This is a genomic window from Mycobacterium sp. SMC-13 (assembly GCF_045311035.1).
Classification (GTDB): Bacteria; Actinomycetota; Actinomycetes; order Mycobacteriales; family Mycobacteriaceae; genus Mycobacterium.
Genome location: NZ_JBJIAI010000019.1, coordinates 1 through 111,303 on the forward strand (window position 1 = coordinate 1; position 111,303 = coordinate 111,303).

Consider the following 111,303-nt stretch of genomic DNA (forward strand, 5'->3'; position numbering starts at 1 on the left):
TCCTCGTCGTACTTCTTCGGCATGATGCGAACAACCTTCCCTCGAAAGAAGGTGTGCATCAAACTCGGGGCGGTTCACGTACCGCTACTAACAGACCGCCGAACCTGAGCTTGTGTGCGAAGAATCGCCGATTCGTGGCACACAAGCTCATGTTCGTCGACGCGAATGTTGGCCGTAGCCAACACTTTTTGCGATTAGGCGCCGTCCGCCGTAGTACATCGCCAGATAGCCGACGGGGAAGACGCCGACCGTCAGGATTGATATCAGAGCGAACTGGATGTACTGACCGGCCGTAATCGGGTTTCCGAGGAGTCGGTCGAGGTAGCCGAACCGCATGCCGACGAGGACCGTGCCTGCGACATAGGCGACCAATTTCCAATCGCGCACACCGTCGTCGATGAGGGCGAGCACCGGGTATATGAAAACCATCGCCACGACCACGAGCAGCCACCACGTCTTCGGCGTGCTGAGGTTCATGCCGTAGGGCTCGGGCTCGGCGCTGAATAGGGTTCGGGTCTTCCCTCCGACCTTGAGATACGGCGTCCGGACGTACGTGCACAACAGGATCAAGCACACGGAGAGGAGAAGCCCCTCGAGCGCTCCTGACCAGCCGCGCGGGATGCCGATGAGGGTTGCCGCCGCCGTGGTGATCGCCGCACCGGTCCAATAAATGCGGGCGGCCGTGGCTGGATCGTCACGGAACGCGGCGACGGCCATGGCGACAAGCCCGAGCAAGGCGATCCCGAAACCTGTTTCCCCCACGCCGACAGACTATGGCCGCGCCGACGGGCCGAAGTGGATTGCCGGCGACGCGGTACCGATAGCTTGATACTCGTGGTCGGTAAGGACGAAGCGGCGTTCAGCGGAGAAGGTTGGCGCGAGCTTGTGGGCCGCGTCCACGCCGAGCTCGACGAACTGGTGGCCGCCCGGGACCGCATGGAGCAACTGGTGCGGCTCATCGTGGACGTGGGCTCCGACCTGGATCTGGATGTGACACTGCGGCGGATCGTCAGTGCCGCCTTGGAACTCACCGAAGCGAAGTACGGGGCACTCGGGACCCGTGCCGCCGACGGAACCCTGGGCGTTTTCGTCGGCGCGGGCATCGACGCTGACACGGCGCGCGAGCTGGCCGATCTCCCTGTCGGTGAAGGTCTGCGTATCGACGATCTGCAAGCCCATCCGCTGGCTGCCCGGCTGCCGGCGCACGACCCGCCGATGCACGCACTGTTGGGACTGCCGATCCGCGTTCGGGACAGCGATTTCGGCAGCCTGTACCTGATCGACGACCGGCCTGACCGGGTGTTCGCGCCGTCCCAGGAGGCGGCCGTCCGCGCGCTGGCGATGGCCGCGGCAGCCGCTATCGACAACGCCAGGCTTTTCGAGCGGGAACGTGAATCCGCCAAATGGATGAAAGCCAGTCGCGAGATCACCGCCGCGCTGCTGTCCGGTAATCCGCAGACGAGGCCGCTGCAGCTCATCGTGAACCGCGCACTCGAGCTGGCCGACGCCGAGCAGGCGATCCTGCTGGTGCCGAACGAATCCGATCTCCCCACCAGCGGCGCCGACACCTTGGTCGTCGCCGCTACGGCGGGGCGGTACTCGTCGGAGGTGATCGGCCGGCAGGTCCCGATGGACGGCTCTACGACAGGAAGTGTTGCGCGTCGGGGGCTGCCGCTGATCACTGACTCATTCCAGTATCCGATCGAGGGGTTCACCGATGTCGGTGAACGGTCGGCGATCGTCATGCCGCTGATCGCCGACGATGCGGTGCTCGGAGTGATCGCGGTGGCACGCCGACCGCATCAGCCGGCATTCGACGAGGTTTACCTGGATCTGGTCAACGACTTTGCCCGCCACGCGGCCATCGCCCTCGCGCTGGCCGCCGGTCGCGAGCACGCGCTCAACCGAGAACTGGCGCAAGCGGACACCGTCGACGGAGCGCTGCTTGCCGCGGCGGAGGAACTGCGCCGGCTGTGGCGGGCACGTCGGGTGCTGACGGTGACCTTCCCGACTTACAGTTCGTCGGCGGGGACCGCCTACGGTGAGCCGCACATCTTGGCGGCCGGTGACTCCACCCGGTGGTCAGACCTGCCAACTGAAACCCGTCAGATTCTCGTGTCACTGCGCGACGGGGATTTCTTGACGCCGAACGCTGCGCTGCCGGGTTCGGCAGGTATCGCGTTGCAGCACCCCGACGGGGTGCTTGTCGTCTGGATCGAGCTCAGTGAAGAGCGACCGTTCACGCTCGAGGACCAGACCCTGTTGACGGTGCGTGCGGGGCGCCTGGGCCAAGGTTTGCAGCGCGTGCATCGAGTCGATCAACAACGCGAAACGGCGTTGGCGCTGCAGCATGCCATTCTCGGACCCGCTGATCTGCCAAAGGGTTTCGCGGTCCGCTATCAGGCGGCGAGCCGGCCGCTGCAAGTGGGCGGTGATTGGTACGACGTCTTCAGGCTCGATGACGGACGCATTGCGATGGTGGTGGGTGACTGTGTCGGTCATGGTTTGGCCGCCGCCACGGTGATGGGACAGATTCGCAGTGCCTGCCGCGCACTGCTGTTCGAGAATCCCAGCCCCGCTGTCGCGTTGGCGGGCCTGGACCGCTTCGCGGCTCGACTGCCCGGTGCCCAGTGCACGACAGCGGTGTGCGCGGTGCTCAACCCGGATACCGGGGAGTTGGTCTATTCCAGTGCCGGGCATCCGCCGCCCGTGTTGATCGAGCCCGATGGTGCGCAGCGAACACTCGATGGCGGCCACACCATCGCGCTCGGGCTCCGGCACAACTGGCAGCGTCCCGAAGCGACGATCACTGTGCCGGCGAGGGCCACCCTGGCGTTCTACACCGATGGGCTGGTCGAACGTCGCAATCATCCTTTGGAGCACGGGATTTGCACTGTTGGTGGCCTCATTCGCGACGCCCAAGGGTCCACGCTGGACGATTTGGCAGACCACGTGATGGCCAACCTCGCGCCGCCCGACGGTTATCAGGATGACGTCGTTCTCCTGCTCTACCGCCAGCCGGCCGCCCTGGAACTGGAGTTCCCGGCCGATGCTGCCCATCTGGCCGAAGCTCGTACCACCTTGCGCGACTGGCTCTCTCGAGCCGGGATAGACGCCCAGCAGGCCATGAACGTGCTCGTCGCTGCCGGGGAAGCCATCACCAACGGCATCGAGCACGGGTATTGCCGCGGTTCCGACGGCACGATTCGACTGTCCGCAACGGCGTCGGCCGATCAGGTTCAGGTCGCCGTCGCCGACAGCGGACGGTGGAAGTCCGCGCCGGCTGCGGTAGGTACCAATCGCGGTCGGGGCATCGCACTCATGCGCGAGCTCATGGACGACCTTGTCATCACCCGCAACACTGCCGGAACGACAGTGCACCTGACCATGAGGATCACTTGATGTCCACGGCGCTCACGCTGACCAGCACACGCAGCAATGACGGGACATCCGTTCTGGCTGTGGCCGGAGAAATCGACATGAGCAATGTCGGGGCGTTCGACGACGGTCTCACGGCCGCCATCGCGGACTGCGACGGCGGCCGGCGGTTGACCGTCGACCTCAGCGCCGTGCAGTACCTGGACAGCACGGCCATATCCGCGTTGTTCAGCCGCGCCGACCGCATCGAGATCATCGCCCACCCCCATCTGATGGGCGTGTTCCGGGTCAGTGGCCTCACCGAACTGGTTTCGGTCGAGCCCGCGTCGTCGGCGACGGAGTCCGCACGGGACTAACCCGGTGCCTCGAGGTGCCAAAGCAGGAGCACCCGGGTTCCGGTCGGGGTGGCCGTGATCTCGGCGCGGTCGGTGAGCGCATGAATCAGGGGAATGCCGCGCCCGTGGGCCGCGCCGCGCAGTTGTGGATCGGGAGCTCGCCAGGCGCCGTCGTCGCTCACCTCGACGGTCAGCGTCGCCAGGGCGGGGTCGTAGCCGGCGTGAACGTGCATGGCCCCGGGCGCGGGAGCGCCGCTGTACGCGGACTCGGCCGCGTTGGCCATCGCCTCGTAGACGGCCAGGAGGATGTCGTTCCTCTTGGTCGGGTCCAGGTCGAAGGTACGGGCCAGCCAGGCTGCGAATTCGTCGCGGAGCAGCGCGGCGTTGGCGGGGTCCGCGCCGATACCGGTCTTGGCGAAGCTGGTCGCCGGCTGCTGTGCATCGATCATGTCGGACTGGTCAGTACCCACTGGCGCAAGGCTTTATGTCGCTACAGCCGCGAGAGCTTCGTCGCGGGTGGCGAAAAGCTCGACGATCTCGGCAATTCCGACGAGCTCGAGGGGGCGGCGGGTGGCGGGGCCGTCCGCAACCAGCACGAACCGGATACCGGGCGCCAGTTCTTCGTTGGCGGCCGCCAGCGCTCCCATGCCGGCGGAGGCCAGGAAACCCACCTCGGTCAAGTCGACAAGGAGGGCGGCGGGGCTGTCGTCCTGGGCTGCAGATCGGATCGCTGCGGCAAGCTGCGGTGCGGTGAGCATGTCGACGGTTCCCGTCACCGCCACCACGGCGACCTGCCCGCTGCGATGGTGCTCGATGGTGCATGCCGGCGGCGCCAGGTCGCCCGGGTTGTCGCCCGCTGGACTCGATTGACCGGTCATTTCTCCTCCCGAGGGGTCAACGCCTTCAGTGGCAGCGGACAAGATGATATCGACCGCGGGCGGGGTCGCGTATAGACCGTGTTCGCCGTCTACGCTCCCACGAGGGGCGGGCGAGCCCGCGAATCGAGCCGCCAGCAGGGCGGATATCGACCTAACAAGCGCTTGGTTGCTATGCTGTCCCGATGGTGTCTGAATTGCCCAGCCCACAGGCCAGCAGGCGCGACGAGCTTCTCGAGCTCGCCGCGGCGATGTTCGCCGAGCGCGGGCTCAAGGCCACCACGGTGCGCGACATCGCGGACTCCGCGGGCATCTTGTCCGGCAGTCTCTATCACCACTTCAAATCCAAGGAACAGATGGTCGAGGAGATCCTCCGCGACTTCCTCGACTGGCTGTTCGAGAAGTACCAGCAGATCATCACGACCGAGTCTGATCCCATGGAGCGGCTCAAGGGACTGTTCATGGCGTCCTTCGACGCCATCGAGCACCGGCACGCGCAGGTTGTGATCTACCAGGACGAGGCCAAGCGGCTCGGCTCGCTGCCGCAGTTCGGCTTCGTCGACGAACGCAACCGCGAGCAGCGCAAGATGTGGATCGAGATCCTCAACGAGGGTGTGCAGCAAGGGGTTTTTCGCTCCGATCTCGATGTGGACCTGGTCTACCGGTTCATCCGTGACACCACCTGGGTGTCGGTGCGCTGGTATCAGACCGGCGGTCCGCTGACCGCGCAGCAGGTTGGCGCGCAGTACCTCGCGATCGTCCTCGGGGGAATCACCACACCTGCCAAAAGCATTGCAAGCACATAAGTTTCAGTAACAACAAGGGAGATGAGAAATGGCCGCATCTGAGGCGTACGTCATCGACGCTGTGCGCACCGCCGTCGGCAAGAAGGGTGGTGGCCTCTCCGGTTACCACCCGATCGATCTCGGCGTGGAGGTGTACCGCGGGATCTTCGCGCGCAACGACGTCGACCCCGCCGCGTTCGACGACGTCATCGTGGGCTGCGTCGACGCCATCGGTGGGCAGGCCGGCAACATCGGCCGCCTGACCTGGCTCGCCGCCGGCTACGACGAGGGCGTGCCCGGCACCACCGTCGACCGGCAGTGTGGTTCCTCGCAGCAGGCCATTTCCTTTGGCGCGCAGGCCATCATGTCCGGCACCGCCGACCTGATCCTGGCCGCCGGCATCCAGAACATGAGCCAGATTCCGATCAGCTCGGCGATGATCGTCGGTGAGCAGTTCGGCTTCACCTCGCCGACCAACGAGTCGAAGCGCTGGGTGGAACGCTATGGCGACCAGGAGATTTCGCAGTTCCGTGGCGCCGAGATGATCGCCGAGCAGGGGGACATCTCCCGCGAAGACATGGAAGAGTTCGCATTCAACAGCCACCAGCGGGCGTTCACCGCGATCCGTGAGGGCCGCTTCGACAACGAGATCATCCCGGTCGACGGCTTCAAGGTCGACGAGGGCCCGCGCGAGAGCACCCGCGAGAAGCTGGCCTCGCTGAAGGTCCTGGTCGAGGGCGGCCGGCTGACCGCCGCGCTGGCCAGCCAGATTTCGGATGGCGCGTCGGCAACGCTGCTGGCCTCCGAGGCGGCGGTCAAGGCACACGGCCTCAAGCCGCGGGCCCGCATCCACCACATCAGCTGCCGCGGCGACGACCCGGTGAAGATGCTGACCGGCCCGATCCCCGCGACCAAGTACGCGCTGGAGAAGACCGGCCTGACCATGGACGACATCGACGTCGTCGAGATCAACGAGGCGTTCGCATCCGTCGTACTGGCGTGGGCCAAGGAGCTCGACGTCGACCTGGCGAAGGTGAACCCCAACGGCGGCGGCATCGCGCTGGGCCACCCGCTCGGCGCCACCGGCGCCAAGCTGTTCGCCACCATGCTCAACGAACTGGAGCGCACGGGCGGCCGCTACGGCCTGCAGACGATGTGCGAGGGCGGCGGCACCGCAAACGTCACCATCATCGAGCGCCTCTGATATCACGCACGACGAAACTGCCCCTTTCCTCCGGGAGAGGGGCAGTTTTGTGTCTGTCCGGGTTTACCGGTTCGAATGAACGGGCATTCGGCAATCATGTTGAGGTCCATCGTCGTCGTGTCCGTGGCAGCAGCTGCTCTCGGTGCAAGCGCCTGTTCGGACGAGTCGCCACCGCCGTCGCAGCCCACCTCCAGCACGAGCACGACGGTGACTTCGACGGAGATCATCCCGGGAGTTCCGGTCGGTCCGTCGACGCCGCCGACGACCCCGTCGACGCGGGCCAGCACCAGCACCGTCACCGTCACGGTGCCGCCGCCCAGCGTGACGATCCCGAATCCACCGCCGGTGCCGGCTGTGCCCGGACCCATGGGCCCCGGGCGGTAGGGAACTACGTGGGTCGGTGACCCAGTAGCGCGCCGATGGCCTGCTCGGCCTTGCCGACCTCCAGCGGTTCGCCGGTGATGATGTCGGCGTAGAGGAACGACTCCACGATGCGGACGATGAGGAACGCGAGGTCGCGCGGGGGCAGCGGCGGGTCCAGATGACCCGTCGCGATCTCGTCGTTGAGTAGCTCTTCGATCGCGGCGACGAGGCGGCCCTGCAACGTCCCGGCGCGGGTGGCCAGAATCCGCAGGGCGCGTTCGGGTTCGCGCCGCAGGAACGCCTGGAAGAAGCCGGCTTCATCGATCACGGTGGCGAAGTGGCCGACGGCCCGCGCGATGTGCGCGGCGCCGTGCCCGGGTGCCGCGTCGATAGACGCCTGGAGTGTGGGCTCGGCCAGCGACCACAGGATTTCCGCGATCAGTTCGTCGCGCCCGCCGACCCAGCGGAACAGTGTGGCCCGGTTGATGCCGAGTTCGGTTGCCAGTTCCTGCATTTCGATGCGGCGACCCTCGATGAACCAGCGGCGCGCGATGCGGAACGCCTCGAGTGGGTCGGGGCGCCGGTCTGTCGACGCGAGCATGCGACCCAACGGTGTCTCGCTGATGGCACACCTCCTGTTCATCTCGCCGTCTCCGCATCATGGTAGCGGCTGATGTCTGAGTGATATATATCTCGATCAGTCTCGTCTGTGCAACGTATCTGGATATGATGCACGCGTGACCCAGAGCGACGCAGCTTCGATCCTTGATCTCTTCCGTCTCGATGGCCGCGTCGCGGTCGTCACCGGCGCCTCGAGCGGCCTCGGCGTCGGATTCGCGCAGGCATTGGCGCAGGCCGGCGCCGACGTCGTGCTCGGTGCGCGCCGCGAAGACCGGCTGGCGGAGACCAAGGCGCTGGTGGAAGCCGCTGGTCGCCGGGCCGTCGCCGTGCGCACCGACGTCACCAATCCGGACGACTGCAAGGCCCTCGTACAAGCCGCGGTCGATTCCTTCGGACGGGTCGACGTTCTGGTGAACAATGCGGGAGTGGGCACGGCCGTCCCGGCGACGCGCGAAACGCCCGAGCAGTTCCGGTCCGTCATCGACCTGAACCTGAACGGGTGTTACTGGATGGCGCAAGCGTGTGCCGCCCACATGCAGCCCGGCAGCTCGATCATCAACGTCAGCAGCATTCTCGGCCTGACCACCGCGGGCCTCCCGCAGGCGGCCTACGCGTCATCGAAGGCGGGCCTGATCGGCCTGACGCGCGACCTCGCCCAGCAGTGGACGGGCCGCAAGGGTATCCGCGTCAACGCCCTGGCGCCGGGATTCTTCGCCTCCGAGATGACCGATCAGTATGCGGACGGCTACTTCGAAACCACCGTCCTGCCCCGGACCCTGGCCGGAAGGCTCGGGCGCACAGAGGAACTCAGCGCCGCACTGATCTTCCTGGCCAGCGACGCCAGCAGCTACGTCACCGGTATCACCCTGCCCGTCGAGGGTGGCTTGCTCACCAGCTGAGCTGGAAACCCAACAAGGAGAAGAACACTCGTGAAGCAGCTCAGCGGCATGGACGCCACCTTCCTCTACCTGGAGACGCCGACGACGTTCGGTCACGTCACCGGGCTGATGATCTTCGAGCGGCCCAGCGAGGAGTTCGACCCCTACGCGGCCGTGCACGCCAAGTACGCGTCGCTCATCGGTGAGCTCGAACCACTGCGGCGGCGACTGGTCGAGGTGCCGCTGGGTCTCGACCATCCCTACTGGGTGGACGACCCGAACTTCGATCTGGACTTCCACATCCGCGAAATCCATTTGGCCCGACCGGGAATGGTCGATCAGCTGGCCGACCAGGTGTCGCGCATCGTCGGCCGCCCGATGGACCGGAGCCGGCCGCTGTGGGAGGTCTACGTCATCGATGGCCTGGACGACGGGAACTGGGCGATGCTGACGAAGTATCACCACGCCACCATCGACGGCGCCGCCGGGCAGTTGATGCTCAACATCCTGACCGACACCGATCCGAACGCCACGCCGCCCGCTCCCGGCCGGGCGTGGGAAGCCGAGCCGCTACCCAGCGATATCGATCTGCTCCGCCGCGCCGTCATCAACCTGGCGGGCCATCCGGTCAAGGCATTGCGGTTCCAGACCCGGCTGGTCGGCCAGCTCGCCGACGCGGCCGGCATCGACAGCATCGGCAGCGCCGCCAGCAAGGCCGGTTCGGCCATCAAAGCCATTGCGCGCCTTGGCAAAGAAGACGGCCCGAAGATTCCGCTACCCACCTCGGCGGCGCCGCCGACGCCGTGGAACAAGCCCATCACCGGTCACCGCCGCTTCGCCATGCGCACCGCATCGCTGGAGAACGTCAAACAACTCAAGACCGCGACCGGCGGCACGGTCAATGACATCGTGATGGCGATCTGCGCCGGCGGCCTGCGCAGCTACCTGCAGGCCCACGACGCGCTGCCCGACGGCCCGCTGCGCGCCATGGTGCCGGTGTCGATCCGTACCGGCGACGAGGAGGACCCGTGGACCAACCGGGTGTCCGCGATCTTCCCCGAACTGCCGACCGACTGCGCGGACCCGCTCGAGCGCGTGGCCCGCTGCCGCGAGGCCATGCTCGACGCCAAGCGTCTGCTGGACCTGGTGCCCGCCAGCCAACTCGGCGACATGGCGCAGGTGTCGGCTCCGGTGCTGTCGACGTCCGCCATGCGGCTGGCGTCCCGCTTCGGGCTGGCGCACCGGATCGCGGCCACGCCCTTCAACCTGGTGATCTCGAACGTGCCCGGTCCGCGCAAGCCGCTGTACTTCGCAGGCGCGCAGTTGGTCCATCAGTTCCCGGTGTCGATCGTCACCGAAGGACAGGGACTGAACATCACCGTGGTGAGCTATCTGGACCGGCTGGACTTCGGCTTCATCGTCGACCGCGAGCTGGTGCCCGACGTGTGGGACCTGGCCGACATGCACATCGATGAGATCGGCCGGCTGATGGCGGCCAGTGGCGCCGAATGGGTGCAGGAGCCGCAACCCCCGGCGCCGCGGCGTGGACCGGTCCGCATCGTGCAACCCGGTGACGCCTACTGACGGGCTCTAGTGTTCAGGGCATGAGTGGATCGGACGACCACAGCTTCCTCACGGTGGTCGTCGCACTCGGTGCCAACGCCCTGATCGCGGTGGCCAAGACCGTCGCCGCCGTCGTCACGGGCAGCGCGTCGATGCTCGCCGAGTCCGCGCATTCCTGGGCGGACACCGGTAACGAGGTGTTTCTGCTCATCGGCACCCGCCAGTCGGACAAGCCGGCCGATGCCCAACATCGGCTGGGTTACGGCCGCGCGGGCTACATCTGGTCGATGTTCGCGGCCTTCGGCCTGTTCACCGTCGGCGCCGTGGTGTCGATCTGGCACGGCATCCAGTCCCTCAAAGGCGAAGCCGAGGCGACGTCCTACGGCTGGGCCTATGCGGTGCTCGCGGTTTCGTTCGTGTTGGAGGGATCGTCTTTCCTGCAGGCGTTTTCGCAGACGAAGTCCGGAGCTCTCGAACGGCGGATCCATCCGCTGCGCTATATCCGCGTCACGTCGAACCCCATGCTGCGGGCGGTCTTCGCCGAGGACCTCTCGGCCCTCATCGGCATCGTGATCGCGACGTGCGGCATCCTGGCGCACCAACTCACCGGCAACGCGGTCTGGGACGCCATCGGCTCGATCCTGGTCGGTCTGCTGCTCGGGGGCGTGGCGCTGTTCCTCATCGAGCGCAACATGGATTTCCTGACGGGGGAGACGGTCACGCCGCTTGCGCGCAACAACGCGCTGCTGGCCCTGCTGGACCATCACGACATCGAGCGGGTCAGCTATCTGCACATGGAATGGGTTGGGGCGAACCGGATCTACCTCGTCGCCGCCGTCGACCTCGTCGGTGACGCGGCCGAATCGAACGTCGCCGCACGGCTCAACGCCATCGCCGACGCGTTGGCCGCGCGCCCCGAGATCGTGCGGGCCGTGCTGACGCTGACCCGGCCGGGGGACACCACCGATCTGCGGCCCAGCGAGCTTCCCGGGTGGTATCGCTAGTCGGGCTTCATCGGCGCGCGGTGCGCCGTCGCGACCAATGCTCGCGCCAGCACCGAACCGGGTTCGGCAGCGCTGGTGACCAGCGCGACCGTCGCCGTCACCTGAGGTTCCTCCAGCGGCACCACTCGCACGCCGTCCGGCGGGCGCAACGTGTGCAGCCAGGTCTGGGGGACGATGCTCGCCCAGCGGCCACCGCTGACCTGCGCCAGCAGGGACACCACCGAGTCGGCTTCGAGCCGCGGTGTGGCCGTCAGGCTGTGCGCCGCCAGGACATCGTCGAGCAGCTGCCGGCCCCGCATCCCCGTGTTCAGCAGGCACAGCGGGAGTTCCAGGGCGTCGGACCAGGTCAGCGGATTCGGCTGGCTGGCAAGCAGTTCGGCGCCCGCGATCAGCACCTGCCGTTCTTCGTAGAGCGGTGTGACGGTCAGGCCTGTGGTGTCGACGCCGTCGGGGTAGATGATGCCCGCGTCGAGTTCGAAGCGGCGGATGCGCTCGACGATGCCCGCCGAGCGCAGGCTGCTCTCCAATTGCACTCGTACCAAGGGGTGTTCGAGGCAGAACGGATCGGTCAGCAGGGCCACCGTGCCCGACGCGGCCGGGATGACGCCGAGCCGCAGCTCGCCCGTCAGACCCGTCTGCAACGCGGTGACCTCGTGGATGAGGGCATCGTGATCGGCCAGGATCCGGCGCGCCCACAACACCAGCCGTTCACCTTCGGGCGTGAGGCCCTCGAAGCTCTGCCCGCGCCGCACCAGTGGGACCTTGAGTTCGTTCTCGAGCTTGCGGATGGCCTCGGACAATGCCGGCTGCGAGACGTAGCAGGCGGCAGCGGCGCGCGCGAAGTGCTTCTCGCGGGCGAGCGCCACGAAGTATTCGAGCTGGCGAAACAGCATGGACTATTCGACCACGGTCGATAGGCGATGCCTATCAGGCTCACGGAAATTGCCCTTGGACTCAGGCGTCGGTTTCCGAGCAGACTTATCGCATGACCGACCGGAGCATTGAGCAGCGAGTCGATACCGAGGGACACGGCGAGCCCGAGTTCCATCCCTACCACCATCCCGCGGCCGGCTGGGGCGCGGCGATCAGCGTCACGAAGTTCCTGGCCCGCGAGCGCGAACCCATCAGCGGACCGCACGCGATCATGAAGATGAACCACGAGGACGGTGGCTTCGACTGCCCGGGCTGCGCCTGGCCCGACGACATGAAGGGCCTCAAGCTCGACATCTGCGAGAACGGCATCAAGCACGTCACGTGGGAGATGACGCACAAGCGCTGCGGGCCGGAGTTCTTTGCCCAGCACACGGTTTCGGAACTGGCGGGGTGGAGTGACTTCGCGCTCGAAGACACCGGCCGACTCACCGAACCGATGGTGTACGACGCCGAGACCGACCGCTACAAGCCCATCAGCTGGCGCGACGCCTTCGACCTCGTCGGCCGGGCGCTGGCGGAACTCGACGACCCGAACCAGGCGTCGTACTACACGTCGGGCCGGCTCGGTAACGAGGCGACGTTCCTCTATCAACTGATGGCCCGCGAGCTGGGCACCAACAATCTGCCCGACTGCTCCAACATGTGCCACGAGGCCAGTGGCCGCGCCATGCAGGCGGCCCTCGGCACCGGCAAGGGCACCGTCGACCTCGAGGACTGGGAGACCGCCGACGCGCTGTTCGTCATCGGCGTCAACGCCGCCTCCAATGCGCCCCGCATGCTCACCGCGCTGTCGGAGGCCTATCGCCGCGGCGCGCAGATCGTGCACATCAACCCGCTGGTCGAGGCCGGCGCCACCAAGACCATCATCCCGCATGACTTCCTGCGGATGGCGACCTTCAAGTCCACCAAGACGAGCACGCTGAACCTGCAGCCCCGGATCGGCGGCGACATGGCCCTCATCCGTGGCATCGCCAAAGCTGTTCTGGAACAAGCAGAAACGGATCCGAAGGCGCTCGACATCGAGTTCATCGAGCGGTACACCACCGGGTTCGAGGCCTATCGGGCCGCGGTCGAGGCGACGTCGTGGGACGAGATCGTCTACAAGTCCGGGGTGTCGCAGCGCGATATCCGCAGGGCCGCCAAGATTTACCGCGACGCGGACCGCAGCATCATCAGCTGGTGCCTCGGCGTCACCCAGCACGAACACGGCGTCGACAGCGTCCGGGAAATCGTGAATCTGCTTCTGCTGCGAGGCAATCTGGGCCGTGAGGGCGCCGGACCGTCGCCGGTGCGCGGGCACAGCAACGTGCAGGGCAACCGCACGTGCGGTATCGACCACCGGCCGACCGAGGAGTTCCTGGACCGGCTGGCCGAGGTCTGCGGCATCGACCCGCCCCGTGCGCACGGGCTCGACACCGTCCACACCATCGAGGGCATGCACAGCGGTGACGTCAAGGTGTTCATCGGTATGGGCGGCAATTTCGCCAGTGCCGCACCGGATACCGCGTACACCTTCGAGGGCCTGCAGAAGTGCGACCTCACCGTCCAGGTCAGCACCAAACTCAACCGCAGCCACGTGATTCACGGCCGTCAGGCCCTGATCCTGCCGTGCCTCGGCCGCACCGAGAAGGACCAGCAGAAGGAGGGCATCCAGTCCACGTCGGTCGAGGACTCGATGAGCATGGTGCACCTGTCGGTCGGCATGAAGAAGCCGGCGTCACCGCACCTGCTGTCCGAGCCGGCGATCATCGCCGGTATCGCCGCGGCCGCGCTGCCGAACAGCCAGACGCCGTGGCACTGGTACGTCGAGGACTACGACCGCATCCGCGACACGATGGCCAAGGTGCTCAACGGTTTCGAGGACTTCAACCGCCGGGTCCGGTTGCCGCTCGGCTTCCGGATCAAGCAGCCCGCACGGGAACTGATCTTCCTGACGCCGTCGGGCCGCGCGGAGTTCTCGGCCGTCGAGCTGCCCGACGACACTGTCAGCGAAGGCACGCTCATCCTGGCGACGCTGCGCTCGCACGACCAGTGGAACACCACCGTGTACTCCGACAACGACCGGTACCGCGGCATCAAGAACCTGCGCACGCTCATCTTCATGAACGAGCGCGACATGGCCGACCGCGGCATCAAGGAGTTCGACGACGTCGACATCGTCGCCACCGCGCGCGACGGCAGCGTCCGCTCACTGCGCCGCTACAAGGCCGTGCCCTACGGCATCCCGCGCGGCAACGCGGCCGGCTACATGCCGGAGATGAATGTGCTCTGTGCCATCGGCGATTTCAGCTCGCAGAGCGACCAGCCCATCATGAAGAACGTCAAGGTGACGGTGACGAAGTCTGCCTAGTCGAACCTGAGCTTGTGTGCCAGATTCCCCGCGGGACTGGCACACAAGCTCAGGTTCGCGCTACTCGCGGGCACCCGGCAACAGCATCGCCACCGCGATCGCGGCGGTGACGCCGATGATCGTGTCGATGCCACGAGCGGTCAGCAACACCAGCGGTTCGGTGGGCGCGGCAAGGTCGGTCATCAGCATGATCAGCGGCGTGAAGAAGCCCAGCGCGACCGCGTGGTGGTGCGCCATGAACAGTTCGGTTGGGAACAACAGGACCATGACGCAGATCGCCAGCACATACTCGCTGGGCCCCGGCACGAGCAGTGCGGCCGCCACGGCCAGGCCGATGAAAGTGCCACCCAGGCGGTGGATTCCGCGCCTGATGCGACCACTGGCGTCGGCGGCCGCCAACGGTCCGGCCGCGGCCGCGATGGCCCAGTTGGCGTGGTCGACGCCCAGCGCCAGGCCGGCGGTACCGGCGGCGGTGATGGCGAGCGCGTAGCGGCCGGAGTGGATCAGCACATCGCGCCGGTTCGGCAGGGAAAGCCGGGCGGGTGGCGTCACGGCTCGCGGCGCGTCGAGTACACCCAGCAGGACGCACAACAAAGCCGTTGCGGCACAGAGCAATATCGCCGACGAAGGCGCGACGCGGCCCGCGGGCACCGTGGCAATGGCACCCAGCGCGAAGACACCGTAGAACGGCCCCTCTGGCTTGAGCGCGAGGTAGTCGGTCACCACCGAGCCGATGGATGCGAATGCCACGGCGGCGATGACCAGGACCGCCGGTGGCACATGGGAATTGGCGAGTGCCACGCCGATGGCCACGCCGAGGACCAGGATCACGCCACCCTGGGTCTGATGCGCGAACCGCCGGCCGCGACTTTCCGTGCGGCCGTACATGCCGGTGATCGCACCGAACACCGCGTAGATGATCAGGTCGGGGCGTCCCGCGGCCAGCAGCGCGACACCCGGGATGGCCAACCCGAGCGCGACCCGTAACGCGGGCCGGTGGTCTTCCGTCGGTGGGGTCATGGCCCGGCGCACGCGCAGGTAGACGGTGCGCATGGGCCCACTCCGATCGATGACGATGTCAGCCCCAATAAGGTTTCCGCAGCGGGGAACGGCCGTCAAAGTGGAAGTTCCGAGCACGTGATCGGCGGCGCCTATCGAGGACGCCGCCGCACTGCGTCAGCCCAGCACAGGGAAGCTGCGGCGCTTGGCCAGCCGGTCCATGCCGGACTGGATGGCGAACTGCACCTCGTCGTACACCTTGTCGACGTAGGCGGCATCGTTCGCGCGCTCCGGGTCGGTGTCGACGTAGATGGGGTCGAGCAGCTCGGTGCGGATTTTCGCGGGCAGCGGCAGGTGCATCGGCAGCACCTCGACGGCCAGCGGGAACGGGAAGCCGGCGATGATCGGCATGTTGGCGCCGCGCAACCGCTTTCCGAGGCCGCTCCACTTGGCCAGGAACTTGCCTTCGTTCAGCACGAAGACGGTGTCGTGCCCACCGATGGTGGCCACGGGGACGATCGGCACACCGGACCGGATCGCCTGCTTCACAAAGCCTTTGCGGCCGGCAAGGATCGCCTTGTCGCGGTCGCGCCAGGCGCGCATCGCGTCGAGCTCACCGCCCGGCCACACCACGACGTCGCGGCCCGCAGCCAGCGCGTTGGTCACCCCGTCGCGCGACGCGGGTATGACGCCGACGGCACGGAAGTAGTCACCGAGGCCGGGGGCACCCATCAGCACGTCGTGCGCGGTGCCGTGCAGGATGCGCTGCCCGTCGAAATGCCGGTACCAGGAGTGCACCAGGGTCCAGGCGTCCATGGTCAGGGAGCCGCCGGAGTGGATGCCGATCAGCAGCGACGGCTCGTAGGGCACCTTGTGCCAGCCGTCGATCTCGAGCCGGAAGTAGTGGTCGCACAGGAAGTTCCAGATCGGGTTCTGGACGTACCGCATGAACGTCGGGTTGGGGACGGCGGGCGGGGCGGCGGTCAGCGTGGTCATGAGTCCTCGTTTGCGGGGTCTGGCCGTCCGCGGCGCCTACCGATCGCGCGGACTATGGCGTTGATCGCGGCAAGGGTCAGAACGGGGAGCAAGGTGACGACGATGTAGGCCACACCACCGATGGCAGTCATTCGACCGGTTACCTCTCTGGTGCGGTTTGTCGAGCCTGTTATAGCAGGTAGGAACCTTGCCGCTGGGGTCGATGGCTACGCTACGGAGCTCGGGGAGGGGTTTCGACATCCCCGGCAGCCGAAGATTCGGCACGGATCCGGCGATATGTTGTCGCGAGAAGCCAACGTCCACGGCCCGGGTTGACAGGCCGGGCGAATGTTGCTGCTCGCGTTGATCGTGCGCCCAGGATCCTCGCTACTCGAACTTTGTCTGCGTGAGCGCACGCTCGACGCCACTAGGCATTTGCTTGTCGAGTGCCGAGCAGGCAGAGGCTCGCGACTGTGCCGCCAGCGCGTCTCAAGAGTGGACCTGACGATCTGTACGCACCCTCGACGCGAACCTCGCTGCCGCGCACAGGCGTAAGCCCCCAAATCCACAAAGATCTGGGGGCTTACGACTGGTCGTGCAGTAGTTAGACGATGTAGCTCGTCGCAGCCTGCAGGTGGGCGATGGCCTCGTCGGCGATCCGCGGCACCAGCTCGGCGCACGACGGCAGACTGTCGATGATGCCGGCCACCTGGCCCGAGGCCAGCACGCCCGCCTCGGTGTTGCCTTCCACCAGACCGGCTTTCAGCAGCATCGGGGTGTTGGCGGCCATGACGACCTGTGACCAGGTCAGGTCCTTGCCGTGGCGCATGGCCAGGCCGTCCTTGATCATCGACCGCCAGGTCATGCCCGACATCTTCTTGAACTTCTGCGCGTTGCCGACTGCGGCGACGAAACCGCGCACCGGAGAACCACTTTCGAGCTTCTCGACCAGACCCGTGCGCAGCACCCGGTGCGGCATGCCGTCGACGCGGGTCGACACCACGGTGCCGTCCAGTGCGGCTTCCAGGTAGCGCTGCTTGACGGCGTCCGGCACGGTCGAGTCCGAGGTCAGCAGGAACCGCGTGCCCATCGCGACGCCGGCGGCGCCGTAGGACAGCGCGGCCGCCAGGCCACGACCGTCGAAGAAACCGCCCGCGGCGATCACCGGCATACCGGTGTCCTTGACGGCGTCGAGCACCGACGGCAGCAGCAGCGTGGTGGCGATCGGGCCGGTGTGGCCACCGCCTTCGCCGCCCTGCACGATCACCGCGTCGGCACCCCAGCTCGCCACCTTCTTGGCGTGCTTGGCCAGGCCGACCGACGGGATCACCACGACGCCCGCATCTTTCAGCTTGGCGATCAGCTCGGGCTTGGGGGCCAGGGCGAAGGAGGCGACTTTGACTCCTTCGCGGATCAGGAGGTCGCAGCGGGCATCCGCATCGCCGGCGTCGGCACGCATGTTGATGCCGAAGGGCTTGTCGGTGGCCGCCCTGACCTTGGTGACGGCGGTCTGCAGCTCTTCCAGCGTCATCGTCGCCGACGCCAGAATGCCGAGCCCGCCGGCGTTGGAGGTGGCCGCGACCAGTCGCGCGCCGGCCACCCAGCCCATGCCGGTCTGCACGACCGGGTACTCGATGCCGACCAGTTCGGTCAGCGGTGTCCTGAGCTTGCCCATGACTTAGGCCTTGACCTCTTTGTCCCGCAACGACTTCGGGTCGATGACCTCACGCAGCAGCTGCAGTTCCTCGGCGGTCGGCAGGCGGGTCTCGCCGGCGGCGTCGAGGCCGTGCACCTCGAACGAGGTGTTGTCGGCGACCTCGTCGGCCGTCACACCCGGGTGCAGCGACACGGCGCGCATCTGGTGCTCGGGTCCGTTGAAGTCGAACACACCCAGGTTGGAGACCACCTGGTATACGTTCAGGAAGCGGTATGCCGGGTTGGCCGGATCGACCTTGTCCCAGCCGATTCCGGAGACGATGTCGACGGACTCGGCGAACACGCGCTTGGTGTGGTTACCCACGAAGTAGCTCGTGGCGTGGTTGATGCTGTTGCCGGGCGCGCCGCGGACACCGAACATCTGGCGCGTCGGCTGCTGGATCGGGCCGAAGGCCGACAGGTTCTGGTTGCCGTAGCGGTCGATCTGGTTGGCGCCCATGACCACATGGCGACGGCCCCAGGCCAGCGTCTCGAAGACGCGGTTGAACGGCATCCAGCCCTCGACGGCGAACGGGGCGCCGATCGCCGGGGTGTCGGCCAGCATGCGGGCCTCACCGTCGGTGATCACGATGTCGGGGGAGAAGGTCAGCCGGGCCAGGCGGGCGCCGATCTGCACGACGGTCGTCATGGGACTGGCCATGATTTCCCCTGCGTCACGGAACAATTCGGCACAGGCGACGGCACAGACCTCGGCGCGGGTTGCGTCACTCACTTGGCGGCCTCCTTCTGGGCTGCTTGGGCCTCGGCGAACTTACGGACCGCGGCCTGGTAGTCGGCCTCGGTTCCGGACAGGTAGGTCTTCACGAACTCGGCCCACGTCTCGTCCGAGCCGGCGGCCTCGGCGTAGTGGCGCTGGAACTTCTCGTCGCGCCGGTAGTCGGGCTCGTTGGTGGTGAAGTGGGCGCCATTGGGGGCCTCGACCACGGTGTCGACCATCATGCGGTTGATGATCTGCTGCTGCGGCACAACCGATTTCACCAGTTCTTCGGTGGAGACGATCTTCTCGACCGACAGGTGGCGGCGCTTGGCCGACATCAGGAACAGGTCGTCGAAGTAGGGATCGATGCCGGTGTAGGCGGCATTGCCCTTCACGTCACCGAGGTTCATGTGCACGAAGGCGGCGTCGAGGTTCAGCGCCGGCATGGCGATGAGTTCCTCGTGGGCACCGTCGGTCTCGTACGGCGAGGTGACGGTCTTGAGTTCGTCACCCCAGAAGGCGCGGACGTCGCTGCCCAGGCCGGCACGGATCGGCAGGAACGGAAGACGTTGTGCGGCAGCCTGCAGGCCACAGCGCAGCATGCCCTCGTCCATCTCGCGGGCCTCGATGGCGCCTTCGGTGCGGCGGCGCGCGAACCACGGGTCATAGAACGGCGGCGAGTCCAGCGACACGAAGCCGTAGTAGACGCGCTTGACCTTGCCTGCGGCACAGAGCAATCCGAGATCCGGGCCGCCGTAGGTGACGACGGTCAGGTCGGTCACGTCGGTGCGCAGCAGCGCCCGCACGAACGCCATCGGCTTGCGGCGCGAACCCCAGCCACCGATGCCGATGGTCATGCCGCTTTCGATCTCGGCTACGGCCGCATCGAGAGTTGTTGTCTTGTCTGCCATATTATTTCGACCCCTTGTTGGTCCCCGCGAACTCGTCGCGGTGCTCGTCGGACACGCCGGACAGATTCAGTTCGAAGGTGAAGCCCTGCTCCATGCGGTAGCGCGCGTTGACGGGCTGCACGTCGATGAAGTTCAGTGCCTCCTTGGCGGCGCGGATGACGCGGGTGTCCTTGCTCGCGATGTCGCGGGCGACGCGCAGCGCGGCCTCGTCGAGTTCTTCGCGCGGGACGACCTCGTGCACCGAACCGAAGTGCTGCAGCGTCGAGGCGGGCACGGTCGCGGCGGTGAAGAACAGCCGGCGCATCATGTGCTGGGGGACCAGGCGCGACAGGTGGGTCGCCGCGCCCAGGGCGCCGCGCTCGACCTCGGGGAGACCGAACTTCGCATCGTCGGACGCGACGATGACGTCGGCGTTGCCGACCAGGCCGATGCCGCCACCGACGCAGAAGCCGTTGACGGCCGCGACGACCGGGACCTGGCATTCGTACACCGCGCGGAACGCCTCGTAGCAGCCGCGGTTGGCGTCGATCAGCGCGCCGAAGCCCTCGGTGTTCTGCATTTCCTTGATGTCGACGCCGGCGTTGAAGCCGCGCCCCTCGGCCCGCAGGATCACCACGTGGGTGCTCTTGTCGCGCCCGGCGGCGGTGATCTGGTCGGCCAGCTCGAACCAACCGGCCGACGGGATGGCGTTGACCGGGGGGTAGTTCACGGTGACCGAGACGATGCCCGGTTCGACTGTCTTGGTGGTGATGGTCATCAGTCACTTCCTGGGGGACGGGTACCTAAGCAAGCACTTGCTTGGTACGCTAGCACAGTGACTGCTGGAATCAATCTGCAATTGGCCGGTCGCGTGGTGCTGGTCACCGGCGGTGTGCGCGGCGTCGGCGCCGGCATCAGCGCGGTGTTCGCCGAGCAGGGCGCCACCGTGATCACCTGCGCGCGGCGCGAGGTCGAGGGCTTGCCCTACGAGTTCCACGCCTGCGACGTTCGTGACGACGCGGCGGTCAAGGCCATGATCGACGCCATCGTCGCCAAGCACGGCCGGCTGGACGTCGTCGTCAACAACGCCGGTGGCTCGCCGTTCGCGCTGGCCGCCGACGCGTCGGCCAAGTTCAGCACCAAGATCATCGAGCTCAACCTGATTGCGCCGCTGCTGGTTTCGACGCACGCCAACGCGGTGATGCAGCAGCAGGACGCCGGCGGCGTGATCGTCAACATCTCCAGCGTCAGCGCCCACCGACCAACTCCGGGCACCGGTGCGTACGGTGCCGCCAAGGCCGGCATCGACAGCCTGACCACGACGCTCGCCGTCGAATGGTCGCCCAAGGTCCGGGTGAATTCCGTCATCGTCGGCATGGTCGAGACCGAGCAGTCCGAGCTGTTCTACGGCGACGCCGAGTCGGTCGCCGCCGTGGCCGCGACGGTGCCGCTGAAGCGGCTGGCCAAGCCCACCGACATCGGCTGGGCCGCAGCATTTTTGGCCTCCGAGGCCGCGTCGTACGTCAGCGGCGCGTCCCTGCAGGTCCACGGCGGCGGCGAGCCGCCGCACTACCTCGAAGCGTCAAGCGCCAACAAGTAAAGGGAGAGATCAAATGGGATTGCTCGACGGCCGCGTGGTCATCGTGACGGGTGCCGGTGGCGGAATCGGGCGTGAGCACGCGCTCGCGTTCGCCGCGGAAGGTGCCCGCGTCGTGGTCAACGACATCGGTGTCGGCCTGGATGGTTCGCCCGCCGGTGGCGGCAGCGCCGCACAGAACGTGGTCGACGAGATCGTCGCCGCCGGCGGCGAGGCCGTCGCCAACGGCTCGAACGTCGCGAACTGGGCGGAGGCCGAGGCCCTGATCCAGCAGGCCGTCGACACGTACGGCACGCTCGATGTGCTGGTGAACAACGCCGGCATCGTCCGCGACCGCATGCTCGCCAACGCCACCGAAGACGAATTCGACGCCGTCACCGCGGTGCACCTCAAGGGGCATTTCGCCACCATGAAGCACGCCGCCGCGTACTGGCGGGCCAAGTCCAAGGCCGGCGAGACCGTCGATGCCCGCATCATCAACACCAGCTCGGGCGCCGGCCTGCAGGGCAGCGTCGGCCAGGCCACCTACAGCGCCTCCAAGGCCGGCATCGCGGCACTCACGCTGGTCGCCGCGACCGAGATGGGTCGCTACGGCGTCACCGCCAACGCCATCGCGCCGTCGGCCCGGACCCGCATGACCGAGACGGTCTTCGCCGACATGATGGCCACTCAGGACCAGGCCTTCGATGCCATGGCGCCCGAAAACATCTCGCCCTTGGTGGTGTGGCTGGGCAGTGTCGAGTCGCGTGACGTCACGGGCAAGGTGTTCGAGCTCGAAGGCGGCAAGATTCGCATCGCCGAGGGCTGGGCGCACGGCCCTGAGATCGACAAGGGTGCCAAGTGGGACCCGGCCGAGCTGGGCCCCGTCGTCGCGGATCTGCTGGCCAAGGCACGTCCCGCGGTGCCGGTCTACGGCTCGTAACCGCCACGATTGCTGAAGCGTCCCCGCAACCAATCATGTTGCGGGGACGCTTTTTTGGTCTGCTTCACAGCGCGGCGGCGACATCCCAGATCGGTTCGAGCGCTGCGATGCCCGTGCGGACGAGGGGACTGAGCACGACATCGGTCGCCCCTGCCGCGAAGTAGCGGCGGAGTTGAGTCGACACCTGCGCGGCAGTACCGACGGCCGCGAGATCGATGACCGAGTCGACGCCTTCGCGTTCGATCACCTTCGCGTACGACGGGATGGTCGCGTAGAACTCGAGGGCCTCCGCGGCGGTGGTCCGGCCTTCGTCGACGTCGTCGGTCACCAGGACGGGTACCGCGGCAATCACTTTGGGCGCGGGCCTTCCGGCTGCGCTGGCCGCTTCGGAGATGGTCGGCACGATGAATTCCTCGATGGTGCGCGGCCCGGCCAGATAGGGCAGCGTGCCGTCCGCCAATTCTCCTGTCACACGTAATGCCTTGGGTCCCATGGCCGCGACGTAGACCGGCAGGGGCGTGCCGCCGGCGACCGTCACCGGAAACTCTGGGGCGGCGGTGAATTCGTCGCCGTGGAAGTCGACGGTGCCGGTGTCGATGATCGACCGGAGCACCTGCAGGTGTTCGCGCAGCCGGCCGATGGTGTTGGGCCATGCGGTGCCGAAAGCCACCTGTTCGGGGCCGTGCGCTCCCAAACCCAGGCCGAGGCTGAAGTTCCCGCCGGTGGCCGCTTGGGCGGTCAGGGCCTGCGAGGCGAGCGTCAGCGGGTGGCGCGGATTGATCGGTACGACGAAGGTGCCGACGGCAAGGCCGGGTACCGCGGCGCCGACGTATCCGGCGAGCGAGATGGCGTCGTGGTCGAACTGCTGGGCGATCCACACCTGGCCCACGCCGGCGTTGTAGGCGCGGCGGGCCTGATCGATCGCGGCAGCGACATGATTGGGGGAACTACGGTCGGGGTCCAGCACAACTCCGGTTGGCATATCAACGACAACGACCGCGGCCGAGCCACTCATTCCGTCTCGGAAAGAAAAACTCCCCCAGAACGAAACTCGTTCTGGGGGAGCCTCTTTGCTGTTGCTACTTGGCGGCCTCGGCCTTGGTGGCCTTGTCCTTCTTCTGCTTCTTCGGCTTTTCAGCCTTCGGCTTGTCGGCCTTGTCGGACTTGTCCTTCTTCGACTTGTCCTTCTTGACCTTGGTGCCCTGACCTTCGGTGCCCTTGTCGTCGGCTTTGGTGCCGCCCGCGGTCGCGTCGTCGGCCTTGGTGTCGCCGGCCTTGACGTCGTCAGCCTTGGTGGTGTCGGCCGGGGTGTCGTCGACCTTGGTGGTCTTGACGGTCTTGTCCTTGGCGCCAGTGGTGGCCGGCTTCAGGGCGGAGACCTGCTTGGCGAGCGTCGGCGTCACCGCAGGCTTGTCGGTGCTGTCGGATTCCTTGGCCGCGGCCGCATTCGGGGTGACGGCCTGCACCGACGAAGGCGGCGGTGCCGCCTTGAAGACGGTGCCGGTCTGGACGGACTTCACGACGCTCTTGACCATGTTGACGGGGAGGTTCACGACGGCCTTGGCGGTATCGAACACGCCGTCGCGAATGGCGTTGGCGATGTTGGAGATGTTGCCGGTCCGCAGCGCCTTCGCCACGTTGTAGAGCGCCATCTGCGGCACCTTGACGGCGTCGCGGACGTTGACGAACAGCTTGGTGGGCAGCGCCGGGTTCTGCGTGACGGCGATACCGCCCCAGTTCTCCAGGGTCCAGCCGTCTTCGGGGTTGCCGGTCACGGTGACGATCTCGGTGTTGCCCAGCGGGTGCTTCAGCATCAGCGTGAGGTCGGGGTTCTCGACGTTCATCAGCGTCCACGCCATGATCGACATGCCGTGCGCGAAGGCCACCGGGTTCTGTGCGCCGCTGTTGTAGATGTCGTCGACCGCGCCGTTGAATCGGTCCTGGAAGACCATGCCGTTGGCGTCGGGCGAACCGGGCATCGGCATCAGGAGGTTGCCGGTGGCCCACGACAGCGGGATCAGCGCGTAGAGGATGCGGGCGAAGCCGGAGTCCTGCGACTGGCCTTCGAAGATGCCGGCCTGCACTTCATGGAGACCGCTGAGCACCGTCACCGGCATGCCGGTCGCGGTGGCGTACGGCGCGGCGGTCTGCTGGGTGCGCACCATGTCCGAGGCGAAGATGGCGTCGTGCGCCAGGCCGTCGTTGGCGAGGACGCCGGCGACGGTCTGGGCCTGTGTCTGGCCCGTCGCCGTCAGGTCGGGGCCCGGAATCTTGGTGTCGATGAGGCCCGAGGCGTTGCCCGCCGATTCGCCGTGCCGGACGAACGTGATGGTGATGTTGGTTGCGGCCCAGGCCGAGAAGGCCGAGGTGAGGAACATGAACACGGCCGCGACCAGGACGGCCGCGCCTCGTGCTCCGCGTTTGAATGTCCGGCTGTGCGACAGCCCCCGACGGAACATTGATGACATAGACGGCTCCATAGTGTTGCCCTGGATGTGTGCAGGGCCACACTATGTACACATCTATGAATCTGTCTAGTCCGTTCCGTCAATTAACTGAAGAACTTTGCTGGCGCGATCGCCGGGCCTGATCGGTTCACCGCCCACGAAAAACTCCCCTGGACAACGGGCGTCCAGGGGAGTTTTCGGTCGGTGCTCAGGCCGGATCGAGCAGGATGATCGGAATCTTGCGGTCGGTGTGCGAGCGGTAGTCGACGAAGTCCGGGTACATGGCGTCGAGCTTGGGCCAGTACTCGTCGCGTTCGGCATCGGTGGCCTCGCGCGCGAGCAGCTGCAGCTTCTCGCCGCGCACCTGGAACTTCACCTCGGGGTTGGCAACCAGGTTCAAGTACCACATCGGGTGGGTGTCGCGACCGCCCTGGGAGGCGACGACGACGATCCGGTCGCCTTCGCGCAGGTACAGCAGCGGGCTGTCACGGGGCTCGCCGGATTTGCGGCCGATCGTGGTCAAGATGCCGACGGGCGGGGGCGTGGCGACGGGCTTGGAGCCCAGCCGCCACTTGGCGCCGATCCGGCCGTCGGTGGCCCGGAACGCCCAGGTGTTGATTCGCGACATCCACTTGAAGCCGACCTGCATTCCCTTGGAATTCAGGATCTTCAGCTGCCTGTCGCTCATTTCCCCGTCGGCCATGGTGGCGACCCTGCTCCTCGCTCTAGATGCGCTCGATGATCGTGCCGGTGGACAACGCACCGCCGGCGCACATCGTGATCAGCGCCGTCGATTTGCCGGTCCGTTCCAGCTCGTGCAGCGCGGTCGTGATGAGCCGCGAGCCGGTGGAACCGACCGGGTGGCCCAGCGCGATGGCGCCGCCGTTGACGTTGACCTTATCCATGTCGGCCTTGTGCACCTGAGCCCAGGACAGCACGACGGACGCGAACGCCTCGTTGATCTCGACCAGGTCGATGTCGGCCATCGACATACGCGCCTTTTCGAGCACCTTGGCGGTCGACTGCACCGGGCCGTCCAGGTGGTAGTAGGTCTCCGCGCCGACGTTGGCCTGCGCGATGATCCGGGCGCGGGGCTTGAAGCCGAGGGCCTTCGCCTTGTCCTCGTCCATCCACAGCACCGCGGCCGCGCCATCGGAAATCTGCGACGAGGTGCCGGCCGTGTGGATGCCGCCCTCGATGACCGGCTTCAGCGACGCCAGGCCCTCGAGGGTGGTGTCGCGCAGTCCCTGGTCGCGGGTGACCCAGTTCAGCTCGGCGGTCGGCTGCTTGTTCTCGTCGATGACCGGCGCCTCGATGGGCGAGATCTCACGGTCGAAGCGACCCTCGGCCCAGGCCTGCTTGGCCTTGGCCTGCGAGGCGAAGCCCAGCGCGTCGATGTCGGCGCGGGTGATGCCCCGGCGGTTGGCGATGCGCTCGGCCGCCTCGAACTGGTTGGGCAGGTCGATGTCCCATGACGCGGCGCGCGCGCCACCGCCGTTGGCGCCCAACGGCACCCGGCTCATGGCTTCGATGCCGCAGGCGATGCCGATGTCGATGGCGCCGGTGGCGATCAGTCCCGCGATGAGGTGGTTGGCCTGCTGGGCGCTGCCGCACTGGCAGTCGATGGTGGTGGCGCCGACGTGTTCGGGCAATCCGGCGACCAGCCAGGACTGCCGGGTGATGTTGTTGCCCTGCTCGCCGTACTGCGTGACGCAGCCGCCGATGAGCTGCTCGATGTCGCCGGCGTCCAGCCCGGCCTTCTCGACGAGAGCCTTCTGCGTGGCGCCCAGAAGTTCGGTCGCGTGCAGGCCGGACAGCCAGCCACCTCGCTTGCCGATGGGGCTACGAGTGGCTTCAACGATGACAGGATTACCCATGAGCTCAGGCTAGAACACGTTTCATTACTCTGACAAGCAACGATCGGGACGTGCCTTTTATCTGCGGTGAAGGCGTGTTTCAATGGTCGCAACGCCGAACTAGAAGGATTTGTCTCGGAACCTGGTTCTGAGGCGTTGGATTCCCCGAGGAGACACCATGCCCTGCCCGATCCCGTCCGACTTCGACTTGCTGGACGCGAACCTGAACCTCCAAGGCCTGCCCATCGAGGAGCTCGCCGCGCTGCGTAAGTCAGAGCCGGTGCACTGGGTGGACGTGCCCGGCGGCACCGGCGGCTTCGGTGACAAGGGGTACTGGATCGTCACCCGCTACGAGGACGTCAAAGAGGTCTCGAAGCGCAACGACATCTTCGGCAGCGCACCCGACGGCGCCATTCCGGTGTGGCCGCAGGCCATGACCCGCGAGGCCGTCGACGTGCAGCGCGCGGTGCTGCTCAACATGGATGCTCCGCAGCACACCCGGCTGCGCAAGATCATCTCCCGCGGCTTCACCCCGCGTGCCATCGGCCGCCTGCAGGCCGAGCTGAACGAGCGGGCCCAGAAGATCGCCGAGACCGCGGCCGCTTCCGGCACCGGCGACTTCGTCGAGCAGGTCTCGTGTGAGCTGCCGCTGCAGGCCATCGCCGGTCTGCTCGGTGTGCCGCAGGAAGACCGCGACAAGCTGTTCAACTGGTCCAACGAAATGACGGCCGGCGAGGACCCCGAGTACGCGCACATCGATCCGGCGGCGTCGTCGTTCGAGCTGATCACCTACGCCATGGGCATGGCCGCCGAGCGCTCGAAGAACCCGACCGAAGACATCGTCACCCAGCTGGTGCAGGCAGACATCGAGGGCGAGAAGCTGTCCGACGACGAATTCGGTTTCTTCGTCGTGATGCTGGCCGTGGCCGGTAACGAGACCACCCGTAACTCGATCACGCACGGCATGATCGCCTTCGCGCAGAACCCCGACCAGTGGGAGCTGTACAAGAAGGAACGCCCGGAGAGCGCAGCAGACGAGATTGTCCGTTGGGCCACACCGGTTTCCGCGTTCCAGCGCACCGCACTCGAGGACACCGAGCTCGGTGGTGTGAAGATCAAGAAGGGCGAGCGGGTCGTCATGTCCTACCGTTCGGCCAACTTCGATGACGAGGTGTTCGAGGATCCGCACACCTTCAACATCATGCGGACGCCGAACCAGCACGTCGGCTTCGGTGGCACCGGCGCCCACTACTGCATCGGTGCCAACCTGGCGCGCATGACCATCAACCTGATGTTCAACGCGATTGCCGACCACATGCCGGACCTGGCTTCGATCGGTGAGCCCGAACGCCTGATGTCGGGCTGGCTCAACGGCATCAAGCACTGGCAGGTTGACTACACGGGTAAGTGCCCGGTCCAGCACTGACGGCGCGCCCCAGCTTAGTAGTCCGGTAGAACGAATCAAGGAGGATTCGGGTGGATTTCACACCGAGCCCGGAGCAGCAGGCTGTCGCCGATGTGGTGACATCTGTGCTCGAGCGGGAAAACACTTGGGACGCACTGGTTTCCGGTGGCGTCGTGGCGCTTGCGGTACCGGATCGGTTGGGTGGTGACGGGCTGGGGCTGCCGGAGGCCGCCACCGCACTGACCGAGATCGGCCGGCGTGGCACCACCGGACCGGCGCTGGCCACCATCGGGCTCGCCCTGGTTCCGCTCGTCGACCTGGCCACCGAAGCGCAGCAGGACCGGTATCTCGCGGGTGTCGCGCAGGGCGCGGTGTTGTCTGCCGCCCTGAACGAAGCCGGCAACCAGCTGCCGGAGAAGCCGTCGACCAGCTACGCCGGCGGCAAGCTCAACGGCACCAAAATCGGTGTGCCGTATGCAGAGACGGCGCAGTGGCTGCTCGTCACCACCGACAGCGGTGTGGTCGTCGTGTCGCCGAAGGCCGCCGGTGTGACGGTCGAGAAGACCCCGACCGCCAACGGTTCGGACGAATACGTCGTCACCTTCACCGACGTGGCAGTGGCCGACGACGACGTGCTGGCCGGCGCCACGGTGGCGCGGGTGAACGAGCTGGCGCTGGCCATGATCGGCGCGTTCGGCGCCGGTCTGGTCGCCGGTGCACTGCGGCTGACCGCCGACTACACCGCGACGCGCGAGCAGTTCGGCCGGCCGCTGTCCACCTTCCAGACGGTGGCAGCGCAGCTGTCCGAGGTCTACATCGCCTCGCGGACAATCGATCTCGTCTCCACCTCGGTGGTGTGGCGGTTGTCCGAGGGACTCGACGCATCCGAGGACCTGGCGATCCTGGGCTACTGGCTGACCTCGCAGGCCCCGCCGGCCATGCGGCTGTGCCATCACCTGCACGGCGGCATGGGCATGGACATCACCTACCCGATGGACCGCTACTACTCCTCGATCAAGGACCTGAACCGCCTGCTCGGTGGTCCGTCGCACCGTCTCGATCTGGTGGGAGCCTGATGTTTATCGACCTGACCGCGGAACAGCGCAAGCTGCAATCCGAACTGCGCGAGTACTTTTCGACGCTGATCACGCCCGAAGAGGCGGCGGCGATGGAGACCGACCGGCACAACGAGGCCTACCGCGCCGTCATCAAGCGCATGGGCAGCGACGGCAAGCTCGGTGTGGGCTGGCCCAAGGAGTACGGCGGCCTGGGCTTCGGGCCCATCGAGCAGCAGATCTTCATCAACGAGGCCAACCGCGCCGACATCCCACTGCCGATGGTCACGCTGCAGACCGTGGGACCCACCCTGCAGCTGCTGGGCACCGAGGAACAGAAGAAGAAGTTCCTGCCCGGAATCCTCTCCGGCGAGGTGCATTTCGCGATCGGTTACTCCGAGCCCGAGGCCGGCACCGACCTCGCATCGCTGCGGACCACCGCCGTGCGGCACGGTGACGAGTACATCGTCAACGGCCAGAAGATGTGGACCACCGGTGCCCACGACGCCGACTACGTGTGGCTGGCCTGTCGCACCGACCCGACCGCGGCGAAGCACAAGGGCATCTCGATCCTGATCGTCGACACCAAGGACCCGGGCTACTCCTGGACCCCGATCATCCTGTCCGACGGCGCCCACCACACCAACACGACGTACTACAACGATGTGCGGGTGCCCGCCGACATGCTGGTCGGCGAGGAGAACGGTGGCTGGAAGCTCATCACCACTCAGCTCAACCACGAGCGTGTCGGCCTGGGACCGGCCGGTCGCGTGGCGGGCATCTACGAGCAGGTGCACGGCTGGGCCTCCCAGCCCGGCTCCGATGGCGTTGTCCCGCTGGACAATCCGGAGGCCAAGCGGCTGCTGGGGCAGATCAAGACGATCATGCGGCTCAACGAACTGCTCAACTGGCAGGTCGCCTCGTCCGGTGAGAACATCGCCGTCGCCGATGCGGCCGCGACGAAAGTCTTTTCCACCGAGCGCATTCAGGAAGTGAGCCGGCTGGCGGAAGAGGTCGTGGGACGCTTCGGCAACCCTGCCGACCAGCACACCGCCAAGGTGCTGCAGTGGCTGGACACCATGGCCAAGCGCAACTTGGTCATCACGTTCGGTGGCGGGGTCAACGAGGTCATGCGCGAGATGATCGCCGCATCGGGCCTCAAGGTGCCGCGGGTCTCGCGGTAGGAGGGCGATCGATGACTGATCTTCAGGCCGGTATCGACGAGATCGTCGCATCCGGGCGCAGCAAGCCGACCCTGAGCCGGGATCCGGTGAACCAGCCCATGATTCACCACTGGGTCGACGCGATCGGCGACAAGAACCCGATCTACGTCGACGAGGAGGCCGCCAAGGCCGCCGGGCACCCCGGCATCGTGGCGCCGCCCGCCATGATCCAGGTCTGGACCATGATGGGCCTGGGCCGCACCCGGTCCGACGACGATCCGCTGGCCCGGATCATGAAGTTGTTCGACGACGCCGGGTACGTCGGCGTCGTCGCCACCAACTGCGACCAGACCTATCACCGCTACCTGCAGCCGGGCGAACGCGTCAGCATCAGTGCCGAGGTCACCGACGTGGTCGGTCCGAAGCAGACGGCGCTGGGCGAGGGCTACTTCGTCAACCAGAAGATCCGCTGGCATGTCGGTGACGAGGAAGTCGCCGACATGGACTGGCGCATCATGAAGTTCCTGCCGGCCAACAAGCAAGGTAAAGAAGCCGCCGAAACCGGTTCCATCCCAGCCGATCTGGACCCCGACAAGCTGATGCGCCCGGCATCGTCGCGCGACACCCAGTTCTTCTGGGACGGCGTCAACGCGCACGAACTGCGGATTCAGAAGCGGCCCGACGGCTCGCTGCAGCACCCGCCGGTGCCCGCGATCTGGCAGGACAAGGATGCCCCGATCGACTATGTCGTCTCGTCGGGCCGGGGCACGGTGTTCAGCTACGTCGTGCACCACGCGCCGAAGGTGCCCGGCCGCAGCCTGCCGTTCATCATCGCGCTCGTCGAACTCGAAGAGGGTGTGCGCATGCTCGGTGAGCTGCGCGGCGTCGAGCATGACGACGTGAAGATCGGAATGCCGGTCAGCGCAACGTTCCTCGACTTCCCGGACAGCGATGTCAGTCCGGCCTGGAGTCTGTACGCCTGGGAGGCCGCCAAGTGACCGCCGCCGCTGTGAACACCGCCGTGGGCACCAAGCTGCCCGAACTCTCGATCTACGGTGACCCGACGTTCATCGTCTCGACGGCGATCGCCACGCGGGACTACCAGGACGTGCACCACGACCGGGACAAGGCCCAGGCCAAGGGCTCCAAGGACATCTTCGTCAACATCCTGACCGACACCGGTCTGGTGGGGCGTTACGTCACCGACTGGGCGGGCCCGAACGCCATCATCAAGTCGATCAAGCTGCGCCTCGGGGTGCCGTGGTACGCCTACGACACCATCACCTTCCGTGGTGAGGTGACCGCTGTCGAAGGCGACCTGGTGACGCTGAAAGTGGTGGGCAGCAACAGCCTTGGTGATCACGTCATCGCCACCTCCACGCTGACGATGGGAGCCGCGCAGTGAGCATCTCCGGCAAGGCCGTCATCGCCGGTATCGGCGCGACGGACTTCTCCAAGAACTCCGGCCGCAGTGAACTGCGGCTGGCCGCCGAGGCGGTCACCGACGCACTGAACGATGCGGGCCTGTCGCCCGAGGACGTCGACGGCCTGGTGACCTTCACCATGGACTCCAACCTGGAGACCGCGGTGGCCCGCTCCACCGGCATCGGGGAGCTGAAGTTCTTCAGCCAGATCGGCTACGGCGGCGGCGCCGCGGCGGCGACCGTGCAGCAGGCCGTGCTGGCGGTGGCGTCCGGTATCGCCGAAGTCGTTGTGGCATACCGCGCTTTCAACGAGCGTTCGGAGTTCCGCTTCGGCCAGGTGATGACGGGCCTGACCGTCAACGCCGACTCCCGCGGTGTCGAGTACAGCTGGTCCTACCCGCACGGCCTGAGCACGCCGGCCGCCTCGGTGGCCATGGTCGCGCAGCGGTACATGCACGAATACGGCGCCACGAGTGCCGATTTCGGTGCCGTGTCGGTGGCCGACCGCAAGCACGCGGCGACCAATCCGAAGGCGCACTTCTACGGCAAGCCGATCACCATCGAGGACCATCAGAACTCACGGTGGATCGCCGAGCCGCTGCGCCTGCTGGACTGCTGCCAGGAGACCGACGGCGGCGTGGCGATCGTCGTCACCACGCCCGAGCGCGCCAAGGACCTCAAGCAGCGCCCGGTCGTCGTCGAGGCGGCGGCACAGGCTGCTGGTGAGGATCAGTTCACCATGTACTCGTACTACCGTGACGAGCTCGGTCTGCCCGAGATGGGCCTGGTCGGCAAGCAGTTGTGGGGTCAGAGTGGCTTGACGCCCAATGACATTCAGACCGCGGTGATCTACGACCACTTCACCCCGTACACGCTGATCCAGCTCGAGGAGCTCGGTTTCTGCGGCAAGGGTGAGGCGAAGGACTTCATCGCGAACGGTGCGATCGAGCTGGGCGGCAAGCTGCCGATCAACACGCACGGCGGTCAGCTCGGTGAGGCGTACATCCACGGCATGAACGGCATCGCCGAGGGCGTCCGCCAGCTGCGCGGCACGTCGGTCAACCAGGTGCCCGATGTCGAGCACGTGCTCGTCACCGCCGGCACCGGTGTTCCGACGTCAGGCCTGATCCTGGGCTGAATCATCCCGCTCGCGAACTGCCCCTTTCGAAAGAAGAGGGGCAGTTCTGCGTCAAAAGGGGTAGTCCTACTCATCCGAACTCGCGTGGCTCGGCGCGATGATGACCTGCATGACCGAACCGCAGCGGGCGATGGTTGCCCGGCTCTCGCAGGATGTCGCAGCGATCTCCCATCACCTGGCATGGGTCTCGGCCTGCCTCACCGAGCTCGATCGGTCGATGGCATACCAGCAGCCGGCCGCGCAGCCCGTCGGATACGCCGCGCCGCAACAGTATTGGCAGCCGGCACAGGCCGCGCCCCAGCAGCCCCAGCAGCAGCCGCCGCGGCCCGAGCGCTCGGACGGCTGGATCGGCAAGGCGCTGGCGGCCGCCGGTGTCGCGGTGACGTTGATCGGCGTCGCCCTGCTGCTGGTGCTCGCCGCGCAGGCCGGGCTGTTGCGGCCCGAGTTCCGGGTCGGCGCAGGGGCGGTCCTGGCGGCCGGTCTGGTGGTCGGGGCGACTCGCCTGAAGACGCGGCCCGGCGGCACGGTGGGCGCGGTCGCCCTGGCCGCCACCGGTATCGCCGCGGCGTACATCGACGTCGTCGCGGTCACCACGATTTACGAATGGCTTTCTGCGCCGGTCGGTTTGGTGCTCGCGGCGGTGATCGGCGGCGGCGGGCTGACCCTGGCGCGGCGCTGGGATTCGCAGCAACTCGCGCTGTTGGTGCTGGTGCCGCTGGCCGTGCTGGCGCCCGTGGTGGCCGACGGCGTCTCGCTGCTGCTGATCGGGTTCATGCTGGCGCTGTCCGCGGCGTCGCTGCCGGTGCAAATCGGCAAGGATTGGGTCGCGATGTTCGTGGCCCGGACCGCCGTCTGCACCTTTCCGTTGTTGGTGGCACTGGCCTCGGCGTCATTCGGCACCCACCGGAATCCGGGTCTCGCCGGTGCCTGCGCGGCGGCAGCCGTGCTGGCCGTCGGGGGCGCGTTGACCCTGTTGCCCAAGACCGCCAACCGCTCGCTGCTGGCCCTGGCCACGGCAGGCGGCGCGGTGCCGGTGCTGTTCATCTCGGCGGTGGTCCGTCCGGTGATCGCCGCGTCGATCATCGCCGCGGTGGCGGCCCTGTTCCTGGCCGTCGTGCTGGCCGGCAACCGACTGCCCGGCGTCGCTGATGTGGTGCGGCGGATCTGGGCGGCGACATCGGCCGTCTGCGCGCTGGTCGCGGTATTGGTGGCCTTCGACGGTAGGACCGGCGGCGCGGTGCTGCTCGCGATGTCCGTCGTGGTGGCCGTCGCCGGGCGTCGCGACGCGATCGCCCGCTGGGTGGCTGCCGGATTCGGCGCCGTCGGTGGGGCCGTCTACCTCAGCTACTCGCCGCCGGACCTGCTGTTCCGCGCGGTGGAGCTGAACACCCACAGCGCGGTGTCCACCGTCATCTCCAGCATCCTTGCGATCGCCAGTGCGGTCGCCGTCGTGTGGTCGTGGACCGGCCGGCGTGACGACGACGAGGTGCGGCTGATGTGGGCAGGCGCGGTCGTGGTCGCCGCGTACGCGTCCACCATGGCGACCGTCACCGCCGGCGCGCTGATCGGCGGCGTCAAGGGCGGGTTCTTCGCGGGTCACATGGTCGCGACCATCGGCTGGATCGCGGTCGCGGCGGCGTTGTTCGGGTACGCGGCCCGCCGGCCGAAGGCGCAGCGATCACTGCCCATCGGCGGCGGGCTGGCGCTGGTGGCCGCGGCGATGACCAAGCTGTTCTTGTTCGATCTCGGGACCCTGAACGGCATGTTCCGGGTGGCGGTGTTCATCGTCGTGGGCCTGGTGCTGCTGGCCATGGGAACCGGCTATGCCCGGTTGCTCGCCCGGCAGGATCAGCCGAATCCGGACCGTCAGTTCGCGTCGGGTGGGTAGCCGTCGGGGCGGTAGGCTCGAACCGACGCGGTATGTCTGGGGAAGGGGGCCGTGTCTATGGGGATTCAGCCGGACAGCAGTCCGTTCGGATCGCAGACGGTCACGGGGCCGGGATGGCCCAACGTCAATGAGGAACAGCTCGAAGAAGCGGCCGCCCATTACACGAAGCTGGCCACCAAGATCAGCGGATCCGTGGTGCCGCAGCAGACCAGCCAGCTGATGAATCTGACCGATCAGTGGCAGGGCGCGGCGTCGCTGGCGGCCGCGGGTGAGGCCGGCACCATCATCGGCGGTCATGAGGCCAACGGCGCGCAGGCGGCGGCCATCGCCGCCAAGCTGCAGTCCATGGTGGCCGCGGTCATCAAGACCAAGAACCTGGTCAACGCCACCGCCGAGGAAGTGCAGGCGGAGTGCATGGCCCTGTCGGCGGCGCCGTTCCCCAACGTGCAGGAGCTGATCCAGAGCCGCATCAAGATGGGCCTGTCACAGAACATCGCCGCGGTGACGGCCAGTGCCACCGAGGTGGCCAACTTCGTCGGCGCACCGCCGAGCATCCCGACGGCCGGCGTGCCGCCGCAGGTGGCGCAGACCGCGCAGAAGACCGCGGAGTCGGCGGGCAAGGGCGGCGACCAGATGGGCCAGATGATGGGCCAGATGATGCAGATGGCCGGTCAGCTCCCGCAGATGCTCGGGCAGCTGCCGCAGCAGGCAATGCAACCGCTGCAACAACTTTCGCAGCCACTGCAGCAGTTGACGTCCCTGTTCCAGGGCGGCGGGCAGGGCAAGGCCGGCCTCGGCGCCTCGCCGTTCGGTGCGTTCTCGAACCATCCGCTGGCCGGCGGTTCCGGCGCGGCTCATGGCGCGGGCCTGATGAAGGGCGGCATGCCCGGCGGTGGCGGTGGCGGTGTGGGTGCGGCCTCCGTGCAGACGCCGCTGCTGGCCAAGATGGTCGGCCCCGGCCCGGCTGGGCCCGGCGTGATGCCGGCCAGTGCCGCGGGCGGCATGGGCGCCGGTGGCTTGGCTCCGGTCGCCGCCGCCGCAGGTGCCGGTGGCGCGATGGGCGCCATGGGCGGCATGGGGCACCGCGAAGGTGGCGGCGGGGGCCGCATCACCCAGCTCGCGGTACCCGAGGCACTGGACCACGGTTCCTATGACGAAGACATCGACGACGACTGGTGAGTAGGGGGGATATCTGATGTCGATGATGCAGACACCGGACAACATCAGCTGGAACACGGCTTCCGTCGAGCTGCCTGACATGCCGATGATCCAGCCCGGCGAGGACGCCATGAGCGCGACCATCGCCGCGATCCTGCCGGCCATGGCAGCCGACATGACCGCCAATGTGGCCTCGTTGCAGGCCAAGGAGGGCATGTTCTCCGGCAAGGTCGGCATGGCCCAGTCGGCTTACGACAACGCCGACAGCAAGGGCGGGGAGGGCGTCGGCCAGATGGGTCAGATGCTCGGCCAGCTCGGGCAGATGGGTCAGCAGGCAGGCCAGATGGCCGGCCAGGGTGGCGGTCTGGGCCAGATGGGCCAGCAAGCGGGCCAGTTCGGTCAGATGATCCAGCAGGCCATGGGCAAGGGCGGCGGCAAGGAAAGCGGCATGCCCGGCGGGGAGCCTCCGGAGGGTCAGCCCGGCGGGCCGGCCGGCGGCGGTGCCCCCATGTCGCCCGAGCAGCGTCAGGCGCAGCAGGACGCCCGGGAGAACCAGCAGAACGACCGGCAATCCCAGCAGGACGCGCGCCAGCAACAGCAGGACAACCGGCAGTCTCAGCAGGATCGCCGGGAGGCCCAGCAGGACGCCCGCGACTCCCGTCGGCACACGTCCGCTCCGGCTCCGGCGGCGCCGCCGGTGGCCGGTCCCAGCGCGGGTTCGCACACCGCGGGGCCGGCGCCCGTCGCCCCCGTGGCTCCGCCGCCGCAGCGCGGCGGCGACGTCGGCCGTCAGATGTAGTTACTGAATAACAAGCCGGACAACGAAATTGGGGCCAGTCGCGATGATCGCGACTGGCCCCAATTTCGTTGTCCGTCAGGAGGCCGGTGCCGGTGCCGGGGTCGGGGTGACCGGCGCAGCAGGCGCAGCCGGCGCGGCCTGCTGGTTACCGGCCGGGGTGGCGGTGCCCTGACCCGCGCTGGAGGCGGGCTGGCCGGCGATGGCCTGGCTCGGTGCCGGAGCCGGCGCCGGGGTCAGCGGAGCCTGCGAGACGGCGCCACCGGCGGTGGCAGCGGTGCCCGGGCCGCTTTCGGCGGCGGTGGGAACCGGAGCCGCCTCGGGAGCCGGGCCGGCGGCCGGAGCCGTCGCCGGGGTGCCCGCGGGGGTACCGGCCGGGGTGCCCGCCGGAACCTGGGCACCGGCCGGAGCCGGAGCGTCGGCGCCCGGGGTGCCGGCCGGAGCCGGAGCAACCGCCGGAGTACCAGCCGGAGCCGGGGTGCCGGCCGGGGTGGCGGCAGGCGTCTCACCGTTCGGCGTCGCCGCCGGGACCGCACCGGTGGTGGTGCCGGCCGGAGGCTGCGTGCCGGTGGCGGCCGGAACAGCACCGGCCGGGGTGGCGCCGGGCACGGCGCTGCCGAGACCGGCGGGAGCAGCCGCCGGGGCGGCAGCAGGAGCGGCGGCGGGGGCGGCAGCCGGGGCCGGCGTGGTCACCGGCGCAGTGCCACGAGCGGGGGCGGCGGCCGGCGCGGTACCCGTGGCGGGTTCAGTGCCCTGCCACTTGATCACTTCGCGGTCCCCGTCGGTGTACACGACGCTGGTCGGCGCGGCGCCCGTCACGTCGAAGTAGATCTTGCCCTTGGACTCTTGCCCTTCGGCGAGGCCGGCGGGGTTGATGCCCTGCGGAGTGGCAGCGCCCCACAGCACGCGGTAGTTCTCGCCGGTCGCGGTGCGGGCGTTCAGGTTCGGCACGAACGGCTGCGAGTTGCCGCGCTCGGCCTTGTACTCCGCTGTGGCTTCCCACAGCGTGCCGTTGAGGTGCTGCGAGAGCACATCGGTGCTGGGCTTGAGGTTGCTGATCTGCCATTCCGCGACGGTGTTCCCGTCTACGAGCTTGCCGTCCGAACCGAACGCCACCGTGGTGGGGGCGGACGTCACCCCTGCGGGCTGGGCGGGGTCGGCCACTGCGAACGGTGTCGCGATCAGGCCGAATGCGGCGGCTGCGCCGATGGCGATGGTGATCTTGCGGGTACTCATGATGATGTGGCTCCTTTGTCTCCAAGTCGTCCGACGGGCGGCTTCCCCCACGGAAGTTGAGTCACGAGTAATTGGATAATTACTGACTACTACGAAAGCTAGCAGGTTAAGCGTCAGCTGTGGATAGAGGTTGACGCGCCGTCGGCGACCCGACCGCCGGCCCTGGTTTGCCGGAATCGGCCGCCGAATAGGCGGCCGATTCCGAATACGTCCTGGTCAGGACGCGGTGAGCTCGATTCCAGCAAGCACGACGACGTTGTCTCGGCTCGGCGCCGTCAGCACGCCGGTGATTCGTTCACCGTCACGCCAAAGGTTGGCCTGCAAGGTTTCACCCGGGATCACGGTGCCCGCGAAGCGCGCGCCGTAGGACCGGACGCGGCCGGCGTCGCCGTCGAGCACGTTGTCGACGATGGCCTTGCAGCCGATGCCGTAGGTGCACAGGCCATGCAGGATCGGGCGGTCGAAGCCGGCGGCCTTGGCGAATGCCGGGTCCGAGTGCAGCGGGTTGCGGTCACCGCAGAGCCGGTACAGCAGAGCCTGCTGCGGCAGCGTCGGCAGCGAGATCTGCAGGTCCGGTGCCCGGTCGGGCTCGGCGGCCGAGGTCGACGGGCCACGATCGCCGCCGAAGCCGCCCTCGCCGCGGGCGAAGATGGACCGCTTCTGCTTCCACAGGGGAGCGCCGTCGAGGGTGGTCACGGTGGTCTCCGACCAGATGACCGCGGCCTTGCCCTTGTCCCAGATCTCGGTGAACTTCGTGACGGCGCGGCCCGTGCCCGACGGCGGGATGGGAGCGTCGGTGTAGATGGCCTCACTGGCGTGCAGCACCCGGCTCAGCTCGATGTCGATGCCGGGGAACTTGACGGTCGGCGCTTTGGTCTCGTGGAAGCTCTGCGCCACGTTGCCGAAGGTCGGCAGCACCTGCGGCTTGTCGTCGATCAGGTAGCGCAGCTCGCGCTCGCTCATCGGATCGGCGCCGGCGCCCAGGCCGAGGTGGTACAGCTGCACATCGCTGCTGCTCCACGAGAATTCGACGGGTGCGAGTTCGGCCCCGATGGCCTCGTCGAGATTGATCGGCATGTCAGCCCTTTCCTGCCACGTGCAGTGCCGCGAGGTATCCGAAGGTCATGGCGGGGCCGATGGTCCCGCCGGGGCCGGGGTAGGTGTGGCCCATCACCGGACCACTGACATTGCCAGACGCGTACAGGCCCTCGATCACCGAGCCGTCCTCGCGCAGCGCGCGGCCGTGGATGTCGGTGACGATGCCGCCCTTGGTGCCGAGATCGCCGGGCACCATCTTGGCCGCGTAGAACGGGCCGTGCTTGATCTCGCCCAGGTTGGGGTTCGGCTTGTTGGTCGGGTCGCCGTAGTACCGGTCGTACGCGCTGTTGCCGCGACCGAAGTCCTCGTCGACACCGCTGCGCGCGAAGCCGTTGAAGCGTTCGATGGTGGCCTTGAGTTCGTCGACGGGCAGGTTGGTGAGCTCTGCCAGTTCCTCGATGGTGTCGGCCTTGACGACGACGCCGGCCTCGGTCCACTTCCTCGGAATGCGTTGTCCCGGCTGCAGACCCGCGAAGATGTAGCGGTTGCGGTACTGCTGGTCGAAGAGCAGCCACGCCGGCACGTTTTCGCCGGGGCCCTCGCCCTGGCCGTACTGGCCGCCGTACATGTGGTGGCAGGCCTCGACATACGGCATGGATTCGTTCATGAACCGCTTGCCGTTCATGTTCACGATGATGGAGCCGGGGGAGTTGCGCTCGGACAGGGCGAACCACGGGTTGTCGGGCAGCGGCACCGTCGGGCCCCACCAGGCGTCTTCCATGATTTCCAGTGCGGCGCCGAGCTTTTCGGCGGCCAGGATGCCGTCGCCGGTGTTGGCCTTGGCGCCGACGGTCCAGTCGGTGGTGATCGGCTGGCGCTGGTACTTGGTGCGCATCTCTTGGTTCTTCTCGAAGCCACCGCTGCCGAGGATCACCGCACGGCGGGCCCGGATCAGTTGCGGCTCAGCGCTTTCCGGAGCGTTGGTGTCACGGACATAGATGCCCGCAACCCGGCCGTTCTCGTAGTACAGGTCGGTCAGTGCGGTGTTCAGTTGCACCGGGACACCGGCCTGCTGCAGGCCGATGCGCAGCGGGGCGATCAGGGCGCGGCCCATGCCGACCAGGTTCTTGCCCGTGAGGCCGGCCCAGGTGGCCCGGATACCGACCTTGAGGCTGCGCAGCACGCCGCGCGGGTGGCGCTTGAGCTGGTTGAGCCGCACGTAATCCTGTTGCATCACAACCATGTTCAACGGCACCTTGCCGTAGGCCGGCTCCAGGCCGTCCATGTCGGCGCCGAGCTTCTTGGCGTTGAACGGCTTGGGCTCGACGGACCGTCCGCCGGCGCGGCCGCCCTCGACCTCCGGGTAGTAGTCGGAGTAATTCGGTACCCAGCACAGCTTCAGCGGCGAGTTCTTCAGGACGAACGACAGCATCTCGGGGCCGCGCTGCAGGTAGGTGTCGATCTTCTCTGCGGGCACCACGTCGCCGACGATCTTGTGCAGGTAGGTGCGGGCCGCTTCCGGGGTGTCTTTTACCCCCGCACGCTGCAAAATCTCATTGTTCGGGATCCAGACGCCGCCACCTGACCGCGCAGTGGAACCTCCATAGTGTGGGGCCTTTTCAACGACTACTGTCGAAAGGCCCTGATGGGCTGCGGTGAGGGCGGCGACCATACCGGCTGCACCGCTGCCGACGACGACAACGTCGTACTCCTGTCCAGTCATGTAGAACACGTTATAGAATTGCCCGGCCTGTGGACAACTGCGCCGGTCCATGAAGTTAGGGGAATTCACGAATGCTGTCCGACAACGTGCGTGCCGAGCTCGCCGCCGCGCTGGCCCAAGCCGAGCGCAGCCGGGTCGCGATGTCGCCGATGACCGACACCTACGCCGACATCGACGTCGTCGACGCGTACGAGATCCAGCTGATCAACATTCGTCAGCGGGTCGCGGAAGGTGCCCGCGTGGTGGGACACAAGGTTGGTCTGTCCAGCGAGGCCATGCAGAAAATGATGAATGTGGACGAACCCGACTACGGGCACCTCCTCGACGACATGCAGGTATTCGAGGACCAGCCCGTGCTGACCTCGAAGTACCTGTTGCCGCGGGTCGAGGTCGAGGTCGGGTTCGTGCTGGCCGACGATCTGCCCGGCGCCGGCTGCACCGAGGACGACGTGCTGGCCGCCACCGCCGCGTTCGCGCCGGCCATCGAGCTGATCGACACCCGCATCACCAACTGGCAGGTCAAGTTGTGCGACACCATCGCCGACAACGCGTCCTCGGCCGGCTGGGTGCTGGGTAAGGAGCGGGTGTCCCCGAAGGACATCGACATCCGGAACATCGACGCCGTGCTCAAGTGCAACGGCGAGGTGCTGGGCGAGGGCCGCAGCGACGCGGTGCTCGGCAACCCGGTGACGGCGGTCGCCTGGCTGGCCCGCAAGGTCGACCAGTTCGGCGTGCGTCTCAAGGCCGGCGACGTGGTGCTGCCGGGCGCCTGCATGCGGGCGTTCGATGCCAAGCCGGGTGACGACTTCGTCGCCGAATTCGCCGGATTGGGTTCTGTCCACCTGTCTTTCGCGTAATACCCAAGTTTCTATAGAGGAGTGAGCATGCCGTCCAAAGCGAGCGTCGCGATCGTCGGCTCGGGAAACATCAGTACTGACCTGCTGTACAAGCTGCTGCGGTCGGACTGGCTCGAGCCGCGCTGGATGATCGGTATCGACCCGGAGAGCGAGGGCCTGGCCCGCGCCCGCAAGCTGGGTCTGGAGACCAGCGCCGAAGGGGCGGACTGGCTGCTGGCACAGAGCGAGAAGCCCGATTTCATCTTCGAGGCCACCAGCGCCTACGTGCACAAGGCGTACGCGCCGCGGTACGAGGAAGCCGGCATCCGGGCCATCGACCTGACCCCGGCCGCCGTCGGCCCCGGCGTCATCCCGCCGGCCAACCTGCGGGCGCACCTGGATTCGATGAACGTCAACATGGTCACGTGCGGTGGCCAGGCCACCATCCCGATGGTCTATGCCGTGTCGCGTGCCGTCGAGGCGCAGGGCGGCGTGCCCTACGCCGAGATCGTGGCGTCGGTGTCGTCGGCGTCGGCCGGCCCCGGCACCCGGGCCAACATCGATGAGTTCACCAAGACCACCAGCGCCGGTGTGCGCAACATCGGTGGCGCTCGCGACGGCAAGGCCATCATCATCCTGAACCCGGCCGAGCCGCCGATGATCATGCGCGACACCATCTTCTGCGCCATCCCCGAAGATGCCGACCACGCTGCCATCACGCAGTCGGTCAAGGACGTCGTCGCCGAGGTGCAGACGTACGTGCCCGGTTACCGGCTGCTCAACGAGCCGCAGTTCGACGAGCCGTCGGTGGTCAACGGTGGCCAGCATGTCGTCAGCATCTTCGTCGAGGTGGAAGGTGCCGGCGACTACCTGCCGACCTACGCTGGAAACCTGGACATCATGACCGCTGCGGCCACCAAGGTGGGCGAAGAGATCGCCAAGGAAATCGTGGGAGCGAACGCATGAGCACTGCACTTCAGCCCGGAGACATCTTCTTCGACGCCGCCTGGGACGTCCGGATGACGGACACGTCGTTGCGCGACGGTTCGCACCACAAGCGCCACCAGTTCACCGCTGACGAGGTGCGCGCCATCGTCGGCGCCCTCGACAACGCCGGCGTCCCGGTCATCGAGGTGACCCACGGCGACGGACTCGGTGGTTCGAGCTTCAACTACGGGTTCTCCAAGACCCCGGAGCAGGAGCTGATCACCATCGCGGCCGAGACCGCGAAGAACGCCAAGATCGCCTTCCTGATGTTGCCGGGTGTCGGCACCAAGGAAGACATCCGGATCGCGCAGGGCAACGGCGGCTCGATCTGCCGCATCGCCACGCACTGCACCGAGGCCGACGTCTCGATCCAGCACTTCGGCTTCGCCCGCGAACTGGGCCTGGAGACCGTGGGCTTCCTGATGATGAGCCACACCATCTCTCCCGAGAAGCTGGCCGCGCAGGCCCGCATCATGGCCGACGCCGGCTGCCAGTGCATCTACGTGGTGGACTCCGCGGGTGCGTTGGTGCTCGAAGGTGTCGCCGACCGCGTCGGCGCGCTGGTCGCCGAACTCGGCAACGACGCGCAGGTCGGTTTCCACGGTCATGAGAATCTCGGTCTGGGCGTTGCCAATTCGGTCGAGGCCGTGCGTGCGGGTGCCAAGCAGATCGACGGTTCGTGCCGCCGGTTCGGTGCCGGTGCCGGTAATGCGCCGGTCGAGGCGCTGGTCGGCGTGTTCGACAAGATCGGCGTCAAGACTGGCATCGACTTCTTCGACATCGCGGACGCCGCGGAAGAGGTTGTCGCCCCGGCAATGCCGGCCGAGTGCCTGCTGGACCGCAACGCACTGGTGATGGGCTACGCGGGCGTGTACTCGAGCTTCCTCAAGCACGCGGTGCGCCAGGGCGAACGCTACGGCGTGCCCGCCCACGAGCTGCTGCTCCGCGTCGGCCAGCGCAAGCTGATCGGTGGCCAGGAGGACCAGCTGATCGACATCGCTCTCGAGATCCAGCGCGAGCGTGCCGAGGGTAAGGCCTGACCCACTTCCCGCGAGCGGCCGTGTTTGTACCGCGACACACCGTGTTTCGCGTACATTCTGCGCACGCTCACGCGCGGCGAGGGTGACGTAATTGCCCGCCTCGACCACAACAAAACGCCGGTCGTCCCGAAAGGGACGGCCGGCGTTTTGCGTTGCCGGGTCAGCTGGTGACGGAATCCGTCGCGGTCTCGCAGCGGGCCACCAGCTCGGCCAGTGCCGCCGGCAGCCGGTCGGCGATGGCCTGCGGATCCTTGACCTGGTCAGTACAGGTGAGCACGCAGATCTGCATGCCGCCTTCGTAGCTCCAGCCGGTGATGTTCATGCCCATCGGGAAGACCAGCGGGCCGGTCGAGATCAGCTTCTCGACCGGGGCGCCGCCGAAGTACAGCGTCTGCTGCGGGCCACGCATGTTCGACGCGATCATGCTGAACATCGGGCGCTTCTTGACCTTCGCCCCGATGGTCGGCAACACCCGTGAGTAGACCTTGAACAGCGGCCAGTACTCCATCCAGTCGTGCTGCAGCCAGGCGTCACGCTCGCTCTGTACCTCGCGGGCCGTGGCGGTGTTCGCCGAGATGGCTTTCAGCCGCGCCACCGGATCGGCGATGTTGGTCGCGAGTTCGACGTTCCAGCGGGCGACCTTGTTACCCCACCGGTCGCCATCCTGCGGGCGCATCGACACCGGCACCACGGCGGTCATGGTGTCGTCGCCGACGGGGCCGCGGGACGCCTGGTACTCGCGAAGGACGGTGCTGCACATGGCGAGGAAGACGTCGTTGACGCTCACGCCGAACGCCTTCGACACCCGCTTGATCTGATCCATCTCGACATTGACGAACGCAAAGCCGCGCCGGGCGGTCAGCGGCTCGTTGAACGGCAGGGCCGGCGGGATGAAGGCCTCGGCGTAACCGGGCTTGCCCGCCTTCTGCCGGTTCTGGATGGTGCGCGTGACCTTCGCCGTGCGCGCCAGGACCTTCGGGAATTTGGTCAGCGACCTGACCTGTTGGCGCGCCACCATCGGCAGCCACTCGGCGGTCGGTGGCCGGTGCTCGTCAGGCGCCGGGCGGGCCGACGGCTCGGGCAGCCGGTCGGTGGGGTCCTGGCTGTAGAACTGCTCGAGCAGGTTCAGCGATGCCATGCCGTCGGCCACCGCGTGGTGGATCTTCAGCACGAGCGCGACGCGGCCGTCCGCCAGACCGTCGATGTACCACATCTGCCAGGCCGGGCGGTCCCGGTCGAGCGGCTCTTCGAAGAGTTTGGCGATCTCCGCGCCGAGCTCGCGATCGGTTCCCGGTGCGGCGGCGGTGGCGCGCTTCATGTGGTAGTTCAAGTCGCCGCGGGCGCGGGTGATCCACCACGGCCGGCCGGCACCGAACCGCGGCGACATCAGCTGCCACTGCAGGGGTTCGACGCGGTCGACGAGACCGGGCAGTGCGGCGCGCACGGCCTCGAAGGAGATGGGCTCGTGGCCCTGGGCCGGATCGAGTACGACGGCCTTGATGGTGTGCTGCGGCTGGACGGCACTCTCCCACGCCAGGAAGCTGTTGTCCTCGCCCGATAAACGTCGCATACATCACTATGAGGCCAAAAATGTGAGCCAGCGGACATGTTGTCTCGTTGATCGGGAACTACCTCTGAATTTCGGCTCACACCCCGTTTAGCGTGCTCACCATGAGCTGACTCGGCGTCGCGACGCGGAGCCCGAGGGCTCCGCCGGGTCGGTGTCTGACTGAATGGAGTAGGGATATGCAACTGAGGAACAGCCGGGTTCTGGTCACCGGTGCCAGCCGTGGTCTGGGCAGGAACATCGCGCAGGCGATGGCGCGCCGCGGTGCCGACGTCGCACTCGTCGCGCGCAACGCCGAGCAGCTCGAAGAGCTCGCAAAGGAGTTGGGCGGCAAGGCATATCCCGCTGACCTGATGGATCCGGCGGCGGTCGAGCAGCTGATCGGCCGTGTCGAGGCCGACGGTCCCGTCGACGTCATCATCAACAACGCCGGTGTGGACCGGGTCGGGCGCTTCTATGAGGCGTCGTCGGCGGATGTGCGAGACCTGTTGCAGGTCAACCTGATTGCCCCCATGGAGCTGTGCCGCCAGGCGATGCCGCTGATGATCAAGCGCGGCCGCGGCCACATCGTGAACGTGTCCTCGATGGGCGCCATCTCGACCGGGCCCGGCGTCACCCTGTACGGCGCCTCCAAGGCCGGGCTCAGCCACTTCACCGCCGGTATCCGCTCCGAGCTGCGCAACAAACCGGTCAACACCACGCTGGTGCAGATCGGTGAGGTCAAGACCGACATGATCGATCACATCCGGTCGTTCGGGCCGGCGCGCCGCACCATCGAACGGTCGCTCAAGTTCCGGATGATCCCGCAGGAGCCACTGGACGCCGACATGGTCGCCGAGGCCATCGCCGATGCCGTCGAGAAGGAGAAGAAGCACGTCATCCTGCCCAAGCGCATCGCGGCCATGGCATACCTCACCGAGACCCCGCGCCGGGTCTCCGAGCTCATGCTGACCGGCATCGACCAGGACAGCGACTAGTCATGAACCTGGCCGGCAAGGTCGCGATCATCACCGGCGCAGCGCGTGGTCAGGGTGAGGCCGAAGCGCGGCTGTTCGCCGCGCTGGGCGCGCAGGTGGTGCTCACCGACGTCCTGGTCGACGAGGGCGAGGCGGTCGCCGCGTCGATCGGCGCCGCCGCCCGCTTCCAGCGGCACGACGTCGGCAGCGAAAGCGACTGGCGGACAACGGTCGAGCTCGCCCTGTCTGAGTTCGGCCGCATCGACGCGCTGGTGAACAACGCGGCGATCTGCACCGTCGAACCGCTCCTGGACCACACCGCCGAATCGTGGGAGCGGCAGCTGCGCGTCAACCTGATCGGTCCGTTCCTGGGTACCAAGGCCGTCGTCGAACCCATGCGGGCCGTCGGCGGCGGCTCGATCATCAATGTGTCCTCACAGGCCGGCCTGCAGGGGCTGGCCGGCTACAGCGCCTACGGCGCGTCCAAGTGGGGTCTGCGCGGATTCTCCAAGGTCGCCGCAATCGAATTGGGCCCCATGGGGATTCGGGTCAACACCGTCTACCCCGGCATGATCGACACCCCGATGGTGGCGCACCTGCCGATCGAACGCGGGCTCGGCGGGCACCCGGGTGCGCCGCTCACCCGCGTCGGTGCGCCCGAGGAAGTCGCCGAAGTGGTGGCGTTCCTGGCATCGGACGCGTCGTCGTACATGACGGGCGCGGATCTGGCGGTCGACGGCGGCGCGAGCGCGGGCCGGATCCCGGTCGTCCCGACCCAGCCACAAGCGACGTAGCGAGCGACTTGTCAGACTTGCCCGGCAAGATGGGCGCATGGCCGGGGACGAATCCACACTGGCGCCGGAGCGCCGGCGGCGGGCCGGGTCGATGGAACTGCTGCTCATCGCCCTCACCGCACTGGCGCTGTCGGGTTCCTGGGTCAGCGGTGTCCTGACCGACCATGCCCGCCTGGCCGCCGCGGCCACGGTGTTCTGCGGCGTCTTCGTGCAGGCCCTGCCGTTCCTGGTGCTGGGCGTCATCGTCAGTGGCCTCGTGGCCGCATATCTCACCCCGGAGCGGCTGGCCCGCCTGCTGCCGCGCCGGCCGGCGCTCGCGGTGGCGGTGGCGGGTGTCGGCGGTGCCGCGCTGCCCGGTTGCGAATGCGGCTCGGTGCCCGTGGCGCGCCGGTTGTTCAGCGGGGAGACGGCCGGGGCCGCCCTGACCTTCATGCTGTCCGCCCCGGCGATCAACCCGGTGGTGCTGGTGGCGACGGCCGTCGCCTTCCCCGGCCAGCCGCAGATGGTGGTGGCGCGGTGTGTGGCATCACTGCTGACCGCGGTGGTGATGGGGCTGCTGTGGCAGCGCTGGGGCCGCGCCGAATGGGTGACCCGCACGCTGCCCGCCCACCACGACGAGGGCGCATCGCGCTTCACCGTCTTCACCGAGGCGGCCCGGCACGACTTCCTGCAGTCCGCGGCCTATCTGGTGGTCGGCGCCGGTGCGGCGGCGGTGCTGCGCGCGGCCGTGCCGTCGTGGGTGTTCGAGCAGGTGGCCGGCAACCTGGTGGTCGGCGTGGTGACAATGGCGCTGCTGGCCGTCGTGCTGGCGCTGTGTTCGGAGGCCGACGCGTTCGTCGCGGCCAGCCTGACCATGGTCCCGCTGGTGCCGCGCCTGGTGTTCCTGGTGGTCGGCCCCGCGGTGGACGTCAAGCTGTTCGCGATGCAGGCCGGCGTGTTCGGCCGGCCGTTCGCCGTGCGATTCGCGCCGGTGACGCTGGTGGTCGCCACTGCCTGTGCGACGGCCGTCGGGCTGCTGCTGCTCGGGGGTGCGTCGTGAGCCGGGAAACCCAGAACATCCTGGTGCTGTTGATCGGGCTGAGCACGGGCCTGATCGCGGTGAAGGGCACCTACCTGAATTTCGTGAAACCAGCGCTGTTCCCGTGGCTGGTCGTGGCGGCCCTCCTGTTGGTGGCGCTCGCTGTGGTGTGCCTGGTGCGGGACCTGCGCCACGGGCCGCCGGGTGGCCATCACCACCGCGGACTGCTGGCATGGCTGCTGCTCATCCCGGTGGCGCTGACCGCGTTCGTCAGCGTGCCGCCGATGAGCGCCGTCGGCGCCGAGACCGTCACCGCCGCGGTGGCCCCGCCGAAGCGGGCCTTCCCACCGCTGCCGGCCGACGGCGCGGTGTCGCTGCCGGAGGTCGTGCTGCGGGCGGCCGCGGACTCCACGAAAAGCCTTGAGGGACGGACCATCACCGTCACCGGGTTCACCATGGGCGACGACCTGGCCCGCGTCGTGATCGTGTGTTGCGCCGCCGACGCGCAACTGGCCCGCATCCACCTGACCGGCGACCTCGGATCGCACCCGAAAGACACCTGGCTGAAGGTGCAGGGCAAGGTGGTACCCGGGACATCCAATCCGTCCACGAATTTCGTCCCGACCATGGAAGTGACCAGTGCCGAGCCAATCCCCAAGCCCCGCAACACCTACGCGTACTGACGCGCAGGCCCTGCTCGAACAGCTCGCCGGCCCCGGCGCGGTGCTGCGCGACGACCAGTGGGTGGCCATCGAGGCCTTGGTGGTCCAGGGCCGCCGAGCGCTGGTGGTGCAGCGCACCGGGTGGGGCAAGTCCGCGGTGTACTTCATCGCCGCCAAGCTGCTGCGGGCCGCCGGCCGCGGCCCGACCGTCATCGTCTCGCCGCTGCTCGCTCTGATGCGCAACCAGGTGGCGTCAGCCGAACGTGCGGGCGTCCGCGCCGCCACCATCAACTCCAGCAATGTCACCGAATGGGACGAGGTGCACCAGCGGGTCGCCTCCGGCGACCTCGACGTGCTGCTGGTCAGCCCGGAGCGGTTGAACAACCCCGATTTTCGCGACGCCGTCCTGCCTGCGTTGGCCGCCGATGCCGGCCTGGTCGTCGTCGACGAGGCGCACTGCGTCTCCGACTGGGGCCACGACTTCCGGCCCGACTACCGGCGCATCCGCACCCTGATCGGTGAATTGGGTTCGGGCATACCGGTTCTCGCCACGACCGCGACCGCCAACGACCGCGTGGTGCAGGACGTCGCCGCGCAGCTGGGCGTCGGGGGCGGCGATACCCTGGTGCTGCGCGGTGGCCTGGACCGGGAATCACTGCGCCTGTCCGTGGTGCATGCCGGGGGACCGGCGCAGCGGGCGGCCTGGCTTGCGGCGCATCTGGATTCGCTGCCCGGCTCGGGCATCGTCTATACCCTGACGGTGTCGCAGGCCCACGACATCGCCGCGCTGCTGCGCGAGCAGGGCCACACCGTCGCCTCCTACACCGGTTCCACCGAGGCCGCCGAACGCGAACAGCTGGAAGCCGACCTGCTGAACAACCGGGTCAAGGCGCTCATCGCCACCTCGGCGCTGGGCATGGGCTTCGACAAACCGGACCTGGGCTTCGTCGTGCACCTGGGGGCTCCGTCGTCACCCATCGCGTACTACCAGCAGGTCGGCCGTGCCGGCCGCGCCACATCCAGCGCCGAGGTGATCCTGCTGCCGGGCAAAGAGGATGCCGACATCTGGCGGTACTTCGCGTCGGTCGCCTTCCCGTCGGAAGCCTTGGTCCGCAAGGTGATCGGCGAACTCGAGCCGGACCGGGCACTGTCCACCGCGGCCCTGGAACCGTTGGTCGACCTCAACCGGTCGCGGCTCGAGATGGTGCTCAAGGTGCTGGACGTCGACGGTGCGGTGCGCCGCGTCAAGGGCGGATGGATCAGCACCGGCGAGCCGTGGTCGTACGACGAGGAGCGCTACCGCAACCTGGACGCCGCGCGGCAGCGCGAGCAGCAGGCCATGCTGGACTACCAATCGACCACCGAGTGCCGAATGGTGTTCCTGCGCAGCCAACTCGACGATCCCGAGCTCGACGGCCGCGGCTGCGGCCGGTGCGACAACTGTGCGGGTGCGCGCTACACCGCCGACGTCGATGCCGAGGCGGCGTCGACGGTGCGCGATCAGCTCATGCGGCCCGGCGTGGAGATCGCCCCGCGCAAACAGTGGCCGACGGGCCTCGGCTCCCTGGGAATCGGGTTGTCCGGACGTATCTCCGGTGGTGCGGAACCGGGGCGGGTCATCGGTCGACTGACGGACCTGGGGTGGGGTGCCCGGCTGCGCCAGTTGCTCGACGGGCCCGACGGTGAGGTGCCCGACGCCGTTGTGCAGGCGGCCGTGGCGGTCCTCAAGGCCTGGAACTGGAAGGAACGTCCGGTGGCGGTCATGGGTCTGGACTCCGAGCGGCATCCGCAATTGATCGGCTCGCTGGTCACCCGGCTGGCGGAGCTGGGCTGGCTGCAGAACCTGGGCACGCTGTACTACCGGCCGCAGCGGCGTCCGGTGACGGCGGCGAACTCGGCGTATCGAGTTGCGGCGCTGGTGGATTCGTGGGAGGTGCCCACGCTGGACGTGAGCGGTCCGGTGCTGCTGGTCGACGACCTCGTCGACACCGGCTGGACCATGACCATGGCGACGCAGGTGCTGCGCACCGCCGGGGCGCCCGCAGTGCTGCCCTTCGCGATGGCGTCTGTCAGCTGACGGCAGACCGCCACTCGGCGTACAGCTCATCGACCATCTGGGCGACCTCGTCGTAGGTTTCCCAGGTGTCCGGTTCGCCGTACCTCTCGCCATGACGAGCGACGGCCGGCACATTGCGATACTGCGAGAGGTAGGTCCGGTAACCCGCCTCGGCGAAAGCGTTTCCGGTGTCGGTCAGCATCGACGGGTCGATCTGATTGACGCAGTACCGGCGCAGGTACTCGCCGGGCGTGATGGTCCGGTTGTGCAATTCGGTTGGATTGCAGTCGGACCGGGTGAGGTCGTGCAACGCCAACCACGCCATGAACATCCCGATGTGGGTGCTCGCCGCGCTCACATCGAGGTCCAGTTCCCCCACGCTGTCGTAGTGCCACTCGGCGTCGTCGTATGTCACTCCTCGAGCCTATGAGCCTGGCGCACCGGTTCCGGACGCCAATTTTCTGGTGCCCGTCGGTCAGTTCCGGCGCAGCCCCAGCTGGTCGACCACGGGGTCGACGCCGACCAACTCGATATCGTTGCGGCGCAAGGATTCCCACTGGTCGCGCGTCATGGTGAACTCCAGCATGGTGTCGAAAACCCCGCGCCGTGATTGCCGTGACGAGCCGGTCTGTACGTAGGGCAGCGACCGCGTGACGCCGAGTGACGCCGCGTTGTCGTGCCAGGCCCGGGTGGTCGCGACGTCGGCGTCGAATCCGGCGAAGACCAGCTGCAGCGCCGCCGTGCGCATCTCCCGGCCCAAGCCGCGGCCCTGATAGCGGCGGCCCAGCCACGAGCCGGTGGACACGGTCCGGCGGGCGGGAAAGCCGTCGGCGGTCACCGTGCAGACGCCCACGGCGTCGTCGCCGACGATGACGGCCATCGGCACGTCCCAGTGCTCCGTCGACACCTCGGCGCGGGTCTGCCGGAAGTACTGGACGGTGTTGCGTTCCAGCTCGGGGGAGGCCGCGTCGGTCCACGGGACCGAGAACGGCATGCTGGCCGGATCGTGGATGCCCTGGGCGGCCAGGCGGGCGAGTTCGTCGGCCAGTTCGTCGGTCACATGGCAGAGCCGCAGAACCGGAGTGATCACCTCCAGTTCCGCCAGGGGCCAGGGCGAAGGGCGCATGCCCAATACCAACACAGCCGAGCTAATTCACGAAAGCGAATATTTGCCGCTTCAAGCCACGCTGACCTGCAACTTTCGTCGCTTGTGTAACAGCTGCACCGGGCCGAGCGAAACACCCCCAGAGGCCGGGGAAGACGGATGCGGCCAGAACAAAGGAGGATTCCATGACTCGTGCCGTGACGTTCGGCCGTTCCACCCTCGGCTTCATCGCCCTGGGCGCCGCCTGTGCCGCCCTTGTCGTGCCGCGGGCATCGGCCGATCCCGTGAGCCCGACCTCGCCGACGACGTCGGCCACCGCGTCGCCGACCACGACCGCGACCACCGCCGCGACGCCGACCACCTCGGCGACGCCCACCACGTCCGCCACGGCGCCGTCGACCACGACGACGACCACCGTCGCCCCGGCCGCCACCGTCGCCGACTGCAGCACCGCGACGCTCGCCAAGACCATCAGCTCGGTCACGCTGCAGCTGTCGGACTACTTCGCCGCGCACCCGGATGCCGACGCCGCGCTGCTCGACGCCACCCGGCAGTCGGCGTTCGCCGCCATGAGCCAGTTCGACAACTACTTCAAGGCCCACCCCGACGAGGCCGACGCGCTGCGCGGCATTCAGGCTCCGCTGGCCGCCTTCAAGGACCGCTGCGGCCTGCAGGTCGCGCCGACCGACGCGCTGGCCGTCCTCAACGGCGTCTAGCCGTCACTGGCCGAACTCACGTCCGGCCGGGCTGGGAGCCGCCGAGTTGCGCCGTCAGCGTCGCGGCGGCGGCCACCAGCCCGCGTGCTCGCTTACTGATCTCCGCGTCGGTCAGGGCATGGCCGATCTGCAGTGACAGCACCATCACCTGACGTTGGTGGTGGTCGAACACCGGCGCTGCGATGACGCTGATGTCGTGCTTGGCGCGTCCGCCCGTCGCCGCGCTCGATTCGCTCGGCAGGTACACGCGCTCACCGATGTCGGAGACGAGTTCACCCAGCAGAACCCGTAATTCGTCGGGCAGGTTGCTCGACATGCCGGCCATCATGGCGTACAGCCGCCGCCCGCCAGGTGTCAGCCGCTCGACGAGATAGCCCGATTCGCGGCACTCGGCGATCACCCGTTCCAGCCGCGCGCTGTCGGTGCGCAATGGGATCGTCGGCTCCTTGGCGAGCCAGTCGCGCACCGCGCGCTCATCCCACAGCACGAACATCAGGCCGACCGGCGGCGCGAACGGGTAGCTCTGCCCGACCTGTACCGGCTCCGGACTGCCGTGCGGGGCAACGAGTTCCAGCAGTGTGATGCGGTCGTCGACGACAGCGGACAGGGCCGCCGTCGCGTTGAAGGCCTCCGACAGCCGGCGCAGTTCCGCCCGCGCGGCCGGACTGATGCGCATGGACTCCTGCGCGGTGTGGCCCAGTGTGATCAACCGCGGGCCCAGCCGGTAGGTCTTCTCGGCCGCGTCACGTACCAGGTAACCGGCGTCGGCGAGCGTGGTGACGATGCCCAGGCAGGTGGGCTTGCTGAGGTCGAGGCGGCGCGCCAACTCGGACAGCCCGAATTGTTCCTGGGGGTGACTGGCCAGGAAATCCAGCACCGCGACGACGCGGGCGGTGGGCGGCGACGCGCGGCCGGTGTCGGTCATGGCTAGGAATGTACGACATCGGTCCAAATATGGACCGTTGTGCCGAGGTGGGAGGTCAGGGGAGGATCGAGGCGAAGCCGCAGGTCGAACGGCACGACGGCAGTGCGCGGCATTGACGACAACTGGAACACGTTCTACCCTTCAGTCGGAATATCTACCGATGCGTTCCAATATTGGAACGGAAGGGTGTTGACCGTATGTTCACGCAGTCGTTCGTCGACGCCGTCGCCGAGGCGGAGCGCCTCGTCGCCGCGGCGCCGTTCATCGAATCCGAGGCCGATCTGCTCGAAGGCCTGCAATACCTCGCCGGTTGTATCGCGTCGTGCACCCACGTCGCGTTCGACTACGACAAGGACCACCCCTTCCTGCACAGCGGCACCGGTCCGTTCGAGAAGATGGGCCTCGACAACCCCGACACCATGTACTTCGGCACCCGCGTGCAGCCGGGTCACGAGTACGTCGTCACCGGCCGTCGCGGCACCACGACCGACGTGAGCTTCCAGCTGCTCGGCGGTGAATACACCGACGCCAACGTGCCGGACAGCGAGACGGCGTTCGACGACCGCAAGCTCGACATCGCCGCCGACGGCACGTTCGAGTGGCGGTTCACCCCGGCCACCCCGGCGCAGCTGGTGATCCGCGAGGTCTACAACGACTGGTCGGCGCAGCGCGGTTCGTTCGCGATCTCCCGCACCGACACAGCGGGCACCGCACCCGAGCCGTTGACCCGTGAACTGATCGAGAAGCGGTACGCCGTCGCCGGCAAGCAGCTGGTGCAGCGCGTCAAGACCTGGCTGCAGTTCCCGAAGTGGTTCTACGACAACCTGCCGGTCAACACCCTCACCGCGCCGCGGCTGACCCCGGGCGGGCTGGCCACGCAGTACTCGTCCGTCGGGCACTACGACATGACGCCCGACCAGGCCATGGTCATCACGCTGCCGGTGACGGACGCGCCCTACCTCGGCTTCCAGCTCGGCAGTCTCTGGTACATCTCGCTGGACTACATCAATCACCAGACGTCGCTGAACGGCACTCAGGCGCAGGCGGATCCGGACGGCAAGATCCGGATCGTGGTGTCGGAGAACAACCCGGGCGTGACCAACTGGTGCGAGACCCTCGGCCACGCCAGGGGCTACCTGCAGTTCCGCTGGCAGCGGGTGTCGCGCGAGCTGACGGCCGAGGACGGCCCGACGTGCGAGGTCGTGGGCCTCGACGAGGTCGCCTCGAAGCTCCCGTTCTACGAGACCAACAAGATTTCCGAAGAAGATTGGCGCGCGCGGATTGCACTGCGCCAGAGGCTTATTGGCGAGAGGATGGTGGGCTGACCGTGAGTGGACTGCTCGATGGAAAGGTCGTGGTGATCAGCGGCGTCGGGCCTGGGCTCGGAACGACGCTGGCGCGCCGATGTGCGGAGAACGGTGCCGACCTGGTGCTGGTGGCCCGCACGGTGGAACGGCTCGAGGTCGTCGCCAAGGAGGTGACGGAGCTGGGCCGGCGCGCGCTGGTGGTGGGCGCCGACATCACCGACGAGGAGCAGGTCGCCAATGTGGTGGCCCGTACCACGGAGGAGTTCGGTAAGGCGGACGTGTTGATCAACAACGCGTTCCGGGTGCCGTCGATGAAGCCCTTCGCGAACACGACGTTCGAGCACATGCGCGATGCGATCGAGCTGACCGTGTTCGGTGCGCTGCGCATGACCCAGGGCTTCACCCCGGCGCTCGAGACGGCCAAAGGCTCTGTGGTGAACGTGAATTCGATGGTCGTGCGGCATTCGCAGGCCAAGTACGGCGCCTACAAGATGGCGAAGTCGGCGCTGCTGGCCATGTCGCAGACCCTCTCGACCGAGCTGGGCGAGAAGGGCATTCGCGTGAACTCCGTGATGCCGGGCTACATCTGGGGCGAAACCCTGGAGGGTTACTTCAGCCATCAGGCGCAGAAGTACGGCACCACCGTCGAGCAGATCTACGCGGCGTCGGCCGCCGGCTCCGACCTGAAGCGCCTGCCGACCGAGGACGAGGTGGCTTCTGCCATCCTGTTCCTGGCCAGCGACCTGGCCAGTGGCATCACCGGCCAGTCGCTCGACGTCAACTGCGGGGAGTACAAGGCATGAGCGCACTTCGGACGAACGTCGGCACTGTCGAGGACCTGCACGCCTCGGCCGTCAAGGCCTGCGGCCTGGACGACTTCGGTGGCGACGACGACAACTACCTGGAAGCCCTTGGCGTGCTGCTGGATTCGTACCAGCGCGAGGCCGACCTGACCGAGCTCGGCAGCAAGATGCAGCGGTTCTTCACCCGCAACGCGCTGGTGGCCCGCCTGGTGTCCAACGCCGCGTTCAAGCAGTACCCGCAGCACGCGGATGTGCCGATCGAGCGGCCGATCTTCGTCACCGGCCTGCCGCGCACCGGCACCACGGTGATCCACCGGCTGCTGACGGCCGACCCGCGACATCAGGGCCTGGAGATGTGGCTGGCCGAGTTCCCGCAGCCGCGGCCGCCGCGCGAAACCTGGGCGGACAATCCGGTTTTCAGTGCGCTCGATGCGCGGTTCAAGCAGGCTCACGAGGAGAACCCGGACTACACGGGCCTGCACTTCATGACGGCCGACGAGGTCGAGGAATGCTGGCAGCTGCTGCGTCAGTCGCTGCATTCGGTGTCCTACGAGACGCTGGCGCACGTGCCGTCGTACGCGCAGTGGCTGGCCCGGCAGGACTGGACGAAGTCCTACCAGCGGCACCGCAAGAACCTGCAGTTGATCGGGCTGAACGAGCCCGAAAAGCGTTGGGTGCTCAAGAATCCCAGCCACCTGTTCGCGCTGGATGCGCTGTTCAAGGTGTACCCGGACGCGCTGGTGGTGCAATGCCACCGACCGGCCGAGACCATCATGGCGTCGATGTGCTCGCTCGCGCAGCACACCACGGAGGGTTGGTCGAACACCTTCACCGGCAAGGTGATCGGTGACGACTCGATGGAGACGTGGTCGCGCGGCCTGGAGCTGTTCAATGCCGAACGGGCCAAGCATGATCCCAAGCAGTTCTGCGATGTCGACTACTTCGAGTTCATCAAGGACCCGGTCGGCGCCGTCGAGGGCATCTACCGCACGTTCGGCATCGAGTTCACCGATGCCGCACGCCAGGCCATCACCGAGAGCCACGCGCAGAGCCAGCAGGGTCCGCGCGCGCCGAAGCACACCTACTCGCTGTCCGACTACGGGCTGACCGAGGAGCAGGTCAAGGAGCGCTTCGCCAACCTGTAGCGGCCGGACGATCGCGAAAACCCCCTGAATCAACTGATTCAGGGGGTTTTCGCGTTTCTGCGCGAGAGAAACTCAGCCGTCGCCGGGGGAGGGAGCGGTGGAGAACTCCTCCAGGCATCCCTCGGCGACCGCGTGCTTGATGCTGTCGGACATCTTGGGGCACGAGCGGCTGCGACTGGGATCGCCGCCTTCGGCGCGGATCTCGCTGAAATATGCGCACCGCTGCGTCGCCTCCGAATTCCACTGCACCGCAGTGTGTTCCGGACCCAACTTCTTCACCGAGACCGTCGAGTGGCAGAACCGGCAGTCGACCGGAACCAGACCCGAGGTCAGGTACCGCTGCCGGTCGGCCGCGGTGGCTTCACGAACCGCGGCCAGGCGCACCGGGTCGCCGGCGAAATCCGGTGCCTTGGACCAGGATCCGTTCGCCGGCGCATCGGATGCGGGATGGGCGTGGTCGTCGTCTTCGCCGTGACCCATCAGCTGCAGCATCGAACGGGCCAGGCTCTCGGCTTCGTCGGCGGTGCCGACGAATGGGCTCCGAGCCTGATCCCGCTCGCTGTGCTGGGGCATCAGCTGGACTGCTCTGCTGATTCCTTGGCCTCGGCCTGCAGGCGCAGGTTCTCGGCCACTTCGCCCTGCCACTTCTCGTTGGCGACCGTGGTGTCGATCTCCAGCTCGAAGCGGTCGGTCATGTCCGGGGTGATGTCGGCGACGTCGACGTAGAACTGCTGGTACCAGCGGCGCATCTGGTAGACGGCGCCGTCTTCTTCGACCAGCAGCGGGTTGTCGATGCGGGTCTTGTGCTTCCAGATTTCGACGTCCTGCAGGAAGCCCTTGCTGACCCCGTCGGTCATGGCGTCGGCGAGCTTCTGGGTGGTCTTTTCGTCCATGCCCTTGGGCTTTTCGACGATGACGCCCCACTGCAGCACGAACGCGTCCTGGCTGACCGGGTAGTGGCAGTTGATCAGGATCGACTCGGCCTTGTAGCCGCTGTAGTTGTTGTGCAGCCAGTTGATCATGAACGACGGCCCGAAGTACGAGGCCTCCGAATCCAGGTGCGCCTCGCCGTACTGGGTGCCCATGCCACCGATGTCCGGCCGGCCCACGTTGTGCAGGTACTGGCTGGCGATGTGACCTTCGAAGACGTTCTTGAAGTACGTCGGCAGGCCGTAGTGAATGTAGAAGAAGTGCGCCATGTCAGTGACGTTGTCGATGATCTCGCGGCAGTTGCTGCCCTCGATCAGCAGCGAGTTCCACTGCCAGTCGGTCCAGTTGTCACTGTGGAATTCGGGGATCTCGGGGATCCGCACCTCTTCCTGAGGCGGGTTGCCCTCGTGGTCGTGCCACACGAAGAGCAGACCGCCACGGACGTCGGTGTGCCAGGCGCGGGTACGGGCCAGGCGCGGCGTGCGCTTGGCGTAGGGCACCAGCTGGCACCTGCCGTCGCCGCCCCAGCGCCAGTCGTGGAACGGGCATGCGACCGCATCCCCCTTGATGGTGCCCTGCGACAGGTCACCGCCCATGTGGCGGCAGTAGCCGTCCAGGATTTTCAGGTCACCCTTCGAGTCCGCGAACACCACCAACTTGGTGCCGAACGCCTCGAACGAATGCGGCTTGCCGTCCAGGAAGTTCTTCACAGGACCCACGCAGTGCCATCCACGGGCAAAGCGGTCCGGCAGCACGCCGGTATCGATCTCGCGAACCCCCGCGGTTTCGGTGCTCACCTTGGCCTCCCAATCTGTGCCTAGTAACTAGAACACGTTACAGTTTTTCCTCGGTGCAGCGCAATGCAAGCGTCCCCACCTGCGGTGTATTGCGAGGGCGAGCGAAGCGACGGGGTAGGTTCTGTCCATGCCGCTTTACTCCTTCGAGGGCCGGAGCCCGGTCGTCGACCCCACGGCGTTCATCGCCCCCACCGCCGTGCTGATCGGCGATGTTCGTGTCGAAGCCGGGGCCTCGGTGTGGTTCAACGCGGTTCTGCGCGCCGATTACGCGCCCGTCGTCATCCGCAACGGTGCAAACGTGCAGGACGGGTCGGTGCTGCACGCCCCTCCCGGCATTCCGGTCGACATCGGGCCCGGCGCGACCATCGCGCACCTGTGCGTCGTGCACGGCGCCCATGTCGGTGCCGAAGCACTCATCGCCAACAACAGCACCATCCTCGACGGCGCGGTGATCGGCCGCCGCAGCCTGGTCGCCGCCCATTCGCTGGTGGTCGCCGGAACCAAGATCCCCGACGAAGTGCTGGTCGTGGGTTCGCCGGCCAAGATTCGCGGCCCGATCTCCGGAACCGGTGCCGAGACGTGGATCAACACCAATCCGCAGGCCTACCGCGAACTGGCAGAGCGCTACCTGACGGGTCTCGAAGAGCTGTAGCGCCCGGATTTCGTGGAAATCTGACATTCGGGCCGACGTTCGGCCAAGACTGGGCGCATGAAGCTGCCGCTCGTCGTCCTGGCCGGTGCCTCCATTGCGCTGACGGCTCCGTCCGCGCACGCCGCGCCGCCGCCCAACTTTCCCGACTTCACGGGCTTCAGCGTCGTCACGTCGACGCATCTGGCGACCTACCAGCGCACCGATCAGCAGGTGGTGAAGTTCTCAACACCCGAGGGCCTGGCATGCCTCATCAGCGCGCTGGGCGGCGTGGCGCCGAGCGTGCGGTGCTACGGCCCGGTGCCGGGGACGACGGGCCTGCCCGTCACCGCCGATCCCAACGCCAAGGCGCCCCGCGATTTCGGGGTGGCGCAGCTGCACGCGGCCAACGAGGGCACGATCAGCAACTACCGCGGTGACTACCCGACCGATCTGGCCGGCGCACCACTACTCGCGCCGGGGGAGAAGGTCACTCTGACGACGATGACGTGCGGCGTGGTGGCCGGTGGCGTCACCGCCTGCATCGACTCCACCGGCGGCGGCCACGGCTTCGTCCTGCAGCCGTCGGGCTCCTGGACTTTCTAACGAGCGATTTGTGCACGATTTTCCGCGGCCAGCGCGGAAAATCGTGCACAAATCACGAGGTACGCGGCGCTTCCCAGAAGGCGCGCAGCGCCAGGAGTTGCCCGGCCTCGTTGGCGCGGTAGGTGAAGACGCCGTGGGTGGTGAAGTCGTGCCCGCCGATGGTGGTCACGATGTTGCCGACGTTGGCTTCCTCGTCACCGCACTGGTAGGTGGTCTCGAAGTTGAACACGAGACTGTCGGTGGGCGCGATCGCCTTGTCCCAGAAGGCCGAGATGGCTTCCTTGCCGCGGTGCCCCTTGCCCTCGGGATCGAGGAACGACGGCCCGATCGGGTCCTGCACGATGGCGTCGTCGGCGAAGTTGGCCAGCCAGGCCTCCTTGTCGCGGGCGGCCACGGCATCGCGGGACCGCTTGCCGGCCAGGTGCGCGGGGTGATTCGGGTCGGAAACCGTCATGTCAGTTCTTTCCGGGCTTGTCGCTCGAGACGACCCACATCGAGTAGTACTGTGCGCCACCGCCGTACGCGTGGCCCAGCGCCTTACGGGCGCCCTCGACCTGGTGGTCGCCGGCCTTGCCCATGACCTGGATGGCCGACTCGGCGAAGCGGATCATGCCGGATGCGCCAATGGGATTCGACGACAGCACACCGCCGGAGGCGTTGAACGGAATCCGACCGCCGATGGCCGTCTCGCCGGCCTCGGTCAGCTTCCAGCCTTCGCCCTCGGGCGCGAAGCCGAGGTTCTCCAGCCACATCGGCTCGTACCAGGAGAACGGCACATAGACCTCGGCGCAGTCGATTTCGTCGATCGGGCTGGTGATCCCGGCGTCGCGCCAGAGGGCAGCGGCCGCGTCGCGGCCGGCCTGCGGGTTCACCTGGTCGCGGCCCGAGTAGGCCAGCGGCTCGGTGCGCAGCGCGGTGGCGTGGATCCAGGCCACCGGGTGCCCCTCGGCGACGCGGGCGTCGGCCACTTCCTCATTGCCGATGACCAGGGCGGCCGCGCCGTCCGACGACGGGCAGGTCTCATCGAAACGGATTGGGTCCCAGAGCATCTGCGATGACATCACCTTCTCGACGGTGATGTCGGGCTGGTGCAGGTGCGCCAGCGGGTTCTTGGCGCCGTTGAGCCGGTCCTTGACCGCCACCATGGCGCCGATGTGCTCGGGCGCGCCCGAGCGGCGGATGTAGGCGCGCACGTGCGGGGCGAAGTAACCGCCCGCGCCGGCACCGACGGGCTTGGTGAACGGCACCGGAATCGACAGTGCCCACATGGCATTCGACTCGGACTGCTTCTCCCACGCCATGGTCAGGACGCGGCGGTACTTGCCGGACTTGACCAGGCTGGCGGCGACGATCGCGGTCGAGCCACCCACCGAACCGGCGGTGTGCACGCGGATGAGCGGCTTGTTGGTGGCGCCGGTGGCGTCGGCCATGAACAGCTCGGGCATCATGACGCCCTCGAAGAAGTCCGGTGCCTTGCCGACGACGACGGCGTCGATGTCGGCCATCGTGCAACCGGAGTCCGCGAGCGCGCGGTCGATGGCCTCGCGCACCAGGCCGTTCATCGAGACGTCGGAACGCTTGGCGACGTACTTGGTCTGTCCCGTACCGAGGACGGCAGCTTTGTTCGCCATCAGTTCTTACCCTCCAGGACGGCAATCAGATTCTGTTGCAGCGCAGGACCACTCGTGGCGTGGGCCAGGACGCGGTTCGCCGAGCCGTTGAAGATGTGCTCGGCGGCGAAGCCGATGCGCTCCAGGCCGGCGGAGAACATCGGGTTGGCGGCCAAGGCGCCACCCGACGGGTTGATCTTGGTCGAGTCCTTCAACCCGATCGCCTCGGTGAGGATCAGCTGCTGGTGGCTGAACGGCGCGTGCAACTCGGCGATGTCGATGGAGCCGGTGTCCCCACCGGTGGCGGCGGCGGCCGAAGCGGCGGTCGACGTCGACACCGTGAGATCACGGGCACCCAGGATCGGCGTCTCGATGCGGTGCTCGAAACCGGTGATCCAGGCGGGGTTTTCGCGCAGCTCGCGCGCCTTGTCGGCCGAGGCCAGCACGATCGCCGACGCGCCGTCGGTGATCGGCGCGATGTCGTGACGGCGCAGCGGGTCGGCGAAGAACGGCCGCGACAGCAGCTCGCTCACGCTGGTCGCGGACTCGAGGCGGTCGACGCGCTCGGCGACGGCGAACGAGTCCAGCGCCACCTGCGCCATCTGCTCGGCGGTCCACTTACCGGCGTCCAGGCCGAACCGGGCCTGCAGGCCGGCCATCGAGACGGCGTCCGGCCACAGCGGCGAGACGGTGTACGGGTCGGTCTGCAGGGCCAGCACCCGGCGCAGGGTGCCGGCGCTGCCCTTGCCGAAGCCGTAGACCAGCGCGGTGTCGACCTCGCCCGTCAGGATCTTGATGTAGGCCTCGTACAGCGCCCAAGCGGCGTCCATCTCGACGTGCGACTCGTTGATCGGCGGCACCGCGCCGATCGAGTCGATGGCGGAGATGAACGAAAATGCCCGGCCGGCAAGGTAATCCGAGGAGCCCGAGCACCAGAAACCGATATCGGTCTGCTGCAGGCCCAACTCGGTGAACAGCTTGGCAAAGCACGGCATCAGCATCTCGACGCCGTTCGTGGTGCCGTCGGTGCGGCGCACATGCGGGGCATGCGCGAACCCGACGACCGCTACTTCACTGGAAGTCATTGTGGCCCTTTACAGGTGGTGCTTGTACGAGTCGTAGTCGGCGTCGGGTTCGCCGGATGGTTTGAAGTGCGAGATGTTGTCGATGCCCAGGCCCCACTCCTCGCGGGGCTTCCACACCGCCTGGACCCGCATGCCCATCCGGACATCGGCCGCGTCGATCTCGGTGACCAGGTGCAGGAACGGGATGTCGGCACCGTCGAGCAGCACGTAGGCGGCCACGTACGGCGGCTTGATGCGCTGACCCGGGAACGGGATGTTGATGATCGCGAAGGTGGTGACGGTGCCGCGGTCGGGCAGCTCGACGAACTCGTCGAGAACCATGCCGGTGGCCGGGTCGGCCTCCTTCGGCGGGAACAGCACCGGGCCGGGCTTACCGTCGCGGCCGACCTTGGTGCGGCCACCGAGCAGCTTGCCCTCCTGCAGACCGCGCAGGAAGGTGCTCTCGGGAAGTGAAGCGGTGTGCTGGATTTCGATGGACGACGGCGAGACCAGCATGGTCACCGGGTCGCGGTCGTCGGCCGGCAACGGTTCTTCGGCGTCTTCACCGGGCACGAAGTACGCGATGTCCGTGATGGCGCCGACGGGCTCGTCGACCCAGTGCGCGCGGACGCGATCGCCGGACTTCAGCGACCCCTCAGGCGCGTCGACGGCGTGCAACAGCGGGGTGTCCGCGCCGTCGAGCTTGATGAGCGCCCAGGCGAACGGGCGCTGCAGGGGCTGGCCTTCCAGCGGCTCGGGCTGCCAGGTCCACGACACCACGGTGCCGACACTGGAAACCGGAACCACCTCGGTCAGGGCCTCATACGTGACAGGGTCATACTCGGCGGGCGGGACGTGTACCCGGCCGTCCGAACCGCGGGTGCCGACGATGCGTCGTCCGCGCAGCGCGGTGAAGAACTGACTCAGGACCGGACCGACTGAACGGGTGTAGTCGAATGACAGTTTCAGCGGAGCCGAAAGGGGCGGCTCATGGCCTGCCATCTGGGCTGGGCTGCTTTGGCTAACGCTCACGGCATCGAGTAGAACAGGTTCTAACAATCGTGGCAAGCACGTTCGGAAAGGCGACCCCATGAAACTCGGTTTGCAGCTCGGATACTGGGGCGCCAAGGCGCCCACCGACCACGCGACGCTCGTCGCCGCCGCGGAGGAAGCCGGTTTCGACACCGTCTTCACCGCGGAGGCCTGGGGCTCGGACGCCTACACCCCGCTGGCCTGGTGGGGCCGGGAAACCACGCGGATGCGCCTGGGCACCTCGGTGATCCAGATGTCGGCCCGCACCCCCACGGCGTGCGCCATGGCGGCCCTCACGCTCGACCACCTGTCGGGCGGTCGGCACATCCTCGGCCTCGGCGTCTCGGGGCCGCAGGTCGTCGAGGGCTGGTACGGCCAGAAGTTCCCGAAGCCGCTGGCCCGCACCCGCGAGTACATCGACATCCTGCGCAAGGTATGGGCCCGCGAGGCCCCGGTGACGAGCGACGGCCCGCACTACCCGCTGCCGCTCTCGGGTGAGGGCACGACGGGTCTGGGCAAGCCGCTCAAGCCGATCACGCATCCGCTGCGCGCGGACATCCCGGTGATGCTGGGCGCCGAAGGCCCCAAGAACGTCGCGCTGGCCGCCGAGATCGCCGACGGGTGGTTGCCGATCTTCTACTCGCCCCGGATCTCCGGCATGTACAACGAATGGCTCGACGAGGGCTTCGCGCGCGCCGGCGCTCGCCGGACCCGCGAGACGTTCGAAATCTGTGCCACCGCACAGATCATCGTCACCGACGACCGGCCGATGGTCATGGAGATGATGAAGCCGCACCTGGCGCTCTACATGGGCGGCATGGGTTCGGAGGACACCAACTTCCACGCCGAGGTGTACCGCCGCATGGGCTACTCCGAGGTCGTCGACGATGTCACCAAGCTGTTCCGCAGCGACCGCAAGGACGAGGCGGCCAAGGTCATTCCGGACGAGTTGGTCGACGACTCCGCGATCGTCGGCAACCTGGACTACGTCAAGGAACAGATCAAGGCCTGGGAAGCCTCGGGCGTGACGATGATGGTCGTCGGGGCCAAGTCGGTCGAGCAGATCAACCAGCTGGCTGAATTGGTCTAGTTTCCCTCGCGAACAGACGTAAAACTGTCGTTTTGGGCTGTCGACGTGCAGTTTTGCGTCTGCTCGCAAAGTTGGCAGTAGACACTTATTGCAAAGTGTCTATAACGTGTTCTAGATTTGTGCTGTGACAGACGCCACCGAGTCCGCACCGTCGCAGCATGTCATTGCCGGCACCGTGCTGACCATGCCCGTGCGCGTCCGTAAGGCGACGCAGCACATGGCGATGTTCTCGGTGGACGCCGATGCCGCGCAACGCATGATCGACTACAGCGGCCTGCAGGTGTGCCGGTTTCGCCCGCGCCGGGCGGTGGCCGTGCTGATGCTGATGCACTACGTCGACAGCGACCTCGGCGAGTACTACGAGTACGGCACCAACATCATGGTGAACCCGCCCGGCTCGAACGCCTCGGGCCTGCGCGCCCTGCAGTCCGCCGGCGCCTTCATCCATCACCTGCCCGTCGACCAGGCCTTCACGCTGGAGGCCGGCCGATCGATCTGGGGCTATCCGAAGGTCATGGCGGACTTCGCCGTCCGTGACGGGAAGAACTTCGGCTTCGACGTCACCATCGACGGCCGGTTCGCCGTCGGGATGGACTTCCGGCCCGGCCTGCCGGTGCCCGCGCCTTCGAAACCCCAGGCGCCCCCGACCTATTCGCACCTCGACGGTGTCAGCCGCGAGACCGTCGGCGTGATGAGACCGTCCGGCGTGCGCTATCGGCCCGGGGGCGTGACGGTGCGCCTCGGTGACCACCCGTACGCCCGGGAATTGGCGGCCCTCGGATTGCCGAAACGCGCCATGCTCTCGGGTTCCGCTGACAACGTAGACATGACCTTCGCCGACGCTCAGGAGATCAAGTGACCAGTGTTATCACCCGCCCCGACGTTGACCTGGCCGACGGCCGGTTCTATGCCGACCGGGCAGCCGCGCACGAGGCGTACCGGTGGATGCGGGCCAACGAGCCGGTGTTCCGGGACCGCACCGGACAGGCCGCGGTGACGACCTACCAGTCCGTCCTCGACGCCGAGCGCAACGCCGAACTGTTCTCCAACGCCGGCGGCATCCGCCCCGACCAGCCGGGGATGCCGTACATGATCGACATGGACGATCCGGCACACCTGTTGCGGCGCAAGCTCGTCAACGCCGGCTTCACCCGCAAGCGCGTCATGGACAAGGTGCCGTCGATCGGGCGTCTGGTCGATGCGCTGATCGACAACGTCTGCGAGAAGGGCGAGGCCGACTTCGTCCGCGACCTGGCGGCCCCGCTGCCCATGGCCGTCATCGGCGACATGCTCGGAGTGGTGCCCGAAGAGCGCGAGATGCTGCTCGATTGGTCCGACGAGCTGGTGTCGGGGCTGTCGTCGCACCTGGACGAGTCGTCGATCCAGAAGCTGATGGAAACCTTTGCGGCATATACGGCTTTCACCATGGACGTCATCAAGGACCGGCGGGCCAACCCGACCGACGACCTGTTCTCGGTGTTCATCAACTCCGAGGTCGAAGGTCAGCGGCTGAGCGATGACGAGATCGTCATGGAGACTCTGCTGATCCTGATCGGCGGCGACGAGACCACGCGGCACACGCTGTCCGGCGGCACCGAGCAGCTGATGCGCAACCGCGACCAGTGGGACCGCCTCGTCGCGGATCCGTCGCTGATGCCCGGCGCGATCGAGGAGATGCTGCGCTGGACCTCGCCCATCAAGAACATGTGTCGCACGCTGACCGCGGACACCGTCTTCTACGGCACCGAGCTGAAGAAGGACGAGAAGGTCATGCTGATGTTCGAGTCGGCGAACTTCGACGGCGACCAGTTCGCCAACCCGGACGAATTCCACATCGACCGGAACCCCAACAGCCACTTGGCATTCGGCTTCGGCACCCACTTCTGTATGGGCAACCAGCTGGCCCGGCTGGAACTGCGACTGATGACCGAGCGGCTGCTGCAGCGCCTGCCCGACCTCCGCTTGGCCGACGGTGCCGAGATCCCGCTGCGCGCCGCCAACTTCGTCAGCGGCCCCGAAGCCATGCCGGTGGTGTTCACCCCGACCGCCCGGGTGCTCTGAGCTAGCCGCTCACTGTGGCCGGCACCGCCATCGAGATGACGGTGCCGGGTGCGCCGGTGACCGTGAATTCGCCGCCTGTGGCAAGCACTTTCGTGCAGATCGACGCGAATCCGATGTGACCGTCCTCGACGCTCTGCGCGAGCCGGTCCGGCGGGATGCCGACGCCGTCGTCGGCGATGCGTAGTTCGGCCCGGCTTCCGTTGTGCGCCAGCCGGAATCGCAGGTTGTCGGCGTGCGCGTGCTTGATCGCGTTGGTCGAGAATTCGCGGGCCGCGCTGTAGAGCAGGTGGTCGGCGTCGGTGCGCAGGTCGTCGGGCCAGTCGTCGGCGTCCAGATGAACCGTGATGCTGGTGCGTGCGGCGATGCCGTCGGCCAGCGCGGTGATCGCGGCCTTGAGGCCGGAGCGGGCCAGCACCTCGGGATGCAGTTCACGCACCACATCGCGCAGCAGCCGGGAGGATTCGGCGAGCGCGAAGTCGACACGGTCCATGCCCTCGACCGACCCGTCGCGGACGTCCTCCATGTCGTGCCGCGCCACCAGGACGTACTGCAAGGCGCCGTCGTGCAGGCGCTCCGAGAGGGATTGGCGTTCGCGCTTCTCCAGGCTGATGACCTCTTCGAGCAGACGGGTCCGCTCCTGAGCCAGCCCGGCGATGGTCCTGGTCTTGGCTTGCTGCACCCACGACAGCGCGACCGAACCGGCGGCCAGGCCGAACACGATGGCGGTCCGCAACAGGATCGAGGCCCAGGGTTCGTGACCGTTGGCCTCGCGGTCGATCCAGTTCACGACGAAGAACGTGGCGACGGTGGGAATCGCGATCATGGCGCTGACGGCGGGATCGAGCTGAGCTGCCGCGATCAGCGGGATCAGGAAGAGCCCGTGCTGCATCACGTCCGACGTCCACGTTTCCGGCGAACTGAGCCCGCTGTCCACTGAAATGACCGCCACCACAGTCAGATCCGCGCACAGCATGAGCAGCGCCACGGCGCGCTGGGTGCGTCGATCGGCGTGGTCGGCCGAACGTCGTCCCCACCAACCCCACGCCGCGACCATCGCGACGTAGCAGGCGAAGATGCCCCAGTGCAGCCGCAGGTTCGCGTTCGGGGGCTCCAGCAGCAGGCCGAATCCGACGAACACCGCCAGCAGTGCCCGCAGGGCGAACTGCAGCAGCAGACCCCGCACCAGCGAGGTGTCGGTGCTTGGCATCTGAGTCCCCCTGGCTTTCGTGATTTGTGCACGATTTTCCGCGATGGCCGCGGAAAATCGTGCACGAATCACGCAAAAGATTCGACGATCGACTCTCGGGGGTCGCGCCAGGTCAGGCTCAGGTCGGACAAGGTCAGGCTGTCGTCGGTGGGGACGGCGGCCGTCAGCAGCAGGGCGGCTTCATAGCTCAGCCCCTCGGCCAGGGGCAGCCAGCGCCCGGCGGCATCCGACACCCGGCCGACGCCGCGAAACATGCCGGGCGACAGCGGAATCCGCCGGATCGGCCGGCCCAGCGCCGACTGCAGCGCGTCGACCATCTGATCGAACGTCAGCAGCACGCCGCCGCAGACATAGCGCTTCGGGCCGCGGCCGGGCTGCATAAGCGCCGTGTGTACCCGGGCCACGTCACCGACATCGATCATCTGCATGCCGCCGCGCAGCCGCGGGGCGACGCGGTAGCGCACGATGGGGTCCCAACCACGTTGTGTCACACCGACTGCCGTGTGGAACGCCGGTCCGACGACCGACGACGGGTAGGTCACGACGACGGGCGCACCCTCGGCCTGCAGCCGGCGGGCGGCGTTGTCGGCGTAGGCCTTGGTGCGGGCGTAGTCGCTGCGGCCGGGTGCCGGGGGAGTGTCGGGGCCGATGATGCCGTCGGTCGGCGGGAACAGCGAGCTGTAGGACGACACCGAGACGATCGGGTCGAGGCCCAACTCAGCGGCCCGCGTCAACAGGGCCTCGGTGGCGTAGGCGTTGATGTCCCACATCAGCTGGGTGCGCCGGCTGTCGGTGCCGACGACACCGGCCGCGTGCAGTGCGGCGTCGCAGCCGGTCAGCAACTCGGAAACCGTTGCGGGGTCCCGGATGTCGCCGGTCAGGATCTCGAGCGGACCGATCTGGCCCAGCGCGTCGAGCGCGGCGTCGTCGCTGCCGCCGGGAATCACGAGCAGCCGGACCGTATGTCCGGCGGCCAGCAGGGCGCGGACGGTGTGGGCACCGACGTAGCCGGTGCCGCCCGTCACTGCGATGTGCATCAGCGCATCTTGAACTGCGGTGCGCGCTTCTCCTTGAATGCCAGCGGGCCTTCCTTGGCGTCCTCGGACAGGAACACCGGGATGCCGTTGGCGGTATCGGGCTTGAAGGCGTCGTTCTCGTGCATGCCCTCGGTCTCGCGGATGGTCTTGAGGATGGCCTGCACCGCCAGCGGACCGTTGTTGTTGATCACCTCGGCGATCTCGAGAGCCTTCTCCAGCGCGGTGCCGTCCGGAACCACGTGGCCGATCAGCCCGTAGTCCAAGGCCTGCTGCGCGGTGATATGCCGGCCGGTCAGCAGCATGTCGCACGCGATGGTGTACGGAATCTGGCGCACCAGGCGCACCGCCGAACCGCCCATCGGGTACAGGCTCCACTTGGCCTCGGAGATGCCGAACTTGGCGCTCTCCCCGGCGACGCGGATGTCGGTGCCCTGCAGGATCTCGGTGCCGCCGGCGATGGCCGGGCCCTCGACCGCCGCGATCAGCGGCTTGGTCAGGCGGCGGCCCTTGAGCAGACCGTCGATGCGCGACGGGTCGTAGCTGCCGTCTTTGAACGAGTCGCCCGGCGGCTTCTTGGTGGCGCCCTTGAGGTCCATACCGGCGCAGAAGTAGCCGCCCGCACCGGTCAGGATGCAGGTGCGGATTTCCGGATCGCTGTCGACGCGGTCCCACGCCTCAACCATTATCGAGAGCATCTCGCCTGAGAGCGCGTTGCGGGCCTCGGGTCGGTTCAGGGTGACGATCAACGTGTGTCCGCGCTGCTCAATGAGGGCGTCTGCGGTTTTTTCGGGTGCGCTCACGGGTACCAACTTCCGGTCTCGAGATCGTTAGACTTGTCACAAAATGTAACACGTTCTAGTTTATGTAACGTGGCTCTGAACATCGCAGATCTCGCCGAGCACGCCATTGATGCTGTGCCGGACCGCGTCGCACTCATCTGTGGCGACGAACAGCTGACCTATGCCCAATTGGAGGAGAAGGCCAACCGCCTCGCTCACTACCTCCAGTCGCAGGGCGTGAAGAAAGACGACAAGGTTGGGCTCTACTGCCGCAACCGTATCGAGATCGTGATCGGCATGCTCGGCATCGTCAAGGCCGGCGCGATCCTGGTCAACGTCAACTTCCGCTACGTCGAGGGCGAGCTGAAGTACCTGTTCGACAACTCGGACATGGTCGCCCTGATCCATGAGCGCCAGTACTCCGACCGGGTCGCCAATGTGCTGCCCGAGTTGCCGCTGCTCGAGACGATCCTGGTCGTGGAAGACGGGTCCGACAACGATTTCCAGCGCTACGGCGGCGTTGAGTTCTACTCCGCCATCGCCGACAGCTCGCCCGAGCGTGACTTCGGTCCGCGCAGCGAAGACGACATCTACCTGCTCTACACCGGCGGCACCACCGGATTCCCCAAGGGCGTCATGTGGCGGCACGAGGACATCTACCGAGTGCTGTTCGGCGGCACCGACTTCGCCACCGGCGAGCCCATCGCCGATGAGTACGACCTGTCCAAGCAGGCCGCCGCCAACCCGCCGATGATCCGGCTTCCCATCCCGCCGATGATTCACGGCGCGACGCAGTCCGCCACCTGGATGGCGCTGTTCACCGGCCACACCGTGGTGCTGATGCCGGAGTTCGACGCCGACGCCGCCTGGCGAATGATCCACGAGCACAAGGTCAATCTGCTGTTCTTCACCGGCGACGCGATGGCGCGGCCACTGCTGGACGCGCTGCTGGCGCATCAGGACGCCGGCAACGAATACGACCTCTCCAGCTTGTTCCTGCTCGCCAGCACCGCCGCCCTGTTCTCGACCAGCCTCAAGGAGAAGTTCCTCGAGCTGCTGCCGAACCGCGTGATCACCGACTCGATCGGCTCGTCGGAGACCGGCTTCGGCGGCACCAGCATCGTGGCGAAGGGCCAGTCGCACACCGGCGGTCCCCGCGTCACCATCGACAAGAACACCAAGGTCCTCGACGAGGACGGCAACGAGGTGGTTCCGGGCTCGGGCGTGCGCGGCATCATCGCCAAGTGCGGGCACATCCCGGTCGGCTACTTCAAGGACGAGAAGAAGACCGCCGAAACCTTCCGCACCTACAACGGGGTCCGGTACGCGATCCCCGGCGACTACGCCGAGGTCGAGGCCGACGGCAGCGTGACGATGCTGGGCCGCGGCTCGGTGTCGATCAACTCCGGTGGCGAGAAGATCTACCCCGAAGAGGTCGAGGCCGCGCTCAAGGGACACCCGGATGTGTTCGACGCCCTGGTCGTCGGCGTGCCGGACCCGCGCTTCGGTCAGCACGTCGCGGCCGTGGTGCAGCCCCGCGAGGGCACCAGGCCTGCGCTGGCAGACCTGGATGCGTTCGTCCGGAGCGAGATCGCCGGCTACAAGGTGCCGCGCAGCCTGTGGCTGGTCGACGAGGTCAAGCGCTCCCCGGCCGGCAAGCCCGACTACCGCTGGGCCAAGGATCAGACCGAGGCGCGTCCCGCCGATGAGGTTCACGCGAAACACGCAGGCGCACAAGCCTAGTCAGGAACGAGAAATGAAAACCGAACTCTGCGAACGCTTCGGGATCGAGTACCCGATCTTCGTCTTCACGCCGTCGGAGAAGGTGGCCGCCGCCGTGACCCGTGCCGGCGGCATGGGTGTGCTGGGTTGCGTCCGGTTCAACGACGCCGACGATCTTGAGAACGTCCTGCAGTGGATGGACGCCAACACCGACGGCAAGCCGTACGGCGTCGACATCGTGATGCCCGCCAAGGTCCCCACCGAGGGCACCAGCGTCGACATCAACAAGCTGATCCCGCAGGGGCACAAGGACTTCGTCGCCAAGACCCTCGCCGAGCTCGGGGTGCCGCCGCTGCCGGCGGACGAGGAGAAGAACGAAGGCGTGCTCGGCTGGCTCCACTCGGTGGCGCGCAGCCACGTCGAGGTGGCGCTCAAGCACCCGATCAAGCTGATCGCCAACGCGCTCGGCTCGCCGCCCAAGGACGTCATCGACCAGGCACACGCCGCGGGCGTTCCGGTGGCCGCACTGGCCGGCTCGGCCAAGCACGCGGCGCGGCACGTGGAAAACGGCGTCGACATCGTCGTGGCCCAGGGGCACGAGGCCGGTGGCCACACCGGTGAGATCGGTTCCATGGTGCTGTGGCCGGAAATCGTTGACGCCCTTGGTGGTTCGGCCCCGGTGCTGGCCGCCGGCGGCATCGGCACCGGGCGCCAGCTGGCCGCCGCGCTGGCGCTGGGTGCCCAGGGTGTCTGGATGGGTTCGGCGTTCCTGACGTCGGCCGAATACGACCTCGGTGTGCGTCTGGAGTCGGGCGTTTCCGTTGTGCAGCAGGCGATGCTGAACGCGACCTCGGCGGACACCGTCCGCCGCAAGATCTACACCGGCAAGCCGGCCCGGCTGCTCAAGAGCCGCTGGACCGACGCCTGGGACGCCGAAGGTGCGCCCGATCCGCTGCCGATGCCGTTGCAGAACATCCTGGTCAGTGAGGCCCACCAGCGGATGAACGAGTCCGGTGATCCGACCGCCGTCGCCATGCCGGTCGGTCAGATCGTCGGCCGGATGAACGAGATCCGTCCGGTCGAGGTCATCATCGCCGAATTGGTCGCCGAGTTCGAGGCCGCCACCAAGCGCCTGGACGCCATCCGCGACAACTGATTTCGCGGCGCGGCAGGTGACGATCAGCGCTACGGCGTGATCTTCACCTGCTGCGCCACCACATCGGTGGCGGCCTGGATGATGGGCGTCTGATCTGCCGCGCCGTCCGCATTCAGTTGCAGGACATAGGTTGCCCCGTCCGACGGGAAGATCACCGTCTGCTGTGCGACGAACTTCGTCTTGCCGTCGGACACCCAGGTACCGGCGATCCGGTAGGCGGGGTAGTTGCGCACCTTGGTTTCGGTCCCGGGGCCCGACGGCGTGAAGCCCGGCAGGTTCTGAATCTCTCCGGGAGCGGTGGCCATCAGCGCCTTGGCATCGACATCACCCGTCAGCTTCGACAGCAGCGCGACCACGCTGGGCGCATAGTTCGCCGCGTCGACCGGTCCGGTGTAGATGATCGAGTCGTAGGCCCACGGCGGGTTGTCGTCGCCGGAGGCTCGCCAGCCGTCGGGCTTGGGTAGGTCGACCTTCGGCTCGCCCGGATCGGTGCGGTGCACCTGCTGTTCGGTGATCTTGTGGTCTTTGATGTAGCTGGCAATCGTCGGGTTGGGGCCGTCGGCGGCCTGCTTGTTGCCCGCGTCCGCCGCGGTCGGCGCGGCGCTTGTCGCGTTGTCGGACGACGCGCTCGCGTCTTTGCCGGAGTCGCAACCGGCCAGCACCACAGACAGTGCGGTCGCTGCCGCGACGAGGCCGGTGATCGCGGACGTTCTCATAGGGCCGAGACTAATCGACAACGCTCGCGGTGATCCTGTGAGCCGGGCGGGGACCAACTAGAAACCGGCTCTAGCGTGGGGATTAGCTGTGGCACTACTGTGAGCGCCGTGGCAAACGCACAGAAACCGCCGCCCGGCTGGCTCATCGACGGCATCGGCCGGGTCCGTGACGGACTGGGCCAGTTGCGCCGGTCCGTCGTCCCGGCGAACGTCGCACTCTTCGAGCTGGGCCAGGGTGCCTGGCTGACCCAGGCCATGTACGTCGGCGCCAAGCTGGGCATCTTCGACGCCCTGGCCGCCGGCCCCGCGTCGGCGGACGACATCGCCCGCCGGGTGGGTTCGCACCCCGAGGCCACCGCCCGGCTCATGCGGGCGTTGGCCGCGAATTCGCTGCTCAAGCGGGAGCGCGATGGCCGGTTCGCGCTGAGCCGGCTGGGACAGGCCCTGCGGTCCGATGCGCCGGGCTCGCTGGCACCGATGCTGCTGTTCATCGGCCACCCCAAGCACTGGGAACACTGGGGTCAGTTGCTGTACTCGGTGCAGACCGGTAAGACGTCCGCGGAGATGCTCCGGGGCATGCCGATCTTCGAATACCTGGAGAACGATCGCGACCTCGCCGACGTGTTCAACAACGCCATGACCGCGGTGTCGGCCATGGCGATCGAAACCCTCATGCCCGCATACGATTTCAGTCGTTTCAAGAACATCGTCGACGTCGGCGGCGGCCACGGCGCGCTGCTGAGTGCGGTGCTGCAGCAGGCCACCGACGCTCAGGGCGTGCTGTTCGACCTGCCGTCGGTCGTCGCGGGCGCGGGCCCGGTGCTCAAGGCGGCCGGCGTGTCGGACCGCGTGACCGTCACGGGTGGCTCGTTCTTCGATGCCGTGCCCGAAGGCGGGGACGCGTATCTGCTGAAGACGATCATCCACGACTGGGATGAGGACAGCGCACTGGTGATCCTGCGGAACGTCCGCAAGGCGATCGACCCCGATGGCACCCTGGCCCTCGTCGAACTGGTGCTGCCGGAAGGCACGCCCAGCCATCCCGGCATGCTGCTCGACCTGGAGATGCTGGTCGCCGCCGGCGGCCGGGAGCGGACCGGTTCGGAATACGCGGACCTGTTGGCACGCGCCGGCTTTCGGCAGACCCGGGTGGTCCAGACGGCGGGCCCGATGTCACTCGTCGAGGCCGTCCCGGTCCACGACTAGCGGGCGATCGCGAAAACCGGGTCGGCACAGTCGGTACCCTCGGCCGACAGTTGCCGCTTGATGACCTTGAACGTCTCGGTCCGCGGCAGCGTCGTGGCGACGCGGACGAACCGGGGCCACTGCTTGGGGCCCAGATCCTCCTGTGCGGCAAGGAAGGCGCTGAAGTCGTCCGCGGAGAACTCCGCGTGGTCGAGGAGGACGAGTGCCGACATCACCTGGTCGCCGACGGCGGGATCGGGTATCGGGTAGACGGCTGCCTCGACCACGTCAGGGTGCCGCAGCAGCACCTGCTCGATGGGTGCGGTGCCTAGGTTCTCGCCGTCGACCCGCATCCAATCGCCAAGGCGCCCAGCGAAATAGATGAACCCTGCCGCGTCCCGGTAGGCCAGGTCGCCGGTGTGGTAGACGCCGCCGACCATGCGTTCGGCCTCGGCCGCGTCGTTGTTGTAGTAGCCGCGGAACCAGCCCCGGCCGGTCGGGTTCACGATTTCGCCGACGACGCCCGGCGGGCACGGCAGGCTGGTCTCCACGTCGACGATGGCCACCTCGTCGGTCAGCGGTCCCAGCGCGCCGGCCGGGGTGTCCGGGGTGCGGGCGATCGCGACACCACCCTCGGTGGAGCCGAAACCGTCGACGACGATGACACCGAAGCGCTGTGCGAACCGGTTCAGGTCGCGTGGGGCACCCTCGTTGCCGTACATGAACTTCAGCGGATTGTCGGCGTCGTCCGGCTGGGCCGGGGTGGCCAGGATGTACGACAGCGGCTTGCCGACGTAGTTGGCGTAGGTGGCGCCGTAGCGCCGCACATCCGTCAGGAATCCGGAGGCAGAGAACTTGCGGCGCAACGCAATCGACCCCTGCGCGGCGAGCGCCACGGCCCAGCCGGCCATGACGGCGTTGGAGTGGAACAGCGGCATGGCCAGGTAGAACGTGTCGTCGCGCCCGAGGCCGAAGCGGTCGGCCAGCATCTGGCCCGGGAACGCCACCTTGTCGTGGGTGACCCGGACGGCCTTCGGGTCACCGCTGGTGCCCGAGGTGAAGATCAGCATGAACAGGTCGTCGGGATCGACGTCGGCGAAGTGCACCGGGGTGCCGGCGAATCCGGCGAGTTCGGTTGCCCACGAAGCGGATTCGACGTCGATGACGTCGATGCCCGCGGCCTCCAGACCGGCCGGGACCAGGTCGGGATTGTCGGCGAGCACCAACTGGCAGTCGGAGCGCTCGGCGTCGCCGACCAGCGCCGCGCCGCGGCGGGTCGGGTTGAGGCCGACCGGAACCAGCCCCGCCAGCGCGGCGGCCACCAGCAGCGACGAGAAGAACGTCGTATTGCTCAGCAGCACACCGATGTGCGGCGGTTTGGCCGGGTCCAGCCGCGCCTTCAGCGCCGCGGCCAACTGCGCGCCCGCGACGATGTGGTCGGCCCAGCTGGTGAAACCGGCTGGGCCGCCATCATTTTCTTGTGAGGAGTCGTCCGGCGCCGTTGTGCAGTCGTACAACCCGCGGTCGGTGACGTCGAGGAGCGGGCGCAGCAGATCGCTGACGGTGGGCCGGGAGGACATCGGTCGAATCTAGACGGGCGTCTCGGCGAGTTCGCGCCCGATCTGCAGCAGCTGCCCGGTGGCCCCGCCGACCGCGAACTCGGTCTGCTTGGCGGCCAGGAAGTAGCGGTGCACCGGGTGATCCATGTCGATGCCGACACCACCGTGCACGTGCACCGCGGTGTGCGCCACCCGGTGCCCGGCCTCGGCGGCCCAGAACGCCGCGGTGTTCACGTCCACCTCGGCTGGCAGCCCCTCGGCCACGCGCCAGGAAGCCTGGGTCAGCGTCAGGCGCAGCGCCTTGACGTCGATGTAGCCGTCGGCCAACCGGGACGACACGGCCTGGAAGCTGCCGATGGGGCGGTCGAACTGCTCGCGCTCGCGGGCGTACAACGCGGTGAGCTCCAGCGCGCGCTCCACCACGCCGAGCTGGAATGCGGTGCGGCCCAGGGCACCCCGCAGCTGCAGCCAGGCGAGCACCTCGGCGCCGCCGACGATGCGGTCAGCGGCGACGGTCACGCCCTGCAGATCCAGGTGCGCGACGCTGCCGTGTCCGGTGGTGTCGAGCGAGGTGACGGTGACGCCCGCGTCGGCTGCCGCGACCAGGAAAACCTTGACGCCGGAATCGCTTTCGGCCGGCACCAGGAGGGCATCGGCGACCGGGCCGTAGGCGACCTGGGTGCGGGTGCCGGTGAGCTTGTAGCCGGTCTCATCGCTGCCGGTGGCCTGCACCGGGCCCTGGCCCATCTCGCCGTCGAGCGCCGGCACGACGATCTTGCTGCCGGCGACCGCCGGGGCGGCCCACTCGGATTGCAGCTCGGCCGAACCGAATTCGGCGATGGCACCGGCGGCCAGGATGGTCGACTCGAGGTACGGCACCGCCGCGAGCTGACGGCCCAGTGCCACGAGCACGGCGGACTGCTCCAGCGGACCGAAACCACCGCCGCCCACCGACTCCGGTGCGGTGGTCGACAGGATGTCGGAATCGATCAGCTTGTCCCACAGTTCACGGTCGAACCGTTCGTCGAGCTTGTCCAGCTCCTTCTGCCGTTCCGGGGTCACCACCGATTCGGTGATGGACCGGACCAGGCCGCCGAGGTCCTCAGATGCTTCGGTTGTCTTGAAATCCATGTCAGTCCTTACCGGTTCACTCGGGGCAGGCCAAGAGCCACCATGCCGATGATGTCGCGCTGAATCTCGTTGGTGCCGCCGCCGAAGGTCAGGATCAGGCAGGACCGGTGCCAGCGCTCGATCCGGCCACGCAGCAGCGCACCCGGGGTGTCGCGGCGCAGGGTCGCCGAGGTGCCGAGCACCTCCATCAGCAGCCGGTAGGCCTCGGTGGCCAGCTCGGTGCCGTAGACCTTGGCCGCCGATGCGTCGGCGGGGGAGGGCGCGGAGTCGGTGGCCGAGGCCAGCTCCCAGTTGATCAGCTTCAGCACTTCGGCCTTGGCATGCACCCGGGCCAGGTTCAGCTGCACCCACTCGGAGTCGATGAGGCGCTTGCCGTGGTGGTCCTTGGTGTTCTGGGCCCATTCCCGAACCCCGTCCAGTGCGACGAAGATCGGCTGCGCCGACACCAGGGCCACGCGCTCGTGGTTGAGCTGGTTGGTGACCAGCTTCCAGCCGCCGTGCTCTTCGCCGACCAGGCTGGAGGTCGGGACCCGGACGTCCTGGTAGTAGGTGGCACTGGTGTCCACACCGGACATGGTGTGCACCGGCGTCCAGGAGAAGCCCTCGGCGGTGGTCGGCACGATCAGCATCGAGATGCCGCGGTGCTTCTTGGCCTCGGGGTTGGTGCGGGCCGCCAGCCAGACGTAGTCGGCGTAGGCGATCAGCGACGTCCACATCTTCTGGCCGTTGATGACGTAATCGTCACCGTCGCGGACCGCGGTGGTGCGCAGCGACGCCAGGTCGGTGCCGGCGCCGGGCTCGGAGTAGCCGATGGAGAAGTGCAGCTGGCCCGCGGCGATCTTGGGCAGGAAGAACTTCTTCTGCTCCTCGGTGCCGAAGTGCATGATCGTCGGTGCCACGGAGTTGATGGTCAGGAACGGCACCGGGACGTTGGCGATGGCGGCCTCGTCGTTGAAGATCAGGCCGTCCATCGGCGGGCGGGCCTGGCCCCCGTACTCCTTGGGCCAGCTCAGCGTCAGCCAGCCGTCCTTGCCCATCTGCTCGACGGTCTCGCGGTAGACGTTGCCGCGTCCCATCTCGCCGTCGTTGGACGCCAGCGCCTCGGCGCGCTCCGGGGTCATGAGCTTGGTGAAGTACGAGCGCAGTTCGCGCCGCAGCTCCTCCTGCTCGGGCGTGTAGCCGATCCGCATCGAACTCATCCTTTATCAGTTGAATTGGGGTAGGTCTCTGGTCCGTTTGTCACGTTGCTGGGGCCGCTTTCATCGACCCGTGCCTATTCAAACTTGTAACACGTTCTAGTCTTGGGGTCCAGAGCGTGCCACACTGGCATCGCCATGGCGGGGTCGTTATGTTGGCCTCACCGTCGAAATCCGGGCTCTCAGGAGGGTGTCATGCGGGTTGAAGTTGATCACGATCGCTGTGAAGGAAACGCGGTTTGCGTGGGAATTGCGCCGGACCTTTTCGATCTCGACGACAACGACTATGCAGTAGTCAAGGCCGATCCGGTGCCTGCCGACCAGGTAGAACTGGCCGAGCAGTCCATCGCGGAATGCCCCCGCGCCGCCCTTCTCCGCAAAGACTAGAGGTATTCATAAATTGACTAGCGAACTGGACTCCACCGACCTCTCCGGCAAGGTGGCCGTGGTCACCGGTGCCGCCGCGGGACTGGGCCGCGCCGAGGCCATCGGCCTGGCGCAGGCCGGCGCCACCGTCGTGGTGAACGACATGGCCGGCGCACTGGACAAGTCGGACGTGCTCGCCGAGATCGAGGCCGCCGGCTCCAAAGGCATTGCGGTGGCCGGGGATATCAGCGCCCGCAGCACCGCCGACGAACTGGTCGCCACCGCGGACAGCCTGGGCGGGCTGAACATCGTCGTGAACAACGCCGGCATCACCCGCGACAAGATGCTGTTCAACATGACCGACGAGGACTGGGACGCGGTCATCGCGGTCCACCTCCGCGGCCACTTCCTGCTGACCCGCAACGCCGCGACCTACTGGCGCGCCAAGGCCAAGGAGTCGGCCGACGGCAAGGTGTACGGCCGGATCGTCAACACGTCGTCCGAGGCCGGCCTCGCCGGTCCGGTGGGGCAGGCGAACTACGGCGCCGCCAAGGCCGGCATCACGGCGCTGACCCTGACCGCGGCCCGCGGTCTGGAGCGCTACGGCGTCCGCGCCAATGCGATCGCACCGCGGGCGCGCACCGCGATGACGGCAGATGTGTTCGGTGCGGCTCCTGGTGAAGGAGAGGTCGACCCGCTGTCGCCGGAACACGTTGTGAAATTGGTGCGTTTCCTTTCCTCGCCCGCGTCGGAAAACGTGAATGGCCAGCTCTTCATCGTTTATGGTCCGACTGTGACCCTGGTAGCAGCCCCGACCGTGGAGAGCCACTTCACAGCGTCGTCCGCTGAGTGGGACATGACACAACTGAGTGCCACGTTGCGCGGATATTTTGCTGACCGCGATCCGGAGCGGAATTTCTCGGCGACTGCCCTGATGGAGTCGAGGGACTGAACGTCCCGGATCGAGTGCTGACGCGGCGTCGAAAGCGCCGCGTCGGCACGAGAACTTGTTACAGTGGCGGCAACGTCAAAATATATCCTGAGCTGCGATTATATGTCGTTTCCCAGTGATTTTGCTGTTCTTTTGCCACTGCGAACATGTTCTAGCTACTATGAGCCGGCTCACAAGAGCCATGCATTACAACGTGGTGATCAGGCCGCTGTGGAAGAGGGAAACCCCACTCTTCGCCGTGACTGCTCAGCCCGCACCGAGAATGGAGTCGAAGGTTGATCGAACAGCTTGCGGCTCCGGCCCGGGCCGTCGGCGGGTTCTTCGAAATGGCCCTCGACACATTCACAAAGATGTGGCGTCGCCCTTTTCAATTCCGGGAGTTCTTCGAACAAACCTGGATGATCGCCCGCGTATCGCTCGTGCCGACCCTGCTCGTCGCCATTCCGTTCACCGTGCTGGTCGCCTTCACGCTGAACATCCTGCTGCGTGAGATCGGCGCCGCCGACCTCTCCGGCGCCGGTACCGCATTCGGCACGGTCACCCAGCTGGGCCCCGTCGTCACGGTGCTGGTGGTCGCCGGCGCCGGCGCCACCGCAATCTGCGCCGACCTTGGTGCCCGCACCATCCGCGAAGAGATCGACGCGATGCGCGTGCTCGGCATCGACCCGATCCAGCGGCTGGTCGTGCCCCGCGTTCTCGCGTCGACCTTTGTCGCGGTGCTGCTGAACAACCTGGTGTGCGCCATCGGCATCTCGGGCGGCTACGTCTTCTCCGTCTTCCTGCAGGGCGTCAACCCGGGTTCGTTCATCAACGGCCTGACGGTGCTGACCGGCCTGGGCGAGCTGATGCTCGCCGAGATCAAGGCCGTGCTGTTCGGCCTGCTGGCCGGCATGGTCGGCTGCTACCGCGGCCTCACCGTCAAGGGTGGCCCCAAGGGCGTCGGCATCGCGGTGAACGAGACCGTGGTCTACGCCTTCATCTGTCTGTTCGTCATCAACGTGATCATGACCGCCATCGGCGTCCGAGTACTGGTGAGGTGATTCGGCCATGAGTTACGACGCAACCCTCCGTTTCAAACGATTGTTCCGGGCTGTGCCCGGCGTCTTCGACGGCATCGGTGAGCAGGCGCTGTTCTACGGGGAATCCTTCCGCTACATCCCCAACGCGCTGACGCGCTACCGCCGCGAGACCATCCGGCTCATCGCCGAGATGACCATGGGCACCGGCGCGCTGGTGATGATCGGCGGCACCGTCGGCGTCGCGGCGTTCATGACGCTGGCCTCCGGTGGCGTCATCGCCGTCCAGGGCTACTCCTCGCTGGGCAACATCGGTATCGAGGCGCTGACAGGCTTCCTGTCCGCGTTCCTCAACGTCCGCATCGTCGCGCCGATCATCGCCGGTATCGCGCTGGCCGCCACCATCGGCGCCGGCTGTACCGCGCAGCTGGGCGCCATGCGCGTGGCCGAGGAGATCGACGCCGTCGAATCGATGGCCGTGCACTCGGTGTCCTACCTGGTGTCCACGCGCATCATCGCGGGTCTGATCGCCGTCATCCCGCTGTACGCGCTGGCCGTCCTGGCGTCATTCTTCGCGGCCCGGGCCACCACGGTGTACATCAACGGCCAGTCGGCCGGTCTGTACGACCACTACTTCAGCACCTTCATGGTGCCCACCGACCTGTTGTGGTCATTCCTGCAGGCCATCGTCATGTCCGTCGCGGTCATGTTGGTGCACACCTACTACGGCTACAACGCCAGCGGCGGACCCGTCGGCGTGGGTATCGCGGTCGGTCAGGCCGTGCGGACCTCGCTGATCGTGGTCGTCACCATCGTCCTGCTCATCTCCCTGGCCGTGTACGGCGCGTCCGGCAACTTCAACCTCTCCGGATAGGGGGCGTAGACGATGTCCTCCGGTGGTCCCAAACGCAGTCATGTGAGGCTCGCGGCGGCGGTGCTGATCAGCATCATCCTGGCCGCCGTGGTGTTCACCTATTTGTCGTACACCGCGGCCTTCACCCCCACCGACACCGTTTCGGTCATGGCGCCCCGCGCCGGTCTGGTCATGGACCCCGACGCCAAGGTCAAGTACCGCGGCATCCAGGTCGGCAAGGTCGAGGCGATCGAGTACGCCGGTGACCAGGCGAAGCTGAAGCTCGCCGTCCTGAGCGACCAGATGCGGTACATCCCGTCGAACGCCCGGGTCCGGCTCGGCAGCACGACGGTGTTCGGCGGCAAGTCGGTCGAGTTCCTCCCGCCGGAGCATCCGTCGAAAGATGCGATGCGTCCCGGCGCGCAGGTGCAGGCCAAGGATGTCCAGATCGAGATGAACACCGTCTTCCAGACGCTGACGGACCTGCTCGACAAGATCGACCCCGTCAACCTGAACGCCACGGTGACCGCGCTCGGTGAAGGCCTGCGTGGCCACGGCGACGACGCCGGCGCCGCGGTTGCCGGGCTGAGCAAGTACCTGCAGTACTTCAACCCGAAGCTGCCGACCCTTCAGCAGGATTTCAAGGACACCGCCGTGGTCGCGGGCATCTACGGTGACGCCGCGCCCGACCTGGCCAAGGTCTTCGAGAACGCGCCGACCGTCAGCAAGACACTGACCGACGAGCAGGACGACCTGAACGCGGCGCTGCTGGCATCCACCGGGTTCGCCAACAACGCGTACGCGACCATCTCGCCGGCCGCCGACGACTACATCGCCGCCATCCAGCGGCTGCGCGCGCCGCTGAAGGTCCTGGGCGACTATTCACCCGAGTTGCCGTGTCTGCTGCAAGGTGTGTCGAAGGCAGTGGACCGCTTCGGTCCGGTCTTCGGTGGCGTCAAGCCGGGTCTGTTCGTGTCCTCGAACTTCTTCCCGGGTGCGCCCAACTACACCTACCCCGAGAGCCTGCCGATGGTGAACGCCTCCGGTGGCCCGAACTGCCGTGGCCTTCCGGACGTCCCGTCCAAACAGTACGGCGGCTCGTGGTACCACACGCCGTTCCTGGTGACCGACAACGCCTACATCCCATACCAGCCGAACACCGAATTGCAGTTCGACGCTCCCTCGACGCTGCAGTTCCTGTTCTCCGGTGCCTACGCAGAGAGGGACCGCTACTGATGTCCGCGAGTGAGTGGGGCCGCCCATGAGACACAAGCGCGAAATGATCAACGTCACGGTGTTCACCGTCGTGATGTTGCTGGTCGCTGCCGGCCTGGTAGTGGTGTTCGGCCAGTTCCGATTCGCCTCGACGTCCACCTACCACGCCAACTTCACCGACGCGTCCCGGCTCAAGGCCGGTGAGGACGTCCGCATCGCGGGCGTGCAGGTCGGTTCGGTGAAGAGCGTCAAGCTCAAGAGCGACAACACCGTCGACGTCAAGTTCACCCTCAACGAGCGGTACCAGCTCTACACCTCGAGCCGTGCCCTCGTCCGCTACCAGAACCTCGTCGGTGACCGGTACCTGGAAATCGCCTCCGGCCCCGGCGAGCTGCGCAAGCTCCCCCCCGGCGGCACCGTCGTCCTCGCCAACACCCAGCCGGCGCTTGACCTCGACGCGCTGCTCGGTGGTTTGCGCCCGGTGGTCAAGGGCCTGGACGGCGAGAAGGTCAACGAGATCACCGCCGCCATGATCGAGGCCCTGCAGGGGCAGGGCGGCGCGCTGAACGACCTGCTGTCCAGTACCAGTTCGTTCGGCCAGACGCTCGGTGAGCGGGACCAGCTGATCGGCGACACCATCACCAACCTCAACACGATGCTCACGACGGTCGACGCCAAGGGCTCCCAGTTCAACACCAGCATCGACCGGCTGCAGCAGCTCATCAGCGGCCTGGCCGAGGGGCGTGACCCGATCGCCGGTGCCATCGGCCCGCTGGCCTCGGCCGAGAACGACCTGACCGAGATGCTGCAGAAGTCACGGCGCCCGGTGCAGGGCGTCATCGAGAACGCCCGCCCGTTCGCGCAGCGCATGTACGAGCGCCGAGCCGAAGTGAACCCGGTCATCGAGAACCTCGCAGAGAACTATCTGCGGCTCAACGCCCTGGGTGCGTACGGCGCGTTCTTCAATATCTACTACTGCTCGGTCAAGATCAAGATGAGCGGCCCCGCGGGCAGCGACCTGATCGTGCCGTTCGGTGGTCCTGCGGATCCGTCGAAGGGCAGGTGCTCCGAAAATGGCTAAGCCGGAAAAGGATCCGGTCCGCACCGGCGTACTCGGCGTCTTCCTCGTGACGTGCCTCGTGCTGATCTCGTTCGGGTACACCGGACTGCCGTTCTTTCCGCAGGGCAAGAACTACTCGGCGTTCTTCAATGACGCCGGTGGAATCACGCCGGGCAGCGACGTCCGGGTGTCGGGCATCAAGGTCGGCAAGGTGGGCACCGTGGAGCTCGCCGGTACGGCCGCGAAGGTGAACTTCACCGTCGACCGCCAGATCCGGGTCGGTGACCAGTCGCTGGTGTCGATCAAGACCGACACGGTGCTGGGTCAGAAGTCCCTCTGGGTGACCCCGAAGGGTACGAAGGAAGCAACGGTTATCCCGTTGGGCCGCACCACGACTCCGTACACGATCAACACCGCGCTGCAGGACCTGGGCCAGAACAGCAGCGAGCTGGACAAGCCGCAGATGGAGCAGGCGCTCAAGGTGCTGACCGACACGCTGCACGACGCGACGCCGCAGTTGCGCGGCGCGCTGGACGGGGTGGCAGCCCTGTCTCGGAGCCTCAACAAGCGCGACCAGGCGCTCGAGCAGCTGCTGGGCCACGCCAAGAAGGTGTCCGACACCCTGGCGCAACGTGCCGACCAGGTGAACAAACTGGTGATCGACGGCAATCAGCTGTTCGCCGCGCTGGACGAGCGGCGCCAGTCGATCAGCACGCTGATCTCCGGTATTCGCGGTGTGTCGCAACAGCTTTCCGGATTCGTCGCGGACAACAAGCGCGAGTTCGGGCCGGCGCTCAAGCAGCTGAACCTGGTGCTGGACGAGCTGCTGAAACGCAAAGAGCACATCAGTGAGGCGCTCAAGCGCCTGCCGGGTTACGCAACCACGCTCGGCGAGGTGGTCGGTAACGGCCCGGGCTTCAACATCAACCTGTACGGCCTACCGCCCTCGACGATGTCGGAAGTCCTGCTCGACACGTACTTCCAGCCGGGCAAGCTGCCGGCCAGCCTCGGCGACATGCTGAAGGGCTACATCTCTGAACGGATCGTCGTGAGGCCGAAGTCGCCATGATGAAGAACATGAACTCGCGGGGCGCGATCCTTGCGGTCGTAGCCGTGGTGGTCGCGCTGGTGGCTGCCGGCGCCTATCTGCTGTGGCCGTCACATGGCGGTCACAAGGTGGTCGCTCACTTCACCAACGCCGTGGGCCTGTACGCCGGCGACGAGGTGCGAGTGCTGGGGGTTCCGGTCGGCACCATCGATTCGGTTGAGCCGCAGGCTAATTCGGTCAAGGTCAGCATGACCGTCAAGGACGGCGTGAAGATCCCGGCCGACGCGCGGGCGATCATCATCTCGCCGAACCTGGTGGCGGCGCGGTTCGTGCAGTTCACCCCCGTCTACAACGGCGGAGCGGCGCTGGCCAACGGCGCCGAGGTGCCGCTGGCCCGGACCGGTGTCCCGGTCGAGTGGGACGACGTCAAGAAGCAATTGACCCAGCTCAGCGCTCAGCTCGGCCCGCAGGACGGTGCCCCGCAGGGTCCGCTCGGTGCGTTCATCAACCAGGCCGCCGACACCCTCGATGGCAAGGGCGATTCGTTCCGCAACGCCTTGCGTGAACTGTCGCAAACCGCTGGGCGCCTTGGTGATTCGCGTGGCGACCTGTTCGGCACCATCAAGAACCTGCAGATTCTGGTCAACGCGCTGTCCGGCAGCAACGAGCAGATCGTGCAGTTCACCGACCACGTCGCGTCCGTCTCGCAGGTGCTGGCGGAGAGCTCGGCCGGTCTGGACCAGACCCTTGGCGCCCTGAACCAGGCGCTGGGTGACGTCAAGGGCCTGCTGAAGGACAACAACGCGGCGCTGATCGACCAGGTCGGCAAGCTGGCCGAATTCACCCAGGTGCTGACCGACAACAGCGACAATATCGAGCAGGTTCTGCATATCACGCCGAACGGTCTGGCCAACTTCTACAACATCTACAACCCGGCGCAGGGCTCGCTGGACGGTCTGCTGTCGCTGCCAAACTTCGCGAACCCGGTGCAATTCCTGTGCGGCGGCAACTTCGACATCGGTGCCTCTCCGGACAACTACAAGCGGGCGGAAATCTGCCGTCAGCGCATGGGTCCGGTGCTGCGCCGGATCGCGATGAACTACCCGCCCGTGCTGTTCCATCCGATCAACAGCATCACGGCATATAAGGGCCAGGTCATCTACGACACCCCGCAGACTGAAGCCAAGGCGCAGACTCCGGTGCCGTACCTGCAGTGGAACGCCGCCCCTGGCGTCGTCCCGCCGAAGGTCCAGCCGGACGGGACGCTCAGCGACCTAATCCTGCCGCCGCCGGCCATTCCGGGTCAGATTTCGCCGGCCACGCCGCCGGTGGGACCGGGCTCGACGCCGCTGAACGGTTCTGGTCCGCTGCCCGGCCCCGCCCCGGCGCCCGCAGCCCCGGTGGGCGCACCGCTGCCCGCTGAAGCCGGAGGCAACTGATGAAGACGGTTGGAAAAGTCCTGGCACTCGGATCGAGTGCCGTGGTGCTCGCCGGTTGCCAGTTCGGTGGCCTGAACTCGCTGGACATGCCGGGTACCCAGGGCCACGGCGCCGGTTCCTACACCGTCACGGTGCAGCTGCCGGACGTCGCGACGTTGCCGCAGAACTCGCCGGTGATGGTCAACGACGTCACCGTCGGCAGCGTGTCGGGCCTGGACGCGGTCCAGCGTGCGGACGGCACGTTCTATGCCGCGGCGAAGCTGTCGATCAACGGCGATGTGAAGCTGCCGGCGAACGCGCGGGCGAAGGTCGCCCAGACCTCGCTGCTCGGCTCGCAGCACGTGCAGCTGTCGGAACCTGTCGGGGAAGCGCCGCAGGGCCGGCTCAAGCAGGGCTCGGAGATTCCGCTGGCGCACACCGGCCGGTATCCGACCACCGAAGAGGTGCTGTCGTCGCTGGGCCTGGTGGTGAACAAGGGCAATCTCGGTGCGCTGCAGGACATCACCGATGAGGCCTATGCCGCGGTCGCCGGCCGGGCGGGGCAGTTCGTCGACTTCATCCCGCGGTTGGCCGAGCTCACCCAGTCCCTGGACAAGCAGACCACCGACATCATCGGGGCCATGGACGGGCTGAACCGCTTCGCCTCGATCCTGGCGAAGAGCACGGACAGCCTTGGCCGCACGCTGGACACGCTGCCCGGTGCTATCAAGGTCCTCAACGACAACCGCAAGAACATCGTAGATGCGTTCACCGCGCTCCGGAAGCTCGCGGTGGTCGGCGCGAAGGTCATGTCCGCAACCAAGGATGACTTCGCCGCGGACTTCAAGGACATCTTCCCGGTGATCAAGGCGTTCAACGACAACGCCGACGAATTCATCCACGACCTGGACCTGCTGCCCACATTCCCGTTCTCCAACAAGTACTTCCGCAACGCGGTGCGCGGTGACTACCTGAACGTCTACGTTACGTTCGACCTGACGCTGCGACGCCTCGGTGAGACCATCTTTGCGACCTCGGGGGGTCTCGACCCGAACATGAGGCACCTGGACGAAGTGATCAACCCGCCGGACTTCCTGCTGGGCGCGCTGGCGAACCTGTCCGGACAGGCCGCCGACCCGTTCAAGATTCCAGCAGGCACAGCGACGCAACATGGAGGGGCGAAGCCGTAATGTTGTTGACCCGTCTTGCGCGTTTCCAGCTGGCGATCTTCGGTGTCGTCACCGTCATCTGCCTCGCCCTGATCACGACGTCCTACCTGCACCTCCCGGCCGCTGTCGGTCTCGGTGTCTACAACGTGGACGCCAAGTTCGTCGTCGGTGGCGGCATCTACCAGAACGCCAACGTCACCTACCGCGGCGTGACGGTCGGCCGCGTGACGAACGTCGGCCTGACCGACAACGGTGTGACGGCCCGGATGCGGCTCAACACCGACACCCCGGTGCCGGAGAACGTCACCGCCACGGTCAAGAGCGTGTCCGCGATCGGTGAGCAGTACATCGACCTGGTGCCGCCCGCCAGCGCCTCGAAGAACATGCTGAAGGACGGCGCCACCATCGGCGTCGACCGGACCGCGGTCGGACAGGACATCGTGGACCTGCTCAACCAGGCCCAGAGTCTGGTCAGCAGCATCAGCAACACCCGGTTGCAGGACCTGCTGCGCGAGTCGTTCAAGGCGTTCAACGGATCGGGTCCGGAGCTGTCGCGGATGATCCAGTCGTCGCGGCTGCTGGTGGACGAGGCCAACGCCAATACCAACGAGATCAACAAGCTGCTCGATCAGGCCGGCCCGCTGCTGAAGGCGCAGATCCGCGCCGGCGCGGATCTCAAGACCATGGCCAGCAGCCTCGCGACGCTGACCGGTGAAGCCGCACAGGCCGACCCGCAGATTCGGTCGGTGCTCAAGACCGTCCCGGGCGCCGTCGACACCGTCAACGAGACGTTCGACGGCATCCGCCCGACGTTCCCGGTGCTGGCGGCCAACCTCGCCAACTTCGGCCGGATCGGCGTGATCTATCACAAGTCGATCGAGCAGGCGCTGGTGATCTTCCCGGCCTTGATCGCGGCGCTACTGACCGACGCCGGTGGCGTGCCCATCGACGAAGGTGCGAAGCTGGACTTCAAGATCAGCCTCGGCCAGCCGGCATGTTCGACGGGCTTCATCCCGGCACCGGAGAACCGCACACCGGCCGACACCACCGTGCGCGACCTGCCGAAGGACCTCTACTGCAAGACCGCGCAGAGCGATCCGAGCACCGTCCGCGGTGCCCGCAACTACCCGTGCATGGAGTACCCGGGCAAGCGCGCCCCCACGGTGCAGATCTGCCGTGACCCGCGTGGTTACGTGCCGCTCGGCAGCAACCCGTGGCGCGGTCCGCCAGTGCCGTACGACACCCCGATCAACGACCCGCGGAACATCACCCCGCCGAACCGGTTCCCGAACATCCCGCCGGGCGCCGACTACGACCCGGGCCCGCCGTCGGTGCAATTGCCGCCGGGGGTGCCCGCCGGGCCGGGACCTGCGCCCAACGCGCCGTTCCCGCTGCCGTACCCGCCGAGCGATCCGGGTCCGCAGCCGCTGCCCTGGCCGTTCTTCGCGCCGCCGGATCAGGTGACTCCGCCGTACGCGATCAACAACCCGCCGGCGCCCGGCCCCGAGGGCCAGCCGCAGGCAAGCGGGCCGAAGGGGCCGCAGAGCACGACGTACGATGCGAATACCGGGGTCTTCGCTGACCCTGCCGGCGGTACGGGAGTGTTCAACGCCGGCTCGAGTAACGGCGACGCAGGCGAGTCCTGGGTCGACCTGATGAAGGATCCAAGGCAGGTTTAATGAGTGACGAACCGGCTGCGACGGACGAGACGTCGAAGCCGCCGGTGAGCCGCGCGCGGCGGCGGGCCTCACGGCCCGCCGGCACCGCCGGTTCAGCAGAGGCAACAGTGCTCGACGTGGCGATTCCGTCGACCGCGAGCAAGACATCATCAACCGAATCGGTGACCACCAAGGCGCGGCCCGCGATCCAGGCACCGCGACGGCAACCGCACCGGTCGCTGGTCATGACCATCGGCCTGGCGGTCGTCGCCGTGCTCGTGGCGGCACTGGCGAGCGGCACCTGGTTCCTCTGGCACGGCAACGGGCAGATCGAGGCGACGCAGGACCGTGATCAGCGGTTCGTCGACACCGCGAAGCAGACCGTGGTCAACATGTTCAGTTACACGCAGAACACCGTCGACGAGAGCGTGAACCGCTTCGTCAATGGCATCGGCCCCGGCCCGCTGCGCGACATGATGAACCAGAGCAACAACGCCGACAATCTGAAGTACCTGTTCAAGCAGACGCAGGCCAACTCGGAGGCCGTCATCACCGCGGCGGCGCTGGAGAGCATCGACAACACCTCCAACATCGCGAAGGTGCTGGTGACGGTCCGCGTGACGCTGTCCGACATGAACGGGGTGAACCAGCCGTCGACGCCGTACCGGCAGCGGGTGTTCATCCGCGAGGACGACAGCGGCCACATGAGTGCCTATGACATCAAGTACCCGGACGGAGGCAACTGATGAACCGGTTGCTGGTGGCGCTCGGCGCACTGTTGGCGGTCGCCGTGGTGGCGCTCGGGGCGCTCGGCGGGTCGGCGTTCTGGAATCACGTGGAGCTTTCCGGCGAACAGGCGACGGCCGACGAGTTGCCCAGCCTGGCCAGGTCCCAGATCCCACAGATCCTTGGCTATGAGTACAGCAGCGTGCAGCGGTCCACGACGCAGGCGCTGACGCTGATGACGCCGGCGTTCCGGAAGCGGTACGAGGAACTGACGGCCAAGAACAACATCTTCAACGACGCGGTGAAGCGCAAGCTCATCAGTCAGGTGAATGTCGTTGGCGCGGGCATGATCTCGTCGCACCGCGACTCGGGCACAGTTCTCGCTTTCGTGAACCGGGTCATCACCGACGAGCGCAAGCAGCCCAACTACGAGGGCAGCCGGCTGAAGGTCGACTACCGCAAGATCGACGGCAAGTGGTTGATCGACGAGATGACGCCGATCTTCTAAGTACCCCAACATGATTCAGGCCCCGGAGCGGTTGCTCCGGGGCCTGAAATCTTGGTGCGTCAGTCGCGGGTGTGCGACAGGGCGTCGAGGAACGCCCGGGCCCAGCGGTCGACGTCGTGGGCCAAAACCTGCCGACGCAGCGCGCGCATGCGACGTCGTCCCTCTTCGGGGGACTGGGTCAGGGCGTCGGCAATGGCGTCCTTGACCCCGTCCAGGTGGTGCGGGTTGGTCAGGTATGCCTGCCGCAATTCCTCTGCGGCGCCGGTGAATTCGCTCAGCACGAGGGCGCCGCCGAGGTCGCTGCGGCACGCCACGTACTCCTTGGCCACCAGGTTCATGCCGTCGCGCAGCGGCGTCACCAGCATGACGTCGGCCGCGACGAAGAACGCGATGAGTTCCTCGCGGCCGATCGCCCGGTGCATGTAGTGCACCACCGCGTGACCGACCTCGCTGTACTCGCCGTTGATATGCCCGACCTGGCGCTCGATGTCTTCGCGCATGACCTTGTAACTGTCCACGCGCTCGCGGCTCGGAGTGGCCAGCTGGACCAGTACGGTGTCGTGCCGGTTGGCCCGGCCTTCGGCGAGCAGCTCCGAGAACGCGCGCAGCCGCACGTCGATGCCCTTGGTGTAGTCCAGCCGGTCCACGCCCAGCATGATCTTGCGTGGGTTGCCCAGCTCATCGCGGATTTGACGGGCGCGCTGCCGGATGGTGCGGCTGCGGGCCTGCGCGTCCAACGCCGCCGAGTCGATCGAGATGGGGAACGCGCCGACCTTCACGATGCGGTCGTCGTGCATCACCTCGCCGAGCCGCGAGCGGACGCCGATGGTGTGGCGCGAGGTGTTGGCGTCGAGCAGTCGGCGGGCCAGCACCAGGAAGTTCTGCGCACCGCCGGGCAGGTGGAAGCCCACCAGGTCGGCGCCGAGCAGGCCTTCGATGATCTCGGTGCGCCACGGCATCTGCATGAACAGCTCGACGGGCGGGAACGGGATGTGCAGGAAGAACCCGATGGTCAGGTCGGGGCGCAGCTCCCGCAGCATCTTCGGGACCAGCTGCAGCTGGTAGTCCTGCACCCAGACGGTCGCGCCCTTCGCCGCGACGCGGGCCGTGGCCTCGGCGAAGCGCCGGTTGACCGTGACGTAGGCGTCCCACCAGTGCCGGTGGTAGATGGGCTTGACGATGACGTCGTGGTACAGCGGCCACAGCGTCGCGTTGGAGAAGCCCTCGTAGTAGTCGGCGATGTCGGCGGCCGACAGGCTGACCGGGCACAGGGTCAGCTCGTCCTGGACGATCGGCTCTTCGTCGCTGTCGGCGACGCCGGGCCAGCCGATCCAGGCGCCGCGCTGTTTGCGCAGCAGCGGCTCCAGCGCCGTGACGAGGCCGCCCGGGCTGCGCTTCCAGGTGATGGAGCCGTCGGGGAGCCGCTCCATGTCGACGGGCAGCCGGTTGGCGACCACGACGAAGTCGCAGTTGCCGACGGACTTCGCGGCGGCCTTACCGCCCTTGGAGGATTTGGGACTCGCGGTGGACGCCGCAGAAGCGTCGTTGCCTCCGCGGGCCGTCACGCGTCGAGCTTCGTGGGCCCGATACCCAGCATGGACAGGAACATCCGACATTCGTCGGCATCGTTTGCGTACGCGGCTACGACCCGGCGGGCCTGACGGGCGGTGCTGTCGGCCAGGGGCTCCACATCGCCGATATCGGCGGGATCAGTTTTTGCAGGCATTACACAACCTTAGGCGAATGTTGTTACGGGCTGGAACTCACCGACGAGTGTGGCTGTACCTCGGGCACCTGTTCCTCCGAGAGGCCGATGCATTCGCCGGTGTTGTGGCCGGTGCAGGGAATGCCGTTGATCTCGCCGAGCTGGTTCGTCGGCGCCTGTACCGGCGGCGGCGCCTGGTCGTTGCCGCCCTCGAGACAGGAGCCGCTGACGGGGTTTTCCGTCATGCCGGGCGGGCAGTTGGTCTCCCCGAGCAGTGCGGCGGGCACCGGGCCGCTCAGGGCGAATACGGCGGGTGCGGCGACTGTCGCGAAGGCGAAGCTGCCGGCCACCAGGAGGCGTCGCTGGATCTGAATGCTCATCGCGTCACGCTTTCGTTGGCGAAAATTTCAGCGTACGCCCGTGTGCTGTGCCGCGAACGGGAAAATTGGCCGCCCGACCAGCATTGTGTACAACTTTCGAAAAGTGTATACAAGACGTGTTCCCCGTTGATCTGTCCAGAGGAGTACGTCGGTGCAGTTTTCAGTCCAGGGTTGGCTGACAGATCGGACGGTGTTGATCACCGGCGGTGGCAGCGGCATCGGTAAGGCCATCGCGCAAGGAGTGGTGGCCGCCGGCGGCAACGCGCTCATCGTGGGCCGCACCGAGGCCACGTTGCAGTCCGCCGTCGACGAGATCTCCGCCGCCGGGGGGCCGGGCGCCATCCGCTTCCAGACCGCCGACGTCACCAACGAGGACGACGTCGCCAGCGCCGTCGCGACCGCGGCCGCGTGGAACGGCAAGCTCTCCGGTGCCGTGCACTGTGCCGGCGGCTCGCTGACCGTCGGGCCCGTCACGCACCTGGATTCGGAGATGTGGCGCCAGACCGTCGACCTGAACGTCAACGGCAGCATGTACGTCGTCAAGCACACCGCGCGGGAAATGGTGCGCGGTGGCGGCGGATCGTTCGTCGGCATCTCGTCGATCGCGGCGAGCAACACCCACCGCTGGTTCGGGCCGTACGGCGTCACCAAGTCGGCGCTGGATCACCTGGTCCAGCTCGCGGCCGACGAGCTCGGCGCGTCCTGGGTGCGGGCCAACAGCATCCGCCCCGGCCTGATCCGCACCGACCTGGTGGCGGCCAGCATCTTCGAATTCGAGCCGCTGCGTGAGGATTACAAGCAGTGCACGCCGCTGCCGCGGGCCGGCGAGGTCGAGGATGTCGCCAACCTGGCGCTGTTCCTGCTCAGCGACGCATCGCAATGGATCACCGGCCAGCTGATCAACGTCGACGGCGGTCAGAAGCTGCGCCGCGGCCCGGACTTCTCGGCCATGATGGAACCGATGTTCGGCGCCGACGCCATGCGCGGGGTGTTCGCCGACTGAGGCCGTGCCCGGCGTCCGCGCAGGGCCCGTGGCCGGTTTTTGGCGTCAAACCCAGGCGTTGGCTGTGCTTACGATCGACGAATGACGCAGCCCCCGTACCCGCCGCCCGGCTATCCAGGGCCTGGACAGCAGTACGGGCCGCCGGCTCCGCAGTGGCCGGCGGCGGCACAGCCGGGCGCCGGTAATCAAGGGCCGCAACCCTATTGGCAAGCACCGTATGGCCAGGCGCCGTACGGTCAGGTCCCGCAGGGCCAGTGGTCGCACTATCCGCCACCGCCCAAAAAGACCACCGGCCGCATTATCGGTGTCGTCGCCGCGGTCTTCGCCATACCGGTGGTCATCGCGGCGATTGTCGGTATTACGGCGGGCGTTCGCGGTGAACCGCCGACCACTGCGAACACGGCCGACGATTTCAAGGCCGTTTGTAAGAACGGTTCGGTGGGCAATGCCGCCGACTACCAAAAGCCGTACAAGGTCGTCACGTTCTACGAGTCGGTGACCGGGTGGTCGGCAGTGACCTTGCTGGGGGCCGGAGCAGACTATTCCGGGGCCAATTTGCCGCCTTCGTCGATCAATGTCGTCGCGTGCCTGTCGCGGCAGGCCGGCACCGAGAAGAAAGAGGGCACCTGTGACTACGACAGCGGCCGCGACAAGGACCGCGTGAGTCGTTACTCGGTCGACTACGACGTGGAGTTGCGCGAGGCCAAAACTGGTAAGCGCATCAAGAGCCTCGGTCCCGTGCGAGGCCCTTCGACCCGATGCCCGGTTGTGGCTCTGTACACCGCCTCAAGCCACAAAATGTACGGCGACCCTGACAAGGACCAGCTGAATGCGATGCTGAAGGAATTCGCCGGATAGGTGAGTGGCCGCTACTTCGGCGCCACCACGCCGTGGTCGTAGGCGTAGACGATCGCGGCCGCCCGGTCCCGCAGGTCGAGCTTGGTGAAGATGCGCCCGATGTGGCTCTTCACCGTCACCTCAGAGATGACCAGGCGGTCGGCGATCTCGGCGTTGGTCGCGCCGGAACCGATCAGCTGCAGTACGTCGAGCTCGCGAGCGGTGAGCCGGTCGGCCACGTCATCCGACGGTGCGCCGGGCGCGCGCCGGTAACCGTTCAGCACCCGGGCGGTGACGGCCGGGTCCAGGTACGCCTCGCCGCGTGCGACGGCGTGCACGGCCCGGATCAGTTCCTCGGCCGGTGAGTCCTTGAGGACGAAGCCCGACGCGCCCGCGCGCAGCGCCGCGGACAACAGGTCGTCGTCGTCGAAAGTGGTGAGCGCCAAGGCCGGTGGACCGCCGCCCGCGCGCAAGGCGCGGATCGCGTCGACACCACTGACGCGCTTCATCCGCAGGTCCATCACCACCACGTCGGGACGGCACCGGAGCACCTCGCGCGGCACCTCGTCGCCGTCGGCGCATTCGCCAACGATCGCGAAGCCGTCCTTGCGGCGCAGGATCCGGCGCAGGCCGGAGCGGACGAGTTCCTGATCGTCGACCAGCAGGACGTCGACGGTGGCACCGTCTTTCAGCACTGCGACGTCAGTCATGGCGAACCTCGGCGCGTGGCATCAGGATTCGGTGCATGGCGCAGTGGGCCGTCGTCGCTGTCGCTGTCGCCGCGATCGGCACGCGCGCCTGGACCGTCCACCCCTGAGGTCCGGGGCCGGCCTGGAACTCACCGTCGAGTAACGCGATTCGCTGTCGCATGCCCGGTAGACCGGCGCCCGTCGCTTCGCCGGTGACCGGTCGCGGCAGCTCGTTGGCGACAGAGAGCACGGCCGTGTCTTTCTCCACATACAGCCGCAGCCGCGCCGCTGAGGACGGGGCGTGCTTGGCGACGTTCGCCAGCGACTCCTGCGCCACCCGGTACAGCGCCAGGCCGATCCCGGGAGTGACCGACGCCGGGTCGACCTCGATGCTCGACTCCACGTGCAGGCCCGCGTCGGCGAAACTCGTCACCAGGTCGGGCAGGTCGGACAATCCCGGCTCGGGGGCCAGCCGCAACGGGGCGGCATCGCGTGCGCCGAGCAGACCGACCGTCTGACGGATGTCCGACATGGCCTGTCGGCCGAGACGCTCGGCGTCGAGCAGGCCGTCCACCGCCTCGTCGACGTCGTTGTCCTCCTGCAGGGCGCGCCGGGCGCCCGTGAGGTGCAGCATGGTCACCGACAAGGAGTGGGCGATCACGTCGTGTACTTCGCGGGCGATGCGTCGGCGCTCGTCGGCTGCGGCCTGTTCGGCGAGGACGTCCTGGCGGGCGCGTTCTTCGATGACGAGACGCTGTTGCAGTTGCAGGATGTGTCCCATCATCGCGGCGATGGCCAGGAAGAACAGCAGATAGGGCACGAACGTGCTGAGGTGTCCGGTGCGGGACGCGCTGATCAGGAGCAGCGCGCTGGCGAGCAGACTCACGAGGCCGATGCGCATCGGGCCCAGCGCGAACACCTCTCCGAGCATGAACATCAACAGGAACGGCGCCGCGTCGAGGAAGACCGGCGGCCAGCACAGCAACAGCAGTGCCACCCCGGCGAGCACCGACGCCGCGCTGACGGCGGTCGACGGCTTGTAGCCGCCCACGATGAACGCGAGGATCGGCGCGAACACGAGTCCGACGGCGGCGATCAGCAGCCATGGCTTGGTGAAATCCCGCTGCGTCGCGGCGGTCGCCGCGACCACCAGCGTGCCGGTGTACATCACGATGGGGACCGTGAACGGGTACTGGTAGGCCACGAGCCCGCGCCGACGCAGCGCGAAGTCACGGAGCCGGCCCATACCGCCAGCGTAGAGCTGGTGCCGGGATTTACACATCATTCGCGGGACGGCTCGGGCCTCCTACCACGGTAGGAGACCCGGTCTCGTCCGCAGCACGACGTTTCCGGGCCCTGGTCGCTCGTAGTTTCGGACGCATGTGGGACGTCATCGCAAGATTCTGCAGCCGCTTCGCGGTCCTGATCATCGGATTGTGGGTGCTGGCCGCGGCGGCGGGCAATCTGCTTGTCCCGCAGGTGGAAAGCACGGCGCACAATCACGCGCGGGGCTTCCTGCCCGCCGATGCCCCGGTGAACCTCGCCGGCGTCCAGATGGACGAGCAGTTCCACGACGGATCCGGCGGCAATCTCAATTACCTGGTGCTGGAGGGTGATCGCCCGCTCGGTGCGCCGGAGCGGGCCTACTACGACCGCCTGCTGAGCACGTTGCGTGCGGACACCGAGGATGTGGATTCGGTGATGGACCTGTGGTCCGACCCCGTGACGGCGGCCGGCGCGCAGAGCACCGACGGCAAGGCTGTCTACACGATGCTGCGGATTCGCGGCGAGCTCGGCGCCGCCAAGGCGAACGCCGCGCTGGATGCGGTGCGGCGGATCGTCGCGGCTGCGCCGGCACCCGCCGGACTGCACGCCTACGTCACCGGACCGGGCGCCACCATCGCCGACGAGCTCAGCGCGATCGACAAGCAGATGCTGATGATCACCGGTGTCACGGTGGTGCTGATCGCGGTGCTGTTGTTCGTCGTCTACCGCTCGGTGATCACGTCGGCGATCCCGCTGTTGACCGTCGGCCTGGGGCTCGGGGTCGCGCGGGGCGTCGTGGCGTTCCTGGGGGAGCGGGACCTGATCGAGGTGTCGATCTTCTCGGTGTCGCTGCTGGCCGCGATGGTGCTCGGGGCGGCAACGGATTACGGCATCTTCCTGCTGGGCCGCTACCACGAACAGCGCCGCGCCGGGGTCGACCACGAGGACGCGCTGGTGATCGCGAACCGCAGCGTCGCGCCGGTGATCGCCGCGTCGGGGCTGACCATCGCGGCGGCGCTGTCATGCCTGCTGTTCGCCCAGGTCGGCATGCTGCGCAGCGCCGGATTACCCTGCGCCATCGGCATTCTCACCGGGATGTTCGCATCGCTGACGTTGTTGCCGGCGTTCATCGGGCTGGCCGGCCGGCATGGCCTGGCGCAGCCGCGAAGCCGTGCCGCGGCCAAGGTGCCCGGCCTGAGCTGGCGCCGGGTCGGGACGGTTGTCGCCCGGTGGCCGGGACCGGTACTGGTGGCCTCGTCGGTGATTCTCCTGGTCTGTGCCATTCCGCTCGCCGGTATCCGGCTGGGCTTCGATGAGCTTGCCGCACAACCTGATTCCACCCACGCCAACCGGGGATACCAGGCAATGGACCGGCACTTCCCGCCCAACCGGCTGCTGCCCGAGATCGTGTCCATCGAGACCGATCATGACCTGCGTAACCCGGCGGGCGTCATCGCGGTCGAACGGGTGACGCGGAAGATCATGGAGATTCCCGGGATTCGCATGGTGCAGTCGGCGTCACGGCCGGCGGGGTCGGTGCCCGAACAGGCGGCACTGACCGACCAGGCCGGCACCATCGCCGACCAGCTCGACGACGGGGTGGCCCAGCTGAGCAAGCGGCTCGGCGCCGTCAACCAGCTGTCCGCGACGTTGGACCAGTTCTCCTCGGCGATAACGCAATTGCAGAACGGGCTGGGCGGCAGCGTCCGCGGTCTCGGGCAACTCGGCTCGGGGATCGATGCCATGCACGGCGGCATGCAGCAGTTGCGGGACAACGTCACCTCGGTGTCGCAGTACATGGATCCGCTGCGCGGCTTCACGAACGCCAACCCGAATTGCGCGGCCGACGCCATCTGCTCACTGGTGCTCAAGGTGGTCGAGCCCATGGATTCGGTGGTGGCGGCCACCGGCACGCTGACCGACAGCACGCGGCAGTTCGGCGCCGGAACCACGGACATGGCGAAGTCGCTGACCGGCGCGCAGGCGTCGGTGCGCTCGATGCGGGCCGCCGTCGACCAACTCGGCGCCGTCACAACACAATTGACCAAGACGGTGGGCGAGACCCGGGGCATGTTCTCCGGGCTGACGGACTACCTGCGCGGGGTGCGGGCCGACTTCCAGGACAGTGGCTCGGGCGGCTTCTACCTGCCGCAGCGCGCGTGGCAGGACCCGCGGTTCCAGCGCGCGGCCGGGTTGTACTTCGCGCCCGACGGCCGGTCGACGCGCCTGCTCGTCTACGGCGACGGCAAGGTGTTCGGCACGGACGGCGCGCTGCGCTCGCCCGAAATCCTGACCGCGGTCCGGGAGGCCACGAAAGAGGGCACGCTGGTCCGAAACACCGTCTTTGTCACCGGTTTCGGCACCGGCACGGCGGAGCTTCGCGGCTATGTGTCAGACGATTTCCTGTTGCTCGCGGCTGTCGCGTTGGCGCTCGTGTTCTTGATCATCCTGATCATGCTGCGCAGCCCGGTGGCGGCCGCGGTGGTGATCGGCACCGTCGTGGTGTCCTACGCCTCGGCGCTCGGGGTCAGCAGCTTCATCTGGCAGGACCTCTTGGGCAAAGACCTCCACTGGGCGGTGCCGTCGATCGCGTTGATCGCGTTGGTGGCCGTCGGCGCGGACTACAACCTGCTGCTGACCATGCGGCTGCGCGAAGAGGTGACCCGGCCGGACGCGGGTTTGAAGACGGGCATGGTCCGGACGTTCGGCGGTACCGGCGGCGTGGTGACCACGGCCGGAATCGTCTTCGGCATCACCATGTTCGCGATGCTGTCCAGCGACGTGCTGAGCATCGAACAGGTCGGCACCACCATCGGCGTCGGCCTGCTGATCGACACCCTGATCGTGCGGACGTTCGTGGTGCCCGGCATCGCGGGGCTGCTCGGGCGGTGGTTCTGGTGGTCGCCGGTTCCGCTGGTGCGTGGCGTGGTGTCTCGGACGTTCACGCGCCGGCCGTCGCGACCGCGGCGGGACGTGCCGTTGATCGCCGGCACGGCGCCGGGCCGAGAAGTGTTGCAGGGCGCGGCGGGCTGAGTTCAGCCGGCCACTTTGGCAGTCAACGTGATCAGCTGGTCGAACAGCCCTGCCAGTTCTCCGCCACGCCGCTCCAGCGGGGTGAAGCCATCGGCGCCGAACTCGGTGAACAGCGACAACGACACCTGGGCACGGACGTCGAGCATCTGGAAGTTGGCGACGATCTGTCGCCACTGCTCGACGGCGCGCACCCCGCCGTCGGCGCCGTAGGACACGAAACCCACTGTCTTGCCGAACCATTCAGAACCGAGGGAGTCCACGGCGTTCTTGAATGCGCCCGGGACACCGTGGTTGTACTCCGGGGTGACGAAGATGAACCCGTCGCAGGCATCGATCGCCGCGCTCCACCGCTGCACGTTCTCGGACTCGTACTGTTTCTTGGCCGCGGCCGGCACCGTCGCAGCCGTGAGCAGCGGCACGTCGAAGGTCTTCAGGTCGATGAGTTCGAACTGGGCGTCGTCGCGGTGGGCGGCCTGCTCGGCCACCCAGTCGCCGACGCCGGCACCGCTGCGCCCATCTCGAATCGATCCCACGATGATGCCGATCCTCATGAAGTGCTCCTCTTCTGCGTCGTAACCCCGATCCCGGCTCCTGACAGCCTGCCGAACTCGGAGTACCCGCGCGGAAGAATCGCAACCACTCACATGATCAATGCCCGGCGTCGAACTCCACCGGCAGCGTCTGCGGCCCACTGACCGCCATCAGCGGCTTCCATGGCGCCGGACCCGTGCGGCGAATGTTCGGCATCCGCTGCGTCAGCACCGTGAGCGCTCTGACCAGTTCCAGTCGCGCCAGATGCGAGCCGAGACAGTAGTGCACCCCGCCACCGAAGGTGAGCATCGGCGGCGCATCACGCCGGGTGATGTCGAACTGATCGGGATTGTCGTACACCTGCGGATCACGGTTCGCCGCAGCGGTATTGGCGACGACGAGTGAGTCCCGCGGGAAGAAGTACCCCGCCAACTCCACATCTTCGGTGACATATCGCGGCACATTGAGGACGATCGGCGCGAACCGCATGACCTCATCGACTGCCTGGGGCACCAATTCGGGATGCGTGGCGAGTAGCGCCCATTGGTCCGGGTGATCACAGAAGGTGTCCACGGCAGCGGCCAGTTGATTGCGCGTGGTATCGGTGCCCGCCGCAAGGATTCCCATGGACAGCATGAGCAATTCGGGATGGCTGAGCCGGTCGCCGTCGTCCTCCGCGCGGATGAGGGCGGACAGCAGGTCGTCGGTCAGCGTGGTGCGACGCTCCGTGATCATCGCGTCGATGTAATCGTCGAATTTCTGCCAGGCCGTGAGGATTTCCGATTCGTGTGCGGCTACATCCCACCAGAACATCTTGAAGATGTCGTCGGTCCATTCCGAGATCATCCGCCAGTCGGTGCGCGGCACGCCGAGCAGCGCGCAGATCACCGGGATCGGGTACGGCTGGGCGACGTCGGCGACGATATCGCAATTGCCCACGGCGGCAACGGGATCGACCAACTCCGCAAGGATCGCGTCGATCAGCGAATCGAGCCTGCCCACGGCCCTGCCGGTGAACGCCTTGCACACCAGCTTCCGCAGCCGAGTGTGCTCATCACCGTCGAGACTGAGCAGTGCGCTGCCGATGCGATCCCACAACGGACCTCCGGTGACTCCGCGCGGCACCAGCCCACGCACGCCGGGTTGATGAAACCGCGAGTCGCGCAGAACCGTACGGACCAATTCGTAGCTGAGCACCTCCGGTGCGTGTGGCCCGATGGCCACAGGCGACTGCCGGCGGACCTCCTTGATCATCCGGTGCGCGGTTGCCGGGTCGTCGACGGCTTCGTAGTCGATGACGGGCAGGTTCGCGTCCGTGACGCTGACAGGGTGTCCGGCGGCGATGGTCATCGATGTCTCCCTCGGTTCCGATAGAAGTCACTATCGGGCCGAGCGGGGCGCAACACATCAGCCGAACGGCGTAATTGACTACCTAGTCGAGCTGCACGGTCAGCGCGGCGCCGGTCGCCGCGATGACATCGTCGACGCTCACGCCCGGGGCGGTCTCGCGCAGGATCAAGGTGCCGTCGCCGGGCACGTCGATGACGGCCAGGTTCGTGATGATCCGGTCGACCACACCCTGACCGGTCAGCGGCAGCGTGCAGACCGGGACGATCTTGGGGTTACCGGCCTTGTCGGTGTGCTCCATGAGCACGATGACCCGCGACGCGCCGTGCACCAGGTCCATGGCGCCGCCCATGCCCTTGACCATCTTGCCGGGCACCATCCAGTTGGCCAGGTCGCCGGTGCGCGAGACCTCCATGCCGCCGAGCACGGCGGTGTCGATGTGGCCGCCGCGGATCATCCCGAACGACAGCGACGAATCGAAGTACGCCGCACCGGGATTCACCGTCACGGTTTCCTTGCCGGCGTTGATCAGGTCGGGGTCGACGTCGTCCTCGGTGGGGTACGGGCCCGTCCCCAGGATGCCGTTCTCCGAGTGCAGGGTGACGTGTACGTCGCCCGTCAGAAAGCCGGGGATGAGGGTGGGCAGGCCGATGCCGAGGTTGACGTACTCGCCGTCGATCATGTCGGCCGCGGCGCGGGCGGCCATCTGGTCACGGTTCCAGCCGGTGCTCACTTCGCGTCTCCTTTTTCGCTGACCGTGCGCTTCTCGATCTGCTTGTCCTGCGGCCCGGTGTGCACGATGCGCTGCACGAAAACGCCGGCGAGGTGGACGTCGTCGGGGTCGATCTCGCCGGGCTGCACCAGTTCCTCGACCTGGACGATGGTGATCCGTCCGGCCATCGCGGCCAGCGGGTTGAAGTTGCGTGCGGTCTTGTTGAAGACCAGGTTGCCCGCGGTGTCGGCGCGTAGCGCGTGCACCAGGGCGAAGTCGGCGTTGATCGACTCCTCGAGCACGTAGCGCTTGCCGTTGAATTCCCGAATCTCCTTGGGCGGCGAGGCAACCGCGACGGATCCGTCGGCCGCGTAGCGCCACGGCAGACCGCCGTCGGAGACCGGGGTCCCGACGCCGGCGGGGGTGTAGAACGCGGGGATGCCGGCGCCGCCGGCGCGCATCCGCTCGGCCAGCGTGCCCTGCGGGGTGAGTTCCACCTCGAGCTCGCCGGACAGGTACTGGCGGGCGAACTCCTTGTTCTCGCCGACGTACGAGGCGGTGACCCGACGGACCTTGCCGAGGCCCAGCAGCACGCCGAGGCCGACGCCGTCGACGCCGCAGTTGTTCGAGAACACCTCGAGGTCGGTGGCGCTCGACGCGGCGATGGCATCGATGAGTTGGTCGGGGATGCCGCACAAACCGAATCCGCCGACAGCCAGCGTGGCGCCGTCACCGATGTCGGCGACCGCTGCGGCGGCCGAGGCGTACACCTTCGAGGTCATGACACTCCGTTCATCCAGTAAACGCGTGACCCACTCAACACGGCACGCCGCTGACAAGGCAAGTCTCTGCTCGAAGCTGGTCGAATGTGTTCACATGGTGAGCATTGACGCCATGTGCGTTCACTGGATGAACGCCTAGGATGTGGTGATGACCGGTCCGAATGTCGTCGCCCGCGTGGGGGCGATGCTGCGGGCAGTGGCCACGGCCGAACCCGAAGGCGCCTCCACCACCGAGCTCGGAAAACTGGCGGGGCTGGCCCGGCCGACGGCACACCGGCTGCTCACGGCGCTGGCCGACGAACATCTGGTCAGCCGGGATCAGAAGACCGGCCGCTGGTCACTCGGACCCGAGCTGTATCTGCTCGGGGTCGGTGCGGCCCAACACCACGACGTGACCGATCAGGCGCGTGCGGTGGTGACGCGGCTGGCACGCGAGACCGGCGAGAGTGCGTTCTTCTCGGCCCGTCGCGGCGATCAGACCGTGTGCGTACTGAGCGAGGAGGGCAGCTTCCCGTTGCGCTCGCACGTCCTGCAGGTCGGTATCCGGTTTCCGCTCGGGGTGGCCAGCGCCGGGCTGGCGATCCTCAGCCACCTACCGGCCGCGGACGTCGACGACTACTTCTCCCGCGAACAGCCGGAAACCAATTGGGGGCCAAATCATTCCGAAGCGGCCATCCGCAAGCGCATCGAGCAGACCCGGCGCGCCGGCTATGCCGTCAATCCCGCGCTCCTGGTGGAAGGCAGCTGGGGCATGGCGGCCGCGGTGTTCGACCGACGTGGCCTGCCCGGCTGGGCCCTGAGCCTCACCGGTGTCGAGACCCGGTTCCGTGCCGGGCGTCGACGTGAACTGGGGCGGCTGCTTCTCGAGCAGGCTCACGAGCTGTCGGGTCGGCTGCAGGGGTGACCCCGCGTCGCCGTCCGGGTGGCGGTAGGCGATTGTGGACTGGTGACTGAACGCGCGCGCATCGACTTTCCGTCCCGCATCGGCGTCTGGTGGGCCAGCGACAGCTGGGCCATGCCGGACGCTCAGGCTGTGGCCCGCGACATCGAAGCCATGGGCTACGGCTCGTTGTTCCTGCCCGAAACCGTCGGCAAGGAATGCCTCACTGAATCGGCGGCGTTCCTCGCGGCCACCGACCGGCTGGTGGTCGGTACGGGCATTGCCAACATTCACGTGCGCCTGCCGTCGGCCGCCGAGGCCGGTGCCCGCACGCTGACCGCGCTGTACCCGGGACGGTTCGTGCTGGGCCTCGGCGTCAGTCACGGCCCGCTGGTGGAGCGGGGGATGGGCGGCACCTATGAAAAGCCGCTCGCGACGATGCGCAGCTACCTGGAGCGCATGGCCGCCGTGCCGGAGGTCATCGAACCCGGGGTGGGCCGGCCGCCCCGACTGCTTGCGGCATTGGGCCCCAAGATGATCGAGCTGTCGGGCAGCCAGGCCGACGGTGCGCATCCGTACCTGGTCCTGCCGTCGGCCACTGCCACGACGCGGGAAATCCTCGGGCAGGACAAGTGGATCGTCTCCGAGCAGGCCGTCGTCGTCGGCGGTGATGACGCCGAACAGCTGCGCCGCGCGCACGATCACCTGAACGTCTACAGCGGCCTGCCCAACTACCGGAACTCGTGGCTGCGCCAGGGCTTCGACGAGAGCGATCTGGTCCGTGGCGGATCCGAACGACTGGCCCGCGCGCTGGTCGGGATGGGTAGCGTCGAGGACGCAGCGGCGAAGGTGAAGGCGCACCTCGATGCCGGCGCCGACCACGTCGTCGTGCAGATGCTCGGCGAGCATCCGACCGCCGACCCGCGGCCGGGCCTGCGCGAGCTGGCCGCAGCCTTGGGGCTGTAGGTCGGCTGCCGGTTGGACCGGCCTGCCAGGGTGCGCTTCAGTCCGTCCCCGGTAAGGCGACCATCAGCGCCGCAGCGAAGGGTTTCTGCTGCGTCGGCCAATCAGTTTGTTGCACAGTCACTTTCGCCGCCATCATCGCCACTCTCCTGTGGGTAGAGGGTGGGGTGCCAGTAGTGGTTGGTTCGGGGTTGGCCGACGTCCAGTGGTGGTGGTGGGGTCCAGTGGGCGCGGCCGTTGACCATGGTGGTGTGCCAGCCGCCGGTGTCGGCGAGGCGGTTGTCGCAGCCGCAGGCCAGGGCGAGGTTGGTGATGTCGGTGGGGCCATCATCGCGCCAGTCGGTGTCGACGTGGTGGGCTTGGCAGCGGGTGGCGGGGGCGGTGCAGTTGGGTTTGGTGCAGCCCAGGTCGCGGGCGAAGAGGGCGAATCGTTGGGCGACGGTGGCGGTGCGACGCGCTCGGCCCAGGTACAGCGGTTGTTCGGTGTGGTCGTCAAAGACGACGAGGTAGTGGTCGGCGCCGCGGGCAGCCATGCGGAGGAGATCGCGGATCGGTAACCGGCTGCCGGTGAGGGTGAGTGCGTGGCCGGTGCCGCGCTCCAAGTCGGCGACGGTGCAGGTGGCCGCGATGGCCACAGGTAGGCCGTTGTGGTCGCCGAGGTCGGTGCCGAGGGCGATGCGGCCCATGGCGGCCAGGGCGTCGTGGTTGCGTTGGTCGGTGCTGCGGGTGTCGTGGTCGATCTGGGCCTGGGTGGGGGTGCCGGATTGGCAGGGTGTGGGGTCGGCGGGGTTGCACATGCCGGGGGCGCCGAGTTTGTCGTGGACTGCTTCGAGGGTGGCGCGTGCTTCGGGGTCGAGCCAGCCGTCCACTTTGGACATGCCGTCGGGTTGTTGTTTACCGATGCGGAAGCTGCGTTTGCGGGCGCGTTCGGCGTCATCGGGCAGGGGGCCGTCCTGATCGAGCAGGTACAGCAGGGCCTCGGCGGCGGCGCGCAGTTCTTCGGGGGTCTGGTGCCGCGCCCCAGCGACGAGGGACTGTTCGAACTGTGAACTGGTGGTGGGGTCGATCCAGCCGGGGAGTTTGTTGATGAACTGGCCGATCACTTTGACGTGCTCGGTGTTGATCGCGCCGTCGGCCTGGGCCGCGGCGACGAACTCCCACAGCGGCGGCAGCGGTTCGCCGGTCAGCCCGGTGCGGGCCGCCAAATGCTGGGCGTCGCGGACCTGGCGGTGGGCTTCGGTGGTGTCCAGGCGCAGCCGGATGCGCAGCACCTCGGCCCAGTTTTTCGCGCCCAGTTCTCGGGCCGTGACCTGAGACTGCGCCGCAACCAAGATCCGGTGATCGACCGCCTCGGCGGCGCACCTCAACCTCTCGCGGCGGGACTTCAATTCCAACAATGTCGCCACGTCCAGGCCGGTGTAGTCCAGGGATGCGAGCCGCGCGTGCGCCGCCTCGTAGGCGGCGTACGCCTCCTCGACAGCGGCTGGATCGGTCAATCCCATACATCGAACATTAGTTCGAACCACCGACAAGAAGCCGCCGGAAATGTGACGCTAGTTACCTACCGTGACCAGCGCTAACAAAGTGACCAAAGTTTTTCGAACCCGACCGTCGGGCCGGCTCAGCCCTCCGTCGCGGCGGCCTTGCGCCGCTTGTACCACTCCCAGATCATCGGCGTGATGGACGCGACGAGGATCAGGATGAAGATCGGCTCGAGCAGCTTCTGCACGATCGGGAACTGCCCCAGCCAGTAGCCCAGCAGCGTGATGCCGCAGCCCCACACGATCGCGCCGATCACGTTGTACAGCGTGAAGGCGCCATAACCCATCCGGGCGGCGCCGGCGGTGATGGGTGCCAGGGTGCGCACGATCGGCACGAAGCGGGCCAGCAGGATCGCGAACGGTCCGCGTTCCTCGAAGAAGGTGTGCGCCTCATCGAGGTACTTCTGCTTGAGGACGCGGGCGTCGGGCTTGAACATCGAGGTACCGAGGAAGCGTCCGATGAAGTATCCGACCTGCCCGCCGAGGATGGCCGCAACGGGGATGGTCACCATCAGCAGCCAGATGTTGAAGTTGGCCTGGGCGGCGACCTCGGCCTGGGCGGCGGTGCCGGCGGCCAGCATGCCCGCGACGAACAGCAGGGTGTCGCCGGGCAGGATCGGGAACAGCACGCCCGACTCGACGAAGATGACGACCAGCAGTCCGACCAGCGCCCACGTGCCGAAATAGGCGATGAGCTTCACCGGATCCATGAAGTCCGGCATGAGCGACAGCGTGCTGATCATGGGGTCAACATACCGGTGTGTGTTGGCTGTTCCCTTAACCGCACATCGCCCATAAGGTCGGCGCATGGCCACTCACAGGGCAGTTCACGTTGCGCAAGCCGACGGCCCGCTCGCACTCGCTGACGTCGACACCGTCTCGCCGCCGCGCGACCACGTCCGCATCGAGGTCGCCGCGTGCGGGGTGTGCGGCACCGACCGCGAGTTCCACGCGGGGCACTTCCCGGGACTTTCGTGGCCGATCACCCTCGGCCACGAGATCGCCGGCACCGTCGCTGAACTGGGCGACGGCGTCGAAGACTTCGTCGTCGGCGACCGGGTGGCGGTGGGCTGGTTCGGCGGCAACTGCAACCGCTGCGTCCCATGTCGACAGGGCCATTTCATGCAGTGCATACGCATGGAGGTGCCGAGCTGGCACTACCCCGGCGGATACGCCGAATCGGTCACGGCGCCCGCGACCGCGCTGGCCCGAATCCCGGACGAGTTCTCGTTCGCCGAGGCCGCCCCGATGGGCTGCGCGGGCGTGACGACGTTCAACGGGCTGCGCAAGACGCGCGCCAAGGCCGGCGACCTGGTCGCGGTGATCGGGATCGGTGGCCTCGGCCACCTCGGCGTGCAGTTCTCCCGGGCGATGGGCTTCGAGACCGTCGCGATCGCGCGCGGGCCGGAGCGTGAGGCCGCCGCCAAGGAGCTCGGCGCCCATCACTACATCGATTCGAACGCCTCGGACGTCGCCGCCGAACTGCGGCGCCTCGGTGGGGCGACCGTCGTGCTCGCGACCGCCGCGAGCTCGACGGCAATGGCCGCCACGGTTGCCGGGCTCGCGCCCGAGGGGCAGCTCGTGACGGTCGGTGTCACGCCCGAGGCCCTGCCGATCAGCCCGCTCGACCTCATCAACGGTGGCTTCTCGGTCATCGGGCATCCGTCCGGCACCTCACGCGATATCGAGGAGACGCTGCACTTCGCCGCGCTGACGGGCGTGCGCGCCGTCATCGAGGAACGGCCTCTCGCGCAGGCCGCCGAAGCTTTCGACCGGATGAACAGCGGCCACGCGCGCTACCGGATGGTCTTGACCGTCTGACCGCATGAGCTGTCGGGTGTCCCCCGGTGCCGCACTTCAGCTTCGCGTGACTGACATACTGGCCCAGACTGCAGGTTCGCCGAGAGGAAAAACATGCCCATCGCCACGCCCGAGGTCTACGCGGAGATGCTGGCCCGCGCCAAGGAACACTCCTTCGCGTTCCCGGCCATCAACTGCACGTCGTCGGAAACCGTCAACGCGGCGATCAAAGGTTTCGCCGACGCCGGTAGCGACGGCATCATCCAATTCTCCACCGGCGGCGCCGAATTCGCCTCCGGTCTCGGAATCAAGGACATGGTCACCGGTGCCGTCGCGCTGGCCGAGTTCGCCCACGTCGTCGCTGCCAAATACGACATCACCGTCGCGCTGCACACCGACCACTGCCCCAAGGACAAGCTCGACGGTTTCGTCCGGCCGCTGCTGGCCATCTCGGCCGAGCGCGTCGCCCGCGGCGAGAACCCGCTGTTCCAGTCGCACATGTGGGACGGCTCCGCGGTGCCGATCGACGAGAACCTGGAGATCGCGCAGGAGCTGCTGAAGCTGACGTCGGCCGCCAACATCATCCTCGAGGTCGAGATCGGCGTCGTCGGCGGTGAAGAGGACGGCGTCGAGGCCGAGATCAACGAGAAGCTGTACACCAGCTCCGAAGATTTCGAGAAGACCATCGACGCGCTGGGTTCCGGCGAGAACGGCAAGTACCTGCTGGCCGCCACCTTCGGCAACGTCCACGGTGTCTACAAGCCGGGCAACGTCAAGCTCAAGCCCGAGGTGCTGGCCGAGGGGCAGAAGGTGGCCGCCGCCAAGCTCGGTCTGCCCGCCGGCTCCAAGCCGTTCGACTTCGTGTTCCACGGTGGCTCGGGCTCGCTGAAGTCCGAGATCGAGGACTCGCTGCGCTACGGCGTCGTGAAGATGAACGTCGACACCGACACCCAGTACGCGTTCACCCGTCCGGTGGCGGCGCACATGTTCACCAACTACGACGGCGTCCTGAAGATCGACGGCGAGGTCGGCAACAAGAAGGTCTACGACCCGCGCAGCTACCTGAAGAAGGCCGAGGCCTCGATGACCCAGCGCGTCATCGAAGCGTGCAACGACCTGCACAGCACGGGCCGCAGCGTCTCCGCGGGGCTCGGCAAGTAGCCAAAGCTGGACACCGCCGACTGGCCGGTCATGACGCAGGAATCGCGAAACCCTGTGTCGTGACCGGCCATTCGGCGTTCATGGCCGAGTGGCCGCGCGTGAGGAGCACCGTGCCCAGCACCGCGACGGCGGCGATGGCCGCGATCACCAGCACCAGTGCGATGACCCAGCCCCAGCTGCGACGGTCCTTCGGTGGCTTGACGGCGCCGGGGATCACCTGCGGCGCGGCGGGCGGCATCAGTTCGGTTTCCGGATCCGGCAGCGGCGTGATGATCTGCGTCTTGCCGTCGAAGCCCGACGGCGCGGTGAAGCGCCGCACCGGGATCGTCGGGTCGGTCGCTGGATCTGCGGGCTCGAAGATCTCGGTTGCCGCCGCGGCGTCGTCGCCTGTCGAGGCAGCGCGCTGATCGGCATCACGACGGCCGTCCGGTCCCGTCGGGTTCGACATGGCGGCTGGGTTCGACATGGGGGTGACTGTCCTCCCGAGATCAGATCGCGCACTGGGGCCGATGCGTCCTGGAGCAGGCCGCGACGTCCTACCTGGAGCTTAATCTCCCGCCTGCGGGATCTCCGTGAGCGGCCGCACGGCACAATGGCGTTCATGACGCGAATGGGTGATCTGCTGGGTCCGGAGCCGGTGTTGCTGCCTGCCAACTTCGAGGCCGAGGACGCTCTCGCCGCCGGTAAATCGCCGACCGACGTTGCTGCGGCGCAGCCGACGGCCTCTGTCGCGTGGGCCGCCCTCGCCGAGGCCGCGCTGGCCGACGGTCAGACCATCACTGCCTACGCCTACGCGCGTACCGGTTACCACCGCGGCCTGGATCAGCTGCGTCGCAACGGCTGGAAGGGTTTCGGCCCGGTGCCGTTCGCGCACGAACCGAACCAGGGCTTCCTGCGCTGCGTGGCAGTGCTGGCGAAGGCGGCGGAATCCATCGGCGAGCAGGACGAGTACCTGCGCTGCCTGGACCTGTTGGACGACTGCGATCCCGCGGCGCGCGCCGAGCTGGGTCTCTGACTAGTCCATCTCGCAGTGGCAGTCGCCGGCCGGCGGCTCCACCTGAACGGTGGCGTGGTCCAGCCCGCGGGCGGCCAGCACGGCGCGCGCCGACTCGAGGACGCGTGCCGAATCCGCCGCGGACGTCAGGTGGGCGGTGGCCATGTCCTTGCCGGGCACCAGGGTCCACACGTGCAGGTCGTGCACATCGGTGACGCCGTCCACGGCGGCCAGCGCTTCGCGCAGCTCGTCGACGTCGATGTGGCGGGGTGAGGACTCGGACAGGATCCGCAGCGCGGCGCGGGCCAGCGCGATGGCGCGCGGCAACACCCACAGCGCGACCAGGACGGCGACGACGACGTCGGCGTACGGCCACCCCGTGGTGACGTTGACGATGCCCGCGATCAGGACGCCGACGCTGCCGACGGTGTCGGCGACGACCTCCATGTAGGCACCCTTGACGGCGAGGCTGCTGTCGGCGTCGGAGCGCAGTAGCAGTACCACGACCAGGTTGGCGAGCAGCCCCGCGAGGGCGACGACGATCATCGGCACACCCGGGATCCCCGGCGCGTTGCCGATGCGCTCGACGGCCTCGTAGAGGATGAACGCCGCGACGCCCATCAGCAGGACGGCATTGGCGACCGCGGTGAACACCTCGGCGCGGTGCCAGCCGTAGGTGCGGGCGGCGGACGTCGACCCGCGGCGGGCGAGGAGGACGGCGCCCAGGCCCATGAACATCGCGACCAGGTCGGTCAGCATGTGGCCGGCGTCGGCCAGCAGCGCGATCGAGTTGATCAGCAGCGCGGTGGTCAGCTCGATGACGAAGAAGACGCTGAGTACGGCTGCGGCGATGATCATGCGGCTGGCGCGTGCGTTCGAGCCATGGCTGTGGTCGTGTCCGGCACCCATGCCAGCAATATATGCAGAACTCTGCATATGTCGCAAGGCGCCCTGGGATTTGTGCACGATTTTCCGCGGTCAGCGCGGAAAATCGTGCACAAATCCCTGCTACCAGGCGGACCAGAAGCGGGTCAAGGCGCTGCCGATCATCGCCAGGCGCGGCGGCACGCCGGTGAGGCTGACGGCGGAGTACACCACGTTGAAGAACAGCCGGTTGAGCTCGGGGACGATCAGCAGCAGCATCAGGATCAGGAAGCCCCACTGCCGGGCGGGCAGCAACGCGCGCTGCGTGTCGGCGCTCAGGTGCGGTTCCAGCGCGCCGTAGCCGTCCAGCCCCGGAATGGGCAGCAGGTTCAGGAACAGCGCCGTCACCTGCAGGAAGCCCAGGAAGGCCAGGCCCGCCCAGAACACCGGATGGTCGCTGTCGAACAGCACCGCGGTCGCGACCAGCAAGATGACGGCGAGCACCAGGTTGGCGAAGGGGCCGGCCAGGCTGACCAGCGTGCGCTGTCGGGGCGTCATGTACTCGGTGCGCACGTACACCGCGCCGCCGGGCAGGCCGATGCCGCCGAGGGCGATGAACAGTGCCGGCAGCCCGAGCGACAGCAGCGGGCTGGCGTACTTCGCGGGGTTGAGCGTGAGATAACCGCGCAGTTCGACATCGCGGTCGCCGAACCGCCAGGCGGTGTAGGCGTGGCCGAATTCGTGCAGGCACAGCGAGACGGTCCACCCCGCGATGACGAACACGAAGACGCCGGCGTAGGCCAGCGGCCGGACCTCGGCGCCGCAGAACCAGGCCAGAGCGCCACCGGCGACGGTCAGGGCCACGATCGCCCAGAAGACGGGGCTGGGACGGACGGCGCGCCGCACAGGCATGGTCATGACTGCAAACTAGGCGACCCGCAGCCAACCCTGGATATGGCGGTAGAACGCCGATCGGCGCGCCGGACGGGCG

At 67.3% G+C, this 111,303-nt stretch carries 110 protein-coding genes (1 of these 110 only partly in view); 59 read left to right on the forward strand and 51 right to left on the reverse strand.

From position 1 onward, the window contains the following. Nucleotides 1-147: 147 nt before the first annotated feature. A complete protein-coding gene (locus ACJH6I_RS23235; protein ID WP_346416074.1) occupies nt 148-717 on the reverse strand; it encodes a hypothetical protein in 570 nt (189 codons plus the stop codon). Between the two features lie 219 nt (nt 718-936). Here ACJH6I_RS23235 and ACJH6I_RS23240 point away from each other — a divergent pair, with 219 nt between their 5' ends. Both ACJH6I_RS23240 and ACJH6I_RS23245 read left to right on the forward strand, forming a co-directional pair. Then, nucleotides 937-3,402 (forward strand): SpoIIE family protein phosphatase, encoded by a 2,466-nt coding sequence (locus tag ACJH6I_RS23240; RefSeq protein ID WP_226522273.1) that lies wholly within the window; start codon nt 937-939, stop codon nt 3,400-3,402. Next, on the forward strand, nt 3,402-3,734 hold the full coding sequence (locus tag ACJH6I_RS23245; RefSeq protein WP_226519815.1) for an STAS domain-containing protein: 333 nt from the start codon (nt 3,402-3,404) through the stop codon (nt 3,732-3,734). Before ACJH6I_RS23240 ends, ACJH6I_RS23245 begins: the two co-directional genes overlap by 1 nt. Here the strand turns inward: ACJH6I_RS23245 and ACJH6I_RS23250 are convergent. Then, nucleotides 3,731-4,183 carry an ATP-binding protein gene (locus tag ACJH6I_RS23250; protein WP_406784557.1) on the reverse strand — a complete coding sequence of 151 codons (453 nt, stop codon included), beginning with the start codon at nt 4,181-4,183 and terminating at the stop codon, nt 3,731-3,733. The genes ACJH6I_RS23245 and ACJH6I_RS23250 overlap by 4 nt on opposite strands. Before the next feature lie 12 nt (nt 4,184-4,195). Then, nucleotides 4,196-4,591 (reverse strand): STAS domain-containing protein, encoded by a 396-nt coding sequence (locus tag ACJH6I_RS23255; RefSeq protein WP_226519814.1) that lies wholly within the window; start codon nt 4,589-4,591, stop codon nt 4,196-4,198. A gap of 182 nt (nt 4,592-4,773) precedes the next feature. Between ACJH6I_RS23255 and kstR2 the strand changes: the two genes are divergently transcribed. Both kstR2 and ACJH6I_RS23265 read left to right on the forward strand, forming a co-directional pair. Then, entirely contained in the window at nt 4,774-5,394 is a 621-nt protein-coding gene (gene kstR2, locus ACJH6I_RS23260; protein WP_226519813.1) for a TetR family transcriptional regulator KstR2, read from the forward strand. Nucleotides 5,395-5,422: 28 nt separating this feature from the next. Continuing rightward, the gene (locus tag ACJH6I_RS23265; RefSeq protein WP_406784558.1) at nt 5,423-6,577 is read left to right on the forward strand and encodes an acetyl-CoA C-acetyltransferase; all 1,155 of its coding nucleotides are present in this window, start codon (nt 5,423-5,425) and stop codon (nt 6,575-6,577) included. Nucleotides 6,578-6,579: 2 nt separating this feature from the next. Here the strand turns inward: ACJH6I_RS23265 and ACJH6I_RS23270 are convergent, their stop codons facing one another. Continuing rightward, complete coding sequence (locus ACJH6I_RS23270) at nt 6,580-6,945, reverse strand: hypothetical protein (RefSeq protein WP_226519811.1); 366 nt, start codon at nt 6,943-6,945, stop codon at nt 6,580-6,582. A gap of 20 nt (nt 6,946-6,965) precedes the next feature. After that, nucleotides 6,966-7,541, reverse strand: a complete 576-nt coding sequence (locus tag ACJH6I_RS23275; RefSeq protein ID WP_226519810.1) for a QsdR family transcriptional regulator — start codon at nt 7,539-7,541, stop codon at nt 6,966-6,968. 136 nt (nt 7,542-7,677) lie between these two features. Here ACJH6I_RS23275 and ACJH6I_RS23280 point away from each other — a divergent pair, with 136 nt between their 5' ends. Genes ACJH6I_RS23280 through ACJH6I_RS23290 form a run of 3 tightly spaced genes read left to right on the forward strand, consistent with a single transcriptional unit; the run spans nt 7,678 to nt 11,006 of the window. Beyond that, nucleotides 7,678-8,460: an SDR family NAD(P)-dependent oxidoreductase gene (locus tag ACJH6I_RS23280; protein ID WP_226519809.1), complete on the forward strand. Its 783-nt coding sequence runs from the start codon at nt 7,678-7,680 to the stop codon at nt 8,458-8,460. A 30-nt stretch (nt 8,461-8,490) separates the two neighbouring features. Then, nucleotides 8,491-10,023, forward strand: coding sequence for a WS/DGAT/MGAT family O-acyltransferase (locus ACJH6I_RS23285; protein WP_406784559.1), 1,533 nt, complete (start codon nt 8,491-8,493; stop codon nt 10,021-10,023). Between the two features lie 20 nt (nt 10,024-10,043). Continuing rightward, nucleotides 10,044-11,006, forward strand: coding sequence for a cation transporter (locus ACJH6I_RS23290; RefSeq protein ID WP_318985437.1), 963 nt, complete (start codon nt 10,044-10,046; stop codon nt 11,004-11,006). Here the strand turns inward: ACJH6I_RS23290 and ACJH6I_RS23295 are convergent. Then, entirely contained in the window at nt 11,003-11,899 is an 897-nt protein-coding gene (locus ACJH6I_RS23295; protein ID WP_318985438.1) for a LysR family transcriptional regulator, read from the reverse strand. The genes ACJH6I_RS23290 and ACJH6I_RS23295 overlap by 4 nt on opposite strands. A 92-nt stretch (nt 11,900-11,991) precedes the next feature. On the opposite strand from ACJH6I_RS23295, the gene ACJH6I_RS23300 reads away from it, so the two are divergent. After that, on the forward strand, nt 11,992-14,289 hold the full coding sequence (locus ACJH6I_RS23300) for an FdhF/YdeP family oxidoreductase (RefSeq protein ID WP_212807233.1): 2,298 nt from the start codon (nt 11,992-11,994) through the stop codon (nt 14,287-14,289). A gap of 60 nt (nt 14,290-14,349) precedes the next feature. Here the strand turns inward: ACJH6I_RS23300 and ACJH6I_RS23305 are convergent, their stop codons facing one another. From ACJH6I_RS23305 to echA20, 6 genes are all read right to left on the reverse strand, one after another. Next, the gene (locus ACJH6I_RS23305; protein ID WP_318985439.1) at nt 14,350-15,342 is read right to left on the reverse strand and encodes an FUSC family protein; all 993 of its coding nucleotides are present in this window, start codon (nt 15,340-15,342) and stop codon (nt 14,350-14,352) included. 123 nt (nt 15,343-15,465) lie between these two features. Further along, nucleotides 15,466-16,284: a lysophospholipid acyltransferase family protein gene (locus ACJH6I_RS23310; RefSeq protein WP_318985440.1), complete on the reverse strand. Its 819-nt coding sequence runs from the start codon at nt 16,282-16,284 to the stop codon at nt 15,466-15,468. A 583-nt stretch (nt 16,285-16,867) separates the two neighbouring features. Beyond that, nucleotides 16,868-17,938, reverse strand: a complete 1,071-nt coding sequence (gene ipdC / locus ACJH6I_RS23315; protein ID WP_226519804.1) for a (3aS,4S,5R,7aS)-5-hydroxy-7a-methyl-1-oxo-octahydro-1H-indene-4-carboxyl-CoA dehydrogenase — start codon at nt 17,936-17,938, stop codon at nt 16,868-16,870. A 3-nt stretch (nt 17,939-17,941) separates the two neighbouring features. Beyond that, entirely contained in the window at nt 17,942-18,691 is a 750-nt protein-coding gene (ipdB, locus tag ACJH6I_RS23320) for a cholesterol ring-cleaving hydrolase subunit IpdB (RefSeq protein ID WP_212807229.1), read from the reverse strand. Further along, complete coding sequence (gene ipdA / locus ACJH6I_RS23325) at nt 18,688-19,587, reverse strand: cholesterol ring-cleaving hydrolase subunit IpdA (protein ID WP_212807228.1); 900 nt, start codon at nt 19,585-19,587, stop codon at nt 18,688-18,690. The genes ipdB and ipdA overlap by 4 nt, the downstream gene beginning before the upstream one ends. Before the next feature lies 1 nt (nt 19,588). After that, complete coding sequence (gene echA20, locus ACJH6I_RS23330) at nt 19,589-20,344, reverse strand: (7aS)-7a-methyl-1,5-dioxo-2,3,5,6,7,7a-hexahydro-1H-indene-carboxyl-CoA hydrolase (RefSeq protein ID WP_212807227.1); 756 nt, start codon at nt 20,342-20,344, stop codon at nt 19,589-19,591. A 57-nt stretch (nt 20,345-20,401) separates the two neighbouring features. Here echA20 and ACJH6I_RS23335 point away from each other — a divergent pair, with 57 nt between their 5' ends. Together ACJH6I_RS23335 and ACJH6I_RS23340 are read left to right on the forward strand one after the other, a co-directional pair. Then, nucleotides 20,402-21,166 carry an SDR family oxidoreductase gene (locus ACJH6I_RS23335; protein WP_226519803.1) on the forward strand — a complete coding sequence of 255 codons (765 nt, stop codon included), beginning with the start codon at nt 20,402-20,404 and terminating at the stop codon, nt 21,164-21,166. A gap of 13 nt (nt 21,167-21,179) precedes the next feature. Further along, nucleotides 21,180-22,085 carry an SDR family oxidoreductase gene (locus ACJH6I_RS23340; protein WP_318985441.1) on the forward strand — a complete coding sequence of 302 codons (906 nt, stop codon included), beginning with the start codon at nt 21,180-21,182 and terminating at the stop codon, nt 22,083-22,085. Nucleotides 22,086-22,149: 64 nt separating this feature from the next. On the opposite strand, the gene ACJH6I_RS23345 is transcribed toward ACJH6I_RS23340, so the two are convergent. The 4 genes from ACJH6I_RS23345 to ACJH6I_RS23360 form a co-directional block, all read right to left on the reverse strand. After that, nucleotides 22,150-23,067 carry an LLM class F420-dependent oxidoreductase gene (locus ACJH6I_RS23345; protein WP_318985442.1) on the reverse strand — a complete coding sequence of 306 codons (918 nt, stop codon included), beginning with the start codon at nt 23,065-23,067 and terminating at the stop codon, nt 22,150-22,152. A gap of 97 nt (nt 23,068-23,164) precedes the next feature. Beyond that, nucleotides 23,165-24,553, reverse strand: coding sequence for a histidine phosphatase family protein (locus tag ACJH6I_RS23350; RefSeq protein WP_318985443.1), 1,389 nt, complete (start codon nt 24,551-24,553; stop codon nt 23,165-23,167). A gap of 187 nt (nt 24,554-24,740) precedes the next feature. Next, nucleotides 24,741-25,235 carry a nitroreductase family deazaflavin-dependent oxidoreductase gene (locus ACJH6I_RS23355; protein WP_293017988.1) on the reverse strand — a complete coding sequence of 165 codons (495 nt, stop codon included), beginning with the start codon at nt 25,233-25,235 and terminating at the stop codon, nt 24,741-24,743. A 22-nt stretch (nt 25,236-25,257) separates the two neighbouring features. Then, complete coding sequence (locus tag ACJH6I_RS23360; RefSeq protein ID WP_293017986.1) at nt 25,258-26,409, reverse strand: steroid 3-ketoacyl-CoA thiolase; 1,152 nt, start codon at nt 26,407-26,409, stop codon at nt 25,258-25,260. 157 nt (nt 26,410-26,566) lie between these two features. Between ACJH6I_RS23360 and ACJH6I_RS23365 the strand changes: the two genes are divergently transcribed. From ACJH6I_RS23365 to ACJH6I_RS23405, 9 genes are all read left to right on the forward strand, one after another. Beyond that, nucleotides 26,567-27,814, forward strand: a complete 1,248-nt coding sequence (locus tag ACJH6I_RS23365; RefSeq protein ID WP_061006575.1) for a cytochrome P450 — start codon at nt 26,567-26,569, stop codon at nt 27,812-27,814. Nucleotides 27,815-27,864: 50 nt separating this feature from the next. Then, nucleotides 27,865-28,869, forward strand: a complete 1,005-nt coding sequence (locus ACJH6I_RS23370; RefSeq protein WP_406784560.1) for an acyl-CoA dehydrogenase family protein — start codon at nt 27,865-27,867, stop codon at nt 28,867-28,869. Beyond that, nucleotides 28,869-30,032 carry an acyl-CoA dehydrogenase FadE29 gene (gene fadE29 / locus ACJH6I_RS23375; RefSeq protein WP_318985446.1) on the forward strand — a complete coding sequence of 388 codons (1,164 nt, stop codon included), beginning with the start codon at nt 28,869-28,871 and terminating at the stop codon, nt 30,030-30,032. The genes ACJH6I_RS23370 and fadE29 overlap by 1 nt, the downstream gene beginning before the upstream one ends. An 11-nt stretch (nt 30,033-30,043) precedes the next feature. After that, nucleotides 30,044-31,009 carry a bifunctional MaoC family dehydratase N-terminal/OB-fold nucleic acid binding domain-containing protein gene (locus ACJH6I_RS23380; protein ID WP_318985447.1) on the forward strand — a complete coding sequence of 322 codons (966 nt, stop codon included), beginning with the start codon at nt 30,044-30,046 and terminating at the stop codon, nt 31,007-31,009. Nucleotides 31,010-31,020: 11 nt separating this feature from the next. Beyond that, entirely contained in the window at nt 31,021-31,416 is a 396-nt protein-coding gene (locus ACJH6I_RS23385; protein ID WP_406784577.1) for a MaoC family dehydratase, read from the forward strand. Nucleotides 31,417-31,418: 2 nt separating this feature from the next. Further along, nucleotides 31,419-32,573 carry a lipid-transfer protein gene (locus ACJH6I_RS23390; protein WP_318985495.1) on the forward strand — a complete coding sequence of 385 codons (1,155 nt, stop codon included), beginning with the start codon at nt 31,419-31,421 and terminating at the stop codon, nt 32,571-32,573. 109 nt (nt 32,574-32,682) lie between these two features. Next, a complete protein-coding gene (locus tag ACJH6I_RS23395; protein WP_318985449.1) occupies nt 32,683-34,461 on the forward strand; it encodes a DUF2339 domain-containing protein in 1,779 nt (592 codons plus the stop codon). A 57-nt stretch (nt 34,462-34,518) separates the two neighbouring features. Next, the gene (locus ACJH6I_RS23400; protein WP_064861048.1) at nt 34,519-35,640 is read left to right on the forward strand and encodes a hypothetical protein; all 1,122 of its coding nucleotides are present in this window, start codon (nt 34,519-34,521) and stop codon (nt 35,638-35,640) included. A gap of 16 nt (nt 35,641-35,656) precedes the next feature. After that, nucleotides 35,657-36,418 (forward strand): hypothetical protein, encoded by a 762-nt coding sequence (locus ACJH6I_RS23405; RefSeq protein WP_318985450.1) that lies wholly within the window; start codon nt 35,657-35,659, stop codon nt 36,416-36,418. 75 nt (nt 36,419-36,493) lie between these two features. Here ACJH6I_RS23405 and ACJH6I_RS23410 read toward each other — a convergent pair whose 3' ends face one another. The 3 genes from ACJH6I_RS23410 to kstD form a co-directional block, all read right to left on the reverse strand. Further along, nucleotides 36,494-37,651: a DUF1942 domain-containing protein gene (locus ACJH6I_RS23410; protein WP_318985451.1), complete on the reverse strand. Its 1,158-nt coding sequence runs from the start codon at nt 37,649-37,651 to the stop codon at nt 36,494-36,496. Between the two features lie 216 nt (nt 37,652-37,867). Then, nucleotides 37,868-38,728: a MaoC family dehydratase gene (locus ACJH6I_RS23415; protein WP_064861051.1), complete on the reverse strand. Its 861-nt coding sequence runs from the start codon at nt 38,726-38,728 to the stop codon at nt 37,868-37,870. A gap of 1 nt (nt 38,729) precedes the next feature. Then, nucleotides 38,730-40,412 carry a 3-oxosteroid 1-dehydrogenase gene (kstD, locus tag ACJH6I_RS23420; protein ID WP_318985452.1) on the reverse strand — a complete coding sequence of 561 codons (1,683 nt, stop codon included), beginning with the start codon at nt 40,410-40,412 and terminating at the stop codon, nt 38,730-38,732. Between the two features lie 71 nt (nt 40,413-40,483). Between kstD and ACJH6I_RS23425 the strand changes: the two genes are divergently transcribed. Genes ACJH6I_RS23425 through dmpG form a run of 3 tightly spaced genes read left to right on the forward strand, consistent with a single transcriptional unit; the run spans nt 40,484 to nt 43,275 of the window. After that, a complete protein-coding gene (locus ACJH6I_RS23425; protein ID WP_064861052.1) occupies nt 40,484-41,269 on the forward strand; it encodes a 2-keto-4-pentenoate hydratase in 786 nt (261 codons plus the stop codon). 27 nt (nt 41,270-41,296) lie between these two features. Beyond that, a complete protein-coding gene (locus tag ACJH6I_RS23430; RefSeq protein ID WP_318985453.1) occupies nt 41,297-42,214 on the forward strand; it encodes an acetaldehyde dehydrogenase (acetylating) in 918 nt (305 codons plus the stop codon). Then, nucleotides 42,211-43,275: a 4-hydroxy-2-oxovalerate aldolase gene (gene dmpG / locus ACJH6I_RS23435; protein WP_064861053.1), complete on the forward strand. Its 1,065-nt coding sequence runs from the start codon at nt 42,211-42,213 to the stop codon at nt 43,273-43,275. Before ACJH6I_RS23430 ends, dmpG begins: the two co-directional genes overlap by 4 nt. 160 nt (nt 43,276-43,435) lie before the next feature. On the opposite strand, the gene ACJH6I_RS23440 is transcribed toward dmpG, so the two are convergent. Beyond that, nucleotides 43,436-44,845 carry a wax ester/triacylglycerol synthase family O-acyltransferase gene (locus ACJH6I_RS23440; RefSeq protein WP_318985454.1) on the reverse strand — a complete coding sequence of 470 codons (1,410 nt, stop codon included), beginning with the start codon at nt 44,843-44,845 and terminating at the stop codon, nt 43,436-43,438. Nucleotides 44,846-45,021: 176 nt separating this feature from the next. Here ACJH6I_RS23440 and ACJH6I_RS23445 point away from each other — a divergent pair, with 176 nt between their 5' ends. The 5 genes from ACJH6I_RS23445 to ACJH6I_RS23465 are packed head-to-tail and all read left to right on the forward strand — an operon-like array spanning nt 45,022 to nt 50,349. Continuing rightward, nucleotides 45,022-45,819, forward strand: a complete 798-nt coding sequence (locus ACJH6I_RS23445; RefSeq protein WP_318985455.1) for an SDR family NAD(P)-dependent oxidoreductase — start codon at nt 45,022-45,024, stop codon at nt 45,817-45,819. A 2-nt stretch (nt 45,820-45,821) separates the two neighbouring features. Beyond that, nucleotides 45,822-46,592: a glucose 1-dehydrogenase gene (locus tag ACJH6I_RS23450; RefSeq protein ID WP_318985456.1), complete on the forward strand. Its 771-nt coding sequence runs from the start codon at nt 45,822-45,824 to the stop codon at nt 46,590-46,592. A 37-nt stretch (nt 46,593-46,629) separates the two neighbouring features. Then, nucleotides 46,630-47,631: a permease gene (locus tag ACJH6I_RS23455; protein WP_318985457.1), complete on the forward strand. Its 1,002-nt coding sequence runs from the start codon at nt 46,630-46,632 to the stop codon at nt 47,629-47,631. After that, the gene (locus ACJH6I_RS23460; protein ID WP_318985458.1) at nt 47,628-48,293 is read left to right on the forward strand and encodes a TIGR03943 family putative permease subunit; all 666 of its coding nucleotides are present in this window, start codon (nt 47,628-47,630) and stop codon (nt 48,291-48,293) included. Before ACJH6I_RS23455 ends, ACJH6I_RS23460 begins: the two co-directional genes overlap by 4 nt. Then, on the forward strand, nt 48,250-50,349 hold the full coding sequence (locus ACJH6I_RS23465; protein ID WP_318985459.1) for a RecQ family ATP-dependent DNA helicase: 2,100 nt from the start codon (nt 48,250-48,252) through the stop codon (nt 50,347-50,349). The genes ACJH6I_RS23460 and ACJH6I_RS23465 overlap by 44 nt, the downstream gene beginning before the upstream one ends. Here the strand turns inward: ACJH6I_RS23465 and ACJH6I_RS23470 are convergent. Beyond that, nucleotides 50,342-50,743, reverse strand: coding sequence for a hypothetical protein (locus ACJH6I_RS23470; protein WP_318985460.1), 402 nt, complete (start codon nt 50,741-50,743; stop codon nt 50,342-50,344). The genes ACJH6I_RS23465 and ACJH6I_RS23470 overlap by 8 nt on opposite strands. Before the next feature lie 60 nt (nt 50,744-50,803). Then, nucleotides 50,804-51,454 carry a GNAT family protein gene (locus tag ACJH6I_RS23475; RefSeq protein WP_318985461.1) on the reverse strand — a complete coding sequence of 217 codons (651 nt, stop codon included), beginning with the start codon at nt 51,452-51,454 and terminating at the stop codon, nt 50,804-50,806. 164 nt (nt 51,455-51,618) lie between these two features. On the opposite strand from ACJH6I_RS23475, the gene ACJH6I_RS23480 reads away from it, so the two are divergent. Further along, nucleotides 51,619-52,149, forward strand: coding sequence for a hemophore-related protein (locus ACJH6I_RS23480; RefSeq protein ID WP_141772274.1), 531 nt, complete (start codon nt 51,619-51,621; stop codon nt 52,147-52,149). Nucleotides 52,150-52,165: 16 nt separating this feature from the next. On the opposite strand, the gene ACJH6I_RS23485 is transcribed toward ACJH6I_RS23480, so the two are convergent. Further along, a complete protein-coding gene (locus ACJH6I_RS23485; RefSeq protein WP_318985462.1) occupies nt 52,166-53,074 on the reverse strand; it encodes a helix-turn-helix domain-containing protein in 909 nt (302 codons plus the stop codon). A 197-nt stretch (nt 53,075-53,271) separates the two neighbouring features. Between ACJH6I_RS23485 and ACJH6I_RS23490 the strand changes: the two genes are divergently transcribed. The 3 genes from ACJH6I_RS23490 to ACJH6I_RS23500 are packed head-to-tail and all read left to right on the forward strand — an operon-like array spanning nt 53,272 to nt 56,329. Next, nucleotides 53,272-54,399 carry a hypothetical protein gene (locus ACJH6I_RS23490; RefSeq protein WP_318985463.1) on the forward strand — a complete coding sequence of 376 codons (1,128 nt, stop codon included), beginning with the start codon at nt 53,272-53,274 and terminating at the stop codon, nt 54,397-54,399. Between the two features lie 2 nt (nt 54,400-54,401). After that, nucleotides 54,402-55,184, forward strand: coding sequence for an SDR family oxidoreductase (locus ACJH6I_RS23495; RefSeq protein WP_318985464.1), 783 nt, complete (start codon nt 54,402-54,404; stop codon nt 55,182-55,184). Next, on the forward strand, nt 55,181-56,329 hold the full coding sequence (locus ACJH6I_RS23500; RefSeq protein WP_318985465.1) for a sulfotransferase: 1,149 nt from the start codon (nt 55,181-55,183) through the stop codon (nt 56,327-56,329). Before ACJH6I_RS23495 ends, ACJH6I_RS23500 begins: the two co-directional genes overlap by 4 nt. A gap of 72 nt (nt 56,330-56,401) precedes the next feature. Here the strand turns inward: ACJH6I_RS23500 and ACJH6I_RS23505 are convergent, their stop codons facing one another. Together ACJH6I_RS23505 and ACJH6I_RS23510 are read right to left on the reverse strand one after the other, a co-directional pair. Then, nucleotides 56,402-56,902, reverse strand: coding sequence for a hypothetical protein (locus tag ACJH6I_RS23505; RefSeq protein ID WP_318985466.1), 501 nt, complete (start codon nt 56,900-56,902; stop codon nt 56,402-56,404). Next, nucleotides 56,902-58,056 (reverse strand): Rieske 2Fe-2S domain-containing protein, encoded by a 1,155-nt coding sequence (locus tag ACJH6I_RS23510; protein WP_318985467.1) that lies wholly within the window; start codon nt 58,054-58,056, stop codon nt 56,902-56,904. Before ACJH6I_RS23510 ends, ACJH6I_RS23505 begins: the two co-directional genes overlap by 1 nt. 127 nt (nt 58,057-58,183) lie before the next feature. Between ACJH6I_RS23510 and ACJH6I_RS23515 the strand changes: the two genes are divergently transcribed. Both ACJH6I_RS23515 and ACJH6I_RS23520 read left to right on the forward strand, forming a co-directional pair. Beyond that, entirely contained in the window at nt 58,184-58,708 is a 525-nt protein-coding gene (locus tag ACJH6I_RS23515; protein WP_318985468.1) for a gamma carbonic anhydrase family protein, read from the forward strand. 57 nt (nt 58,709-58,765) lie between these two features. Continuing rightward, complete coding sequence (locus ACJH6I_RS23520) at nt 58,766-59,290, forward strand: hypothetical protein (protein ID WP_318985469.1); 525 nt, start codon at nt 58,766-58,768, stop codon at nt 59,288-59,290. A 52-nt stretch (nt 59,291-59,342) separates the two neighbouring features. Here the strand turns inward: ACJH6I_RS23520 and ACJH6I_RS23525 are convergent, their stop codons facing one another. From ACJH6I_RS23525 to ACJH6I_RS23540, 4 genes are read right to left on the reverse strand one after another with little or no spacing between them, the layout of a single operon-like run. Then, entirely contained in the window at nt 59,343-59,744 is a 402-nt protein-coding gene (locus ACJH6I_RS23525; RefSeq protein ID WP_020100770.1) for a nuclear transport factor 2 family protein, read from the reverse strand. Nucleotide 59,745: 1 nt separating this feature from the next. After that, complete coding sequence (locus ACJH6I_RS23530; protein WP_406784561.1) at nt 59,746-60,921, reverse strand: thiolase domain-containing protein; 1,176 nt, start codon at nt 60,919-60,921, stop codon at nt 59,746-59,748. Then, nucleotides 60,921-61,985, reverse strand: coding sequence for a thiolase domain-containing protein (locus ACJH6I_RS23535; protein ID WP_406784562.1), 1,065 nt, complete (start codon nt 61,983-61,985; stop codon nt 60,921-60,923). Before ACJH6I_RS23535 ends, ACJH6I_RS23530 begins: the two co-directional genes overlap by 1 nt. 9 nt (nt 61,986-61,994) lie before the next feature. After that, nucleotides 61,995-62,996, reverse strand: coding sequence for a Zn-ribbon domain-containing OB-fold protein (locus ACJH6I_RS23540; RefSeq protein WP_406784563.1), 1,002 nt, complete (start codon nt 62,994-62,996; stop codon nt 61,995-61,997). Nucleotides 62,997-63,054: 58 nt separating this feature from the next. Here ACJH6I_RS23540 and ACJH6I_RS23545 point away from each other — a divergent pair, with 58 nt between their 5' ends. The 3 genes from ACJH6I_RS23545 to ACJH6I_RS23555 all read left to right on the forward strand — a co-directional run bounded on the left by ACJH6I_RS23545 (nt 63,055) and on the right by ACJH6I_RS23555 (nt 66,147). After that, entirely contained in the window at nt 63,055-64,086 is a 1,032-nt protein-coding gene (locus ACJH6I_RS23545; protein WP_406784564.1) for an LLM class F420-dependent oxidoreductase, read from the forward strand. A gap of 184 nt (nt 64,087-64,270) precedes the next feature. Continuing rightward, nucleotides 64,271-64,945: an acetoacetate decarboxylase family protein gene (locus tag ACJH6I_RS23550; RefSeq protein WP_212814568.1), complete on the forward strand. Its 675-nt coding sequence runs from the start codon at nt 64,271-64,273 to the stop codon at nt 64,943-64,945. Continuing rightward, complete coding sequence (locus ACJH6I_RS23555; RefSeq protein ID WP_406784565.1) at nt 64,942-66,147, forward strand: cytochrome P450; 1,206 nt, start codon at nt 64,942-64,944, stop codon at nt 66,145-66,147. The genes ACJH6I_RS23550 and ACJH6I_RS23555 overlap by 4 nt, the downstream gene beginning before the upstream one ends. Before the next feature lies 1 nt (nt 66,148). Here the strand turns inward: ACJH6I_RS23555 and ACJH6I_RS23560 are convergent, their stop codons facing one another. The 3 genes from ACJH6I_RS23560 to ACJH6I_RS23570 form a co-directional block, all read right to left on the reverse strand. Next, a complete protein-coding gene (locus ACJH6I_RS23560; protein WP_346416030.1) occupies nt 66,149-67,354 on the reverse strand; it encodes an ATP-binding protein in 1,206 nt (401 codons plus the stop codon). 68 nt (nt 67,355-67,422) lie between these two features. After that, nucleotides 67,423-68,391: an NAD-dependent epimerase/dehydratase family protein gene (locus ACJH6I_RS23565; protein WP_346416029.1), complete on the reverse strand. Its 969-nt coding sequence runs from the start codon at nt 68,389-68,391 to the stop codon at nt 67,423-67,425. After that, nucleotides 68,391-69,191: a crotonase/enoyl-CoA hydratase family protein gene (locus ACJH6I_RS23570; RefSeq protein WP_318985475.1), complete on the reverse strand. Its 801-nt coding sequence runs from the start codon at nt 69,189-69,191 to the stop codon at nt 68,391-68,393. Before ACJH6I_RS23570 ends, ACJH6I_RS23565 begins: the two co-directional genes overlap by 1 nt. Before the next feature lie 69 nt (nt 69,192-69,260). On the opposite strand from ACJH6I_RS23570, the gene ACJH6I_RS23575 reads away from it, so the two are divergent. Both ACJH6I_RS23575 and ACJH6I_RS23580 read left to right on the forward strand, forming a co-directional pair. Continuing rightward, entirely contained in the window at nt 69,261-70,913 is a 1,653-nt protein-coding gene (locus ACJH6I_RS23575; RefSeq protein WP_318985476.1) for an acyl-CoA synthetase, read from the forward strand. Nucleotides 70,914-70,926: 13 nt separating this feature from the next. Then, nucleotides 70,927-72,048, forward strand: a complete 1,122-nt coding sequence (locus ACJH6I_RS23580; RefSeq protein WP_212807198.1) for a nitronate monooxygenase family protein — start codon at nt 70,927-70,929, stop codon at nt 72,046-72,048. Between the two features lie 29 nt (nt 72,049-72,077). On the opposite strand, the gene ACJH6I_RS23585 is transcribed toward ACJH6I_RS23580, so the two are convergent. Further along, complete coding sequence (locus ACJH6I_RS23585) at nt 72,078-72,764, reverse strand: LpqN/LpqT family lipoprotein (RefSeq protein ID WP_212807197.1); 687 nt, start codon at nt 72,762-72,764, stop codon at nt 72,078-72,080. Nucleotides 72,765-72,872: 108 nt separating this feature from the next. Between ACJH6I_RS23585 and ACJH6I_RS23590 the strand changes: the two genes are divergently transcribed. Further along, nucleotides 72,873-73,970 (forward strand): methyltransferase, encoded by a 1,098-nt coding sequence (locus tag ACJH6I_RS23590; protein ID WP_212807196.1) that lies wholly within the window; start codon nt 72,873-72,875, stop codon nt 73,968-73,970. Here the strand turns inward: ACJH6I_RS23590 and fadD17 are convergent. Genes fadD17 through ACJH6I_RS23605 form a run of 3 tightly spaced genes read right to left on the reverse strand, consistent with a single transcriptional unit; the run spans nt 73,967 to nt 77,829 of the window. Next, nucleotides 73,967-75,529, reverse strand: coding sequence for a long-chain-fatty-acid--CoA ligase FadD17 (fadD17, locus tag ACJH6I_RS23595; RefSeq protein ID WP_212807195.1), 1,563 nt, complete (start codon nt 75,527-75,529; stop codon nt 73,967-73,969). The two genes, ACJH6I_RS23590 and fadD17, sit on opposite strands and share 4 nt — an antisense overlap. A 9-nt stretch (nt 75,530-75,538) precedes the next feature. After that, nucleotides 75,539-76,639, reverse strand: a complete 1,101-nt coding sequence (locus ACJH6I_RS23600) for an acyl-CoA dehydrogenase family protein (RefSeq protein WP_212807194.1) — start codon at nt 76,637-76,639, stop codon at nt 75,539-75,541. 8 nt (nt 76,640-76,647) lie between these two features. Then, on the reverse strand, nt 76,648-77,829 hold the full coding sequence (locus tag ACJH6I_RS23605; RefSeq protein ID WP_029105069.1) for an acyl-CoA dehydrogenase family protein: 1,182 nt from the start codon (nt 77,827-77,829) through the stop codon (nt 76,648-76,650). A 201-nt stretch (nt 77,830-78,030) separates the two neighbouring features. On the opposite strand from ACJH6I_RS23605, the gene ACJH6I_RS23610 reads away from it, so the two are divergent. The 12 genes from ACJH6I_RS23610 to ACJH6I_RS23665 all read left to right on the forward strand — a co-directional run bounded on the left by ACJH6I_RS23610 (nt 78,031) and on the right by ACJH6I_RS23665 (nt 89,824). Then, a complete protein-coding gene (locus tag ACJH6I_RS23610) occupies nt 78,031-78,222 on the forward strand; it encodes a ferredoxin (protein WP_138250779.1) in 192 nt (63 codons plus the stop codon). Between the two features lie 13 nt (nt 78,223-78,235). Further along, nucleotides 78,236-79,153 carry a 3-oxoacyl-ACP reductase gene (locus ACJH6I_RS23615; RefSeq protein ID WP_212807193.1) on the forward strand — a complete coding sequence of 306 codons (918 nt, stop codon included), beginning with the start codon at nt 78,236-78,238 and terminating at the stop codon, nt 79,151-79,153. Nucleotides 79,154-79,428: 275 nt separating this feature from the next. Then, complete coding sequence (locus ACJH6I_RS23620) at nt 79,429-80,193, forward strand: ABC transporter permease (RefSeq protein ID WP_029105067.1); 765 nt, start codon at nt 79,429-79,431, stop codon at nt 80,191-80,193. 7 nt (nt 80,194-80,200) lie between these two features. Then, nucleotides 80,201-81,043 (forward strand): ABC transporter permease, encoded by an 843-nt coding sequence (locus tag ACJH6I_RS23625; protein ID WP_061005803.1) that lies wholly within the window; start codon nt 80,201-80,203, stop codon nt 81,041-81,043. A gap of 12 nt (nt 81,044-81,055) precedes the next feature. Beyond that, nucleotides 81,056-82,258 carry an MCE family protein gene (locus ACJH6I_RS23630; RefSeq protein ID WP_043984607.1) on the forward strand — a complete coding sequence of 401 codons (1,203 nt, stop codon included), beginning with the start codon at nt 81,056-81,058 and terminating at the stop codon, nt 82,256-82,258. Between the two features lie 25 nt (nt 82,259-82,283). After that, nucleotides 82,284-83,318: an MCE family protein gene (locus tag ACJH6I_RS23635; protein WP_043984608.1), complete on the forward strand. Its 1,035-nt coding sequence runs from the start codon at nt 82,284-82,286 to the stop codon at nt 83,316-83,318. Continuing rightward, nucleotides 83,311-84,366 carry an MCE family protein gene (locus ACJH6I_RS23640; protein ID WP_043984609.1) on the forward strand — a complete coding sequence of 352 codons (1,056 nt, stop codon included), beginning with the start codon at nt 83,311-83,313 and terminating at the stop codon, nt 84,364-84,366. The genes ACJH6I_RS23635 and ACJH6I_RS23640 overlap by 8 nt, the downstream gene beginning before the upstream one ends. After that, complete coding sequence (locus tag ACJH6I_RS23645; protein WP_043984610.1) at nt 84,366-85,784, forward strand: MCE family protein; 1,419 nt, start codon at nt 84,366-84,368, stop codon at nt 85,782-85,784. The genes ACJH6I_RS23640 and ACJH6I_RS23645 overlap by 1 nt, the downstream gene beginning before the upstream one ends. Then, nucleotides 85,784-86,953 carry an MCE family protein gene (locus ACJH6I_RS23650; RefSeq protein WP_043984611.1) on the forward strand — a complete coding sequence of 390 codons (1,170 nt, stop codon included), beginning with the start codon at nt 85,784-85,786 and terminating at the stop codon, nt 86,951-86,953. Before ACJH6I_RS23645 ends, ACJH6I_RS23650 begins: the two co-directional genes overlap by 1 nt. Nucleotides 86,954-86,955: 2 nt before the next feature. Then, nucleotides 86,956-88,611 carry an MCE family protein gene (locus tag ACJH6I_RS23655; protein ID WP_406784578.1) on the forward strand — a complete coding sequence of 552 codons (1,656 nt, stop codon included), beginning with the start codon at nt 86,956-86,958 and terminating at the stop codon, nt 88,609-88,611. Beyond that, nucleotides 88,611-89,336, forward strand: a complete 726-nt coding sequence (locus ACJH6I_RS23660; RefSeq protein ID WP_043984612.1) for a hypothetical protein — start codon at nt 88,611-88,613, stop codon at nt 89,334-89,336. The genes ACJH6I_RS23655 and ACJH6I_RS23660 overlap by 1 nt, the downstream gene beginning before the upstream one ends. Then, the gene (locus ACJH6I_RS23665) at nt 89,336-89,824 is read left to right on the forward strand and encodes a mammalian cell entry protein (protein WP_043984613.1); all 489 of its coding nucleotides are present in this window, start codon (nt 89,336-89,338) and stop codon (nt 89,822-89,824) included. Before ACJH6I_RS23660 ends, ACJH6I_RS23665 begins: the two co-directional genes overlap by 1 nt. A gap of 59 nt (nt 89,825-89,883) precedes the next feature. Here ACJH6I_RS23665 and ACJH6I_RS23670 read toward each other — a convergent pair whose 3' ends face one another. From ACJH6I_RS23670 to ACJH6I_RS23680, 3 genes are all read right to left on the reverse strand, one after another. Further along, entirely contained in the window at nt 89,884-91,281 is a 1,398-nt protein-coding gene (locus ACJH6I_RS23670; RefSeq protein WP_406784579.1) for a trehalose-6-phosphate synthase, read from the reverse strand. Between the two features lie 104 nt (nt 91,282-91,385). Next, nucleotides 91,386-91,550: a hypothetical protein gene (locus ACJH6I_RS23675; protein WP_090562895.1), complete on the reverse strand. Its 165-nt coding sequence runs from the start codon at nt 91,548-91,550 to the stop codon at nt 91,386-91,388. A 23-nt stretch (nt 91,551-91,573) separates the two neighbouring features. Next, nucleotides 91,574-91,909, reverse strand: a complete 336-nt coding sequence (locus ACJH6I_RS23680) for an intersectin-EH binding protein Ibp1 (RefSeq protein ID WP_406784566.1) — start codon at nt 91,907-91,909, stop codon at nt 91,574-91,576. Nucleotides 91,910-92,060: 151 nt separating this feature from the next. On the opposite strand from ACJH6I_RS23680, the gene ACJH6I_RS23685 reads away from it, so the two are divergent. Both ACJH6I_RS23685 and ACJH6I_RS23690 read left to right on the forward strand, forming a co-directional pair. Then, a complete protein-coding gene (locus ACJH6I_RS23685) occupies nt 92,061-92,912 on the forward strand; it encodes an SDR family oxidoreductase (RefSeq protein WP_071285612.1) in 852 nt (283 codons plus the stop codon). Nucleotides 92,913-92,993: 81 nt separating this feature from the next. Further along, nucleotides 92,994-93,770 carry a hypothetical protein gene (locus ACJH6I_RS23690; protein WP_406784567.1) on the forward strand — a complete coding sequence of 259 codons (777 nt, stop codon included), beginning with the start codon at nt 92,994-92,996 and terminating at the stop codon, nt 93,768-93,770. Between the two features lie 11 nt (nt 93,771-93,781). Here ACJH6I_RS23690 and ACJH6I_RS23695 read toward each other — a convergent pair whose 3' ends face one another. Both ACJH6I_RS23695 and ACJH6I_RS23700 read right to left on the reverse strand, forming a co-directional pair. After that, nucleotides 93,782-94,459 (reverse strand): response regulator transcription factor, encoded by a 678-nt coding sequence (locus ACJH6I_RS23695; RefSeq protein ID WP_318985481.1) that lies wholly within the window; start codon nt 94,457-94,459, stop codon nt 93,782-93,784. Further along, nucleotides 94,452-95,684 (reverse strand): histidine kinase, encoded by a 1,233-nt coding sequence (locus ACJH6I_RS23700; RefSeq protein WP_318985482.1) that lies wholly within the window; start codon nt 95,682-95,684, stop codon nt 94,452-94,454. The genes ACJH6I_RS23695 and ACJH6I_RS23700 overlap by 8 nt, the downstream gene beginning before the upstream one ends. A 134-nt stretch (nt 95,685-95,818) precedes the next feature. Here ACJH6I_RS23700 and ACJH6I_RS23705 point away from each other — a divergent pair, with 134 nt between their 5' ends. Continuing rightward, nucleotides 95,819-98,737: an RND family transporter gene (locus tag ACJH6I_RS23705; RefSeq protein ID WP_406784568.1), complete on the forward strand. Its 2,919-nt coding sequence runs from the start codon at nt 95,819-95,821 to the stop codon at nt 98,735-98,737. A gap of 2 nt (nt 98,738-98,739) precedes the next feature. Here the strand turns inward: ACJH6I_RS23705 and ACJH6I_RS23710 are convergent, their stop codons facing one another. From ACJH6I_RS23710 to ACJH6I_RS23725, 4 genes are all read right to left on the reverse strand, one after another. After that, on the reverse strand, nt 98,740-99,288 hold the full coding sequence (locus ACJH6I_RS23710; RefSeq protein WP_318985484.1) for an NAD(P)H-dependent oxidoreductase: 549 nt from the start codon (nt 99,286-99,288) through the stop codon (nt 98,740-98,742). 97 nt (nt 99,289-99,385) lie between these two features. Further along, nucleotides 99,386-100,618: a cytochrome P450 gene (locus ACJH6I_RS23715; protein ID WP_406784569.1), complete on the reverse strand. Its 1,233-nt coding sequence runs from the start codon at nt 100,616-100,618 to the stop codon at nt 99,386-99,388. 82 nt (nt 100,619-100,700) lie between these two features. Continuing rightward, nucleotides 100,701-101,348, reverse strand: a complete 648-nt coding sequence (locus tag ACJH6I_RS23720) for a 3-oxoacid CoA-transferase subunit B (RefSeq protein WP_406784570.1) — start codon at nt 101,346-101,348, stop codon at nt 100,701-100,703. Beyond that, the gene (locus tag ACJH6I_RS23725; protein WP_406784571.1) at nt 101,345-102,109 is read right to left on the reverse strand and encodes a CoA transferase subunit A; all 765 of its coding nucleotides are present in this window, start codon (nt 102,107-102,109) and stop codon (nt 101,345-101,347) included. The genes ACJH6I_RS23720 and ACJH6I_RS23725 overlap by 4 nt, the downstream gene beginning before the upstream one ends. Before the next feature lie 148 nt (nt 102,110-102,257). Between ACJH6I_RS23725 and ACJH6I_RS23730 the strand changes: the two genes are divergently transcribed. Both ACJH6I_RS23730 and ACJH6I_RS23735 read left to right on the forward strand, forming a co-directional pair. Continuing rightward, nucleotides 102,258-103,013: an IclR family transcriptional regulator gene (locus ACJH6I_RS23730; RefSeq protein ID WP_346416019.1), complete on the forward strand. Its 756-nt coding sequence runs from the start codon at nt 102,258-102,260 to the stop codon at nt 103,011-103,013. 42 nt (nt 103,014-103,055) lie between these two features. Next, a complete protein-coding gene (locus ACJH6I_RS23735; RefSeq protein ID WP_346416017.1) occupies nt 103,056-103,955 on the forward strand; it encodes an LLM class F420-dependent oxidoreductase in 900 nt (299 codons plus the stop codon). 101 nt (nt 103,956-104,056) lie between these two features. Here the strand turns inward: ACJH6I_RS23735 and ACJH6I_RS23740 are convergent, their stop codons facing one another. After that, a complete protein-coding gene (locus ACJH6I_RS23740) occupies nt 104,057-105,454 on the reverse strand; it encodes a DUF222 domain-containing protein (protein WP_346416015.1) in 1,398 nt (465 codons plus the stop codon). A gap of 119 nt (nt 105,455-105,573) precedes the next feature. Continuing rightward, on the reverse strand, nt 105,574-106,236 hold the full coding sequence (locus ACJH6I_RS23745; RefSeq protein WP_318985489.1) for a VTT domain-containing protein: 663 nt from the start codon (nt 106,234-106,236) through the stop codon (nt 105,574-105,576). Nucleotides 106,237-106,300: 64 nt separating this feature from the next. Here ACJH6I_RS23745 and ACJH6I_RS23750 point away from each other — a divergent pair, with 64 nt between their 5' ends. After that, nucleotides 106,301-107,314, forward strand: coding sequence for an alcohol dehydrogenase catalytic domain-containing protein (locus ACJH6I_RS23750; protein WP_346416013.1), 1,014 nt, complete (start codon nt 106,301-106,303; stop codon nt 107,312-107,314). 93 nt (nt 107,315-107,407) lie between these two features. After that, nucleotides 107,408-108,454, forward strand: a complete 1,047-nt coding sequence (gene fbaA, locus ACJH6I_RS23755; RefSeq protein ID WP_346416011.1) for a class II fructose-bisphosphate aldolase — start codon at nt 107,408-107,410, stop codon at nt 108,452-108,454. A gap of 28 nt (nt 108,455-108,482) precedes the next feature. Here the strand turns inward: fbaA and ACJH6I_RS23760 are convergent, their stop codons facing one another. Then, a complete protein-coding gene (locus ACJH6I_RS23760) occupies nt 108,483-108,920 on the reverse strand; it encodes a hypothetical protein (protein ID WP_406784572.1) in 438 nt (145 codons plus the stop codon). Nucleotides 108,921-109,055: 135 nt separating this feature from the next. On the opposite strand from ACJH6I_RS23760, the gene ACJH6I_RS23765 reads away from it, so the two are divergent. After that, nucleotides 109,056-109,469: a DUF3151 domain-containing protein gene (locus ACJH6I_RS23765; RefSeq protein WP_346416009.1), complete on the forward strand. Its 414-nt coding sequence runs from the start codon at nt 109,056-109,058 to the stop codon at nt 109,467-109,469. On the opposite strand, the gene ACJH6I_RS23770 is transcribed toward ACJH6I_RS23765, so the two are convergent. The 3 genes from ACJH6I_RS23770 to ACJH6I_RS23780 all read right to left on the reverse strand — a co-directional run. Then, entirely contained in the window at nt 109,470-110,357 is an 888-nt protein-coding gene (locus ACJH6I_RS23770) for a cation diffusion facilitator family transporter (protein ID WP_346416007.1), read from the reverse strand. 99 nt (nt 110,358-110,456) lie between these two features. Further along, on the reverse strand, nt 110,457-111,230 hold the full coding sequence (locus ACJH6I_RS23775; protein WP_406784573.1) for a site-2 protease family protein: 774 nt from the start codon (nt 111,228-111,230) through the stop codon (nt 110,457-110,459). 9 nt (nt 111,231-111,239) lie between these two features. Next, nucleotides 111,240-111,303 carry the end of a peptidase M50 gene (locus ACJH6I_RS23780; RefSeq protein WP_406784574.1) on the reverse strand. It continues 572 nt past the right edge of the window, so only the last 64 of its 636 coding nucleotides appear in the window; the start codon falls outside the window, past its right edge — the gene reads right to left on this strand; the stop codon is at nt 111,240-111,242.

What these genes read in the sequence shown, in the direction of transcription:
- ACJH6I_RS23450 (WP_318985456.1), top strand. Translation starts at nt 45,822, where the DNA reads ATGAACCTGGCCGGCAAGGTCGCGATCATCACCGGCGCAGCGCGTGGT.
- ACJH6I_RS23640 (WP_043984609.1), top strand. Translation starts at nt 83,311, where the DNA reads ATGGCTAAGCCGGAAAAGGATCCGGTCCGCACCGGCGTACTCGGCGTC.
- ACJH6I_RS23505 (WP_318985466.1), bottom strand. Translation starts at nt 56,902, where the DNA reads ATGCCCCAGCACAGCGAGCGGGATCAGGCTCGGAGCCCATTCGTCGGC.
- ACJH6I_RS23630 (WP_043984607.1), top strand. Translation starts at nt 81,056, where the DNA reads ATGTCCTCCGGTGGTCCCAAACGCAGTCATGTGAGGCTCGCGGCGGCG.
- ACJH6I_RS23300 (WP_212807233.1), top strand. Translation starts at nt 11,992, where the DNA reads ATGACCGACCGGAGCATTGAGCAGCGAGTCGATACCGAGGGACACGGC.
- ACJH6I_RS23530 (WP_406784561.1), bottom strand. Translation starts at nt 60,921, where the DNA reads ATGGCGAACAAAGCTGCCGTCCTCGGTACGGGACAGACCAAGTACGTC.
- ACJH6I_RS23660 (WP_043984612.1), top strand. Translation starts at nt 88,611, where the DNA reads ATGAGTGACGAACCGGCTGCGACGGACGAGACGTCGAAGCCGCCGGTG.
- ACJH6I_RS23760 (WP_406784572.1), bottom strand. Translation starts at nt 108,920, where the DNA reads ATGTCGAACCCAGCCGCCATGTCGAACCCGACGGGACCGGACGGCCGT.
- echA20 (WP_212807227.1), bottom strand. Translation starts at nt 20,344, where the DNA reads ATGACCATCACCACCAAGACAGTCGAACCGGGCATCGTCTCGGTCACC.
- ACJH6I_RS23365 (WP_061006575.1), top strand. Translation starts at nt 26,567, where the DNA reads ATGCCCTGCCCGATCCCGTCCGACTTCGACTTGCTGGACGCGAACCTG.
- kstD (WP_318985452.1), bottom strand. Translation starts at nt 40,412, where the DNA reads ATGACTGGACAGGAGTACGACGTTGTCGTCGTCGGCAGCGGTGCAGCC.
- ACJH6I_RS23680 (WP_406784566.1), bottom strand. Translation starts at nt 91,909, where the DNA reads ATGAGCATTCAGATCCAGCGACGCCTCCTGGTGGCCGGCAGCTTCGCC.
- ACJH6I_RS23665 (WP_043984613.1), top strand. Translation starts at nt 89,336, where the DNA reads ATGAACCGGTTGCTGGTGGCGCTCGGCGCACTGTTGGCGGTCGCCGTG.
- ACJH6I_RS23310 (WP_318985440.1), bottom strand. Translation starts at nt 16,284, where the DNA reads ATGACCACGCTGACCGCCGCCCCGCCCGCCGTCCCCAACCCGACGTTC.
- ipdC (WP_226519804.1), bottom strand. Translation starts at nt 17,938, where the DNA reads ATGGGCAAGCTCAGGACACCGCTGACCGAACTGGTCGGCATCGAGTAC.
- ACJH6I_RS23240 (WP_226522273.1), top strand. Translation starts at nt 937, where the DNA reads ATGGAGCAACTGGTGCGGCTCATCGTGGACGTGGGCTCCGACCTGGAT.
- dmpG (WP_064861053.1), top strand. Translation starts at nt 42,211, where the DNA reads ATGAGCACTGCACTTCAGCCCGGAGACATCTTCTTCGACGCCGCCTGG.
- ACJH6I_RS23725 (WP_406784571.1), bottom strand. Translation starts at nt 102,109, where the DNA reads ATGACCTCGAAGGTGTACGCCTCGGCCGCCGCAGCGGTCGCCGACATC.
- fadD17 (WP_212807195.1), bottom strand. Translation starts at nt 75,529, where the DNA reads ATGTCCTCCCGGCCCACCGTCAGCGATCTGCTGCGCCCGCTCCTCGAC.
- ACJH6I_RS23515 (WP_318985468.1), top strand. Translation starts at nt 58,184, where the DNA reads ATGCCGCTTTACTCCTTCGAGGGCCGGAGCCCGGTCGTCGACCCCACG.
- ACJH6I_RS23535 (WP_406784562.1), bottom strand. Translation starts at nt 61,985, where the DNA reads ATGACTTCCAGTGAAGTAGCGGTCGTCGGGTTCGCGCATGCCCCGCAT.
- kstR2 (WP_226519813.1), top strand. Translation starts at nt 4,774, where the DNA reads ATGGTGTCTGAATTGCCCAGCCCACAGGCCAGCAGGCGCGACGAGCTT.
- ACJH6I_RS23715 (WP_406784569.1), bottom strand. Translation starts at nt 100,618, where the DNA reads ATGACCATCGCCGCCGGACACCCTGTCAGCGTCACGGACGCGAACCTG.
- ACJH6I_RS23730 (WP_346416019.1), top strand. Translation starts at nt 102,258, where the DNA reads ATGACCGGTCCGAATGTCGTCGCCCGCGTGGGGGCGATGCTGCGGGCA.
- ACJH6I_RS23410 (WP_318985451.1), bottom strand. Translation starts at nt 37,651, where the DNA reads ATGAGTACCCGCAAGATCACCATCGCCATCGGCGCAGCCGCCGCATTC.
- ACJH6I_RS23395 (WP_318985449.1), top strand. Translation starts at nt 32,683, where the DNA reads ATGACCGAACCGCAGCGGGCGATGGTTGCCCGGCTCTCGCAGGATGTC.
- ACJH6I_RS23545 (WP_406784564.1), top strand. Translation starts at nt 63,055, where the DNA reads ATGAAACTCGGTTTGCAGCTCGGATACTGGGGCGCCAAGGCGCCCACC.
- ACJH6I_RS23360 (WP_293017986.1), bottom strand. Translation starts at nt 26,409, where the DNA reads ATGGGTAATCCTGTCATCGTTGAAGCCACTCGTAGCCCCATCGGCAAG.
- ACJH6I_RS23610 (WP_138250779.1), top strand. Translation starts at nt 78,031, where the DNA reads ATGCGGGTTGAAGTTGATCACGATCGCTGTGAAGGAAACGCGGTTTGC.
- ACJH6I_RS23585 (WP_212807197.1), bottom strand. Translation starts at nt 72,764, where the DNA reads ATGAGAACGTCCGCGATCACCGGCCTCGTCGCGGCAGCGACCGCACTG.
- ACJH6I_RS23425 (WP_064861052.1), top strand. Translation starts at nt 40,484, where the DNA reads ATGCTGTCCGACAACGTGCGTGCCGAGCTCGCCGCCGCGCTGGCCCAA.
- ipdA (WP_212807228.1), bottom strand. Translation starts at nt 19,587, where the DNA reads ATGGCAGACAAGACAACAACTCTCGATGCGGCCGTAGCCGAGATCGAA.
- ACJH6I_RS23695 (WP_318985481.1), bottom strand. Translation starts at nt 94,459, where the DNA reads ATGACTGACGTCGCAGTGCTGAAAGACGGTGCCACCGTCGACGTCCTG.
- ACJH6I_RS23430 (WP_318985453.1), top strand. Translation starts at nt 41,297, where the DNA reads ATGCCGTCCAAAGCGAGCGTCGCGATCGTCGGCTCGGGAAACATCAGT.
- ACJH6I_RS23700 (WP_318985482.1), bottom strand. Translation starts at nt 95,684, where the DNA reads ATGGGCCGGCTCCGTGACTTCGCGCTGCGTCGGCGCGGGCTCGTGGCC.
- ACJH6I_RS23270 (WP_226519811.1), bottom strand. Translation starts at nt 6,945, where the DNA reads ATGGGTCCGGGCACAGCCGGCACCGGCGGTGGATTCGGGATCGTCACG.
- ACJH6I_RS23625 (WP_061005803.1), top strand. Translation starts at nt 80,201, where the DNA reads ATGAGTTACGACGCAACCCTCCGTTTCAAACGATTGTTCCGGGCTGTG.
- ACJH6I_RS23770 (WP_346416007.1), bottom strand. Translation starts at nt 110,357, where the DNA reads ATGGGTGCCGGACACGACCACAGCCATGGCTCGAACGCACGCGCCAGC.
- fadE29 (WP_318985446.1), top strand. Translation starts at nt 28,869, where the DNA reads ATGTTTATCGACCTGACCGCGGAACAGCGCAAGCTGCAATCCGAACTG.
- ACJH6I_RS23580 (WP_212807198.1), top strand. Translation starts at nt 70,927, where the DNA reads ATGAAAACCGAACTCTGCGAACGCTTCGGGATCGAGTACCCGATCTTC.
- ACJH6I_RS23290 (WP_318985437.1), top strand. Translation starts at nt 10,044, where the DNA reads ATGAGTGGATCGGACGACCACAGCTTCCTCACGGTGGTCGTCGCACTC.
- ACJH6I_RS23750 (WP_346416013.1), top strand. Translation starts at nt 106,301, where the DNA reads ATGGCCACTCACAGGGCAGTTCACGTTGCGCAAGCCGACGGCCCGCTC.
- ACJH6I_RS23690 (WP_406784567.1), top strand. Translation starts at nt 92,994, where the DNA reads ATGACGCAGCCCCCGTACCCGCCGCCCGGCTATCCAGGGCCTGGACAG.
- ACJH6I_RS23380 (WP_318985447.1), top strand. Translation starts at nt 30,044, where the DNA reads ATGACTGATCTTCAGGCCGGTATCGACGAGATCGTCGCATCCGGGCGC.
- ACJH6I_RS23485 (WP_318985462.1), bottom strand. Translation starts at nt 53,074, where the DNA reads ATGACCGACACCGGCCGCGCGTCGCCGCCCACCGCCCGCGTCGTCGCG.
- ACJH6I_RS23255 (WP_226519814.1), bottom strand. Translation starts at nt 4,591, where the DNA reads ATGACCGGTCAATCGAGTCCAGCGGGCGACAACCCGGGCGACCTGGCG.
- ACJH6I_RS23500 (WP_318985465.1), top strand. Translation starts at nt 55,181, where the DNA reads ATGAGCGCACTTCGGACGAACGTCGGCACTGTCGAGGACCTGCACGCC.
- ACJH6I_RS23480 (WP_141772274.1), top strand. Translation starts at nt 51,619, where the DNA reads ATGACTCGTGCCGTGACGTTCGGCCGTTCCACCCTCGGCTTCATCGCC.
- ACJH6I_RS23340 (WP_318985441.1), top strand. Translation starts at nt 21,180, where the DNA reads ATGGGATTGCTCGACGGCCGCGTGGTCATCGTGACGGGTGCCGGTGGC.
- ACJH6I_RS23265 (WP_406784558.1), top strand. Translation starts at nt 5,423, where the DNA reads ATGGCCGCATCTGAGGCGTACGTCATCGACGCTGTGCGCACCGCCGTC.
- ACJH6I_RS23245 (WP_226519815.1), top strand. Translation starts at nt 3,402, where the DNA reads ATGTCCACGGCGCTCACGCTGACCAGCACACGCAGCAATGACGGGACA.
- ACJH6I_RS23775 (WP_406784573.1), bottom strand. Translation starts at nt 111,230, where the DNA reads ATGACCATGCCTGTGCGGCGCGCCGTCCGTCCCAGCCCCGTCTTCTGG.
- ACJH6I_RS23675 (WP_090562895.1), bottom strand. Translation starts at nt 91,550, where the DNA reads ATGCCTGCAAAAACTGATCCCGCCGATATCGGCGATGTGGAGCCCCTG.
- ACJH6I_RS23400 (WP_064861048.1), top strand. Translation starts at nt 34,519, where the DNA reads ATGGGGATTCAGCCGGACAGCAGTCCGTTCGGATCGCAGACGGTCACG.
- ACJH6I_RS23600 (WP_212807194.1), bottom strand. Translation starts at nt 76,639, where the DNA reads ATGGATTTCAAGACAACCGAAGCATCTGAGGACCTCGGCGGCCTGGTC.
- ACJH6I_RS23445 (WP_318985455.1), top strand. Translation starts at nt 45,022, where the DNA reads ATGCAACTGAGGAACAGCCGGGTTCTGGTCACCGGTGCCAGCCGTGGT.
- ACJH6I_RS23520 (WP_318985469.1), top strand. Translation starts at nt 58,766, where the DNA reads ATGAAGCTGCCGCTCGTCGTCCTGGCCGGTGCCTCCATTGCGCTGACG.
- ACJH6I_RS23525 (WP_020100770.1), bottom strand. Translation starts at nt 59,744, where the DNA reads ATGACGGTTTCCGACCCGAATCACCCCGCGCACCTGGCCGGCAAGCGG.
- ACJH6I_RS23565 (WP_346416029.1), bottom strand. Translation starts at nt 68,391, where the DNA reads ATGCACATCGCAGTGACGGGCGGCACCGGCTACGTCGGTGCCCACACC.
- ACJH6I_RS23355 (WP_293017988.1), bottom strand. Translation starts at nt 25,235, where the DNA reads ATGGCCGACGGGGAAATGAGCGACAGGCAGCTGAAGATCCTGAATTCC.
- ACJH6I_RS23645 (WP_043984610.1), top strand. Translation starts at nt 84,366, where the DNA reads ATGAAGAACATGAACTCGCGGGGCGCGATCCTTGCGGTCGTAGCCGTG.
- ACJH6I_RS23415 (WP_064861051.1), bottom strand. Translation starts at nt 38,728, where the DNA reads ATGCCGATCAATCTCGACGAGGCCATCGGGGCCGAACTCGCACCCGTC.
- ACJH6I_RS23605 (WP_029105069.1), bottom strand. Translation starts at nt 77,829, where the DNA reads ATGCGGATCGGCTACACGCCCGAGCAGGAGGAGCTGCGGCGCGAACTG.
- ACJH6I_RS23745 (WP_318985489.1), bottom strand. Translation starts at nt 106,236, where the DNA reads ATGATCAGCACGCTGTCGCTCATGCCGGACTTCATGGATCCGGTGAAG.
- fbaA (WP_346416011.1), top strand. Translation starts at nt 107,408, where the DNA reads ATGCCCATCGCCACGCCCGAGGTCTACGCGGAGATGCTGGCCCGCGCC.
- ACJH6I_RS23305 (WP_318985439.1), bottom strand. Translation starts at nt 15,342, where the DNA reads ATGCGCACCGTCTACCTGCGCGTGCGCCGGGCCATGACCCCACCGACG.
- ACJH6I_RS23350 (WP_318985443.1), bottom strand. Translation starts at nt 24,553, where the DNA reads ATGTCATCAATGTTCCGTCGGGGGCTGTCGCACAGCCGGACATTCAAA.
- ACJH6I_RS23740 (WP_346416015.1), bottom strand. Translation starts at nt 105,454, where the DNA reads ATGGGATTGACCGATCCAGCCGCTGTCGAGGAGGCGTACGCCGCCTAC.
- ACJH6I_RS23765 (WP_346416009.1), top strand. Translation starts at nt 109,056, where the DNA reads ATGACGCGAATGGGTGATCTGCTGGGTCCGGAGCCGGTGTTGCTGCCT.
- ACJH6I_RS23440 (WP_318985454.1), bottom strand. Translation starts at nt 44,845, where the DNA reads ATGCGACGTTTATCGGGCGAGGACAACAGCTTCCTGGCGTGGGAGAGT.
- ACJH6I_RS23455 (WP_318985457.1), top strand. Translation starts at nt 46,630, where the DNA reads ATGGCCGGGGACGAATCCACACTGGCGCCGGAGCGCCGGCGGCGGGCC.
- ACJH6I_RS23550 (WP_212814568.1), top strand. Translation starts at nt 64,271, where the DNA reads ATGCCCGTGCGCGTCCGTAAGGCGACGCAGCACATGGCGATGTTCTCG.
- ACJH6I_RS23635 (WP_043984608.1), top strand. Translation starts at nt 82,284, where the DNA reads ATGAGACACAAGCGCGAAATGATCAACGTCACGGTGTTCACCGTCGTG.
- ACJH6I_RS23710 (WP_318985484.1), bottom strand. Translation starts at nt 99,288, where the DNA reads ATGAGGATCGGCATCATCGTGGGATCGATTCGAGATGGGCGCAGCGGT.
- ACJH6I_RS23405 (WP_318985450.1), top strand. Translation starts at nt 35,657, where the DNA reads ATGTCGATGATGCAGACACCGGACAACATCAGCTGGAACACGGCTTCC.
- ACJH6I_RS23705 (WP_406784568.1), top strand. Translation starts at nt 95,819, where the DNA reads ATGTGGGACGTCATCGCAAGATTCTGCAGCCGCTTCGCGGTCCTGATC.
- ACJH6I_RS23275 (WP_226519810.1), bottom strand. Translation starts at nt 7,541, where the DNA reads ATGCTCGCGTCGACAGACCGGCGCCCCGACCCACTCGAGGCGTTCCGC.
- ACJH6I_RS23235 (WP_346416074.1), bottom strand. Translation starts at nt 717, where the DNA reads ATGGCCGTCGCCGCGTTCCGTGACGATCCAGCCACGGCCGCCCGCATT.
- ACJH6I_RS23295 (WP_318985438.1), bottom strand. Translation starts at nt 11,899, where the DNA reads ATGCTGTTTCGCCAGCTCGAATACTTCGTGGCGCTCGCCCGCGAGAAG.
- ACJH6I_RS23650 (WP_043984611.1), top strand. Translation starts at nt 85,784, where the DNA reads ATGAAGACGGTTGGAAAAGTCCTGGCACTCGGATCGAGTGCCGTGGTG.
- ACJH6I_RS23345 (WP_318985442.1), bottom strand. Translation starts at nt 23,067, where the DNA reads ATGCCAACCGGAGTTGTGCTGGACCCCGACCGTAGTTCCCCCAATCAT.
- ACJH6I_RS23475 (WP_318985461.1), bottom strand. Translation starts at nt 51,454, where the DNA reads ATGCGCCCTTCGCCCTGGCCCCTGGCGGAACTGGAGGTGATCACTCCG.
- ACJH6I_RS23560 (WP_346416030.1), bottom strand. Translation starts at nt 67,354, where the DNA reads ATGCCAAGCACCGACACCTCGCTGGTGCGGGGTCTGCTGCTGCAGTTC.
- ACJH6I_RS23490 (WP_318985463.1), top strand. Translation starts at nt 53,272, where the DNA reads ATGTTCACGCAGTCGTTCGTCGACGCCGTCGCCGAGGCGGAGCGCCTC.